This window comes from Candidatus Acidiferrales bacterium, assembly GCA_035515795.1.
Lineage (GTDB): Bacteria > Bacteroidota > Ignavibacteria > Kryptoniales > JAKASW01 > JAKASW01.
Genome location: DATJAY010000035.1, coordinates 1 through 115,343 on the forward strand (window position 1 = coordinate 1; position 115,343 = coordinate 115,343).

The 115,343-nt window shown below is 47.5% G+C and carries 97 protein-coding genes, 2 tRNA genes and 1 other RNA gene (1 of these 100 running past the window's edge); 51 read left to right on the top strand and 49 right to left on the bottom strand.

The features are described 5' to 3' along the window. Nucleotides 1–261: 261 nt before the first annotated feature. The 5 genes from VLX91_13590 to VLX91_13610 all read left to right on the top strand — a co-directional run bounded on the left by VLX91_13590 (nucleotide 262) and on the right by VLX91_13610 (nucleotide 4,250). Nucleotides 262–1,257 (top strand): sigma 54-interacting transcriptional regulator, encoded by a 996-nt coding sequence (locus tag VLX91_13590; protein ID HUI31239.1) that lies wholly within the window; start codon nucleotides 262–264, stop codon nucleotides 1,255–1,257. A 233-nt stretch (nucleotides 1,258–1,490) separates the two neighbouring features. Beyond that, nucleotides 1,491–1,913: a hypothetical protein gene (locus tag VLX91_13595; protein HUI31240.1), complete on the top strand. Its 423-nt coding sequence runs from the start codon at nucleotides 1,491–1,493 to the stop codon at nucleotides 1,911–1,913. A 164-nt stretch (nucleotides 1,914–2,077) separates the two neighbouring features. After that, a complete protein-coding gene (locus VLX91_13600) occupies nucleotides 2,078–2,425 on the top strand; it encodes a hypothetical protein (protein HUI31241.1) in 348 nt (115 codons plus the stop codon). A gap of 173 nt (nucleotides 2,426–2,598) precedes the next feature. Further along, nucleotides 2,599–3,099, top strand: coding sequence for a hypothetical protein (locus VLX91_13605; GenBank protein ID HUI31242.1), 501 nt, complete (start codon nucleotides 2,599–2,601; stop codon nucleotides 3,097–3,099). A gap of 74 nt (nucleotides 3,100–3,173) precedes the next feature. Next, nucleotides 3,174–4,250, top strand: coding sequence for a tyrosine-type recombinase/integrase (locus VLX91_13610; protein ID HUI31243.1), 1,077 nt, complete (start codon nucleotides 3,174–3,176; stop codon nucleotides 4,248–4,250). A gap of 11 nt (nucleotides 4,251–4,261) precedes the next feature. Here VLX91_13610 and VLX91_13615 read toward each other — a convergent pair whose 3' ends face one another. The 5 genes from VLX91_13615 to thrB all read right to left on the bottom strand — a co-directional run bounded on the left by VLX91_13615 (nucleotide 4,262) and on the right by thrB (nucleotide 10,144). Then, on the bottom strand, nucleotides 4,262–5,251 hold the full coding sequence (locus VLX91_13615; protein ID HUI31244.1) for a site-specific integrase: 990 nt from the start codon (nucleotides 5,249–5,251) through the stop codon (nucleotides 4,262–4,264). 230 nt (nucleotides 5,252–5,481) lie between these two features. Further along, complete coding sequence (locus tag VLX91_13620) at nucleotides 5,482–7,131, bottom strand: hypothetical protein (protein ID HUI31245.1); 1,650 nt, start codon at nucleotides 7,129–7,131, stop codon at nucleotides 5,482–5,484. A 4-nt stretch (nucleotides 7,132–7,135) separates the two neighbouring features. After that, nucleotides 7,136–7,846 (bottom strand): ABC transporter ATP-binding protein, encoded by a 711-nt coding sequence (locus VLX91_13625; protein HUI31246.1) that lies wholly within the window; start codon nucleotides 7,844–7,846, stop codon nucleotides 7,136–7,138. Between the two features lie 17 nt (nucleotides 7,847–7,863). Then, a complete protein-coding gene (der, locus tag VLX91_13630) occupies nucleotides 7,864–9,168 on the bottom strand; it encodes a ribosome biogenesis GTPase Der (GenBank protein HUI31247.1) in 1,305 nt (434 codons plus the stop codon). A 70-nt stretch (nucleotides 9,169–9,238) separates the two neighbouring features. After that, nucleotides 9,239–10,144: a homoserine kinase gene (thrB, locus tag VLX91_13635; protein HUI31248.1), complete on the bottom strand. Its 906-nt coding sequence runs from the start codon at nucleotides 10,142–10,144 to the stop codon at nucleotides 9,239–9,241. 213 nt (nucleotides 10,145–10,357) lie between these two features. On the opposite strand from thrB, the gene VLX91_13640 reads away from it, so the two are divergent. Continuing rightward, nucleotides 10,358–10,675: a hypothetical protein gene (locus VLX91_13640; protein HUI31249.1), complete on the top strand. Its 318-nt coding sequence runs from the start codon at nucleotides 10,358–10,360 to the stop codon at nucleotides 10,673–10,675. Continuing rightward, a complete protein-coding gene (locus VLX91_13645) occupies nucleotides 10,668–11,213 on the top strand; it encodes a TrmH family RNA methyltransferase (protein ID HUI31250.1) in 546 nt (181 codons plus the stop codon). The genes VLX91_13640 and VLX91_13645 overlap by 8 nt, the downstream gene beginning before the upstream one ends. Before the next feature lie 64 nt (nucleotides 11,214–11,277). Here the strand turns inward: VLX91_13645 and VLX91_13650 are convergent, their stop codons facing one another. From VLX91_13650 to VLX91_13665, 4 genes are all read right to left on the bottom strand, one after another. Next, a complete protein-coding gene (locus VLX91_13650) occupies nucleotides 11,278–11,913 on the bottom strand; it encodes an RNA-binding domain-containing protein (GenBank protein ID HUI31251.1) in 636 nt (211 codons plus the stop codon). Between the two features lie 118 nt (nucleotides 11,914–12,031). Continuing rightward, on the bottom strand, nucleotides 12,032–12,751 hold the full coding sequence (gene mtgA / locus VLX91_13655; protein ID HUI31252.1) for a monofunctional biosynthetic peptidoglycan transglycosylase: 720 nt from the start codon (nucleotides 12,749–12,751) through the stop codon (nucleotides 12,032–12,034). Next, nucleotides 12,748–13,188, bottom strand: a complete 441-nt coding sequence (ruvX, locus tag VLX91_13660; GenBank protein ID HUI31253.1) for a Holliday junction resolvase RuvX — start codon at nucleotides 13,186–13,188, stop codon at nucleotides 12,748–12,750. The genes mtgA and ruvX overlap by 4 nt, the downstream gene beginning before the upstream one ends. Then, entirely contained in the window at nucleotides 13,181–15,388 is a 2,208-nt protein-coding gene (locus tag VLX91_13665) for a bifunctional (p)ppGpp synthetase/guanosine-3',5'-bis(diphosphate) 3'-pyrophosphohydrolase (GenBank protein ID HUI31254.1), read from the bottom strand. Before VLX91_13665 ends, ruvX begins: the two co-directional genes overlap by 8 nt. 355 nt (nucleotides 15,389–15,743) lie before the next feature. Between VLX91_13665 and VLX91_13670 the strand changes: the two genes are divergently transcribed. From VLX91_13670 to VLX91_13765, 20 genes are all read left to right on the top strand, one after another. Beyond that, nucleotides 15,744–17,027 carry a multiheme c-type cytochrome gene (locus tag VLX91_13670; protein ID HUI31255.1) on the top strand — a complete coding sequence of 428 codons (1,284 nt, stop codon included), beginning with the start codon at nucleotides 15,744–15,746 and terminating at the stop codon, nucleotides 17,025–17,027. Continuing rightward, nucleotides 17,024–17,896, top strand: coding sequence for a hypothetical protein (locus tag VLX91_13675; protein HUI31256.1), 873 nt, complete (start codon nucleotides 17,024–17,026; stop codon nucleotides 17,894–17,896). The genes VLX91_13670 and VLX91_13675 overlap by 4 nt, the downstream gene beginning before the upstream one ends. Nucleotides 17,897–18,106: 210 nt before the next feature. After that, nucleotides 18,107–18,193, top strand: a tRNA-Leu gene (locus tag VLX91_13680). Between the two features lie 13 nt (nucleotides 18,194–18,206). Continuing rightward, nucleotides 18,207–18,281 (top strand) — tRNA-Val (locus VLX91_13685). 196 nt (nucleotides 18,282–18,477) lie between these two features. Beyond that, nucleotides 18,478–20,379: a threonine--tRNA ligase gene (gene thrS / locus VLX91_13690; GenBank protein ID HUI31257.1), complete on the top strand. Its 1,902-nt coding sequence runs from the start codon at nucleotides 18,478–18,480 to the stop codon at nucleotides 20,377–20,379. A 30-nt stretch (nucleotides 20,380–20,409) separates the two neighbouring features. After that, a complete protein-coding gene (gene infC / locus VLX91_13695) occupies nucleotides 20,410–21,054 on the top strand; it encodes a translation initiation factor IF-3 (GenBank protein ID HUI31258.1) in 645 nt (214 codons plus the stop codon). Continuing rightward, nucleotides 21,055–21,249: a 50S ribosomal protein L35 gene (rpmI, locus tag VLX91_13700; GenBank protein ID HUI31259.1), complete on the top strand. Its 195-nt coding sequence runs from the start codon at nucleotides 21,055–21,057 to the stop codon at nucleotides 21,247–21,249. A 121-nt stretch (nucleotides 21,250–21,370) separates the two neighbouring features. Further along, the gene (gene rplT / locus VLX91_13705) at nucleotides 21,371–21,718 is read left to right on the top strand and encodes a 50S ribosomal protein L20 (GenBank protein HUI31260.1); all 348 of its coding nucleotides are present in this window, start codon (nucleotides 21,371–21,373) and stop codon (nucleotides 21,716–21,718) included. A 110-nt stretch (nucleotides 21,719–21,828) separates the two neighbouring features. Next, nucleotides 21,829–22,848 carry a phenylalanine--tRNA ligase subunit alpha gene (gene pheS / locus VLX91_13710; GenBank protein HUI31261.1) on the top strand — a complete coding sequence of 340 codons (1,020 nt, stop codon included), beginning with the start codon at nucleotides 21,829–21,831 and terminating at the stop codon, nucleotides 22,846–22,848. A gap of 95 nt (nucleotides 22,849–22,943) precedes the next feature. Further along, nucleotides 22,944–25,406 carry a phenylalanine--tRNA ligase subunit beta gene (gene pheT / locus VLX91_13715; protein ID HUI31262.1) on the top strand — a complete coding sequence of 821 codons (2,463 nt, stop codon included), beginning with the start codon at nucleotides 22,944–22,946 and terminating at the stop codon, nucleotides 25,404–25,406. Next, the gene (locus tag VLX91_13720) at nucleotides 25,406–25,726 is read left to right on the top strand and encodes a hypothetical protein (GenBank protein ID HUI31263.1); all 321 of its coding nucleotides are present in this window, start codon (nucleotides 25,406–25,408) and stop codon (nucleotides 25,724–25,726) included. The genes pheT and VLX91_13720 overlap by 1 nt, the downstream gene beginning before the upstream one ends. A 14-nt stretch (nucleotides 25,727–25,740) precedes the next feature. Next, entirely contained in the window at nucleotides 25,741–26,031 is a 291-nt protein-coding gene (locus tag VLX91_13725) for a cell division protein ZapA (protein HUI31264.1), read from the top strand. Nucleotides 26,032–26,058: 27 nt separating this feature from the next. Then, nucleotides 26,059–26,282: non-coding RNA, 6S RNA (gene ssrS, locus VLX91_13730), on the top strand. Nucleotides 26,283–26,305: 23 nt separating this feature from the next. Continuing rightward, complete coding sequence (rny, locus tag VLX91_13735; protein HUI31265.1) at nucleotides 26,306–27,859, top strand: ribonuclease Y; 1,554 nt, start codon at nucleotides 26,306–26,308, stop codon at nucleotides 27,857–27,859. Next, a complete protein-coding gene (gene coaE / locus VLX91_13740) occupies nucleotides 27,849–28,487 on the top strand; it encodes a dephospho-CoA kinase (protein ID HUI31266.1) in 639 nt (212 codons plus the stop codon). Before rny ends, coaE begins: the two co-directional genes overlap by 11 nt. After that, nucleotides 28,480–29,355: a diaminopimelate epimerase gene (gene dapF / locus VLX91_13745; GenBank protein ID HUI31267.1), complete on the top strand. Its 876-nt coding sequence runs from the start codon at nucleotides 28,480–28,482 to the stop codon at nucleotides 29,353–29,355. Before coaE ends, dapF begins: the two co-directional genes overlap by 8 nt. A 15-nt stretch (nucleotides 29,356–29,370) precedes the next feature. Then, the gene (locus VLX91_13750; protein ID HUI31268.1) at nucleotides 29,371–29,742 is read left to right on the top strand and encodes a metallopeptidase family protein; all 372 of its coding nucleotides are present in this window, start codon (nucleotides 29,371–29,373) and stop codon (nucleotides 29,740–29,742) included. A gap of 46 nt (nucleotides 29,743–29,788) precedes the next feature. Then, the gene (locus VLX91_13755) at nucleotides 29,789–30,349 is read left to right on the top strand and encodes a DedA family protein (GenBank protein ID HUI31269.1); all 561 of its coding nucleotides are present in this window, start codon (nucleotides 29,789–29,791) and stop codon (nucleotides 30,347–30,349) included. Further along, nucleotides 30,350–30,637 carry a hypothetical protein gene (locus VLX91_13760; GenBank protein HUI31270.1) on the top strand — a complete coding sequence of 96 codons (288 nt, stop codon included), beginning with the start codon at nucleotides 30,350–30,352 and terminating at the stop codon, nucleotides 30,635–30,637. A 101-nt stretch (nucleotides 30,638–30,738) separates the two neighbouring features. Next, nucleotides 30,739–31,980: an anion transporter gene (locus VLX91_13765; protein ID HUI31271.1), complete on the top strand. Its 1,242-nt coding sequence runs from the start codon at nucleotides 30,739–30,741 to the stop codon at nucleotides 31,978–31,980. Between the two features lie 416 nt (nucleotides 31,981–32,396). Here the strand turns inward: VLX91_13765 and VLX91_13770 are convergent, their stop codons facing one another. The 17 genes from VLX91_13770 to motA form a co-directional block, all read right to left on the bottom strand. Further along, on the bottom strand, nucleotides 32,397–33,512 hold the full coding sequence (locus VLX91_13770) for a hypothetical protein (GenBank protein ID HUI31272.1): 1,116 nt from the start codon (nucleotides 33,510–33,512) through the stop codon (nucleotides 32,397–32,399). A 198-nt stretch (nucleotides 33,513–33,710) separates the two neighbouring features. Continuing rightward, on the bottom strand, nucleotides 33,711–34,466 hold the full coding sequence (locus VLX91_13775) for a hypothetical protein (protein HUI31273.1): 756 nt from the start codon (nucleotides 34,464–34,466) through the stop codon (nucleotides 33,711–33,713). A 442-nt stretch (nucleotides 34,467–34,908) separates the two neighbouring features. Next, the gene (locus tag VLX91_13780) at nucleotides 34,909–35,739 is read right to left on the bottom strand and encodes a methyltransferase domain-containing protein (GenBank protein ID HUI31274.1); all 831 of its coding nucleotides are present in this window, start codon (nucleotides 35,737–35,739) and stop codon (nucleotides 34,909–34,911) included. A 244-nt stretch (nucleotides 35,740–35,983) separates the two neighbouring features. Further along, the gene (locus VLX91_13785; GenBank protein ID HUI31275.1) at nucleotides 35,984–36,349 is read right to left on the bottom strand and encodes a VOC family protein; all 366 of its coding nucleotides are present in this window, start codon (nucleotides 36,347–36,349) and stop codon (nucleotides 35,984–35,986) included. Nucleotides 36,350–36,575: 226 nt separating this feature from the next. After that, complete coding sequence (locus VLX91_13790; GenBank protein ID HUI31276.1) at nucleotides 36,576–38,102, bottom strand: glycosyltransferase family 39 protein; 1,527 nt, start codon at nucleotides 38,100–38,102, stop codon at nucleotides 36,576–36,578. Between the two features lie 303 nt (nucleotides 38,103–38,405). Further along, a complete protein-coding gene (locus VLX91_13795; protein HUI31277.1) occupies nucleotides 38,406–39,266 on the bottom strand; it encodes an SDR family NAD(P)-dependent oxidoreductase in 861 nt (286 codons plus the stop codon). Nucleotides 39,267–39,627: 361 nt separating this feature from the next. Further along, nucleotides 39,628–40,239 carry a hypothetical protein gene (locus VLX91_13800; protein ID HUI31278.1) on the bottom strand — a complete coding sequence of 204 codons (612 nt, stop codon included), beginning with the start codon at nucleotides 40,237–40,239 and terminating at the stop codon, nucleotides 39,628–39,630. 491 nt (nucleotides 40,240–40,730) lie between these two features. Continuing rightward, a complete protein-coding gene (locus VLX91_13805) occupies nucleotides 40,731–41,108 on the bottom strand; it encodes a hypothetical protein (GenBank protein HUI31279.1) in 378 nt (125 codons plus the stop codon). A gap of 345 nt (nucleotides 41,109–41,453) precedes the next feature. After that, nucleotides 41,454–42,242 (bottom strand): hypothetical protein, encoded by a 789-nt coding sequence (locus tag VLX91_13810; GenBank protein HUI31280.1) that lies wholly within the window; start codon nucleotides 42,240–42,242, stop codon nucleotides 41,454–41,456. A 194-nt stretch (nucleotides 42,243–42,436) separates the two neighbouring features. Then, nucleotides 42,437–43,954: a PQQ-binding-like beta-propeller repeat protein gene (locus tag VLX91_13815; GenBank protein ID HUI31281.1), complete on the bottom strand. Its 1,518-nt coding sequence runs from the start codon at nucleotides 43,952–43,954 to the stop codon at nucleotides 42,437–42,439. Nucleotides 43,955–44,061: 107 nt separating this feature from the next. Beyond that, nucleotides 44,062–44,754, bottom strand: coding sequence for a FlgD immunoglobulin-like domain containing protein (locus VLX91_13820; GenBank protein HUI31282.1), 693 nt, complete (start codon nucleotides 44,752–44,754; stop codon nucleotides 44,062–44,064). A 29-nt stretch (nucleotides 44,755–44,783) separates the two neighbouring features. Next, on the bottom strand, nucleotides 44,784–46,367 hold the full coding sequence (locus tag VLX91_13825) for a hypothetical protein (protein HUI31283.1): 1,584 nt from the start codon (nucleotides 46,365–46,367) through the stop codon (nucleotides 44,784–44,786). A gap of 15 nt (nucleotides 46,368–46,382) precedes the next feature. Beyond that, nucleotides 46,383–48,104, bottom strand: a complete 1,722-nt coding sequence (locus tag VLX91_13830) for a hypothetical protein (protein HUI31284.1) — start codon at nucleotides 48,102–48,104, stop codon at nucleotides 46,383–46,385. Between the two features lie 85 nt (nucleotides 48,105–48,189). Next, entirely contained in the window at nucleotides 48,190–49,023 is an 834-nt protein-coding gene (locus VLX91_13835; protein ID HUI31285.1) for a hypothetical protein, read from the bottom strand. A 193-nt stretch (nucleotides 49,024–49,216) separates the two neighbouring features. Continuing rightward, complete coding sequence (locus VLX91_13840) at nucleotides 49,217–51,679, bottom strand: M1 family metallopeptidase (GenBank protein ID HUI31286.1); 2,463 nt, start codon at nucleotides 51,677–51,679, stop codon at nucleotides 49,217–49,219. A 113-nt stretch (nucleotides 51,680–51,792) separates the two neighbouring features. Further along, nucleotides 51,793–52,626: a flagellar motor protein MotB gene (locus tag VLX91_13845; GenBank protein HUI31287.1), complete on the bottom strand. Its 834-nt coding sequence runs from the start codon at nucleotides 52,624–52,626 to the stop codon at nucleotides 51,793–51,795. Next, nucleotides 52,626–53,513 carry a flagellar motor stator protein MotA gene (gene motA, locus VLX91_13850; protein ID HUI31288.1) on the bottom strand — a complete coding sequence of 296 codons (888 nt, stop codon included), beginning with the start codon at nucleotides 53,511–53,513 and terminating at the stop codon, nucleotides 52,626–52,628. The genes VLX91_13845 and motA overlap by 1 nt, the downstream gene beginning before the upstream one ends. Nucleotides 53,514–53,673: 160 nt before the next feature. Here motA and VLX91_13855 point away from each other — a divergent pair, with 160 nt between their 5' ends. The 4 genes from VLX91_13855 (at nucleotide 53,674) to VLX91_13870 (ending at nucleotide 57,306) form a co-directional block, all read left to right on the top strand. Further along, nucleotides 53,674–54,657 (top strand): DUF6600 domain-containing protein, encoded by a 984-nt coding sequence (locus VLX91_13855; protein ID HUI31289.1) that lies wholly within the window; start codon nucleotides 53,674–53,676, stop codon nucleotides 54,655–54,657. Between the two features lie 108 nt (nucleotides 54,658–54,765). Continuing rightward, nucleotides 54,766–55,437 carry a response regulator transcription factor gene (locus tag VLX91_13860; GenBank protein HUI31290.1) on the top strand — a complete coding sequence of 224 codons (672 nt, stop codon included), beginning with the start codon at nucleotides 54,766–54,768 and terminating at the stop codon, nucleotides 55,435–55,437. Next, nucleotides 55,437–56,936 (top strand): ATP-binding protein, encoded by a 1,500-nt coding sequence (locus VLX91_13865; protein HUI31291.1) that lies wholly within the window; start codon nucleotides 55,437–55,439, stop codon nucleotides 56,934–56,936. Before VLX91_13860 ends, VLX91_13865 begins: the two co-directional genes overlap by 1 nt. 130 nt (nucleotides 56,937–57,066) lie before the next feature. Then, nucleotides 57,067–57,306: a hypothetical protein gene (locus tag VLX91_13870; GenBank protein ID HUI31292.1), complete on the top strand. Its 240-nt coding sequence runs from the start codon at nucleotides 57,067–57,069 to the stop codon at nucleotides 57,304–57,306. Nucleotides 57,307–57,464: 158 nt separating this feature from the next. Here VLX91_13870 and VLX91_13875 read toward each other — a convergent pair whose 3' ends face one another. Next, on the bottom strand, nucleotides 57,465–58,856 hold the full coding sequence (locus VLX91_13875) for an aspartate ammonia-lyase (GenBank protein ID HUI31293.1): 1,392 nt from the start codon (nucleotides 58,854–58,856) through the stop codon (nucleotides 57,465–57,467). Nucleotides 58,857–59,179: 323 nt separating this feature from the next. On the opposite strand from VLX91_13875, the gene VLX91_13880 reads away from it, so the two are divergent. The 3 genes from VLX91_13880 (at nucleotide 59,180) to VLX91_13890 (ending at nucleotide 60,990) form a co-directional block, all read left to right on the top strand. Continuing rightward, complete coding sequence (locus VLX91_13880; GenBank protein ID HUI31294.1) at nucleotides 59,180–59,401, top strand: hypothetical protein; 222 nt, start codon at nucleotides 59,180–59,182, stop codon at nucleotides 59,399–59,401. Nucleotides 59,402–59,544: 143 nt separating this feature from the next. After that, nucleotides 59,545–60,021 carry a hypothetical protein gene (locus VLX91_13885; GenBank protein HUI31295.1) on the top strand — a complete coding sequence of 159 codons (477 nt, stop codon included), beginning with the start codon at nucleotides 59,545–59,547 and terminating at the stop codon, nucleotides 60,019–60,021. Nucleotides 60,022–60,249: 228 nt separating this feature from the next. After that, nucleotides 60,250–60,990: a zinc ribbon domain-containing protein gene (locus tag VLX91_13890; GenBank protein HUI31296.1), complete on the top strand. Its 741-nt coding sequence runs from the start codon at nucleotides 60,250–60,252 to the stop codon at nucleotides 60,988–60,990. Nucleotides 60,991–61,024: 34 nt separating this feature from the next. On the opposite strand, the gene VLX91_13895 is transcribed toward VLX91_13890, so the two are convergent. From VLX91_13895 to VLX91_13940, 10 genes are all read right to left on the bottom strand, one after another. Beyond that, nucleotides 61,025–61,471 carry an SUF system NifU family Fe-S cluster assembly protein gene (locus tag VLX91_13895; protein HUI31297.1) on the bottom strand — a complete coding sequence of 149 codons (447 nt, stop codon included), beginning with the start codon at nucleotides 61,469–61,471 and terminating at the stop codon, nucleotides 61,025–61,027. Further along, nucleotides 61,458–62,702: a cysteine desulfurase gene (locus tag VLX91_13900; GenBank protein ID HUI31298.1), complete on the bottom strand. Its 1,245-nt coding sequence runs from the start codon at nucleotides 62,700–62,702 to the stop codon at nucleotides 61,458–61,460. The genes VLX91_13895 and VLX91_13900 overlap by 14 nt, the downstream gene beginning before the upstream one ends. 143 nt (nucleotides 62,703–62,845) lie before the next feature. Then, nucleotides 62,846–63,361, bottom strand: a complete 516-nt coding sequence (locus VLX91_13905; protein ID HUI31299.1) for an SLBB domain-containing protein — start codon at nucleotides 63,359–63,361, stop codon at nucleotides 62,846–62,848. A 13-nt stretch (nucleotides 63,362–63,374) separates the two neighbouring features. Further along, nucleotides 63,375–64,172 carry a hypothetical protein gene (locus tag VLX91_13910; GenBank protein HUI31300.1) on the bottom strand — a complete coding sequence of 266 codons (798 nt, stop codon included), beginning with the start codon at nucleotides 64,170–64,172 and terminating at the stop codon, nucleotides 63,375–63,377. Beyond that, complete coding sequence (locus tag VLX91_13915; GenBank protein HUI31301.1) at nucleotides 64,169–65,179, bottom strand: hypothetical protein; 1,011 nt, start codon at nucleotides 65,177–65,179, stop codon at nucleotides 64,169–64,171. Before VLX91_13915 ends, VLX91_13910 begins: the two co-directional genes overlap by 4 nt. Nucleotides 65,180–65,183: 4 nt before the next feature. Next, nucleotides 65,184–70,064 (bottom strand): C25 family cysteine peptidase, encoded by a 4,881-nt coding sequence (locus VLX91_13920; GenBank protein HUI31302.1) that lies wholly within the window; start codon nucleotides 70,062–70,064, stop codon nucleotides 65,184–65,186. Continuing rightward, entirely contained in the window at nucleotides 70,061–73,108 is a 3,048-nt protein-coding gene (gene secA, locus VLX91_13925) for a preprotein translocase subunit SecA (GenBank protein ID HUI31303.1), read from the bottom strand. Before secA ends, VLX91_13920 begins: the two co-directional genes overlap by 4 nt. 280 nt (nucleotides 73,109–73,388) lie before the next feature. Then, the gene (locus VLX91_13930; protein HUI31304.1) at nucleotides 73,389–74,663 is read right to left on the bottom strand and encodes an MFS transporter; all 1,275 of its coding nucleotides are present in this window, start codon (nucleotides 74,661–74,663) and stop codon (nucleotides 73,389–73,391) included. A 71-nt stretch (nucleotides 74,664–74,734) separates the two neighbouring features. Continuing rightward, nucleotides 74,735–75,250, bottom strand: coding sequence for a hypothetical protein (locus VLX91_13935; GenBank protein HUI31305.1), 516 nt, complete (start codon nucleotides 75,248–75,250; stop codon nucleotides 74,735–74,737). A gap of 111 nt (nucleotides 75,251–75,361) precedes the next feature. Continuing rightward, on the bottom strand, nucleotides 75,362–77,332 hold the full coding sequence (locus VLX91_13940) for a M1 family metallopeptidase (GenBank protein ID HUI31306.1): 1,971 nt from the start codon (nucleotides 77,330–77,332) through the stop codon (nucleotides 75,362–75,364). A gap of 226 nt (nucleotides 77,333–77,558) precedes the next feature. Here VLX91_13940 and VLX91_13945 point away from each other — a divergent pair, with 226 nt between their 5' ends. Continuing rightward, nucleotides 77,559–79,997 carry a PP2C family protein-serine/threonine phosphatase gene (locus VLX91_13945; GenBank protein HUI31307.1) on the top strand — a complete coding sequence of 813 codons (2,439 nt, stop codon included), beginning with the start codon at nucleotides 77,559–77,561 and terminating at the stop codon, nucleotides 79,995–79,997. 23 nt (nucleotides 79,998–80,020) lie between these two features. Here the strand turns inward: VLX91_13945 and VLX91_13950 are convergent, their stop codons facing one another. Together VLX91_13950 and VLX91_13955 are read right to left on the bottom strand one after the other, a co-directional pair. Beyond that, the gene (locus VLX91_13950; protein HUI31308.1) at nucleotides 80,021–80,815 is read right to left on the bottom strand and encodes an inositol monophosphatase family protein; all 795 of its coding nucleotides are present in this window, start codon (nucleotides 80,813–80,815) and stop codon (nucleotides 80,021–80,023) included. A 289-nt stretch (nucleotides 80,816–81,104) separates the two neighbouring features. Beyond that, the gene (locus VLX91_13955) at nucleotides 81,105–83,615 is read right to left on the bottom strand and encodes an ATP-dependent Clp protease ATP-binding subunit (GenBank protein HUI31309.1); all 2,511 of its coding nucleotides are present in this window, start codon (nucleotides 83,613–83,615) and stop codon (nucleotides 81,105–81,107) included. Nucleotides 83,616–84,056: 441 nt separating this feature from the next. Between VLX91_13955 and VLX91_13960 the strand changes: the two genes are divergently transcribed. Beyond that, nucleotides 84,057–84,701 carry a DUF47 family protein gene (locus tag VLX91_13960; GenBank protein HUI31310.1) on the top strand — a complete coding sequence of 215 codons (645 nt, stop codon included), beginning with the start codon at nucleotides 84,057–84,059 and terminating at the stop codon, nucleotides 84,699–84,701. Between the two features lie 15 nt (nucleotides 84,702–84,716). After that, on the top strand, nucleotides 84,717–85,706 hold the full coding sequence (locus tag VLX91_13965) for an inorganic phosphate transporter (GenBank protein HUI31311.1): 990 nt from the start codon (nucleotides 84,717–84,719) through the stop codon (nucleotides 85,704–85,706). 108 nt (nucleotides 85,707–85,814) lie between these two features. Here the strand turns inward: VLX91_13965 and VLX91_13970 are convergent, their stop codons facing one another. After that, on the bottom strand, nucleotides 85,815–86,147 hold the full coding sequence (locus VLX91_13970; GenBank protein HUI31312.1) for a hypothetical protein: 333 nt from the start codon (nucleotides 86,145–86,147) through the stop codon (nucleotides 85,815–85,817). Between the two features lie 7 nt (nucleotides 86,148–86,154). Then, a complete protein-coding gene (gene polA / locus VLX91_13975) occupies nucleotides 86,155–88,968 on the bottom strand; it encodes a DNA polymerase I (GenBank protein ID HUI31313.1) in 2,814 nt (937 codons plus the stop codon). A 140-nt stretch (nucleotides 88,969–89,108) separates the two neighbouring features. On the opposite strand from polA, the gene VLX91_13980 reads away from it, so the two are divergent. After that, on the top strand, nucleotides 89,109–89,888 hold the full coding sequence (locus VLX91_13980; protein ID HUI31314.1) for a YIP1 family protein: 780 nt from the start codon (nucleotides 89,109–89,111) through the stop codon (nucleotides 89,886–89,888). A gap of 61 nt (nucleotides 89,889–89,949) precedes the next feature. Here VLX91_13980 and VLX91_13985 read toward each other — a convergent pair whose 3' ends face one another. Next, nucleotides 89,950–91,128, bottom strand: a complete 1,179-nt coding sequence (locus tag VLX91_13985) for an FAD-dependent oxidoreductase (GenBank protein HUI31315.1) — start codon at nucleotides 91,126–91,128, stop codon at nucleotides 89,950–89,952. Between the two features lie 284 nt (nucleotides 91,129–91,412). Between VLX91_13985 and VLX91_13990 the strand changes: the two genes are divergently transcribed. After that, nucleotides 91,413–92,315, top strand: a complete 903-nt coding sequence (locus VLX91_13990; protein HUI31316.1) for a translation initiation factor eIF-2B — start codon at nucleotides 91,413–91,415, stop codon at nucleotides 92,313–92,315. Nucleotides 92,316–92,425: 110 nt separating this feature from the next. Here the strand turns inward: VLX91_13990 and VLX91_13995 are convergent, their stop codons facing one another. The 3 genes from VLX91_13995 to VLX91_14005 all read right to left on the bottom strand — a co-directional run bounded on the left by VLX91_13995 (nucleotide 92,426) and on the right by VLX91_14005 (nucleotide 96,989). Beyond that, nucleotides 92,426–94,705: a HAMP domain-containing sensor histidine kinase gene (locus VLX91_13995; protein HUI31317.1), complete on the bottom strand. Its 2,280-nt coding sequence runs from the start codon at nucleotides 94,703–94,705 to the stop codon at nucleotides 92,426–92,428. A 52-nt stretch (nucleotides 94,706–94,757) separates the two neighbouring features. Further along, nucleotides 94,758–95,138, bottom strand: a complete 381-nt coding sequence (locus VLX91_14000; GenBank protein HUI31318.1) for a hypothetical protein — start codon at nucleotides 95,136–95,138, stop codon at nucleotides 94,758–94,760. 228 nt (nucleotides 95,139–95,366) lie between these two features. Then, nucleotides 95,367–96,989, bottom strand: coding sequence for an NFACT RNA binding domain-containing protein (locus VLX91_14005; protein HUI31319.1), 1,623 nt, complete (start codon nucleotides 96,987–96,989; stop codon nucleotides 95,367–95,369). Nucleotides 96,990–97,219: 230 nt separating this feature from the next. Between VLX91_14005 and VLX91_14010 the strand changes: the two genes are divergently transcribed. After that, nucleotides 97,220–97,579: an MGMT family protein gene (locus VLX91_14010; protein ID HUI31320.1), complete on the top strand. Its 360-nt coding sequence runs from the start codon at nucleotides 97,220–97,222 to the stop codon at nucleotides 97,577–97,579. Between the two features lie 127 nt (nucleotides 97,580–97,706). Here the strand turns inward: VLX91_14010 and VLX91_14015 are convergent, their stop codons facing one another. Then, nucleotides 97,707–98,036, bottom strand: coding sequence for a hypothetical protein (locus VLX91_14015; GenBank protein HUI31321.1), 330 nt, complete (start codon nucleotides 98,034–98,036; stop codon nucleotides 97,707–97,709). Continuing rightward, entirely contained in the window at nucleotides 98,023–100,434 is a 2,412-nt protein-coding gene (locus tag VLX91_14020; protein HUI31322.1) for a cytochrome c-type biogenesis CcmF C-terminal domain-containing protein, read from the bottom strand. Before VLX91_14020 ends, VLX91_14015 begins: the two co-directional genes overlap by 14 nt. Before the next feature lie 432 nt (nucleotides 100,435–100,866). Here VLX91_14020 and VLX91_14025 point away from each other — a divergent pair, with 432 nt between their 5' ends. The 5 genes from VLX91_14025 (at nucleotide 100,867) to VLX91_14045 (ending at nucleotide 106,524) form a co-directional block, all read left to right on the top strand. Further along, complete coding sequence (locus tag VLX91_14025) at nucleotides 100,867–101,796, top strand: proline dehydrogenase family protein (GenBank protein HUI31323.1); 930 nt, start codon at nucleotides 100,867–100,869, stop codon at nucleotides 101,794–101,796. A gap of 33 nt (nucleotides 101,797–101,829) precedes the next feature. After that, nucleotides 101,830–102,711 (top strand): dihydrodipicolinate synthase family protein, encoded by an 882-nt coding sequence (locus tag VLX91_14030; protein ID HUI31324.1) that lies wholly within the window; start codon nucleotides 101,830–101,832, stop codon nucleotides 102,709–102,711. 159 nt (nucleotides 102,712–102,870) lie between these two features. Beyond that, entirely contained in the window at nucleotides 102,871–103,992 is a 1,122-nt protein-coding gene (locus tag VLX91_14035) for an alanine--glyoxylate aminotransferase family protein (GenBank protein ID HUI31325.1), read from the top strand. Nucleotides 103,993–104,112: 120 nt separating this feature from the next. Next, a complete protein-coding gene (gene pruA, locus VLX91_14040) occupies nucleotides 104,113–105,753 on the top strand; it encodes an L-glutamate gamma-semialdehyde dehydrogenase (protein HUI31326.1) in 1,641 nt (546 codons plus the stop codon). Between the two features lie 153 nt (nucleotides 105,754–105,906). After that, nucleotides 105,907–106,524, top strand: coding sequence for an OmpW family outer membrane protein (locus VLX91_14045; protein HUI31327.1), 618 nt, complete (start codon nucleotides 105,907–105,909; stop codon nucleotides 106,522–106,524). A gap of 142 nt (nucleotides 106,525–106,666) precedes the next feature. Here VLX91_14045 and VLX91_14050 read toward each other — a convergent pair whose 3' ends face one another. Together VLX91_14050 and VLX91_14055 are read right to left on the bottom strand one after the other, a co-directional pair. Continuing rightward, a complete protein-coding gene (locus tag VLX91_14050) occupies nucleotides 106,667–107,080 on the bottom strand; it encodes a single-stranded DNA-binding protein (protein HUI31328.1) in 414 nt (137 codons plus the stop codon). 150 nt (nucleotides 107,081–107,230) lie between these two features. Further along, the gene (locus tag VLX91_14055; GenBank protein HUI31329.1) at nucleotides 107,231–107,458 is read right to left on the bottom strand and encodes a DUF3276 family protein; all 228 of its coding nucleotides are present in this window, start codon (nucleotides 107,456–107,458) and stop codon (nucleotides 107,231–107,233) included. Between the two features lie 468 nt (nucleotides 107,459–107,926). On the opposite strand from VLX91_14055, the gene VLX91_14060 reads away from it, so the two are divergent. From VLX91_14060 to VLX91_14085, 6 genes are all read left to right on the top strand, one after another. Continuing rightward, complete coding sequence (locus tag VLX91_14060) at nucleotides 107,927–108,595, top strand: metal-dependent hydrolase (GenBank protein ID HUI31330.1); 669 nt, start codon at nucleotides 107,927–107,929, stop codon at nucleotides 108,593–108,595. A gap of 19 nt (nucleotides 108,596–108,614) precedes the next feature. Continuing rightward, entirely contained in the window at nucleotides 108,615–108,980 is a 366-nt protein-coding gene (locus VLX91_14065) for a cupin domain-containing protein (GenBank protein ID HUI31331.1), read from the top strand. A gap of 88 nt (nucleotides 108,981–109,068) precedes the next feature. Continuing rightward, nucleotides 109,069–110,232 carry an ADP-forming succinate--CoA ligase subunit beta gene (gene sucC / locus VLX91_14070; GenBank protein HUI31332.1) on the top strand — a complete coding sequence of 388 codons (1,164 nt, stop codon included), beginning with the start codon at nucleotides 109,069–109,071 and terminating at the stop codon, nucleotides 110,230–110,232. A gap of 62 nt (nucleotides 110,233–110,294) precedes the next feature. Then, nucleotides 110,295–111,758 carry an Asp-tRNA(Asn)/Glu-tRNA(Gln) amidotransferase subunit GatB gene (gatB, locus tag VLX91_14075; protein ID HUI31333.1) on the top strand — a complete coding sequence of 488 codons (1,464 nt, stop codon included), beginning with the start codon at nucleotides 110,295–110,297 and terminating at the stop codon, nucleotides 111,756–111,758. 203 nt (nucleotides 111,759–111,961) lie between these two features. Further along, nucleotides 111,962–112,729, top strand: a complete 768-nt coding sequence (gene tpiA, locus VLX91_14080; protein ID HUI31334.1) for a triose-phosphate isomerase — start codon at nucleotides 111,962–111,964, stop codon at nucleotides 112,727–112,729. A gap of 29 nt (nucleotides 112,730–112,758) precedes the next feature. Then, nucleotides 112,759–115,343 carry the 5' portion of a hypothetical protein gene (locus VLX91_14085; GenBank protein ID HUI31335.1) on the top strand. It continues 955 nt past the right edge of the window, so only the first 2,585 of its 3,540 coding nucleotides appear in the window; the start codon lies at nucleotides 112,759–112,761; the stop codon falls past the right edge of the window.

Here is a 115,343-nt window from a genome sequence, read left to right on the forward strand (position 1 = left end):
GTGTATTGTTAATTAGAGTTTATTAACAAGTGAAAGTGGACAGACCACTTTCAGAAAGGAAGAATATTGTGGCAACATGTAGATATTTCAACCTGGAGAATGCAAATAAATGAGCATCCCCATGCTCATAAGTGGCAGAGCGAACCACCCTGCCACGCCTCTCAGCAGTGAGAGGAAGCGTTCAAGTATCAATCTAAATGTATTAGTAATGTATGCGTTCGAGTTAAGTAAAGATTTCAACGGGACGGTGAGGGTAATCCTATGAATAACAGAGATTTCCCTGATCCGCTATTCATATCAAACAACAAGATTATGCAAGAGAGAATTAGACTCATAGAAACATATGCAAAAGCTCCATCTGTCAAGGTGGTTTTATTGCTTGGAGAACCAGGAACCGGCAAGGAATACTTTGCCAGGCACTTCAAGGAACTTAGTCCGCGAAGAAACGATCCATTCGTCACAATCAATATGTCAGCCATTCCCGATACTATGTTTGAGAGTGAACTCTACGGCCATGCCAGAGGTGCTTTCACAGGAGCCATCGGTATACGCAAAGGTCACGTGGAAGCTGCTTCTGAAGGCATCATCTTCATGGATGAGGTGGAAGCACTCAACCAAGCAAGCCAGGCAAAACTACTACGATTAATCGAGTATGGGGACTACTTTCAGGTTGGATCCGACGAACCGAAAACGACTCGAGCACAATTCGTCGTCGCGATGAACAAAAATCCGGAAAATCTACTCCACGATGGTAAGTTGCGCCGAGATTTCCATGACCGGATCAAACGTCATGTAATCAAACTTCTACCCCTTAAAGACAGGCGAGAAGATATTCCGCTCCTAGCAGAACATCTTCTTAATTGGTATGCAGCTAAGAACGGCAAAACCAAATTGACAAAGATCTCTGAATGCCTTCTCGACATACTTGTCCAGTACGATTGGCCAGGTAACGTTCGAGAACTCGCGGGAGTAATAGAAGATGCCGTGATCTTCTCTGGTGACGAAGCAGTCATTCTCGACAAAATCCGTATTCCAACAGAAGACGTTGAGCCATTCACCAGTCCGGTTTTAGGTAAAGATGCTCTGCCGGTAAATGGGACTGCACTTAGTCTAAGAGAGGAAGAGAAACATCGGCGGATCACCCGGATTCGCTCGACATTAGCTAAGAACGAAGGAAACGTATCAAAGTCTGCACTAGAACTCGGTATGCCTCGAAGCACTCTCAATAGTATGATCAAAAGAAACAAGATAGCCTGACGAAGTATCGTTATGTTGGCGAGAAATCAATAACGAAATGTCGCCACCATGGCATCTAATCTATCGAAAGCCCCTTCATTGGGGCTTTTTTTATGGCACGCAATATGAGTTATCAATGCATATGTATATGAAATATCTAACGGGAAAGACAAGTTCAAAGCCTTCAGTGCCATCACAGACTGCCATGGTACAGAGGTCAATAAAAAGGCGGCCGGAAATAAGGATTAAACACAATGGAACTAGAAACAGAGTTTAACAATCCACACCTAGCACGGATCAAGGAACACTTTGCTACGCGCGGTTACAGCATAACAGACGACGCTGAGAACGCTTTCACAGCTGAAAAAACCCGCCGCGACGAATCGATTTATATAATCATCTCCGAGGCGCCAGATCTGGATTCGATAAACGTGGAAATCTGCAGCGACCTGGGGGTCGAAACTAAATCTATCGGAGATCTGTGCCATCTTGTGAACCAACTTAACGAGAACAGCAGGACCTTTGTCTTCACTATTTCAATCGGCGAGGGTTGTGGGTTAATAGTGAAGCGTCTATACCTGAATTCTGTACTTGAGACAATTGATCCTGACGAGTTGGAACTTAAGACGATGTCAACTTTCATTCGGGCCCAAAGTCTCACAGAAATGGTTTCATGAGATGTCTCCATCCCATCTGCATTGGAGTCCCTCCACCATTTCGGGGATTAAACTGGCCGATGATCCATTTAGCAAGTACTCTCCATCACCATCTGTTAACGGTGGCCCCAGTTGGTGGGGGAGTGAAACCAATTTCAAAAGGCCGCCATCAATCATGGAGTTACATGAAACATTTAGTTATCAATCGTTATTTAGTCGACACAGTAGTTAAACCGGAACACCCAGCAGCTTTAGAAATGAAATTATTATTAGAAGACATGGCAAAAGAATATGGCGGAGAAGCTAAGAACTTTGAGATAATGAAACCCGGCGTTGCCAGCGTCGGAATCTCGACTGATGAAGCGTTGCAAAAGATCCAGGAAGAGTTCAAAGCAATGCCCAATGTTGACGTTTCCATTGTAAGTCACGCTCAAATACAGCTGGAGCGGAACCGGGAACGTCAGCGAATGGTAGATGCGAAACGTGCCACGAAAGCGGCACATAAGAAACCTGAAGAGGTTGGAAAGAAGTAACAGGTTGCCCAATCACCACCCGCTGGAAACGGCGGGTGGCCTCGGGGCGATCTTCGAGAGAAAAAAACATGAAGTCAAACTTTAAAAACAGAGCAATACAACCCAAGACACTACCAGCTGCTGTGGTATCAAAGGCCAAATCAAAACAAAGCAGCGAAAACAAAGAGGTAACAATGAAAAAAGCTAAGAAATCCAAAGGGAGACATTCTCCCGACACCAGCCTAACCCGAATCGAGCAATTCTTTAAGGCTCACGATCAAGCAATGATTCCTGATGGAAAAGATGCCTTCAAGGTCGAAGACATCATCGAGGGCGAGGCAAAACTTAATTTCTATTTCAAGGACATCCTTAAGCAGAGATCGGTTCTAGTGATAGTTAAGAGCGACCAAGTTCACGCTGACAATGTACATATGGATTTGTTCCATCTTGTTAATCATTTTAACGAGTCGTCAATCCCGTTGAAATTCACTATCAACGGATCAAACGGATCATTGCAACTCATGCGGCTCTATCCTTACGGGGATGTTAATTCTATGGACATCCATGAGATGGTCTTCCCGATGGCCCAAATCTACGAGGAAGCCGAAGCCTTGGTGGACAAAGTCGCGAACGGCTTGTCGGTAGAAGAAACGCTACGCTCAGCCACGAATGAAGCACATGACGAACAAGGATAGTAATCTAATTAAGTAGCCTGACGCCTGATCCGGCGACTGCAGCGTCGGGTCTGCTAGGCTAAGAGAAATTTATCGTGGTACAGGGAGTAACGAAACAAGTTTTGTGCGTATCTGATGTAGCACAATTCTTGGGTGTACCTGAAGCCGATGTGCTCGAACTAATCAAAAAGAAGTTGATACCTTTTGTGCAAATCGGCGAAACATATCGATTTTATATGCCTGCCCTCCATGATTGGTTGATGGCAAAACCTTACCCTATAAATGATTCCATGATCAAAACCGCCATATCGGATATGCAATTCAAGAATTTCGCGGACAAATATTTGGAATTTGTTAAGGAGAACCGAGCTCCCAAGACTCTTGAGAATGCCGAGCGGGTAATAAGATTGGCGACTGAATTGTTCGGCGAAATAATTTTGGAGAAGATTTCATTAGAACACCTCCGCAGATATGTTGAAGAACGGAGAAAAAATGTGAGCACCGCGACTCTCAGTATCGATGTCCGAACATTGAAGGCCGCCATGCAACTGGCGGTAGAATGGGAATATCTTCAAGAGAATCCTTTCAAAAAGTTCAAGAACATTCGTCAGGAGCGGAGGGCTGTGAAATTCTTGAGCAGAGCTGATATGGATAAACTTCTCAGCGCAGTTCGGGAAGAATATCTCAAGAGGCTTTTCATCTTTGCTGTATTGACTTGCATGAGACGAGGAGAGATTGTCTTTTTGAGATGGGACGACGTTAATTTCGAACTGAGATTAATTAACATTCATCCTGCCGACGATCATCGGACAAAATTCAACAAGGAACGGTCAATCCCTATTTCTCCCCAAATTGAAGAGCTTCTGAAGTCCATTGAACATCGTGGACATTACGTGTTTGTGAATAACAAGGGCGAAAGGCTTCTGGAGGATTTCGTCACGAAAAGATTCAAAGCCTACTGCCGTGAAATTGGATTAGACGAATCCATTCACTTTCACTCTTTGCGAAAAACCGGCGCAAGTTGGTCGGCAGCAAATGGTGCCACACCTTTAGCAATCCGAGAATTGTTGGGGCACAGCTCAGTCAAAACGACCGAGATTTACTTGGGCGTCCCCTCTGATTCCGTTCGGGACGCTGTTGAAAGAATAAAGTTTAACACACCTGCCGAATAGCATTCTGTCAATCAAATATTCAAATCTAACTTTTCGACAACATCGTGCATCTCAGAATTCTGCAAGTGGGCATATACTTCAGTGACCCGAGGCGAACTGTGTCCCAGCAACCTTTGCACCTGATATAACGAAACTCCTTTCTTTACGAGAAGACTTGCAAAGGTATGCCTGAGCGTGTGAAAGTGAACACCGGCCTTCATCTTCGCAACTCTTGCTGCCATTCTAAATGAACGACTGACATGATTATCCTGAGCGTGTCCTCCCCTTTTTCCTTTGAATACTAAACCTTCCCGATCTCTCTTATGCTCCAACATTCTGATAACAGTTTCGTTTAGAGGTACAACTCGCACTTTTCCTGATTTTATATGATACACGGCACTGCTTCTTATGAGAACAGTCTTTCGGGCAAAATCCAGATCGTCCCACATAACGTTCAAGACTTCTCCCAGCCTTGCACCGGTCATTGCCGCGAAGATTACAATTTCCTTTAACCATTTATCATTTATGCAATCAATTAGTTTCTTCAATTCATCTTCTGTCAGATATACAGGAATCTTCTCTTGGATCCTCATTTCCTTCACGCCGTCGCAGGGATTTTCGCCTATGATTTTCCATCGCTTGAGGATGTTGAAGAATGCTTTGATTGTTCTCACGGCTTGATTAACAGTTTCAGCCTTTACTTCCTTTATCCTTTCGACCTTGTACTTTTCGATGAGCATATGAGTTACTCGGTTTACCGGAAGATCTCCAATGATTCGGATAAGGCTTTTTATTGTGAAGTCATATATTTCTGAAGTACTTTTGGACAGGTTCGCCTTCACGAAAGGTTCAACCTCAACAAAGCACTCTGAGATAAGCTTCCCGTCTGGCTTGGTTTGCTTCAGGAAAACCTCGTAAGCCTGGGATTGAATTCTTGTTCCGGTGGTTCTCCAGACCCTTTTTCCGTTGACGGTGCTGACAATGTGGTAGATTCCCGTTTTCGCGCGGATGAGAGTTGGCATGATCGCTCCTGTTCTTTTAGGCGATGTACCATCTTGTTCGGCAGGAGTTAGATAATACTGGCAGGTGTCGGAGCCAAAAGATGCGGGATTCTAATTATTTGAAGGGATTTCTGTTGTTCCCGTCCAAGTGACAGGCAGGCGCTCTAACCAAACTGAGCTACAACCCCATTGGGACAACTAATTTAATCGCCCGCGTACGAATTATCAAGCTCATAAATCCCGGTTCAAAATCAGGACAGATCTATCTTCAACGCCTTCATGCCAAAAGTGTAAGCTAAGAGGGCACAGGCCGCGGCAATCAATCCCAAAACCCAAACCCTTGACAAATCTACATGGAAATTTCCCCGTGAAGCGAAATAGAGAAATGTCTGATTGAACACAATCGAGCTCAATATGGTCATCATCCCGAGTGAAACGAGGAGTGAAACTGTTGCGCCGTGTGAGGATGAGATCCGAACGGCATCCGTTTCCTTATAATCCACAAATACCCCGCCGAATATCATTACCACGGACGGAAAAATTATTCCTCCAAACAACCCGTACAATGTGCTGAGTGGGATAAGCTGGCGGAAATTTTCGAACGGCGACGGCGACGCGTAACCGAGAACGGCGCCAATCAATGTCGAAATGATGATGCTCGGCAAAAGTTTGGAACAAAAAACCCGTCTTAAGTTTACCGGAGAGGATCGAAGAAGCCACATGCTTTCGCCTTCAAGGCTGAGCATTGGATATACAAATCTAACGGCGAGCGAGACGATAAGGAAACTATTGAATGCAAATATCAACGTAAACGCCGAAGTGACGATGAAATTATCCGGCAAAAAGATCCTCATTGCAAATAGATTGAAGAGAAATATACCTATCAGGATGATCAGCACTGTAAAATGAAATGTCTGGCTCGGTTCGCGGAGAAAGAGCAGCATGTCTTTACGAAGGAGCGAAATTGATCTGCAATTCCTTCCACCGTCGGCCGACGCGGCTGATTTTCTCACTTTTCTCTCGAAAAGCTTGTGACGCGCAATCCAGAACGCATCCTGATAATACTTATCCGCCAACTTGATCATTAAAACGAATAGACCGGCCGCTATGGCGCATACGATCAAAGCCGACGCCGCAGCTCCTATGAAATTCTTCGTGGTTGCGAAGTAGAAAAAATTTGCGGCCCAAAAACTCGGCGCAAAATAATCCGACTTCGGATCGAGCGATCCCAAATACCTATCGATGTGCGGATAATATTTCATCACGTCGGTGAATAGTTTGAACGGGTTATTCAGGCGAATGTACAAATAGGTGCCGCCCGCATAAAGCGCCGTCACCACAAGCACCGCTGCCCTGACCGAAATTTTTCTGGAAAATTTTAAAACGACCAGTAAGATGATCGAACCGATACACGCGGCCGAGAGTATCAACGGGAAGACTGCAAGAATTATTCCCAGTATTGCCACCAGACCGTTATGAAAATATCCCGCATAGCCTGCGACGGCGGAAATAATAAGTATCGACATGAGCGCGGAGCTATACAGAAATGAATCGAGAAACTTCGAGACGAAAATCTGCACGGGCTCAATTGGAAGCGTATGAAGGAACTCCGCTTCCTTATTTCTAAATATCGTCGCGAAGGCAACGAGAATATTAGCCACGCTGATGATGGCAAAAAAAACAAATAAGCTTAACGCAAGTAATCTGTGATAAAGAAATAGCCCGAGCTTAGCTTCCTTTATGACATATCCCGTGGCAAATTTCACGACTGCAAAAGTAAAATAAGCGAAGATCGAAAAAGTTATCACTGAAAATATCGACCTGAGCAGATGGTGGCTTATCCGCTCGCCGCCCTCGAGATAAAGGAGACGCAGTTTTGTCTTTACGAGTTCTTTCAGCATTTTTTTACGAAGTCAGCTCGATGTACCTTTTCTCGAGATGCTCTGTGCCGTTGCCCGAGAATTCCTGCATAGACCCCTCAAACACGAGCCTGCCTTTGTGAATAATTCCGACTCTGGTGCAAATATCTTTCGCGAGCGACAGCTGATGAGTCGTTACAAATACGGCAGCACCATTCTGCGCTGCGAGTCTGGTCTGCGCTTTAAATGTCTCTGCTCCCCGTGGATCTAGTCCGACCATCGGTTCGTCAATAACTATGAGTTTAGGCCTGTGCATCATGGCTGCCGCCAGTATAAGCCGCTGCCTCATTCCCTGTGAATAGTCTTCAATTCTCTTGTTCAGCCATGGCAGCACCTCGAAGATCTCGGAAACCCCTTTGACGCTTTTCATGGCATCTTCTTTTTCCATCCCATACAACCGCGCGACGAACAAAAGAAACTCCTGTCCGCTCAACTTCTCGTAAAGGAACGGCTGATCGGGAACATAGGAAAGATATTTCTTCGCTTCTCGCGGGAATTTATGCGCGTCGATGTCGTTTATTCTTACGATGCCCGAGGTCGGCTTGAGGAGTGTTGCAATCACTTTTATTGTCGTCGTTTTTCCTGCCCCGTTCGGACCGAGAAAACCGTATATTTCACCCGGTTCAATATTAAGAGAAAGATTTTCGACTGCAGTGAACGAGCCGAATTTCTTTGATAACGAATTCAGTTCAAGCATGCGATGAATTTCTCATTTCACTTTTGTTTAAACACGACCCTTATCGGCACGCCCTCGAACGCGATTCTCTCTCTGATCTTGTTTTCCAGGAATCTTCTGTAGGTTGTCGATACCTCTTCGGGCAAGTTCGTGAAGAACGCGAAGGTCGGGATTTTGCTTTCAACCTGCGTGACATACTTTATCTTTATCTCTCTGCCGGTTTTCGAGAATGGCGGCGTCCTTCCGATTAACGGTAATAAATAGTCGTTCAGTTCACTCGTTTTTATTTTTGACTTTGAAGATTCATCTATATCGATGGCTTTCGAAAGGAGCTTCTGCACGCGCTGCTTTTCCAATACAGAGATAAAGACCACCGGTATGAAATCATGGATCCGGAGCCTCGCCTTAATTGCCTTTTCATACTCCGCAGCTGTCACACTTTTTTTATCTACCAGATCCCATTTGTTGACTCCTATGACGGCGGGCTTTCCATGTTCCATCGTGTACTCAACAATTTGCAGGTCCTGCTTCTCGACTCCTATGGAAGCATCGAAAAGAATTATTGCAGTGTTGCATCTCTCCACGGACTGGAAGGTCCTCAGTGCGCTGAAGAATTCTACCGATTCCTTTATTTTACTTTTTTTCCGGAGACCTGCGGTGTCGATGAGAATTATTTCTTCTCCCTGGAAACTTAGATGCGAATCGACGGAATCACGGGTCGTTCCCGGAACATTTGTGACTATCGAGCGATTCTCGCCAAGCAGCAGGTTCACAAAAGAGGATTTGCCGACATTAGGCTTCCCGATGACGGCTATCCTTCTCTCATCCGGAATATCTCTTCCTTCTTCTCCATCAGGTATAATTTCAATTACCTTGTCTAAAAGATCTCCGGTACTCCTGCCGAGCTGAGCTGAGATCCCCATGACATTCTCAAAACCGAGCTCAAAGAATTGACCGACGCTCTTCTCGTGTTTCACATCGTCGACTTTATTGACAGCAAGAAGGACCTGTTTGCTTTTCCTGCGCAGAATATTTGAAAGCTCTTTGTCGACCGGATGGATTCCCGCTCGCGCGTCCACGACGAGCACAATCGCATCGGCTTCGTCCACGGCATATTGAGCCTGTTCCCTGATGGCCTGTTCAAAGATATTTTTCGAGTCCGGCACGAAGCCGCCCGTGTCTATTACCGTAAACTTCTTTCCCCGCCATTCGAAAGTCCCGTAAATTCTATCGCGCGTTACACCAGGCTTGTCGTCGACAATTGCATGTCTTCCCCCAATGAAACGGTTGAATAACGTGGACTTACCGACATTCGGCCTGCCGATGATTGCGATGGTTGCCATTGACTATCGACTAATCTCAATTCTCAAACCCGACACGTTTGATAAACCTGCAAGGTCCTTGAGAGTAAGTTCAATCCGCTCCGGATGATCCGTCATGGAACACCTTGACACCTTCATTTACCGGTTCGAAAATTTCCACCCGCCAATCGAGCTTCAATTTCTTAATCAAACCCTTAAAAGAATTCTCAACTTTCTCGCTGTCATGAATCGAGAATGCTATGCAGCTGCTTCCTGCTCCGCTGACAGCGAACGCTAGGGCACCGCAGCCGAGTGCCGCCTTCTCAAAATCCTCAAAATGCGGAATGAGCTTCTTACGATGCTTTTCATGGAGCTCGTCATGGACCGCATGCCGGAGCATTTCATAATCGCCTGAAGAAAATACCGCCACCAAAAGCGAACTGTGCTGAATATTCGAAACTGCGTCGCGGAGCGTCACAGATGCCGGAAGAATCTTCCTCGCAGCGGAAGTCTCGACTTTCGAATCGGGGAGAACGGCGACGAATCTCAGGTTCCCATTGACGGGAATCTTGATGTGCGAATAAGCTCCGTCTTCTCCGCGCGCATTGATGACAAGCCCGCCGAAAAGGGCGGCGCTTACATTATCAGGATGACCCTCGATGCTTATTGCGATGTTATAAATGTCAGCTACACTGCGCTTCTTTTGAAGGAGCTCGTTGCCGAGAACTAAACCGCCTATGATGGCAGCTCCGCTGGCGCCGAAGCCCCCGCATGACGGAATTTCGTTGTGGATCTTTATTTTCAGTTTCGGTACTTCCCCGAGAATTTTCGTCAGCGCGCGCACAGTCAGATTTGATTCGTCGCGGGGAATTTCGCTGGCGCCTTCGCCGGATATCTCGACGGAAAAATCTCTCGAAGGCACGGCTTCGATGGTGAGATACCTGTTCACCGCAAGCCCGAGTGTGTCGAAACCCGGCCCTAAATTCGATGTCGAAGCTGGAACCACTATTTTTTTCAAAAATCGCGCAGTCAGAATAAAACTCCTTTTGCCGTTCGTTTATTATATGATTAGGGTATGGCGCCAAAGCGCTCGCTTAAAATATAACCTTTATATGTCAAAGATTAATGGCGGAAGAATTGAAAGTGACAGAGAAAAGTTATTTTCAATTATTCACTTTTGGCTCCCAATTGACATTGATTTTCACGTGTTGAGATTAGATTTTGAAATAGAATGATTCCCGTTTTGATTTTCTGGATGCATATTACGGCCGGCGTTTATCTGCTTGCGAAAAGATATTATGAGGAGACACTCGGCGAGGCGCTACTTGCTGTCGGGTTCGCCGGGATCATCTTCACCGCAGGCTGGACTCTGTCTTCATTTATGATACGAATCACCTTCGGCAAAGAAGGAGTAAGTGCGATACTGGACGGCGACTCGTTATCGCTCATCTTGCTAACCGTTTTCGAGGTCGTTTTTTACAGGGTTTGGTTCAGAAAATCTCCTCAGCATCCAGAAGATTCTACCCCCGGCCAGCCTGCCGATGCGTAAGCTGGCACACGCCGAGATTTCATCCCGCCGGCTGTCGGTCGAACAGGCGATCGCAGCTGAGCGCATGCCGATCTACGGCTTTCTTGAAAATGTCCGCAGCCTTTATAATGTCGGTTCGATCTTCAGGACTTCTGATGCTGCCCTTCTCTCGAGACTCTACCTCACCGGATTTACCCCTTATCCTCCCAGGCCGGAAATTTCAAAGACCGCTCTCGGGGCTGTCGAAAGTGTGCCATGGTCGTACCATAAACGGCCTCTTGATGCCGTCCACGAAATCAAGTCTCGTGGAATAAAATTTGTGGTGCTCGAACAAACCGATGAGAGCATTCCCCTGTGGGAATTGCCTCGCGAGTTTTTCCCGGTCTGTATCGCTGTCGGAAACGAGATCGGAGGAATAACAAAGGATGTCGTGGAAGCTGCCGATGTTGCCGTGGAAATCCCGATGAGAGGGGTGAAACATTCGCTCAATGTTGCGGTAGCCTATGGAATTGCAGTATATAGATTGTTTGAAATGTGTGCCGGGAAACGACATGAATAATGATTCGGAAATCAGAGAAAGGAAAGAAGACGGAAGCCGTGTCCGGCTTCATGACCCTTGCGTCTTAAAAAGCCGATGTAAAGTACTCGAATTTCTCTGCCGTGTGAATCCTTATCACTCCCGCTCTGACAAGATTGACTAAGATTTTCGAGGCCCGTCTTTCGCTGATGTTAACAAGCTTTGCAAACTCCTTCACCGTAACCCGCTGGTGGTCTTCCAGATACTTGAACAGCCTTCGCTCGTTTTCACCTATGATAACCGAAAGAGGTTTGCTGTCCGGACGTTCACTCTCCAATATTTTGATAACTTCCCTGCTTGCGATCACGCTCTTGTCGTTTACGCGTATATAAACTCTTGCATCGCGGGACACATCCTCTTTATAATCCTGCAGCCTGTGCGGCTTCTTTCTGCTCTCTTCGACGATTGCGACCACGATGTCTTTTCCGTTCAATTCTATGACCTGAACGATAGGCTCGATCGGCGGCTCACAATATCTGCGGGATGCCTCGTAGATGAGATCGATCTCCGATTTCTCGCTTTCGACTCCATAAATTGTACCGTCGTCATCAACGCCAAAGAGGATCATCCCACCTTTCGTATTCGCGAACGCGATAAGCTCCTTCGCAATTTTTTCAATTCCGCTGAATTGTCGCTTGAACTCTATCTTAAAGTTTTCTCCCTCGGAAATGAGGGCCTTCAATTCAGAAACATCCACCTTAACTAACTCGCATTTTTAAATTTCGAGCTCCCGACTTGGGACTAAGCGTTCGTCCCGTTTTTCCCAATTCAAAATTCACTTATGCAATTGAAACTTCCAATTACCATCCTCGAGCGTCCATCCTTGCCAGTATTACGTCCGTTCTGGACAAAACAAACTTGCCGGTCGAATCAGGCGTATGTTTAATCGGGCTCGGAATAACTGCGGAAAGTCTGGCTGCCTGGTCGCGAGAAAGCTGAGACGCCGGGACATTGAAATCAATCCTGCTCGCTGCCTCGACCCCGAAAATTCCCCGGCCAAATTCGATTTCGTTCAGATATAATTCCACTATTCGATCCTTTGTTAAATAATATTCCAGCATATACGCCGCGATGATTTCGTTGACCTTAGTCAACGGATCACGGCTCGTTGAGAACCATAGATTCTTAGCCAGCTGCATCGTGATGGTGCTCGATCCGCGGACTATTTTCTTCTCCTCCCAATTCTTCTGAAGAGATTGCCCAACTTCGTGCCAGTCAACGCCGTTGTGCTCAAAGAAAGTCCCGTCTTCGCCGACTACCGCCGCGTGGATCATCGAACTGGAAATTCTTGAAAGAGGTACGTAAGCGTATTTAATCTTATAAAACTCATGTCTGGACTTCGCCTGCGTGATCCTTTGTTTCATCAAAGCCGTCAAACCTGGATTTTCAGTTCTCAAACCCGCAACAGTCCACGGTAACGGAAGCATGACAATTTCTATGATCAAAAACACCACGAGGATAACCGGGATGACCCTTCCGAAAGTGGCCATCCTCCGCCTCGGTTCTAATTCATCACTCATCTATGTGAATCGAGATAACTCTGGAGAATGATCTGAGAAGCCATGCGATCCAGGTTACCTTTCTTTTGCCTTTCACTTTTCTTGATGCCGAGTTCGATTTGTGTCCGCTGGGCAATAGTGGTAGTAAATCTCTCGTCCCATTCGACAACCTCGACTTTTTTCTCATAACCCTTTGACATTTTTTTCTTCAATACATCTGCGAATTTCGATGCAAGTATTGCGGAGTTTCCTTCGCCTCCACTTAATTTAAGCGGTTTGCCTATCACAATCTTGGTAACCGACATTCTCTTTACTAATTCGAGAATCTTATCGGGGAGATCACGATCGTTGGGAAGAGTATCGATGCCTTGGGCAATGATTCCCATGGGATCGCTGACGGCGATGCCGACTCTTTTCGACCCGAAGTCAATTCCCAAAACTCGTTTTTCGTCAGGCATTCTGCCCGCCGGAAACGGCAGTGGATAATCTGTCGACGCGAGTCACACCTTCGATCTTCTTCAACTTATCGATCAGACGCTCCAGATGTTCCCTGTCTTTCACATACATAATGATTTGACCTTCAAAAATTGCACTGCGCACTTCTGCAGAAACGCTGCGGATATTCGTGTTCTGATAGTTTGTTATGGCGTGCGTAACTTCGGTCAGGATCCCGGGCCTATCCAATCCGGAGATGGTCACTCCGGCGACGAATAGACCGCTGCTTTCTCCGGGCCAGGTTGCCTCAACTATTCTCTCCTTTGCCTGACTGTCTAACCTTCCTACGTTTGGACATGACTTCCGGTGTATTTTTATCCCTTCGCCTGTAGTGACGAAACCGACTATCTCATCTCCCGGAATCGGATTGCAGCACTTCGCATAAGAGACCTTCCAATCGGTTCGAGATCCATCGACGACGATTCCCTCCGACGATTTTCTTGCTATCTCGACGAAAGTTTGAACGGGCTTCGCAGCCTCCCCTGTTTCTCTCAGAGATTTCTGCTGTCTTAGCCGAGCGATCAATCTTTCAGGCTCGACCTCCTCATCGGAAATAGCCGAATAAAATTTCTGAGGATTATCGAACTTCAAATCATGAAGCAGTTTCGCAAAATCTTCTTCTGAAATCGAAAGCTTGTTTTTCTTCAGCTTCTTATTCCAGATTTCTTCACCCTCGGCAGCTTTTTTCCTCGCTTCTTCATTCAACCAGCGTCTGATGTGTGCCTTGGCTTTTCTTGAAACGACAAATTTCTCCCAGTCGGGATTTACATTTTGATTTGACGAGGTGATAATCTCAATTTGATCGCCGCTGTTCAATTTCGTACTAAGCGGAACAATCCTTCCGTTAACTTTTGCGCCGACACAATGTGTGCCTACCTGAGAATGTATCTCAAATGCAAAGTCCACCGGGGTTGCCCCTTTCGGAAGTATCTGTAAATCTCCTTTCGGAGTGAATACGTAGATCTCATCCTGGTACAGATCGAGTTTGAATCCCTCCAGGAAGCTCGATGCATCATCGGTTGAAACCGCAGGCTGCTCGAGAATCTCCCGCACCCATGATATCCATTCTTCAAGGTTCCTATCAGATTCTTTGACTCCTTCTTTGTATTTCCAGTGAGCCGCAACGCCGCGCTCTGCGACCTCGTCCATCTGTTGTGTTCGGATCTGCACTTCGACCATCTTGCCTTCCGGGCCGATCACCGTTGTGTGGATAGACTGGTATCCATTTTGCTTTGGAACAGAAATATAGTCTTTGAACCGCTCCGGGACCGGCGTATATATCTCCGAGACTATTCCATAAACGGTAAAGCAATCGTTCTTGTCGTCAGTGTCAAGAATAATTCTTACTGCGAACAAATCGTATATCTCCTCTATCGGCTTGCCGCGTTTCACCATCTTGTTGTAGATACTGTAAATGTGTTTCGGCCGGCCGGTGATCTCAAATTTGCTTTCTTCATCTTCGAGACGCTTTTTTATCGGCAGGATAAATTTCCTAATATACGATTCACGTTCACGGCGTTTCGCCTGCAGTTTCCTCGATATATACTCGTAGTCGGCAGAATTGAGGTGCTTGAATGCGAGGTCTTCGAATTCCCATTTAACTTTCGCCAAGCCGAAACGGTGGGCAAGAGGAGCATAGATTTCCAAAGTCTCTTTCGCGATCCTCTGCTGTTTCTCCGGCGGAAGGAACGCAAGCGTCCTCATGTTGTGCAATCGGTCGGCAAACTTCACAAGAATGACCCTAACATCCTTTGCCATCGAGAGAAGCATCTTGCGGTAATTGTCGGCGCGCGTGATCTCGTGACTCTCGACGGCGCCGGAAATCTTCGTCACCCCGTCGACGATATCGGCAACTTCATTTCCAAATTCCGTCCGAACCGCTTTCAGATCGTAAGGGGTATCTTCGACAACGTCATGGAGCAGTGCTGCTGCGACAGAGATATCATCAAGTGGAATCTCCTTTGCCACCACAAGGGCCACTTCAAAGGGATGTGAGAAATACGGTTCGCCCGAGGCGCGAGGCTTACCCCGGACGTGAGCATTCCAGCTGAACTCGAATGCCCGCCTTATCAAATCCTCGTTAAACGTGTACAGGTTTGCCCGGCACACATCCAAGAGGTGATTTAGTTTTTCAGTGCTTCGTATGTCGGCTAAATATGACACTTTCTATCTCTCTCGGCAGGAATCTGAGCTCTAAGAAATTCCAGCTCTTCTTTAATTTAAGAGAGGGCAGATAATTTCCAAGGCTTTGAGGAGACATACCAAAAAAAAGCTGCTTTTCATCAATTTGAAAAGGTTCCCCAAAAAGAATAATCGAACAAAATCCAATTTTTGTGTCTTTGAGCCGCCAACGCAGGACAAAATTCATGTGTGATCGGTGAAATAACAGTTGAATATTTGGCAATGCCGGTGCAAATTTTTCCTACAAGATGAGTTGAAAATTATCGATGTTTTCGATATCGGGATCTAGTATATTTCAGATGAAAAAGTCCTATAATCATGAGCAGGAAGTAAAGAGATGAGACGTGAAATACCAAAAACTGTCATAGCAGGAATCATTATAACTGTTGTGGTTCTTCTCGCAATCTACATTTTCACAAACCTTCCGGGCGGAGGTACATCAGTATCTCACGCCCCATCGACTGAAGTCTCGTACGTGGGCGGAGACAAGTGTGCAACCTGCCACCAGCGTGTCACTCCCGATATTGTCTTCCAATTCGCCTCGGGAACCATGGCAAAGTCGGGCGTGAAATGCGAGGATTGTCACGTCGTCGAAAGGAACAATCCGATGGGCCACGAACACGAAGGATTCTACATTACTTCGGAGCCGACGCCCAAACAGTGCGGAAGATGCCACGTGAGAGAGACCGACGAATATTCACACAGCCGCCACGCCGGACCGGCATGGATGGCACTTACCGGTTTTGACGATTTCGATTCCGATCAACGGAAGGTGACTGAAAGCATCCCCGAGCTTACCCGCGGGCCGAACGGAATTCCCACCGCTACGAGAAATTCCATCTTCGATATGGAGGGCCCGAACGTAACGCCTGCCGCATGTCAAAGCTGCCATGAAATCGGGAAGCCGAACAAGGATGGCAGCATCGGCAACTGCAACAAGTGCCACCTTAGGCACGAGTTCTCTCTTGGCCAGGTCCGCAAGCCTGAAGTATGCGGACAGTGCCACCTCGGTCCCGATCATCCCCAGGATGAGATTTACAGAGAATCCGCACACGGTGTGATGTACGCGACCGAAGGAGATAAATGGAACTGGGATCAGAAACCCGGCCGGCTGACAACCCGGGATTTTCCAGCTCCAACTTGCGCCACCTGCCACATGAGCGGCTTCGGCGGACAAGGCACCACACACGAAGTGGGAACCCGTCTCACAAAATTTTTATTCTCGGCAATCTCAGCTGACAGACCGAACGGCGGGCAAAATCGCCTCGCAATGCAAGAGATCTGCGCGAATTGCCATTCGCAATCGTTCATCAAAAATGTTTATCGGCAGGCCGATAGTGTCACCTCCTTTGTGAATTCAAAAGTGCAGGAAGCTTCCGACATAATCACGGGACTCATTAAAGATAATGTAATTACTTCCAGACCGTTCGCGACACAAATCAGCTACGATGCCTTCGATCTCTGGCATTACTACGGCAGGACGGCGAAGTTCGCTGCTTACATGCAGGGACCGGACTACGTTCAGTGGCACGGCGTATACCCTCTTCTCAAGCAATTAAGCAAAGTGAAAGAGGATGCTCAGGAATTACGTTCTCGCCACAGAGGAGGCGTCGGGCAATGAATGAGCTGACAGTATTCCATCTTGCGCGCGTGAAATTGCCGATCGATAAAAATAGACTTCTTCTGATCCTTGTCGGCGTGAATTTTATCTTTACCGGACTTGACGTTGTCCTTGCACACGCGGTGAATGATTTTGTACCATCATACGAACTGATTCCAGTAATCTTTGCGCCGCTGGGCGCTTTATCCAGTTTCCTTGTAGCGCTAAGACCGAGACCGGGAAAACCAACCGTTCTTGCTCATATTATGCTGATGGGATTGGGAATCATTGTTGGCGTGCTTGGAACGGCGTTTCACGCGAATCAGGCGTTAAACCCGCTTGGACAACTGACTTGGATTTGGGTAACATTTGCTTCTCCCATTCTCGCACCGTTGGCGTTTGCAGGAATTTCTTTCGTCGGCTTATACGGTGTTATCAAGGAAGTCAACAACCAACCCGGAATTCTCGAGGTGCCTGGTCTGGGAGTTTTTAGAGCGCCCATCTCGCGTGACCGCCATTTTCTTTGGCTTGTCGGTCTCGGATTCGCAGCAAGCGCGCTCACTTCGATTATCGACCATGGTCAATACGGATATTCATTATATAAGCTGATTCCCATTGTATTCGGATTATTTTCTACGAGTGTAGTCATGACACTGGCCATTAGCAAGAATTGGTCTCACGGAGATGAGTTGACGTATTTCTGGACAATGATTGCGGCAATAGTTGTTGGCGTGCTTGGATTTGCATTCCACTTGTCGGGTGATCTCGCGGACAACGGCCGTCTCAGCATCGAGAGAATCCTCGTGTTTGCTCCGGTTCTCGCCCCGTTGCTGTATTCCGATTTGGGAATACTCGGACTTATCATAGTGGCAAACCAGGAAGGCGAGTAGAGTTTCTGAAAAATGTGATCGTACAGCAAAATCCCATGCAGATATCTTTAAAAAGCTAACAGTTCCAGCCAATTCACGTTGACTTTCATGCCATTGGTACCTAAATTAATTGTCCCGAAAAAGGTTCGGAACAAGGCTTTTCTGAAAGTGCCCTTCGGGCCGGCGGAACACGGCTGCGTGCCAGAACACCGGCACCTCGTGTGCATGCGCGCCGGGGTGGCGGAACTGGTAGACGCGAAGGACTTAAAATCCTTTGACCTCTAAAAGGTCGTGCGGGTTCAAGTCCCGCCCTCGGCACAGTTTTACCCGCGGGCGATTAGCTCAGTTGGTTTAGAGCGCTACATTGACATTGTAGAGGTCAGAAGTTCGAATCTTCTATCGCCCACTGAAAGCAGAAATTGAGAAGAAAGAAAAAAGGCTCACGTGAAAATTGTAGTTGCGAAAGAAATATCACTTCGAAGAAAAGAATTCATTCGAACAAGTTGGGAATTAACAAGTAAAATGTCCTTCCGATAAGTATGGGGTTTGGTTTACTCCGTTGATGTGCAATCTCTCCGACCTTTTTAATACAAAAAAGCGTTATGCCTAAAGTAAAACTCCCCGATAATTCCATATTACAGGTCGATTCCTCTGCGCCGGCGATCGAAGTCGCAAAGAAAATCAGCCGCTCGTTGGCGGAGGAGGCACTTGCTGTGAAGATCGACGGAAAAACCTCGGATCTTAACGCTCCTATTATAGATGATTGCGAACTCAGGTTCCTGACCTTCGACGATCCGGAAGGACGCGAGGTCTATTGGCACAGCAGCTCGCATTTGATGGCACACGCCATCCAATCAATTTTCCCGGAGGCAAAATTCGGGGTTGGTCCTGCAATCGAAGACGGATTTTATTATGACGTCGACGTCAATAAGACTTTGTCTCCTGCAGATCTGGAAGCGATCGAAAAAAGGATGCATGAAATAGCGGAGCAGAACAGTCCGTTTGTTCGAAAAGTTGTCGACAAAGATGCGGCATTAAAATTTTTCAGAGATAAGAAAGATCCATACAAAGTCGAGATCATCGATGCCCTCGACGAGACGATAACTTTTTACAGCGAAGGCGATTTTACCGATCTCTGTCGCGGCCCGCACGTTCCATCGGTGGGTAAATTGAAATACTTCAAACTTCTCGGCACAAGCGGAGCATACTGGAGGGGCGACAGCAAAAACAAAATGCTCCAGCGCGTTTACGGCGTCTCGTTCCCGAAGAAAAAGATGCTCGAAGATCATCTCAAGATGCTGGAGGAGGCGAAGCTGCGCGACCATCGAAGGCTCGGACGCGAGCTTGAACTATTCGTGTTCCACGATATAGCTCCCGGTGCACCGTTCTGGCTCCCGAATGGAATGATAATCTTCCGCGAACTCGAAAAATTCATTCGCGAGGAACTCGACAAGCGGAATTATCTCGAAATATCGACCCCGATGCTCGTGAAAAAAGATTTGTGGGAACAGTCGGGACACTGGGGACATTATAAACAAAACATGTTCATCCTCGACGTCGAGGAGGATACATATTCTCTGAAGCCGATGAATTGTCCGGAAAGCAGCTACGTGTATCGATTTAAAACCAGAAGCTACCGCGACCTTCCGCTTCGCTATTCTGAAATCGGCAGGCTGCACCGCAACGAAATTTCCGGCGCACTCGGCGGAATGTTCCGCGTCAGACAAATAACGATGGACGATGCCCATATTTATTGCCGCCCCGACCAAATCCTGTCGGAGATAAATGACCTTATCGGTCTCGTAAAACATGTCTATGCCCTTTTCAGATTCGAAGTCTCTTTCAAACTCTCGACTAAGCCGGACGACGGCATGGGCGATCCAAAGCTCTGGGACCAGGCGGAAGCCGCACTGAAACAGGCGTTGGAACAAAACGGAATTAAGTACGACATAAAAGAAAAGGACGGCGCTTTTTACGGACCCAAGATCGACATTCAAATCAAAGACGCCATCGGACGAGAATGGCAGGTTGCCACAATTCAACTCGACTTCGTCATGCTTCCCGAGAGATTCGATCTGACTTACGCCGATGCCGACGGGCAGGCAAAAAGGCCGGTTGCAATTCACCGGGCCATATTCGGTTCATTCGAAAGATTCGTCGGCATATTGACCGAGCACTACGCCGGAGCATTTCCCGCATGGCTTTCGCCCGTGCAAGCGGCAGTTCTTCCGATCACCGATTCCGTCAACGAATACGCAAGATCTGTCGTGGAGGCCTTGGCCAAAGAAAATGTCCGGGTCGAGCTTGATGATCGCAACGAAAAAATCGGATTTAAAATCCGTGAATGGGAAACAAAGAAAGTTCCTTATATGTTGGTTGTTGGACAAAAGGAAAAGGATACCGGGAAAGTTGCAATTCGCAAGCACCATGAAGGCGACAAAGGAGCATCGCCGCTTTCAGAGTTTATCTCGATGATAAAAAACGAAATAGCAAACAAAACATAGGAGACGCCTATCAACATACCTAAACTCAGAATCAACAACGAGATCAAGGCACCGACTGTGCGCCTGATCGATTCCGACGGAAAACAGCTGGGGGTTATGCCGCCGCGAGAAGCTTTGAAGCTATCCGAGACAAGAGGTCTGGACCTCGTGGAGATCGTGCCGACGTCCAACCCACCGGTCTGCAAACTTGTCGATTACGGGAAGTACATGTATGAGCTGACGAAAAAAGAAAAAGCGAAAACGAAGGGACAGTCTTCCGCACAGCTCAAGGAGATACGCTTCCATCCAAACACCGACGACCACGACTTCCTTTTTAAATCGAGACATGCAAGAGAATTTTTGGAACAGGGACATAAGGTAAAAGGAAGCGTTTTCTTTAAAGGACGGGAGATAACATACACAGCTCTCGGTGAGGATCTTCTAAAGAGGTTCATGGAATTCCTCGACGATGTCGGTAAAGTGGAACAGTTACCCAAGCTGGAAGGAAAGAACATGGCCGTGATCATAGCTCCCGATAAATCCAAAAAGAAAACCGCTTCGTCCGCGAAGCGAGGCGAGTCGGCTCCGAAGAATTCGGAAGGAACACCTTCGCCGAAGGTTCAAGTAGTCGAAAGCACTTCGTCACATCAGGAGCAGGGACAGATCAAGAAACAAAACGACACAAAGGAGAATTGAATGCCGAAGACAAAAACAAATCGTGCTATGGCAAAGAGGATAAAGAGGACTTCAAGCGGCAAATACCTTCGCGAGAAAGCATTCAGAAGTCATATTTTGACATCGAAAACTCGTAAAAGGAAACGTCAGCTTAGAAAGGCCGGGGTTCTCGACAAGACCGACGTGGGACGTGTCCGCGGCATGTTGAACCAATAACCCGCCTGCACGATAAAGCGCCGCGGGACACTATCGATTAGTCTTGAGAAGTTGCGGCACGGAGTCGTGAATTTTTGGCGAGAGTGTGTTATATTTGAGACGTTAACGGAGAAATTATAAAATGCCACGTTCAAAAAATAAAGTAGCTTCCCATAGAAGGCGGAAGAAAACGCTTGAATTAGCGAAAGGATCCTGGGGCGCACGCAGCAAGGTACACACTGTTGCAAAGCACCATGTCGAAAAGGCGCTCCAACACGCGTACAGGGATCGCAGGAAAAAGAAACGAGAGTTCAGAAGTTTGTGGATTGTCCGCATCAATGCCGCGGCCCGCGAAAACGGGACGACATACTCGCGCTTGATAGCTGCACTCGCAAACAAGGAAGTTACAATAAACAGAAAAGTTTTGGCCGACCTAGCCGCGAATAGTCCGGAGACATTCAAGGAAGTCGTCCATTTTGCTTTTAATTAATACGATCTTCCTGCGCTCGGAAATTCGGGTCTTCTGAAACGCAGGAAGATTTTTTGTATTCGGACAACAATCGTTCCTGGATTTTTTTATCGGAATGACGAGAAGACAATATGCTCGATGAAATCGCAAGACTGAAAGAAGAAGCCACCGCTGCGATCGGCAGATTGAATTCTGCGGAAGACTCCGAAGATTTTCGACTGACATATCTATCGCGCAAGGGTCTCCTCGCGCAGCTCTTCGAGAAAATGAAAGATGTACCTGCAGAGGAGCGGCCCGCATTCGGCAAATCACTGAACACTCTTCGAGACTTCCTGGAATCAGAATTTGAGTCGGCAAAAAAAAGGATAGAGGACCGGAAATCATCCACGAGCATGAAAGTCGATCTTTCGGTGCCCGGACGAAAGAGATATGTCGGGCGGAAACATCCGCTGACCCGGACCCTCGAAGATATAAAGAAAATCTTCATCGGCATCGGCTTCGGAATCGCCGACGGACCGGAAATCGAAGATGATTATCACAACTTTGAAGCTCTCAACTTTCCGCCGGATCATCCCGCACGTGACATGCAGGATACTTTTTTTGTGAAAGGCGATACCGGGAAATATGTCTTACGAACACACACATCTAACGTTCAAATTTGGGTAATGGAACAGAATAAGCCGCCCGTTCGTGTCATAATGCCGGGGAGATGTTACCGCAACGAAGCGGTCAGCGCACGGGCCTATTGCATGTTTCATCAGGTCGAGGGATTGTATGTGGATAAAAATGTCAGCTTTGCGGAGCTGAAAGGAACAATCTCTTTCTTCGCAAAGGAACTTTTCGGCACGGACGTGAAGACTCGCTTCCGTCCGAGTTTCTTCCCGTTCACAGAGCCGAGCGCAGAGGTTGACGTAAACTGCTTTATCTGCGGCGGGAAAGGATGCCGCGTCTGCAAATATTCCGGTTGGCTTGAAATCTTAGGCTGCGGCATGGTCGACCCGAATGTTTACAAATTTGTAGGCTACGATCCCGGCGAAGTAAGCGGCTACGCATTTGGAATGGGAATCGAACGACTCGCGATGCTTCGTTACGGCATCGATGATATCAGACTTTTTTTTGAAAACGATCTCCGCTTTTTGAATCAGTTTTAAATTCCACCCTTTTTTCTAACGAATTAAGGTTGGAGTGACCTTGTTCTTATAGATTACGGCAATTCGGTGCTTGAAAGTATAATTCTAAATTCGCCATGAAAATATCTCGAAGTTGGCTCGAACAATTCGTTGACCTCTCGGCAATAAGCGACCACGACATTTCCTCCCGCCTGACAATGTTGGGGATCGAAGTCGAATCATTCGAAAACCTTTCCGAGAAGTATAAAGGATTTGTAGTCGGTTCCGTTCTCGAAGTTGAGAGGCACCCGAATGCAGACAGGTTGAGTTTATGCAAGGTTGACGTCGGAGGTGAAATCAAGAGCATCGTCTGCGGCGCCCCGAATGTCGCCGCCGGACAAAAAGTCCCGGTTGGACTTGTCGGCGCTCTCGTGCCTCATAACCAGCATGACCCGGACGGGAAACCGTTCGAGCTCACAAGAGCAAAAATACGGGGCGTCGAATCGGAAGGCATGATTTGCTCTGCAGGAGAGCTTGGCATTGGAGATGACAAAGATGGCATCATGGTACTCGAGAGCGATGCCACGGCCGGCAAGCCGCTTTCTGAATACTTGGGATTGAATGATACGATTTTCGAAATCAGCGTGACACCGAATCGCTCGGATTGCCTTTCTCATTTAGGAATCGCGCGAGAGCTCGCTTCTGCTTACGCAAAGAAACTCAAACAAAAGAGAATGCCCCCCCGAGAATCGGAAGAAGCGATTGCCGGAACTGCAAAGGTCGACGTCGCGGATCCAGACTTGTGCCCTCGCTACTCCGTACGCGTTATCGAAAACATAAAAGTTGGGCCTTCGCCGCGATGGCTGAAGATTGCCGTCGAGAAAGCCGGTATGAGGTCAATCAATAACGTAGTCGATGCGACTAACTACGTGATGCTTGAACTCGGTCAGCCGCTCCACGCTTTCGATTTGGGTCTGCTTAAAAGAAAACATATTGTGGTTCGAAGGCCGAAGCCAGATGAAAAAATTTTCGTCACTCTCGACGGCAAAGAGAGAAATATCGGACCCGATATGCTCATGATTTGCGACATTGAAAAAACCGTGGCCATCGCGGGCGTCATGGGCGGCATGAATAGCGAGATAAGTTCCGGAACGACGAATATCCTGATCGAGAGCGCAAACTTCCTGCCGTCCTCGATTCGCAGGACGTCAAGGGCACTCGGACTCTCCACGGAAGCGTCGTACAGATTTGAACGCGGCGTCGACCCGAATTTGACTCCGCTTGCACTTGACAGAGTTGCCGAGATCATCAAAGAAACTTCGGCCGAAGAAACTAAAATCGCTAAGGGGATTATAGACATTGCCTCGCAGAAATTTGCTCCGAGACGACTGGAGCTGCACGTCGAGAATGTCAATCGAATCCTTGGAACTCGTTTAGCCTCCGGCGAAATAAAAAGATATTTGGATTCCATTGAAATAATCACAGAAAAAAAATCCGAAACAGTTTTGACATGTTCCGTTCCGACATTTCGCGGCGACATCGAGCGCGAGGCAGACCTCATCGAAGAGGTTGCCCGCGTCCACGGCTATGAGAGGATCGACGAAGCAGTACAAACACGGCTTGTGTTTGACACGCGTTTCAAAGAGAGCAAAACTGTTGAAGACATCAGGAATTTTCTCGCGGGCGCCGGTTTCAACGAGATCATAACAAATTCACTTCAGCCGACGGAGACGGCTGCTGTGTTCGAAGCGAGTCATGTGTCCATCGCAAACCCGATCAGCGAGGACATGGCTGCGATGCGTACCACCATGCTGCCGGGAATGCTCGATACAATCAAACGAAACATCTCTTACGGACAAAAGAGCATGAAGCTGTTTGAGCTCGGCAAGGTATATTCACTGGACGGGAAAAACCAGAAAGTGGGAAATTTTCTTGAAAAAGAAAGATTTTCCCTCGCACTGACAGGCTTATCGGATCCTTCTTCCTTCGATAGGAAGGAGTTTGAATTCGATATCTTCGATCTGAAATCTGAAATCGAGCGCATTTGTGATCATCTCAACCTTGACTCTTGGGACTTTATTTCTTATGATAATACGAAAGAATACGAGGAATCGCTAAAGTTATTTGTAAACGGCGTAGAGGCCGGTAATGCAGGACAAATTGCCGCGAACTTGCTGAAAAGATATGCGATCGAGCAGAATGTTTATTTTGCCGAGCTTGATACCTCTCTTATTGCTTCAGCTGCGAAAGCAAACATCAGATTCCAGCCTCTCCCAAGATTTCCGTTCGCTTCCATCGACCTCGCGTTCTTTGTCAACCTTGAAACTCCTGTCGGTGACCTTGTGAGCTCACTCAGGGGTGTTGCAGAAGATTTGATAAAAGATATTTCTGTTTTCGACATTTATTCCGGTAAAGGCGTACCGGAGGGAAAGAAAAGTGTCGCGTTTACCGTTTCTCTTGGCAGCGATACGAGAACTTTGAACGATAATGATATCGCAAGGTTCATCGAAAGTGCCGAACAAACACTGAGCAAACGGTTTTCTACGACATTAAGGAAACAGCTCGATGATCAATCGAGTGATTTTAGGGAGAAGAACTGATGAGCATAGATACAAGTTCAGAAGAACAGACGGCTCTGACTATGAAGAAACAGCTTCTTGGAGAGCTGTGGAACGAGATCAGGAGAGCGGTCGAAATCCTAAAATCGGCTCGCAGCGAAAACGAATCGCTGAAACAAAATCTCGCGAAGGCGGCTGCAGAGATTCAAAAACTGAAGTCTCAAGTGGCCGAACTCGAGAGGATGTTGACGGCAAGAGAGACATCCTCGTCGGGTATTTTTGAAGAACGGGAAAAGAACCGTCTGATAGAAGTTGCGAAAGATTTGATAACAAAAATTGATTCTCAACTTAGTTTGATTTGATTTCGGAGCAGGCAATGGAAAAGAAAAGTATTCGAGTGACAATATTGGGCAGAGAATACCCGCTCCGCGTGGAAAATGAAGAGAAGGCTCTCAAAGTTGTAGCTTATGTAGATTCACTATTGAATGAATTGATCGAGAAGAATCCTGGGGCGCCTACATCAACCGTCGCAGTGATTGCTGCTTTGAACATAGCTGAACAATTATTTGATTTAAAAGAACGAGTACAAAACGAAGGGATTGAGATAGCGGATCTTGTTGGAGTGCTGAGCTACTTAAGAGAAAATTTTCCGATAGAAGCAAACTAAGTTCTTTAAAATACTTTTTTGAAATTTTAAGCCGTAGCGTCGCCGTGGTTACACGTGAAAGAACTGCTAAGTAAAAAATTATGGGAGCCCGGCTCGTGAACGAAAAATGCAGGCCTCATCCCTGCGGTATTTATGATATCGTCAGAGACGATCCGTTCAGGATTGCAGTGGAAGCATGACTCGTTCAGGAGGGCACCCACCGTGTCAAGATGGGGTTCTTTCCTATCTTCCACGTGCACGCTGCGGCTTTTTTATATAAACCCGGAGGTCCAATATGACAACATTGGTAACCGCTGCGCTCTGTGCCATAGCTGCATTCATTGGAGGATGGCTCGTTCAAGTTGCTTCGACAAAAAGAAAACTAGGAACTGTCACAGAACGCTCAAAACAAATCCTTGAAGCGGCCGAGCGCGAAGGTAATACGGTAAAAAGAGAAAAGCTGCTTGAGGTAAAAGATGAGTGGATTAGAAAAAAACAGGAACTCGATAACGAATACAACGCAAAGCAAAGAAAATTCCAGAATGTCGAAAAGCAGTTAAGCCTGAAAGAGGAGAGCCTCGATCACAAGGGAGACCAGCTAAGGCAACAGGAGAAAAACCTCCGTTCCCTTGAAACAGAGCTGCGGGAAAAATCGAAAACGATCCAATCGAAGGAATCAGAGGCAGCACGTCTGGTTCAGCTTCAAACGGAGAAACTTGAAAAGCTGGCAGGCGTGTCCCGCGAAGAAGCAAAAAAGCTCCTGATGGAAAATCTCACCAACGAAGCAAAAAGCGAAGCGGCGTTAGAGTTGCGAGAGATCCGCGAGAAAGCACGCATCGAGGGAAAGAAGGATGCCCAGAAAATCATCGTGCAGGCAATCCAGCGCACGGCAGCCGACCATTCCGTCGAAACAACTGTCAGCGTCGTCAACCTACCGAACGAGGAGATGAAAGGAAGAATCATCGGCCGCGAGGGAAGAAACATACGTTCGTTTGAAGCGGCAACGGGCTGCGACATAATCGTGGACGACACGCCGGACGCGGTTGTAATCTCAGGGTTTGATCCGTTCCGACGAGAAGTCGCTAAGATCGCATTGGAGCGGCTCATCCTCGACGGCAGAATTCATCCGACAAAGATCGAAGAGGTCATCGATAAAGTCCGATGCGAACTCGAAGAGGAAATGGTGCAGATCGGAGAGGACGCGCTTCTCGAAGTCGGAATCCATGGTGTCCATCAGGAAATCGTGAAGTTACTCGGCAGGATGAAATACCGCTCAAGCTACGGTCAAAACGTCTTGCAGCACAGCATAGAGGTGGCATTTCTGAGCGGTCTCATGGCGGTCGAGATCGGGCTCGATTCGACTCTTGCAAAACGTGCAGGGCTCTTTCATGACCTCGGGAAAGTGGTGGACAAAAATGTGGAAGGTCCTCATGCGCTGCTGGGCTATGAAATTGCCAAGAAATACGGAGAGCACCCGGCCGTTGCAAACGCCATCGGCTCGCATCATGAAGATATCGAGATGGAAACACCGATCGCGGCCATCGTACAGTCGGCAGATGCAATAAGCGGTGCAAGGCCGGGGGCAAGACGGGAATCGCTCGAAGGTTACGTCAAACGACTCGAGAAGTTAGAAGGCATCGCCAACTCCTTCTCCGGCGTTGGAAAGACTTATGCAATTCAGGCAGGCCGGGAAGTCCGGGTCATCGTTGAGCCTGAAAAAGTGAACGACCTTTTCGCGGATCAACTCGCTCATGAAATTTCACATAAGATACAGGAAGAGATGGAATATCCCGGTCAAATTAAAGTTACTGTGATCCGCGAGGTTCGCAGCACCGCCTATGCCAAATAAGATCCGCCATTTGAAGGTCGGACTGACCGGAAACATCGGCAGCGGCAAATCCACCGTCGCCAGACTATTTGCTGAACTTGGCGTGCCAACCTTCGATGCGGACCATATCGGCCATGCGCTCCTCGAATCCGATAAAGAAGTAAAAGCGCAGATCATTGAAATCTTCGGAAAGCAAATTCTTGTCGACCGCAAGATCAGCCGCCCAGAACTCGGTAAAATTGTTTTCAGCGATCCGAACAAAAGAACCCAGCTTGAACAAATTCTGCATCCAGCTATTATGGATACGATCAACGAGCGCATCATGGACCTTCCTGATCTCCCAATCGTTCACTACGCTGTCGTGGAAGGAGCCTTAATCTACGAAGCGGGCGTCGGAAAAACTTTCGACTATGTCGTTCTTATCACGGCAGACAGGGAGCTTGCGATAGGCCGGGCGGCAAAAAATTTAGGCATGAAGAGAAACGATGTTATAAAGAGATTGAATGCGCAGATGCTGCAGACTAAAAAGGAGAAGTTAGCCGATTTCATAATTGCCAACAATGGAACGGTAGAAGCTCTAAAACATCGAGTGCATCTGCTCCACTCCATCATCTTAGCTTTATCAAAGGGGCCGGTTGACGATGATTGAAATAAATTTCACAAAGATGAACGGGGCAGGGAACGATTTCGTCGTCATCGACAATTATCATCACACACTAAACGTCGATCTCCCTGCCCTTGCACAGGCCGTGTGCGCAAGAGGATTCGGAATCGGCGCCGACGGTATCCTGCTTCTCCAGAAAGGCGACCGGGCAGACTTCGAAATGTATTACTTGAATTCCGACGGCAGTGAAGGCGGAATGTGCGGCAACGGAGGGAGATGCATCGCAAGATTCGCCGTGCTGAACGGGATATGCAAGCCACGAACAAATTTCATTGCCCATGGCTGTGATTACTCCGCCGAAGTCATCGATGCGGATAAAGTAAAACTGCACTTTCCCGTCCCTGAAGAAATCACACCGTCGAAGAAAATACCCGTTGACGGAAAGCTTTTCGATGCAGTCTATGTCCATCCGAACACCGACCACACAGTCTTGATCGAGGGCTTCGGCAGGATTGACGCCGCTGATCTGACAACTCTCGCCAGAAAAATACGATATAACTTTGATATCTTCCCTCGCGGAACAAACGTCGACCTCATAGAAAAAAAAGATGGCAGCAAGATCCGCATGAGGACTTATGAACGCGGGGTCGAAAACGAAACTCTTGCATGCGGAACCGGAGCAGTCGCGAGCGCGATAGCTGCTTCAGTAAGGTACGATATGCAGTCTCCGATTGAAATTATTACAACCAGTAAAGAGATACTGACAGTGCACTTCGAGAGAAACAAAGAGAAGTTTTCGAACATCGTGCTTGAGGGGAGCGCGAGGGTAGTGTTTCAAGGAAAAATTCTGTACGACGAAAAGAACAACAAAATAATGGATTTGATGGACGGTGCCGGGCATTACAAAATGTGATCTGACAACGGAAAAATGGATAAGGAAAAGTTCGAGATGCTTGTGGAAAAGGCTTTCGAAGAGCTTCCGCAGGAGTTCAAGTCAAGGATCGAAAATGTTCATGTCGTCGTCGAGGATCTGCCCGACGACGTCGACCTGTCGGGCGCAAGAGTGAAGAACAAATATTCCCTTCTCGGATTATACGCCGGCATCCCGTTGAAAAAGAGGGGGGCAGACTACGGAGTATATCCGGTGATTCCGGACAGAATAAAATTATTCAAGGAAAACATAGAGCGAATCAGCAGTAACGATGATGAGGTTGAATTAAAGATAAGAGAAGTCCTGGTACACGAGGTCGCACACTATTTCGGGATGACCGACCAGGAAATCAGAAAGGCGGGCTATTGATCTGGAATCTCTGCTGAACCAGTACGGTTATCTGATCATCTTCGTGTTGACCCTCTTTGAGGGAGAGACCGTACTCATTATCGCCGGCATCTTAGCTTACCAGGGGCTGCTGAATGTCGAACTCTCCATTCTCTCCGCGTTCCTCGGGTCGACGATCGGCGATCAGATGTATTTCCATCTCGCCCGTCATGAAGGCTACCGTTTCGTAAAAAGATTCAGATACATCTGGGGAACTCTTCCACGAGCTGAAAAATTCGTCAAGCGTTACGGAATGTACGCCGTCTTTTTTTCGCGCTATCTTTACGGTTTGCGTCTTCCACTCGTAGTAATGTGCGGATTAGTAAGGATGCCTCCGATCAGGTTCAGCATTTATAATGCCGGTTCCGCATTGATTTGGGCTGTTTCTTATGGTTTTCTTGGTTATTTTTTTTCTGAAGCGATCGGATTGGTCGTCGGAATCAAGAATATAGAATTTATTACGGCGGCGGTGATCGCGATTGCAGCGGTTATTTATTGGATTTTTAGGACGGCGCAAAGTCGGAAGACTCCTGCGGAGTCCTCGATGAACTCCAAACCAATTGCAGAGGAACCAAAACAGGAGGAATAAATGTCGAAAGTTTTACTGCAAATCAACTACGAAGTACAGCCATCCAAACGCGAGGAGTACCTCGCCTTGATCAACGAGTTGAAGTCCGGATATGAATCTTCCAACATCGCAAAGCTGGAATTGTTCGAGGTTCAGGGCTCGCCGAATAATTTCTGGGAGATCTATACATACGAGAATGAAGAGGCTTTTCAAACCGCGGACGACAGCGCTTTCGATGAGATGGTTCAGAAAATAAACGATTGCCTCGTTCCCGATAAACTCCGCTCATATACGCTGCACCAGATATGACGGAGTAAGTCGACAATCAAAAACCGGATGTAAGAAGCGGAAGGCACCAGTAAAAGTCCGGCGTCCGGCTCCCTGCATTTTGGTTCCGTCTCTTCTTCAAAATGGTTTTAATCGCAGTAATTATTTTCGGATTCACCTACCTGACGATTTCCGCGCAGAGACTACCTTACTTCCATTTAGACAGAACATCCGGTGCCATGGTCGGGGCGGTCGCAATGATCGCATTCGGTGTTCTTTCCATTGACCAGGCTTACCAATCTTTAAATCTCGATACGATTGTCCTTCTTCTGGGAATGATGATCGTTGTCGCATACCTGCAGATGAGCGGGTTCTTCGATCTCGTCGCCGCGTTTATCCTGAAGCGGGCACACACGGGCAGCAGACTTCTCTTCACGATAATAATTTCGAGCGGAGTTCTCTCCGCGTTCTTTGTCAACGACACGATCTGCGTGATGATGACGCCGTTCGTACTCCTTCTGACGAGCCGCTCTCAGGCCGATCCGAAGCCTTACCTGATCGCACTCGCGACCAGCGCAAACATCGGAAGCGCCGCAACGCTCGTCGGAAACCCCCAGAACATGCTCGTCGGGACATTTTCACACTGGCCTTATCTGAGATTTTTCTTTGCAATGCTCCCCATCGCGGCGATAGGACTGGCGATAGATTTCTTCGTGCTGAAACATTTTTTCAGACATAAATTGAACCAACCGCTCAAGCCGCACGAGGTGGAGCATCATCACAGAATCGACCGGCCGCTCCTGTACAAATCGCTTCTTGTTATGTTGATAATAATAGTCGGGTTTTCCGCCGGCGTACAACTGGCGTTCATGTCAATATTGGGTGCAGCGATTCTCATACTTGCGGCAAACAAAAGACCCGATGAAATATTTGCGAAGATAAACTGGTCGCTGCTTTTATTCTTCGCGAGCTTGTTCATAGTCGTCGGCGGGATCAACCGCGTCGGTCTCGTGGACCGGGCACACGATGTCCTGGAAGGATATTTCTCCATCTCCACCTTCCAGCAGATCATGAGTTTTTCATTCGCTTCTCTCATTCTCTCAAATATCGTCTCCAACGTTCCATATGTGATGGTGGTCAGGCACTGGATCGCTTCGTTCAATTCGCCGATGCTGATGTGGCTCGTGCTCGCGATGAGCTCGACGTTTGCAGGCAATTTGACGATCGTCGGGTCGGTGGCGAACATGATCGTGCTCGAGCTTTCGAAGGAGAAAGCGCCGTTCAGGTTCTGGGAATTCACGAAGGTTGCCGGAACGATTGCGCTTCTGACGTGGGGAGCCGGGACGGCGATACTGATTGTCTACGGAATGCTAATGAAGTTTTGAAGAGAGTGTAGACTCCCTTTCCAAACGTTCAGACAGTTACTCCAAACGCTGCGGCAGCAACTCCAAGTGCTCAGACAGTGACTCCAAACGCTGCGGCATCATCTCCAAGTGCTCAGACAGTCACTCCAAATGCTGCGGCAACCTCTCCAAGTGCTCAGACAGTCACTCTAAACGCTGCGGCAACCTCTCCAAGTGCTCAGACGGTTGTTCCAAGTGATCAGACAGCCCATCCAAGCGGTTTTTGAGCTTATTTTAAGGTTTTGCGGTCAGATCGGGAAGGATTTGGGGGTCGTAAAACGGCTAAATTGCCGCGATGAGGCTCAGTTCGAGAGTTTTACAAGGGGGTTACTTGAGGAAGATACGACCCTGGGGGGAAGAGGAAGAGAAAGGGGAGATAGAGAGGGTTATGAATGAATTCATTCCATCGGCCTGGGCGGCTGGGTCGGTAACATTTTTTGTTCAAGTTGTTTGATCTTTGATTCACCAATTTCCCTAGCTCTAATAGCCATTGACCTTGTCTGCTCGATATTATCAACAAATCGCTGAAGTTCTCTAATTGCTTGTTCACGTGAACGATTAAAGGTACGCTCGATTGCTGGAAGTTGACGAAGAGTTTCTGTCATTGAATTTACTCCGTCTAACTCAGCAGATGCCCCCTCTTCTATTTTATGAAGACCCAGTAGAAAATTTTTTAATTGAGTGATTTCAGAATCATTTTTGAATTCCTGGATTCTAATTGCTGCTTCCATTGCAGTTCGCGTATTCGACAAAACTTGTGTGTATTTGTCATTTCGTTCCGAAAGCGATCGAGAATAACTCGCCAAAGCTTCAGCGTACAACATTACATTACTTTTTATCTTACGTGCAGAAGTTGAATCGGGATGCGCCGATAATGACTGGATATTTTCAGTCAAAGCATTGGTTTTGTCTGTAAGTTGCAATGTATCTTGTGTATATGAGTTTTGAATTTCAGTCAATATTTCGAAGCCTTCTTCCATATTCACTAAGTAATCAAGAAGGCCTAATTCGCCTTCAGAAATCACTTCTTTCTCTTTCGATGGATGTAGCAATTGAGCATATTCCGGCAAAAAATCAGTAATTGGGCCACCAAAAGAAGATTCGTTTGATAGATAGCCACGAAGTAATTCCAAAACTTGATCTTTTGCTCTCATGATATCCACAAAGTGACTTGTATATGAAACCACTCGGTATGAACGCAAATCAAACGGTAAGTCGTTTATTTCTTGAGTCAGCAGTATTATGGGTTTGCAAAACGAATGAGCAATGCCAAGTTCATAATACACATTAGGATTTGAATCTGTGAGATCAGCGACAATTATATCACTGTCAACAATTCCACGGAGAATATCCTTTAATATGTTTTGAGAATTTCTGATGTCATCAGCTCGTTTAACACTAAATCCAGCCTCTTCACAGGTTTTGGTAATGAATATAGAATATATTTCATCAAATGATTCACCAAAAGGCATTATAACAAAAGCATTCTGTTTCTCTGTCATGGTTTTATTCATTTTTATCCTTAGATAATCCACCTAACTATGATTAGCTGCCACACATCCGCATAGCATTCCGGCAGTAAGAACGCTGCGTCCCATCTTCTTTCGTGCCACAATGGAATTTAAGTGGAGGTTATTGAAGAAACAAACTTGGCGCATTTCTCACGGGCATTGCTCCATCAGTCAACACGATCCGCTGGTCAGGGCGTGGATTTAACAAACACTAATAAATATTACAATGGTTGTTTCATCTATATCTTGTAATATCTTGGTAAATGGAGCATTATGATATTTCTCAAGCAAGGCTTTTTTCCCATTTCTGAATTCTTGACGCATCTCCTCACATTCAGGGGCCCATTTTTTCATGTCTTCATCTGTATACCCCGAATCTCTATATTGATCACCATATTTCTCAATAAGTTCTTTATAGTACTGCTCACAAGATTTTCCTTTTACGTCAGGATCAATATCAAAAGGCCTTATAAAATCTTTAAACTCCAAATCGAATTTTATTTCTTGTATTCCTTCACAAGAATTGCTTATTTGTTTAAGCCGTTGATACCAAGCTTGGGACGGTTCCCAAAAATTCTCTTCACCTTTCCAGCCATCATTGACCTCCCTATATAGATTTTTGTTTTTTCTTATATGCGACAAGCATTCAATTAATACTAATGAATCGCGGCCATGAAGTCTCTCATTAAAATGAGAATTATACAACGAAATAAACCCTTTGGAAGAATCTGGGTTAAGAAAATAATTCCTTGTATATTTTCCGATGTTTATTTCTGCTTTATATAAATCAACAAGATTGTTACAATTGATAAGCTCAGATGGATGAGACTTAATATTTTTCAAACATTCGACAACTACAGCTGTAGTTGGTATTCCATCATCAAAAAATTGCAAATGTTGAGATTGACATATACTTGGTAGAAATAACCAAAATATTAATGAACATAGGGTTTTCATTTTCTTCTCCAAAGTATTTGCGTCTAACAATGATTAACCTGCCGAGCATTGGCACAACACTCCCGCCAATAATCGCCGGGCATTGCCGGTGGTAAGAACATTTATTTTTGTGCTCACTTGATATTGGTTCGCACGTCCCATCTTATTTCGTGCCACGACAGAATATATATATGGAGCCGTAAAGCACATGCCGAGAAGAAGAATGTAAAATAATGTATGTAGCTTTAAGGCACATGTCAAGGAAAAGAGGGTAGAATAAATTTGCGGGGGTTATTGAAGGAACAAACTTGGCGCATTTCTCGCGGGGATCGCTACATCAGCCAGTGAGCGCCTTCTGCGCCATCCCGACATATTCTAGAACTGTTATTGATGTCGGGACTTGAGCGACCGGTTAGGTTGCGTTTTGCCGATAGTAGATGCAACAAAAAGCCTAATGAAATGATCATGCCTTATGTGTACTGAAAGTGAGAACGATGCCATCCTGTTCGTATTGGAATCCTTCAAAACCAGCCTTGGTCAGATACTGCTGTAATTCATCAAGTTCAAAAGTGTGAACCCAGGAATGTGTCTGCACAAAGCGATTGATCACTGTTTTCCCCGGAGCGAATGTCTGGACAGACAGAGGAGCGCCTGATTTCATGGTGCGCGCAATTTCGCGTAAAGAAAGTACGGTGTCGGAAAAGAGGTGGAGAGCACCGGAACACATAACCCCGTCAAAGACGGCGTTCTCAAATGGCAGCTCCTCTACGCAGGCTCGGGCGAGGTGAATCCCCGATACGTTTTCCCGCTCGACACAGACCTTGCCTTTCCGCAACATGCCCATCGAGATATCAACGCCGTAAATGTCTCTGGATGGCAACGCGATGCGCCGTCCGTAAGTGGCCGGTCCACAGGCCACGTCAAGCACGGATCCGGCTATGCCCTCGAATGCTTTTGAATGAAAACTTGTGACACTCTTGATGAACCGCGGAAAACCGCCACTGATACCGGATAGTTTCAGCATCACTGAGCCAAAGAGCTGGGAATCATAAACGGTGGAGAAAAAGTCCATCTTCTTGGCCATGCGTTCTAATGTTGTAATGCCGGCAGTTCCACCAAAGACGGGGGCAAGATTGGCCTGCGAATCTCCTGAAAGGAAGTCGGGAATACCGTCGACGATGGGATACGTCCGGTTACACTCACTGCAGTTGAGCAAGAGTTTCTCCAAACGGAGAGGGTGTTTACACTTCGGGCAAACAAATGGAATAAGATTTGTCTGATTGATTTCATTCATCTTGAATCCTTCCTATATGTTTACCAGAATTTTAAAAACACAACCTAACCATGATTATCCTGCCGTCCTTCCGCATAACACGCAGGCACTGAGAATGTCATGTGCAGGCGGAACGTTTGTTCTCGTCTCATTTCTAAAGTCGTAGGCTTAATATTGTTTCGCACGTCCCATCTAATTTCGTGCCACGACAGAATTTATGCGGAGGTTCATGAAGAAACAAACTTGTTGGTCATTTGACAACCCGTTACTCGAACCAGATCTCTATCTCGTATCCATCCGGATCACGAACGAAAGCATACGGCAAGCCCGGGCCAAACTCGCCTTTCGAGCTTACGGTCCCGCCCGCCTTCTCAACGGCCGCGACCGCGGCATCAATGTCTTCGGGCCGGGTCAGCCTGAAGCCAAAGTGAATGACACCCCCGGGATTTCCGGCCTCATCTGGGCGTCGTTCGAAGGCGATGACGTCATGGGGACCGGGCCCAAGAACTTGAATAGTGTTGACATCACGGAAGTATTCCCGAACGCCAAACACTGAGCTGTAGAAGCGGAGAGAGCGATCCGGGTCCCGTACGGAAAGTGCCAAGTGCGTGAGGCCATGAGTCACGATCATGGTAACCACCCCAGGAAAGAATGCCTAACCATAATTATCCTACCGCACATCCGCATAGCATTCCGGCAGCAAGAATGTCCTGTCCCATCTTATTTCGTGCCACGACAGAATTTAGGCGGAGGTTATTGAAGAAACAAACTTGGCATTCTTTTAGCGGAAGGTCGTTCATCAGCGTTAGCGATCGGTTAGAACACACGCGATAGAATGTTTGCTGTTCTTTCAAATTCTAACCGAATTCCTTTATTCGCTGCCAGAGTTTCGGCATGGGCTCTATCGGATCGCGGCATAGATAGATTCTCTTGACCCGGTTCTGATCGTCGACATACGGAAATTCATAGGTGGTGCAAAGTTTTACGGTGCGAAAAAAACTATCGATACGCCCTGGCCCTGAAATGATCACGATCATCACCTTCCCGGAATACTCGCGAGGGCCCCACAGCCAATAACTCATGTGGCGGCCGATAGCCCTGGGCAATCCCAGTGAAGGTCCGAAATAATCTACAGCACCTGACTCGCCATAGTGAAAGCCGAGAATTCCGCATTGCGTACGGTCTGAGTCAGGGAGCGCTTTATAGACGGACGCGACCGTTTTGGCAAACGCATCCCAGCCAATGCGCTGCCCGAAATATCCCGGAATCACTTTTGCGTCGTTCCGTTCCATCTGGATTTTTCCTTGCAGTCCCCAAAGTCGGGCATAGGAAACGAATGATTCAATAGGAAGGACAGGAAGACCAAACGGGAGAGTCGCTATACCCATCGAGACAATTGGAATAATAGCAGCCGTCCTGATCCATCTTTTCCCATGAGCTTCGGTCAGTCTGTCAAGGGTTACAGCACCGGCCGCAAGGAGGACTGGAATCGGGGGAATGAGGTAATAGAATTTCGATCGATTCATAAGATACACGACGAAGTAGACAACAATAGCAATTCCAAGCGGACGCATTGACGTCGATATCCTATGCGACAACAACTCTACCAGCCCGATCAGCCAGACAGGAAGAAGAAACAAGTTCAATGTAAATGCAAGTTGTCCGAGGAGTCCAGGAACCGAGATGTCCAGGTTTTTTTCGTGTGCAAGCCGTATGAACTCCACAGTAGGCCAACCATGGACAACCTGCCAGAGGATATGAGGAAAATACAGAGCGAATGCTACGGCGGCAGCAGTGTACGGAAAGCGCGTTCGGAACAGCCGCCGCTCGGGCGTCAGCACAAGGCCAACGAACAGACCGAAGGCGATTACCAGCATGGAGAGTTTTGTGTTCAAACCGATGCCAACCACGACACCAAACAGGACCCACAGATGTGCCGATCCCTTTTTAAGGATCAGGATAAACAGGTAAGATGCAAGTGTGACAAAGAAGACATCATATGCGTTCATTGAAACAAAACCGAACATCACCCAGAAGAAGGTTCCACAGAGGATTGTGAGTGACGCAAATGCAGATGCAAAACGACCGCCGCCGAGAGCTCGTGAAATCAACGCCGCAAGGATGATAGTCCCTGAACCGGCAAGTGCCGGCAGTACCCGGAGAACATATAGAGAGCTGCCAAAAAGCAGACTGAGCCTGGTTACCCAGGCGATGAAAGGGGGATGGTCGACATACCCGAAGTCAAGGTGCTGAGCACATGCGACATAGTACAACTCATCCGTGAAGATGCCGTAATTGTTCGCCGTCAGCATCAAGAGTGCAAAGAGGACGAGTGCAAATGCGAGCGGCAAGAATAAATATTCCAACGGGCGATTGAATCTCATATCAATCTCGATAAAATCAAATTTAGAAAATTCTTACGATTATGCTATGAGCAATTCCTACGTCCTAATCGTAATTACCCTGCCATATATACACATAACATTCTCTTCAATAAGCGATGAGCAGGCAGGAATATTTATTTTTATGTCCGCCTGATATTGTTTCGTGCCACGACAGAAATTAACCGGAGGTTATTGAAGAAACAAACTTAACATTCCCTCGCGGAGATTATTACGCCAGGTTGCCTGCCCATCGTCTTTTTGGCGGGAGTGATCGGCTAGGCAGCGATTCCTTATGCGTCATGTTTAGTTTTCTCTTTTCCCCATAATGAAATCGACCCATGATTGTGGAAGTTTTTCAAGAAAGGCGCCTAACCCCGACATATAACCAACCTGATATCTTACTCTCGGATTGTCTGCGATCAATATTTTTGAAATTAATATCGCGACCTTCTCCGGATCCGTTCTTTTTACACTAAACTGTCTCAGGTCTCTTTGCACTTTGATCAAGCGGTTCCTGTAAATGTCCAGTTTTTCTTTTGACCAATTATTGAACATGGCAGAAAGGTTATTTTCGGTTCGCTCCGAAGATGGCGTATTAATTCCACCGCACCGAACGAGGATATTCTTTATACCATCCGGACGGAGTTCCAGGTTTAAAGTCCTTGCCAAATAATTTACGGCAAAATCAGGAGCATGAATGTCGGCTACATAAGGAACGGGAAATAAACCGGGCGTGGATATCCAAAGAACCCTGCCTTTAGTGCGGCGCAACAGGGGAAGTAATTCTTGCAGCAATGATATTGGACCGACAAGCCGCTTCTCCAATTCCTCCCTGAAATTGGAAATGTTCATTAATTCGATGGGAGCAATCTGTCCACCTCCTGCAACATTGATGACGGTATATAGGGAAGGCAATTGATTGCTGTTTACCTGTTCTTTTATGGAATTAGCGGCAGAGTGTATTTGTTCCTGTTTTGTAAGGTCGAGCGGACACACCGGCTTCAGATTATTAAACCCGAGATTATTCAATGTCTCTACATCAGAATTCTTTCGAACAGCAGCCAGAACGGTATAACCCTGTCTCGCAAGATGAACAACAATTGCTTTTCCAATTCCCGAAGATGCCCCCGTTATTAAGACAGATCTTCCAGAGAAGTCATTCATAATTATGTCCTATTAAATTGTATCGAGTTTGCGACGGAGTTTAGTCGGAGCGTCACGACTGCCTGTAGTACAGCGTTGATGCAACGAAAGTATATAAGCCGGAGTCAGCGTCACCCCTAGTGCAAGGTGAAACATTTGCTTTCGTGTCATTTCAAAACTATTGAGTTGGCATAGTTTCGCATGTCCCACCTTATTTCGTGCCACGACAGAAATTAAGCGGAGGTATTCACTGAAAAAACATTTTTATGGACTTCATTAAACACCGGATGCATCGCCCTCCGGTGGGACTTTCAGCTCACGTTGCATCGCGGAGCAGTGCAAAGAGAAGCAGAAGACCTCTCCATGTCGCAACATCCTCGCCTCAATCTGCGCTTAGTTGTATCCCCACTCCGAAGCTCCATAAGTGCAGCGAGGAAGAATTCGGAAAATACTGGTAATCTATTTCCGGGAAAAGTTTTGTCTTCACTATCGGCACCGCAACTCCAAATGCTGCTGAACGAGAATTATTGATAGAAGCCGCGAAGGTCGCGATGCCACTGTTATCCAGAAAGTTAAGATCGCTGCTAAATCTTCCTACCGCATGGTAAAAAGAATAGTTAACATAAGGTTCGATCACATTAATATTTTTGCTGACAGTAACCCCGTACTTTGCATAAGAATACTCGCCGATAAGACCGGCATAACTGAAATTAAGACTGGCATCAAAAGCATCAAACGATCTCGGGTTCATCTGCCAACGCAACGAGCCTTCAAGAAATTTAACAGGATACCAGCGCATACTGGTTTCAAGTCTTAGCGGCAAACCGAAAGCTAATCCGACTGAAGGCACAAACGAGATCGGAAAATCTTTGGTGACACCTACCCGCACACGATTGCCATCTGAAGCGGTGTTAAGAATATAATCTGCGCCAAGCCTAGCCACTTCCTCGCCGGGTTCGAGCGTTCTTCCAGTGGTGTAATTGCTCGTAGCCATACATCCGCAGAAATTTTCTACCGGCAAAACGAGGAACAAGATAGAAAAAATAATATTTCCCTTTAATAATAACACTGGAATTTTTTTCATATCACAAGTTAGCTCGGCCCTATCTTTTTTGTCAATGTCGACGCACCATTGTCACATGTCCCATCTTATTTCACGCCACGACAGAATATATATATGGAGCCGTAAAGCACATGCCGAGAAGAAGAATGTAGAATAATGTATGGAGCTTTAAGGCACATGTCAAGGAAAAGTGAGCGCCCCCGCTGTGCGGGATCTTCGACTTGCGCCATCTCCCGTCAAAATATTTTTATGTCGGGATCCCGCAAGGCGGTGACCGCATATGCTATTTTAATAATAATGAGCGGGAAGGGTAGAATAAATTTGCGGAGGTTTGAGAAGAAACAAACTCAGCGAGGATTTCAAGATTTGATTTGCCGGTTGATTCCCGTGCAGGAGGTTCCCGAAGGGATGCCCACTATCGGCTACTCGAACAACCTCGGCGCCCAAATGGGGAACATGAACGTCCAGCCGAAATAAGATGTGAGGAGGAGGTGGATCGCTAGATACAGGGCGACGGCAAGGATCCAGTAAAGCAGGAGCTTCGGCACGGTGGGATTGAAAAAGAGGTACGAGAGGAGGATCTGCACAATCGGCAGGAGGGAGTACGATATCATATCCGACCAGTGGAATACCGAAATGAAAAGTTTACCAAGAAGGTAGGCAAATGCAGCGATCTCGAGCGCCTGCAAATACGGCAGCGGATGGATGCGCAGGATGAGTCCCGCGGAAACGATGATCGTTACGGCCATTGCGACGATTGAAATGAGAATGGCGACCGGGAAGGAAAGGGACATGTCCATTGTTTCTCCTCTTGTTTTGTCCTGCTAGATCTCTACGTCTTTTAGGTGTACACTATCCAAAATTAATTAACCGCCATGCATCGGCAAAACGTTCCCGCCAATAAGCGGCGGGCAGGCAGACAGTGAGAATGCTGTATGCAATTTGTCATTCCGACCGAATGAGTCCCGAATAATTCGGGACGAATGAGTGGAGGAATCTACCATCAACTAAATCCACATTTTCCGAATGGATCCCTTCGGGGCAGGAGTCTTATATGAGATTCCTCTGCTCCGGAGGCGCATCAGCCTTTGGCTGAGATTCTCCGCCTACGGCGTGTCCGGTTCTACAGCAAACCTATTGACTTATTAATTACCAACCGGCTTCTGCTTGAAATCAAATTTGATCAGCGTTGAATCGATGGGAACTATCAGCTTAAATGCCTGGAGATTGGGATCCACGGGAAAACAAATCTTTCCGCCTATGGCAGTATTTGGAAACAGAGTCGTTTTCCTCAAGGTGGCATTCTGCCAATAGTCTCGTTCTTTATTCAACCGATCTATCGTCGAGCTATATGTAATCTGGTTATCAGCTTCCGAATTCTCCAATGATTGCCGATTTTGATCTTCTTGTTTCTGTTGGGCTTCTGTCTTGTCTTTACCTATCGTGGCTACGTCGCCGACTAATTGAAGCAGTGCTGCCGCCGCATTGAGATTGTTGTTCGTCGAGTATGTGGCGTTTGCCTGTGCAGCCTGTTGGTCGATTCCTGCCAATTGCCTCTCGGGATTAATCGCATAAGTTGTATCGGTGTATCTTACCGTATCAAATACGTACGCGCCATGAACCATGTCATACCTGTCAACCATCCCGCGCTCATATGTTCCATAAAAATAGATGTTCTCAGGAGCCACCAGGACTGTGTCGGGTCCTTGATTCCCGACCACCATATAAAAGGTCATGGTCCTGCCTAATTCATTTTCAAATGCGACGGAAACCGAGATGCTGTCTTTTGACCCGGTCTGAAATTCCTCCCCCGAATACCAGACGGTGTTATTTGAGACTGGGTCCGCACGAAAAATGGTCTCCGGCATGGCGATACAACCCGCTAAATACGTGGAAAGTGCAATTGATGCTCCGATCAACAACGACGTTCTCATACAACCTCCTTTATGAGCTTCATGGTATTTGACGAGGAACGTCGGCGTTGGTTCAGCCGCTCCTCGGAGTCAAAACTAGAATCCACTATTGCTGGAGGGTCGATTGTACCAGGTTATCGTGAGATCAAAATGGATCGGCTTTCAGTCGTCTAAGAAACAGCGACCATCCGTGAAACGGCCCCTGCAATACAGCTTTATAATCCGTACGCCGTCAAGTGTCCGGATTCATCCGTGATATATAAGACACCGTTGTCGACTATCGGGCTTTCCCAGTGGATTTTTCCAAGATGTTCATCACGCCATAAGATTTTTCCGCTCACCGGATCGATAGCGCGGATGCTGCCGCTGACGGCACAATACAAAACGCCGTTTGCAATAATCGGCGAGCTGCTGCCATCCGATTGTTTCCAGACAAGTTTTAGACCCGGCGTCCCCTCCGCATCAACCTGCAATCGATATGCAGCGAGTCCGAAATATGTTCCGACAAAGATCCATGATGCTTTGTCCTGCGGATCCACCCAGACTGCAGGCGCGGTGAAAACCATTTCGCCCGATGGAATATCCACGAGCCTGCCGATTTCTCCGCCGACATTACCGGCACCTCCGCGCCCGCTCAGGTCTGAGAGATTAATCAGACGCAGGACTTTGTCCTTCCCGCCCTGTACTGCAAGATGTTTGACGGAACAGTTGTCCGGCGTGGGAATTATCGCCGGCGCCGTGCTGCCAAGATCCAGGTCCTCCCTGTCCAAATCTTCAAAATTCGTCGGCGTATAACTGTCGACGGGATTGCCATCGCTCCCTGTCCCGTCAGGATTTAATGAAAAAACCGTGTCTCCCCAATTATGATCCTTCGGATCAAAGGGGCCATTTCCCGTGGCCATATATATTTTATCCAGCGTTGCATCATACACGACGCCGGCCCTCGCCCATATCGCAGTTTGAACTGCAGGCCAATCGGGCGTACCGGGGCGTTCCACGAAGTGAACATTTTGATCGCTGCCGTTCGCATCAAAGACGTGCTGTGTACCATCATGCAAGTTGATCGTGGTTAGATGTCCTTGATAATCCCCGTGGTCGCCCAGGTATCCGCCGTTGGCGACGTAAAGATAAGAGCTGTCGTCTTTTGCGGTTGCGACGGCAAGTGCGGACGAGCCTTTTTCATCGAAGGGCTTGAGAGTACATAACTCCGGCCATCCGCCGTTCTTTGTTTCCTCTCCGTCGGTGATGCGATACTTATGGACGTACCCATCAAGCCCGTAACTATAAACAAACGTTCGATCAGGGTCGATGGCAGGAGAGGACGTCGTATAAGTTGGATTCGATCTGTTGTTTATTCGATAATTGCCAGTGCCATATTGATGGGACCAGATCACGTCACCGCTCGCTGCATTGAGCGCTATGATGTGACCGTCTTTGGCAGTCACAAAAATCATATCCAACTTCCCTCCCGGAGTTTGGACATCACTTAGGTAGGCGGGCGCACCGTCTGCAACGGACGGCAGCGATATTTTGAAGAGCTGATGCAAGCTTCCGACGTTTTGGCGAGTGATTTTGGTTTCTTTAGTGTCATTTCCACTGTGTTGTGGATCGAAATTAAATTGCGGCCAATCATAATTCTGGCATCTGGAGGGTTGGGGAACGAAAAAAATCAGAAAAGCTATCGAAAGAAATACTTTTACAGGATGACTCCTGAGTCTATTGACACTGTCCATGACGATCTCCTTTGGAAGGTAAACAACGGCGAGAAAATAAAGATTCCAAAACGGAGAACCGGCAGCATTCACTAATCAGGTAATTGCTGACCGTCGGTGAGTGATGGCTATTTAACCATCAACATTTTCTTGACCTTGCTCCACTTATCCGTGCTGATCCGGTAAAAATAAACACCCGACGAAACGATCGCACCATTTTTATTTGTACCGTTCCATGTCAGCTCAGTGTAACCGGCAGGATAATCTGCATCTGCCACCTGCGTGACTTCCCGGCCGACGATGTCATAGATGATGAGCTTTACGTGCGATGCTTTCGGAAGCTCAAATGCAATCTTTGTCGACGGATTGAACGGATTTGGAAAGTTGTTGTAAAGCTTATAATCCTTCGGCGCTCCCACGGCGATTTTTATTTCCTTCGTCCAACTTTGACCATCTGCAGTACTTATTGTCGCCGACAAAGTCGTGTCCTTCCCTACAGGAGCTTTCTTATCAACAGAGAATGTAAACCCGGCGTCACCGGAAGCATTTGCCGAAATGCTTTTTATAGTTGCGGTGCTCTCCTTGAATTTCAGCCAGGACGGAAATTTGTTGAACGCGACGGACACATTCTTCGCCTCAGTGCTGGAATTGTTTTGTATGCTGAGCGAGATCGTGTTGTCCGATGAGGCGAATGGGATTTGCCAGACCTGTCCCGAACTTTGTTGAGGGATCTGTCCCACGGCATCCGTTTTGCCAGGCTTTGCCGGTTGGGCAAAGGCACCTCCTACGATCAGCGATGGAAAAATTAAAATGCATTTCATCTAACTTCTTCCTCCCTTTCTTTTGGCTCCTAATTCTTACCTCTTCCTTCCGGCAGCTTGTCTATTAAATACTCTGCATTATATTTCAGTAGCGCATAAGCCTCGCTTGTCATGATCGGATTCTGCTTTCTATCTTCCAGCTTCTTGGTCAGATTATTCAACAGTTCTACTTCCATCACAAATATCTGCAAGTCTCTCTTTGCACCCACAGAATCTCGCTTCGAAAGTTCTGTCTTTGCTCTGTCCAATCTTCTATCCAATACTTCGACTATTCCATTATTCCAATCGCGGTCGAAGTCCCAGTCATTAGTCGGATTCCATTTGCCAAACTTTTCGAAGTCACCTTTCTTATACCAGTCTCTGCCGTTCATTATTTCGTCACAGTCCTGTTTGTGAGTTTTGTCCTCCTTCAGCCAGCCAAGTGTGACGGATTGGTGCTTGTAGGAAATGAGGGTGTCGAGAATTGTCTTAAGGTCTAATGAATCCAAGAAATTGGAATTGCCAATCGTTTTTCCGGATATAGAGTTCGTTCGCATATCATTTAAGAATAGTTCGTCGGAGGTCAATTCAGATTCGTTCTGAAATACGGGTGGGATACGATCTCCTTGCAAATGATAGTTGACAATCACAGGGTTATCTTCTCCTGAAAGCACAAAATCATCTTTCGTTTGACCTTGAAGAACCATTGCATTAGGGTACCCTCCCACGACCCATTCGGCAATTGGATGGTTGCTCCACGGGATAAATGTCCAATTCGTCGGATCCGAATGACCGGTCCAATCTGACACACCTTCCAAAAAAACATCTAAAACAGCTTGTCGGCTGTCATTACTATTGAATACAGAGTAAATGTATCTGAATCCATCTCTCTCTCTGTCAACTTTTACCGATAGCGAGGCGTTCATTAGGTTGGCGGGAAGAAAACAGCTCTGGGTGACTTTGGTTGGAACAGATGACTCAGTGTATTTCGAGCCGTTCCAATCGTACTCGACCATTATTGTTGAATCACTCGAATGTTGAGAGGACAATATCTCCGACACCTTGCTATTATTAAGATTGGTGGCTTCAAAATAGCTGCTTAGACCGTTAATAGAAGATCGGCCGGTTTGCGGGTCAAAGTCATTTATTATTCTTCCGGTACCGCCATTCCAATTGATTATCCACAGGTCGACTTGATCGCCCATTGTCCCAGCTTGATCCCAGGTCGAAAGAATATCAATTGTGCCGTCTCCCAGTAAGTCGATGGTTCCTATGATCTCCTGCAAATAGCCACTTATAATCGGTTCGGACATCCATCGCACAGCACCATTTTGGTATATACCGACTATGCTGCTGTCCTCATAGTCAGGGGGACGCACGGCGTTGAAAATCAATGCGCCCTTTAATAAATGTCTTGGGTCACAAAAATCAGCATATCCGCTGTACGAAACTCTACCGATCAAAGTATCGACTGCTACTACATATAGCTCATAACCACTGCCGTATCGCGTCTGAATTAACTGCGCAATTTTATCCGTTGCTTGTTTAGAGTATTCTCCATTCGATCGAGTGTTTTGCCCATAGGAGACTTCTGCGATAAAAAAAAGACCGATTAACAAGATTTTCTTTGACATGACTGAAGCCCTTTCTTAATTACTAGGATCAAACATTCTAGCGTTGGTCAATACAATAGATCCGTAGCCACTCCCTTGGTTATAGTACACATATCCTTCCCTAAATGTCTCTTCAAAGCCGAGTTGCCATTTCCCTATGTCATAATTATTTTTCGTCTTACTTAAGACCTTCACGACATTATGCTTAATGAATTTACAAGCTATCGGAAAGTGATTATTCTCATCATCAAGATTTTCAGGCGCATTAGTATTATCTTGAGGATAACCGCAGTATGACATTATGGCAGTAGTATAAAGAACCTGCAAGAAGCCATAAGAAGCCCCTTTCCTGGTTTGAGCCCATTGTGCATAATTCGCTCTGAGGAAATCCTTCATGTCAGCATTCGCAAAAGCGACGGCCTGAGACGGATTTATTTTGTACATGCTCCGATACTTCTTGACCAGCGCGTACCAATATAACCGGACTTGATCTGGCGCTCCCAGTGCATTAAAGTCTTTCGACAACCCGACCCCTTGGTAGTAACTCTTGTAATTATCAGCCACATAATCTCCAATTCGCGTGGGCGTGTTAGGATAAGCGTTCTGTTGAGAGAAACTCAGGATCGGGCGGACATTTTGATGTGAGGTCGGAACTGCTGTCCCAACTCCCATTGGATTTGGCGTTCCTGTACCTGTAACCCAATACGGCTGAGACATGTAACTGGAGGCCCACGTATCAGCCCTGGATCTTAAGTCCTGCCATGGCTCATAACGATATGTAGGCCAAACACTCTGGTTCTCTACATGAGCCTCACGAAGTATTTCGCTCTTCAGAAGTTGAGGCGGAATTCCATATTGTCCTCCCCATCTAATGCAGAGCGAGTCGATGCTAATATGTGCATTGCGGATGTCAAGAGCGGGGTCATAAGATGGGCTTTGTCCTGCCGTCAATAGGGCTCCCGGTTTCTTCACCTCTATAACAATTGAACCGGACCGTCCATCAGAAGTGTGCGCAGTCAATTTTGTCTTGAAAGTCTTGCCTTGCTCCCAATATCTCCCCACGAGTCTTATCATTCCATCGGGCAATTTTTCCATTTGCTGAAATTGCGTTCCATCATATTTGGGCCACTTATATTCCCAATATACCGGATTCTTTTCACTGCCACCAGCAGCGACAGGATCATTAAATTTCGCGCTGGCAATACCTCCATCGCCAAGCGCAGGCGGCTCAGTCTTCGTTTCTTTGATGATGAGATTGCCTGAATTATGGGGATCCGGCGTTGCGTAGTAGTATTTCGTCTCGCCAAGTAATATGATATGAGGCTTAATCACCTCATAGCCGATCCCATAGTAACCCGATGAAAAGTTAGGCGCATCGGAGACCGACTTGCGGTGAACTGGTAATATATTCACCTTCTTTGCCGGAGGGTTGATAGATGTATTTTTGAGATTTGCATCAACCGTTGTGCCTCCCGCTTTCCTGTTTTGCCCGGAATTCTCTTTTACACCCGGCACCGTTGAGCAAGGTACCTCCTGCTCCCAGCCCACTCTAACCCCGACTATCTCTGAGTCTGCACTTATGCTGTCGACTGCTATGAACTGCAACGGCTGAGGTCTTCGCGCAAAGTATTGTGAGGTATCACCCTGCGACAGAATCGTTCCATATGCGTTCCCGCTGTCTATCCCTACTTCAAAGAATTGATCCGGCGTGAAATCCGTTATCGTACCGTCGGGGTTCTGATTCTTTACGACTATCATCGCAGTATCGCCCGGTGAAATCTCGGACGGAACGAGACCGACGACTACCGGTGAAGTTTCGGTATAGAAGACCTCGATCAGTGCGTTATTGTTGTCCTCCGGTCGGCGGTTTATAATGCTGTAGATAAGAGGTCAGGGTGTAAGTATAGTCGGTTGGAAAAGGGTAGCAGTAATAAATGATGAGACCATAGGTGGTGTAGTCTTCTGCCAGAGCTATGAAACCCCTTACTTGGTCTGGATAAAATTTTTGGCCATTGCTACCAGGAATGTCAGCGTGATAACCCAAACATGGAAGAATGTTCTTTGTTGGTAATGCGGCTTGGACAGCTCTCATAAACACCGCATAATGGGATGAATCAGCAGCGTAGTTGTATGGGAGAATCCCGTCAACATTCTGATAGAACCCGGGGTTTTCTTGCATCAGTGTCAAGTTCCATTCTCCGGTGATAAGCTGATCACCATATACCGCATGCACGAGGGATGCTACATAGTCTATGTTGGGTTTCGTGATTACCTTTCCTGAATCTTGATCGGACTGTGCATCATCTACGTAAAACAACCCCACCCCGTTTGCCTGCCCGAAGGCAATCTCCGAAGCAACGCTAGCCCAATTGCCGGCCACAACTGAATCACGGCTTATCAAACCAATGATGTAAACATACCTCCCAGCCTTGGCCCTATTAAAGTTGAGTCTGTCATCTTGTTCTAATGGAGTGATTATACCGGCCCAGCCATATCCCGAAGGGCCCATAGAGGTTATCAGCGAACCGTCCATGCCGAAATTTCCGAAGGGTTGTGGCATCTTTGCATAAAGAATTTCATGTTCGTGATTAGGACTAACAATTTCCATGCGGTTCTTGCTACATCCGAACCACACGAACAGAATAGCAACTCCCAACACAGCAAATAAAGCTTTCATAAAAGCCTCCTTAAATTGTGATGGTCACTGTTGTTTGGTACCAAAAACGTGAATCTTTGTGCTTTGGGCTCCCTGTTTTTTTCCGCCCTCTGGCAATTGGGTTGTATACTTAAATTTTAATACACCACGGAGTGAATGTCAAGAAGAAAATGAAATCAATCGTGCCTCACATTCCCTCTAATCTATTAATCCCCTATTCCCCCTTTTCTCTTCTGCTCAGCGATTCAATAGCTCTCCTCGCGGCCTCTTTCAGTCGCCCGTCTGTCTCAAGCTTTTCTCGCTCCTGCAGCAAAGGAATAACACTCTTATCGCCAATCCTTCCGAGCGAACTTATCGCGATCATTCGCGCCCAGATATACGGATCACTCAGATACTTTTTGAGGAGGCCGAGTGTTTCTTCACTTTTCGGTTCAAGCTCCGCGATCTCATTTATCGCCCGCACCCGGAGCGATTGCGGCTGGCCATATTTTGAAAACGCGACCGCCTTATCGTACGCTCTTGAAGAATCCATCATCGCAAGAGAGGAAAGTGCCGCAATTTTTATGACTTCTTCGTAGGAATCCTGGACCAGAGCATTCTCAATTATTGCGGCCGCTTTCTTGCCTTCGATTGATGAAAGTGCCTTGACGGCGGCGGCCCTGACAAAATAATTCCTCTTGACCTTGTACAAATTCTCAAGAGCAGCCGTAACATTTATATCTTTGTATTTAGAAATCTCATTTATCGCCTCTTCCTGTACCCGCGGGTCTCCATCCTCAATCGCGCCCTCAACAGCTCGCTCGACTTTTTCATCATCAAAAGACGATAACGCTTGTACGCATTCGAGTCGAACTCCCCAGAAAGAGTCATTCCTTAGTCCCTCGATCAAAGCATTCTCGGCCTCGGCTGCGCTTTTATCGCCTCCCGCTGACTGAGCTTTAGAAAGCTCTCCGGCTGCCCAAACTCTTCCGACCGCGCTCGGATCGTGCTTAAGCTGGTACGATAGTTCGTCAACCGATTTTTGGAAATTTAATTCCTTAAGGACATGATCCCCTTCGTCAAAATTTACCATCAATGGTTTTTCTGCAACACCTAACGAGTAAGTATCATTAAGTGAATCCACCCAGATCGTCCTCAATATATTTTGCTGCGGAGTAACGATATAAATATCGACAGGCATCCTGTAAACCGGAGTTACGCTGTCCACTTCCTGGGTTTGCGCAACATGGAGCGTAAGCAAGTGCAAGCTGTCGCTATAATCGTAGCTCACATCGAAGTCGGGATGGCCGCCATTGTAAAGCCATTCGTCGAAGAACCAATCAAGATTATATCCGGTTGCTTCACGGACAGCGTTTGCAAAATCATGGGTGTCGACATTCCTATGCTGAAATTCATGAACGTAATATTTTATAGCCTTGAAAAATAGTTGGTCTCCGAGAATCCCACGGAGCATGTGCAAAATGTCCGCACCGCGAGGATAGATATATACACTGAAAAGATCGACGGGATCGTTGTAACGATCATAAACAGTCGGGCGTCTCTCATTATGATCGGCGTTGACCACTTCCCGTTGATCGCGGTAGATCTCGTAATTGAACTCATTCTCTCCAAAAGCATGTTCGCTGTAAAGCGCTTCGAAATATGTCGCGAACCCTTCATTGAGCCACGCATCTGCCCACGACCTGCATGTCAGCAGATCGCCGAACCACTGATGTGCTGTCTCATGCGAAATCAGGTCGGTGCTGGTGACCTGCGGCTCTGCATCGGGACTGTGCATTGTATTGTCCGTCAACGTAATTGCGGATACATTTTCCATTCCGCCGAACGTGAAATCCGTAACCGCGGCGAGAGAGAGTTTTTGCCACGGATAATTGTAACCCGTAACGTCGGAGAGAAATTTTAATATGTCCGGCGTATGAGAGAAATTTTCACTTGCGTACCTTGCGTATTCAGGTGCGACATAATAATAAATTGGAACGACGCCATAATGGTCATCGACTACAGAATATTTTCCTGCCACGATCGAGATCAAATAAACAACGTGGGGTTTACTTTCGACCCACTTAAACGTTTTAGTTTTGTCTTTCCTATCCGGGGCGACTTTTTCCATTATGCCGTTCGAAACGGCAGTCCAATCTTCCGGCACCGTCACCGTGACGGAACTTGTCAAGAAATCGTCCGGGTAATCATGGCACGGGAACCAGTATCTCGCGTCCTCCATCTCGCTCTGGCTCCAGACCTGCGGGGTGCGGTCCGGGTATGCACTGTCGGCCTGCACGAAGAATATTCCTTTCTTCGGAAAAGCAGAATATGTAATGGTACAGGTGAGAGTATCTTCAAGGACGCAGCTTCTGCGGAGACCGATCGATAGGATATTTCCGTCGTATCTGAATCCGAGCGGCCTGCCGTTCATCGTAACTGTTTCTATCGCCATATCCACCGCATCGAGGCGTATGGTATCGAAATTTGAACGAAGCGGCACAATCTTCTCGACCGCAATTCCGAAGATTTCTTTCTTCTGCAAATCAAACTTCAAATTGAGATCGATATTTACTGCGTGGAATTCTCTATCGGGCGCATGATGGATGGGAGGGAGATTTTCCTGACCGCACGCTGTGGAAATTATAAATGGAATTGATACGACCGCCGACAACAATAAAGACATTGACTTTTTCAAAACCGATCCTCCCTATTTGAAAAGTCAATATAACAGCACCCGCAGATAAATACTAAGTTGGAAATTTGGAACTTGAACGTCTGGATTTCTTTAAGCCCGGATTTCCACTTATACTATCCACCAATTCTTAATGTATCCGATATAGATTTCACCACGGCGGTGCTGTCGTTCAGGAACGGGGTAACAAGAATGCTGACTCTGCGGTTTGAAAAGTCAAAAGGATTCTCCGGATCGCGCAGGCGCCTGTCTGCGTACCCGCGCACCTCGAGGATCTGATCCTTTTTCAGACCTCCGCTGTCTAAAATTTTCCTCGCCGCATTCGCACGGTCCGTGCTCAACTCCCAGTTTGTATAGTCGGTGCGCACGTACGGTCTCGCATCCGTATATCCTTCAATTATGATTTTGTTCGGCATGTTCGACAACTCTTTCGCAATCCTTTCAAGGAGCACAACAGTCGTGGACTTTAACGTTGCACTCCCGACATCGAAGAAGAGCCCTTCGGAATTTTCTATGAGCTCGATTCGCAGCCCTTCCTTTGACACAGTTATTTTGATCTGGTCGGCAAACTTTTTAAACGCGATCGTCGAATCTATAATTTCCTGGAGTCTTCTGCTTTCGCGAATTAGAGACTGGATTTCGGCCGACTGATCATCCAAGGGGATGCCGATTTTCGATTCGCTGCTATTTTCCGCAGGCACAAGACCGCCTGACAATGCCCCCGATCTGGTCTTCTCGTTAAATGCGCCGGGATCTTTGAAATACTCCGCGACGAATTGTTTCACCTGTTTGCTCTGCCCGATGATCCAGAGAACAATAAAGAGCGACATCATCGCGGTCACGAAATCGGCATATGCAACTTTCCATGCGCCACCGTGTTGACCATGATGGACATTTTTCTTTTTGATTATATTGACCGGCAGCGCGTCGCCGTTCTCGTTCTTAGCCACTACTTCGTGCCCCCGGCCACAGAAGACTTTGCCGCAGGCATGCCCTTCAGCGCGTTTTCCATTTCCTTGAATGACGGTCGATAATCCTGGAATATCGTCCTTCTCGCAAACTCAACCGCAATCAGGGGCTGCATTCCTTTCGCGAAGGCCACGACCCCGGCTTTGATGGCCTCGAACATTCTAGCTTCTTCTTCAGCCAACACATCGATGTTGGTGGCAATCGGCTGGACAAAACCGTAAGAGAGGAAAACTCCGAGAAATGTACCGACGAGAGCGGCGGCAACCTTGTGGCCGATTTCCTGCGGCGGGCCATCAATCGCTTGCATCGTAATTACAATTCCTAAGACTGCAGCCACAATTCCTAATCCGGGCATCGAATCTCCGATCTTCTGCAGTATCATTCCCGGCTTAGATCCTTCTTGATGATGCGTCTCGATGTCAGCGTCCATCAATCCTTCCAGATCAAACGGCTCTGCTCCGCCGACAATGAGGAGCCGCATCGTATCGGTCAAGAAATGCAAAATGTGCTTGTCGTTAGTGATGCCCTGATACTTTGCAAATATCTTGCTCTTTTCAGGGCTTTCGATGTGCTGTTCAAGTCCGATCACGCCGTCCTTTTGCCCCACTTGAAAAAGCTCATACATGAGCTTGAGCAAACCAAGATAAGTGCTTGTGTCGACCTTTACGCCTTTGATTGAGATAGAAATTCTCTTGAAAATTTTTCCCAGCAGTTTCCCGGGAGTGGATATCAAAAGTGCGCCGGCAGAGGCACCGATAATTATCATGAACTCTGCATATTGCATTAAGACCAGAAATGGTCCGCCTTCGATCGCAAAACCTCCGAGTACGGCGACCAAGACGATCACAATTCCTATAATGACAAACACTCAAACTCTCACTTTTTGTGGTTTCACCCTATTTTTCGGAATTTTTCCCCGCAACTTTAAAACTTGAGAGACCCAAATTAAAAATCATTAAGCATCCATTTCGCTTAAACATTGATCGGTAGCAATACGTTATATTTGGTAAAAAGTATTGGAGGTCGAGATGAAAAACATTTCAATTGCAATGGTGATCGCCTCGGCTCTGCTCTTCTTACCGCAGAAATCAAATGGTCAGGAATTATCATTCCAGGTATTTTACCATTCACTATCTCCCTACGGAGAATGGGTAACTGTCGGAGATTACGGTATGTGCTGGAGGCCGGTCGGGGTTCCTATCGGCTGGCGTCCCTACGTTGACGGGCACTGGATTTGGACTGAATATGGCTGGACATGGGTTTCCGATTACGACTGGGGGTGGGCGCCGTTCCACTATGGCAGGTGGACTTTCGATCCAGAATATGGATGGGTCTGGATACCCGGTTATGTCTGGGCCCCTGCGTGGGTCGAATGGCGATGGGGTGGAGGTTATGCCGGTTGGGCACCGATGCCGCCGGGATTTCATTATAGAGTGGACGTCGTGGTCGGTCCGGATTATAATGACTTCGGTGTTGGAATAGCCAGCTGGAATTTTATCCGCGCAGAGGAAATAGGAAGACCTCGATATGGATATATAGAAAGAGAAGCTGTGCCGCGACTCATAGGTACCACGCGGAATGTGACCCGATATAGATTCACTTCCAACGGCGTTTACAATACCGGTATGCCGAAGGGACAGGTTGAACATGTAGTGCGTCATCGAATTGAGACTGTAGATATTGTTCACACCACTGATCCCGGCAGGACACGCGTGGAAGGAAACCATATCCTCGTTTATTCTCCTGCACCGGTCGTGCCGCGAGTAAGAAATGAGGGACCAGTAGTTCGACGAGAGATTCAGCCGAGAAATGTTCACCAGTATCCGCCGCATTCTCGGAACAATCCGCGGCCTGAGTCTCGGCCGAGAGTCCGAAGCGAAAGAGTACCTCCCGCGTATCACCCTGACAGGCCGGTGCGGAACGAAAACCGGCCCAACACCCAGCCAAGACAAAAAGAAAAGGACAACAATAGCGGTCGACAGAGAGACAGCGGCCGGGCAAGACCACGTTAGACCGATATCATCGAAAGACTTGCTAATGTTTTCAGCCCGTTCTCCATGATGGACGGGCTTTTTTATCCATCTGACTTTGTACAGCTTTATTTTGTAAATTAAGTCGCTATGAACATGCTTGTGATCGAAGACGAAAGAAAAGTTTCCCGATTTCTTAAACTCGGTCTTGAAGGAGAAAATCATATCGTGGATACGGCTTATGACGGCGAGACCGGAGAAAAACTTGCACTTGACGGCAAGTATGACGTCATAGTCCTCGACTTGATGCTTCCTAAGAAATCCGGGATCGATGTTTTGAGATCCCTCCGAGTCAACGGCGTCTCTACCCCGATATTAATCCTCACCGCAAAAGGGAGTTTAGAGGATAAAGTGGAAGGGCTCGACAAGGGGGCTGACGATTACTTGGTGAAGCCATTCGCATTTGCCGAGTTCATGGCGAGAGTCAGATCCCTCGGAAGAAGAAGCGGAGCCGAGAAGACGACGACACTCAAAGCGGCAGACCTCGAGCTTGACACCATCACGCGAAAAGCCCGGCGCGGCGGAAACGAAATAGAACTCACCAACCGGGAATTCGCGCTGCTCGAATATTTTATACGCAATGCCAACAGAGTTTTGACCCGAACAGTTATCTCCGAACATATCTGGGAATATGATTTCGATACGGGAACCAACATCGTGGAAGTTTACGTCAATAAACTGCGCAATAAAGTCGATTCCAAGTCCGAAAAGAAACTGATACAAACGATCAGGGGTGCGGGGTATATGCTGAAGGTCGACTGATGTTCAAATCCATAAGACTGAAGCTGACATTCTGGTACTCGATCGTTCTCGTTATTGCACTTTCTGCTTTTGGAGTGACGGCTTATTTTTACACAGGCGAAGATCTTACCCGTAATTTAGATATCTCTCTCAGAAGCGAGGCTGAATGGCTTCAAGAAATCCTGGAAGGGAGGCTTGAAAAAGAACACGCCGATGCAAGAAGCCTGCGTCAGGAATTTCTCAAATCCCAAGCTGAAGCAGACACCGGTTCTCAGGGCGAAGAACAAGGCGAGTCGGCCGAGGATTACGAAGTATGGAATAAAATCTACGAGCATTCGCTTTTGAATTCAAAAAAACAATTCATTTACATTTTCGATAGACGCGGAAGAACTTTCTATAAATCTTACAATCTAGGCCGTGACACCCTGCCTTCTCCTGAAAACCTTAGCCCTTATCACGTGTTGATTTCCGAGTTTAATTTAGGTGATCGCGCGGTTCGATTAGCCTCTCTAAACACAAAGTTCTACAGAATAAGAGTTGCTTATCCTGAAGACGAAATTACGGATGTCCTCCAAAATCTATTCTCGATATTCTTGCTCCTGATTCCCATAGTGTTTCTGATTTCCATAGTCGGCGGCTACTTTCTCGCCAAACAATCTTTGAAGCCAGTCGATGAGATCACCCAGACTGCAAGAAAAATTACGGCGACGAACCTCCAGGAACGCATTCACGTCATTAACCCACGCGACGAGATCGGCAGGCTAACAGAAACCCTCAACGACATGATTGAAAGACTGGGAGCCTCATTTGAAAAAGTTGCTCAATTCTCGATGGACGCTTCACATGAACTACGGACTCCTCTCACAATCATGCGAGGCGAAATAGAATTGGCCCTCCGTGAAATCCAGACGACAAATTCATACAGGGAAACACTCGCGAGTTTGCTCGAAGAGGTCGTCCGAATGACGAGTATTATCGACGGTCTTATTCTTATCGCAAAAGCGGACGCCGGCAATGTAAAACTGGAAAAGAAGCCCATAAGGCTCGATGTCTTAGTGAATGAGATAAAGGAAGATGCCGAGGTGCTCGCCGAAAGGAAACGAATTCGAATCTCGATTTCTAAGTTGGATGAGACAACAGTTCTCGGAGATGAGATAAGGCTTCGCCAATTAATGTTGAACTTGGTTGACAATGCGATCAAATACACTCCTCAAGGCGGCAAAGTTACGCTGTCTCTTGAACGAAGCAACGGTAGCGCCAGCTTCACGGTTGAGGATACCGGAGTGGGAATTTCTCCAGATGATTTAGCCAAAATCTTCGACAGATTCTACCGGGTGGATAAAAGCCGAAGCAGACTTCCTGACGGTCTCGGATTAGGATTATCTATTTCGAAATGGGTTGCCGAGACTCACGGTGGGAAACTGTCTGCGGAAAGCAAAATCGGGATCGGGAGCAAGTTCACCGTAATGCTTCCCGCGATGATTCCCGGCGCGGCGGACAGACCGGCACTCAACGGTTGACGCGTCAGCGCGCGACACAAGCAACCGCTGCTGAGGACAATTAAAGTTTTTTAATCGCGATTTAATTGCTTAGACACAATTCCGGGGATAAGTTTATTCAAAACAATAAACAACAAGGAGGATATATAAAATGAAAAAGCTCGTTGTGATGATTCTTATCGTTTCCTTTGCGGCTTTTGGCACAATTGCCATTGCCGGTGAAATCCCGACGAAAACAAAGAGCGATTCGACGATGACCAAAAAGATGACGGAAAAAAACTCTAAGAAGTCATCGAACAAAGGAAAGTGGTCAAAATCGAAAAAGATGACCGGGAAGAAAAAAACATCTGCAAAAAAAGACAACAATACGAGCGAACCGAAAGAGAAGTAACTTTTCTATAAAGGGAGCTACGGATGCCGAGCACCGGAGGGTGGAAGCGGCATCGAAAGCAGACTTTTTCTTTCAAAAGTCTCCGTCTTACGCGGAGACTTTTTTATTTATCGACGCAACTCGATCACGTCTTCGGCGCAACCATCACATCCAGACTATCAGTGCCTTCCGACCTCGGTTAATTTGTACGGATCCAAAATTTCGCCGAGAAGTTTTTCATCCAGAACTTTTTTCTCTACAAGGACGGCGCGAATGCTTTTGCCTTTCGCAACCGCTTCCTTCACGACTTCAGCAGCTTTAAGATAGCCGATATGCGGGGTGAGCGCTGTGACAATGCTGACGCTTTTCTCCGCGAATTCCCTGCAGACGGTCTCATCCGCTTCTATACCGTCGATACATTTCACGCGCAAAATATGCAAAGCGTTCCTGTAAATCTCGAGCGCGAATGTCAAATTAAACCCGATGACCGGCATCATCACGTTGAGCTCCAGCTGACCGGCTTGAGCCGCATATGCTACGGTTGTATCCAAGCCGATCACCTGATACGAAACCATGTTCACCATTTCGAGAATGCTCGGGTTCACTTTGCCCGGCATGATGGATGATCCGGGTTGAACCGCCGGGAGTTTTAGTTCGGCAAATCCCGTTCGAGGTCCGCTGCCGAGCAAGCGGAGATCGTTGGCAATTCTCGTGATATCGAGCGCGAGATTACGCAATGTCCCGCTTAACAAAACTGCTCCTGCCATGCTCTGCATCGCTTCGAAATAATTCTTAGCCGCCTTGAAATCAATTTCCGTCAACGAAGATAATTCCTTCACCATCATTTCTCGATATCCTGGATCAGCATTAACGCCCGTTCCGACAGCAGTCCCGCCGATACCTAGACAAGTCAAATCTTCTCTGCATGATTTGATCCTGTCGAAGTGTCCGCGAACGCACGCTGCATATCCTGAAAATTCCTGTCCGAGCCTGATCGGCGTAGCATCCTGGAGATGCGTTCTTCCCGACTTGATCACGTGATCAAACTCTTTCGTTTTCCTATCAAAGGCTTTTGCAAGTTCGTCCAGCACCGGCAAGAATTTGTCGATCAACAAAGTGGCCGAGATTCTAATGACTGCGGGTATCACGTCGTTCGTTGACTGGGCCATATTTACGTCGTCGTTTGCACTCACGACGGAATAGTCCCCGCGTTTACCTCCGAGAATCTCTATAGCGCGATTGGCTATAACTTCATTAGCGTTCATGTTGTGCGATGTGCCTGCGCCGGCCTGATAGACATCGACGACAAATTGATCCAAATTCTTACCGTCCAAAATCTCGTCACAAGCTTGAATGATGGCATCAGCTTTTCTTTTGTCGAGCAGATTCAATTTATTGTTCACGATCGCCGCTCCTTTTTTGACAAGAACGGTCGCCTTGATCCAATCGGGATGCGGCTTGATTCCGCTTACCGGAAAATTCTCAACTGCGCGCTGCGTCTGGACGCCGTAGTATGCATTGACCGGAACTCTCAACTCCCCCAAAGAGTCTTTTTCGATTCTATAATCCATATTTGTCCTCAATAATTCTTAATTCATTGCCGATACCATTTGCAGTTATTCTCTGCAATGGGCCATGATTAATTTAACCAAAGTATCTAAGCGGCTCAACTTCACCACGGAATATGTTTGTAGCTTGGTTATTGAACAGTCCGCCGTTATATTTCTAAAGCAAGAGCAAAATGGTGTGGGAATGTGATTGCAGAATTATCATTGACCGGGAAATTTTTGTCTGTGATATTTTGATAAGATCACTTAAATATGCTGGATCTCAAATAGGTTAGTAGATCTGTGGTAATGTTAAACGACGATATTAACAATCGAGGAGAATCATCATGGCTGACTGCGAATGTCTTGCGGGCTGTCCATTTTTTAATGATAAGATGGCGGACATGCCCGGGCTGACTACTCTGTATAAAAGGTCATACTGCCAGGGCGGCGAGTTCGCGCAATGTGCTAGATACATGGTTTTCAAAGCTCTCGGTAAGCCGTCCGTGCCGGCAGATTTGTTTCCAAACCAAGTTGAAAGAGCAAAAGCGTTAATCGGCAATCGGTGATGGATTGAAGAATCTGCTAAGAGAATCTACTCTCTTTACGCTGTTTTCATAAGTAAGATTGCTTGCGCGTTGATAGAATAAAACGCGGCGGGTGAAATTTTTTAATTGGACAATAGCCATCACCAGGAGGCATTTACAAAATCATGGATGTCCCAACGTACATGCCTGCAGCAGGAATCAACGTCCCACAGATGCAGCGCCTTTACCGTTGGCTCGTGTACAAGCGGTTTACGATTGTTATCTACGGGCTCAGTTTTTGGGCCGGCCCGATTATTGTCGCTGTAGTCTTAGCTATGCTGGCGATCTTGTTTGCGCCATATGTGCTTTTTGTACTTTACAAAAACGGAAAACGCGGCTGGCTTTTATCATTTGCCATTATCGCCGGCATTCCCATTGCGCTGACATTTGTTCCCACACAAAGTTCATTAATCCATGTTTTCCTTCTTTATCAACCTCTCCTAGCGTTTTATTTCTATTGCTTCGTGTTGCGTTATTCGGTGGCCGACTGGATCAGCGATGCCGTGCCTGAGGGCGAGACATGGGTCGAAACCAAAGATAAAATAAATGAACCCGAGAAGATCTCCGGTAGGTGGATTTCCGGCGGTCAAGAAAACCTGTAGAACCTATCGGCCCTGGCGGTCCCGTCTTCCCCCTGCAGCTAAACACTCCGAACGAACTCAATTTGACATTTGATGGAACAGCTGTTACGCTTCGATCAAATCTGTGGACAAAGCGGAAAACGCAGAACAACTATTGCAGGCATCAGTTGATTGCATGTCACAATCAAAATCAATAACTTTTATGGAGATAGGTATACACATTCAATTAATTCTGTCTAGGAGGCCGAGATGAATTGCCCTAGCTGTGGCTCTCAAAATGAATCGTCTGCAAAATTTTGCGGCATCTGTGGGAAACCGTTAGAAACTCCAATTGAAGAGAAGAAAGAGAAAACTCCGCCTCGAATGAACCCCCTGCCAGTTCAAGAACAGGGAAGGGGTGAGCTCGTCCTTGCTCTCGGCATACTCAGCATACTGCTTTTTGGTCCGGTCCTAGGCATTCCAGCGTGGGTCATGGGACAGCATGATCTGAAGAAAATAAAGACCGGCGCCATTGCCATTTCTCAGAGAGGTTTGACGCGATCAGGAATGATCTTAGGGATCATCGGCACTTTTGTTAGCGTCTTAACTATCATAGTTGTTGGAATGGCCATATCGACAGGAATTTCCATGTTCAAATCCAATGCGATGATTACAAACCGTGATGATATGTTAAACGATCTGAACAACCTTGCTGCTAAGGCTCAACAATATTACCGAAAGCCTGCGTCGATGGGGGGTGGCGGAGGAACATTTCAGGGATTCGTCTTGTCCCAGATGGACGCCGAGAACGGCAACGGAGTATACTGGTACGATGCATCCGCACCAAAAATATATGAAAATCCGCCGCTCACCGATCGTCCCTTTCCTTATGAACAACGTGTTATTTACATCGTAGGGAGAGGGAACGAAACTGGCCGAGATGGGGTAGACAAAGTGGAAGCATATGTTGAGGTCTCTCCCAATCGCGTCACAGCCCGTGTGCTTAATTAGCCGCGGATGGTTGCGCGCCTGAAAAAAGTGAACTCTATTTTTTTTCTTTCGTCTTAAACGCCTCTTCCAGCGTGTGCCATGAAAGCGTGGCACATTTGACACGCACTGGAAATTTAGAGACGCCCCTCAAGGCCACCGCATCCCCCAGTTCTTCCACATCCGATTCATTTCCGTTTTCAGACTGAGCCCCCTTTACCATCGCATAAAATTTTTCGGCAATCCGTCTGACCTCGTCTAACGATTTACCCTTCACAAGGTCGGTCATGATCGAAGCTGACGCCTGGCTGATCGAGCATCCTGCGCCGGAAAACTTCGCGTCTTCTACTATCCCGTTCTTAACAAGAACGGTGATCTCGATATCATCACCGCATGATTCGTTGTAGCCTCTCGAATTCTGCGTCGCGTCTTCGATAACGCCATGGTTGTGAGGATGCTGGTAGTGGTCGAGAATTATTTCAGTGAAGAGATCACTTAGCGACATGTGCTCTTTCTCTTGGTTTGAAAATTGCGGCCGCTTTCTCCAGCCCACTGGCGAGTGCTTCAACATCGGACTCATTGTTATAAACATAAAAACTTGCTCGAGCTGTCGCCTGCACGTGAAGCGTCCGCATGAGAGGCTGTGCGCAATGGTGACCGGCACGAATTGCAATGCCTTCCGAATCCAGAATGCTCGAGATATCGTGCGGATGAGCACCGTCAATGGTCAACGATATGACCCCGGTGCCGTTTTCCTGATGCCTGTGAATGTGAATTCCGTCGATTTCACTGAGCCGGCGCACGGCAAGATTGCCAAGCCTAGCCTCGTGTTCTTGAATGTTTTTCATACCGACGCTCTCAAGATATTCGACTGCGGCCTTAAGGCCGACGGCTCCTGCTATATTCGGCGTTCCTGCTTCGAATTTGTGAGGCGGCTTCGCATAGCTGGAAGTCGCAGGAAATACTTCGTTAATCATCTCACCGCCGCCTAAGAAGGGTTCCATTTTCTCCAGAATCTCGTGACGACCATACAAGCACCCGATGCCGGTTGGACCGCACATTTTGTGTCCACTGAAAGCATAAAAGTCGCAGTCTATTTCTTTGACGTCAATGGGCATGTGAGGAACTCCCTGCGCACCGTCGATAATGCAAATTGCCCCCGCTTCGTGTGCGAGCCGCGTAATTTCCGTTACAGGATTTACCGTGCCGAGTACGTTTGAGATATGAACGACTGAAACAACCTTTGTCCTAGAGCTCAGATTCCGCTTCAGCGAATCCAAGTCCAACTGGAAATCATCTCTCAACCTGATAAATTTCAGAATGGAGCCCGTATGTCTCGAAATAATGTGCCATGGCACAAGGTTGCTGTGATGTTCCATCTCGGTTAGAATTATCTCATCGCCCCTATGAAGGTTGTTTAACCCCCAAGCGTATGCAACTAAGTTTATGGATTCCGTTGCATTTCTCGTGAAGACCAGCGATTCGGGTTTCGGTGCGTTGACAAAACCAGCGATTTTTGTCCTCGATCCCTCATACATATCGGTCGCGATTTGACTGAGCTCATAAGCACCTCGATGGACATTCGCGTTGAAGTTTGAATAGTACCCGTCAAGAGCATCGATCACGCACCGAGGTTTCTGAGTGGTTGCCGCACTGTCAAGATAAATGAGCGGCTTGCCTTTTGAAGCCCAGTACGAAAATATCGGAAAATCCTGCTTTATATTATCGAACGTCATAACTTGTTTCCTCTTCTCCTCAGTAAGGCCAACAAATCCCGCGAGGAAAAGATTCAGTACAAAGTGTAAGCATCAATTTTACCTCTCGCTTTAGAAAGAATGGCGATATCCTCAGCATAAAATAGCATGCCCACGCAACGAATTCAATGTGTTTTGAGAACAAGGATCAAAGTGCCGACGCCTGAGAGAACCAATGCAACATCACGAAAGAGAGAGAAAATTTCTTGCAACGCAGTAAATGTAGATCCCGGTACAATGATAGTGTCTCCCGGCAAAAGCAAAGGACTTTTCTGGCCGGTTCGCTCGAACTCTCGCAGATCAATCGGTATCACATCAGTTTTGTAGGTGGAATCGGGCTGCAAAATTTGACGCACGATCCTCACACCCTCCAGCTGAGCGTGTTCCAATGGCCCACCCCCGAGCGAGATAAGCTGCACTAAGTCAGTAGAGCCCGGGACTTCATATCGGCCGGGATTCCTGACAAAACCCCAAAGATTAACCACGATCGTTAGTCCTTCCTTCCCGCCCAAATAGTAATATGACGGTGCATTTGAGCCGACGGGAGGTATTTGGTTTTCAAAAATTCCTTGAGCGTTGGCGGTATCTATTCCCAGTGCCGATAATAGTATGAACATAGTAACAAGAAAGTTGATGCGCATTTGGTCTACCTTTCTAATTAGCTGTGAAAGTCTGCCAGATTGATTTCGCTTGCCCGTCAGTGTTGAGATCGATCCTGTCGACACGCCACTGATAGGAATCTCCTGATTTCAACGGTCTAAACGCGGTGCTGTCGAAATTGAATTGCGCACTTATCGTGGACCCTCCGTAAATAAGAGTATCCCTGCTTATCCAAACATAAACAGAGGGTATAACAGAAATATCTTTGAGCCGGATAACAGTGGACCCTCCGTTAGTGTTGTCTTTCCACACAAATGAAAGATTATTCGCGCTTACCGTCGCATTTCTTCCCGGGTAGTTAAGGGTTGGTCTATCCAGCAACGTAATATGGGCCGTATCTGATGGATTACTCATGCTCCCATCAGAGGCGTAAGCTTTGACAAAGTAGAAATATCTCACGTTAGTCCTCACAGAATTAACGTCCACATACGAGGTGTCTTTCACCGCCGGCGTCGATTTCAAATCAACAACGAGTTCAAACCCGGCGGGGATCCCGTTTGCATCGGTTGTATCGGTGCGATAAACCTTATATCCGGCGGCTCCCGATGCTGCAAACCATTGAATGAAAATGTCCCCGGTGTTTGGATCCTGTCCGATCCCGGTTTCGATTGAATCCCGGGGCTGAGATTGAGGTACGAAATGCGGAGTGCTGAGCGTGAAAATCGGAGTCCCCTTCGGAGCACAACCCACGAAACAAAGTGAAAGCACGCCGATGGCACATATGACTAACCTGCCCTGCAACCCCTGCGACTTTTCGATAGCTAGGAGAATGTAGTTATATAGAATTTTCACTTGAAAATTTTGTCCATGTAAAATGATGCACTCACTCTGTTTACATTTCCGAGGTCTTGGGCAAGAAATGCGTAATCCACGCGTATGAAGTTTAGATTGATTCCTGCTCCGGCCGTGATATTAGAAGCATCGGATCCGACTCTAACTGACAGCAGATTTTTATAAACATACTCACCTCCTATGAGAAAATCACCGTATCGTGAATCGCGATTGACTGTAACCACAACATCTCCACCGATCACATCGATAGGCGCGTCGTAAGAAACTCCCCAAACGAGACTCCGCTGAATCGATTCGTTCGTCTGGGTGTCCCATGCCATACGAGTGTTTGTGACGTCCCGGACGTTCATCCCGAAAGAAAACGTTCCAAGGTTTTTCTCACCACTCTCCTCTTCGAAAGGAAGTCTCAACATGAAACCGCCGTCAATGCCGACCCCCGATGCCGTCCTCCCGTAAAGCGACCTATGTATGATCTTGAAGTTGATTCCGACGGGGAACTGCACTGGAATTCTGAAGAGCGACCAACCGAAATCGATATCAAATTTGAACATGCGTGCTATGTTTAAGTAAATCGCATCGTCTGCGCTGCTGAACGACCCGGTATTCGCCAATCCGCTTTTGATAGAATCCTCCCTCAGTGCAGGTGACTCAACTTCCGTCAGGTCCAGCGTGGAAGGTATATCATCGACGCTCAACCTCACCCAGTCCACCGAGACGTTCAAGTCCTGAAGCTTCTGCGCATAACCTAGAAAGAAGAAATTCGACAACGGAGAAAATAATGAACCATACTGCGAAGAATACATCATGGATAATATTTTCGAGTCTATCAAGGCGGTCCCCGAAGGGTTGTAATGAAATGCAGTGCCATCATCCGCCAGCGAAACAAAAGCGTCGCCCATTCCGAGTGCCTCGGCTCCGACCGGAATCTCAAGAAAGCTGGCGGCATATTTGGTCTGTGCCAGAGAGACGGAATAAAACACAACAAATATAGTCAGGGCTTTTCTCATCTTTTTATCTAAGCCTCGCCATCTTGCCGATATCTTCAAGCGTTTTTCCACCGCTGCTCACACTTACCTTGTAAAAATATACGCCGTTAGCAACCTGGTTGCCGTAACTATCGGTGCAGTCCCACCACGCCTCATGATAGCCTACCGCGGTCGGAGAACCTGTACCGCCTTGCAAGAGTCCAACGGTCTCCTCCGGATTATTACTCGGATAACGAATCGTTCTCACAAGCCTTCCGCTTACAGTATAAATTTTGACCTCGACTGCATCAATCGGATTTGCCGATGTTACTTCAAATGCAATAAGAGTCTGAGAAACGAATGGATCCGGATAAGCACCGTAGACTTTCAAGCTAAAATCCGATCTTACAACAAAGTCTATTGATGCCGGGTTTGAAACGTTTCCGTTCGCATCCTTCGCCATGACTTGAAGGTTATGGGAACCATCTTTTATGGGAAGCTGCACCGTCGCCGCTACGGATGTCGGATTCGTAACGGTGTCGGGGAGTATGACGGATGCCGTGTCGACTTTCTTGCCATCGACCTCGACGTCAATATCGTTTTTATTCAGATCGATGCCGTCTTCATCATGCAGAAGGAAAGAGAATCGTGGATTTGGTGGAACATAATCTCCGCTCGAGAAAAATTGGTCCCCGACAGAAATCGTAACCTGCGGAGAAGTATGATCCGTCGAGAAAGCCGCGGAAAAAATTCCAAGCGAACTAACATTTGCCGTCACCGCTCCGTTAGCGTAATTCCCGCCCACCAGGTTCAGCGTCTGGCTACGAGGATTGTAGATATATAAATGAAGACCGGACAGGTTGGCGTTGGTTGCTGAGTCGGGGTCGGAAATTTTCAAAGCGACAGCATAGTTTTCGCCGTTTGAATATTTGACCGGAGTAAACTGGAAATATTGTAAACCTGCGCTTTTGCTTTTAGCCTGAAATATGGAAGGCTGCGGATAGAGAGGCGGGAATACTCTTTGTGCTTGAAAGATTTCCCCCGGCGAAGCTCCTGACAACACCGCCGCTGAATCGAGAGCGACCATTCCGGAAAGATTGGCGACAAAGAAATTTACTAAAATATTGTTATACGCGTAATTATTTCCCGGATGCAAATCATAGCCGATCGTGAGACTGTCAAAAACGATATAGATATAAATCGTATGACCTCCTCCCGACAAAGTTGCCGGAATTGAAACAACCTTCTGAGAAGTCGTATCCATGTTCACTCTTGCGCTTCCGAGGAAATTCCCGGACATGCGCGACCCATCATAGAAATCGACGCGGAGATTCTCTACAGGAACCCGGTTCAAATCATACACTTGCGCCTCAAGCTTCACAACGGTGTCTGCAGTAACCATGATTGTGGAGTTGATATTCACAAATCCCTGCGGCGAGAAAGCAGATAAGTCTGCTGCACCGGGCACAGGATAAGATGCCTGTTGACCTCCCACGACGCTTCCGTCTGAAAGTGTCGCCTGCAAATTTCCCGTTATGATCTCGCCTGGTTTAAGAGTGTCCGAGCTAATGTAACCGGCGCCGAAATATTTATTCTGTGATAAAGCGAGCGGAATGCTTAATGATGCCACCGGATTATTCGCGCCTGAACTCGCCGACGAATAAATTTTGCCGACGAATCTGAGAGTGGCTATATTCGAGCTCGAGGTTGCATAGGCCGTGACCGATACTTGAAAGCTGCCGGTACTCTGAGTTATTCCGAAATTGGCTATCTGCACGAAAGAATTTCCGGTTGAGTAATCTATGCTTGACGAGCTCTGCAGAGAGCTATTGTAAGTGTACACCTTGACATGACCTGTCCCCGAGAATCCGCCGGAGAATGGAACACTGAAACTACCCGCACCCGTGTTATCCAAGCTGACATTTGCCTCAGCCAGCATGTCGCTCTCGTTATTCGTCAGCTGAACTATGCCGGAACCTCCGGGGGGCCCGTTTGAGACATTTCCTGAAACGTTTTGGCCTGAAGAAACGGTATAAGAGTTTAATTGCACCGTGGAGTTGTTTTGCGGGAGCTGGATAACCAGCGCGGGATCACCAATCAAGTTGTACTGATTCACCATTGTCGTGGGAGTAACAGGCGGCTCCACCCAAGATGCATAATATAGTGATTTGGCGACCATGAGATCAGAACCGATACTCGAACCTGATGTGGTTGAATCAAAAATCAGGGGGAGAAGCTTGCTGATCATAAGGAAATCGTTATCTCTCCAGCCCAATCCGGCAGAAGCTAGAACTCCAATCGCTCCTTTATTTTCCCCAAACAAGAGTGTCGATGACAGAGGTAACCCTTCTTGACCGTCAAACGCTCCGGAGAAGCATGTCATGCTTGTAATAAAAGGATATTTGTCTTTGTTCGACATGCCTGAAATTTCGTCGTTTGTCAAAATTCCGTTGTCAGCCCAAATGGCGCCGCCGCCGTGCCCCATGAAATTCACAAGAGCCAGTCCTTGATTGAAATAACCCAGCAGGTCCTGCGTTGTACCATAATATTTCGTATCGACTTGAGGATCTTGAATGCTTGTATAAAGCCGTTTTATAAAAAAGTTGGAGGGAATCATCGAATTTACGATCGACTCGGTTTGAGTATGAAATACGTTCTCTTCTCCTCCGATAAGCAGAGCGGCATTTTGCCAGCCAAACGATTTGTTTGAATAATAACTCAAGATCTTGTCAACGACTGTGTTCAGTTGATCGATGGTGGCTGCCGGTATTCTTCCCACGGCGATATCCGGAAGCGGATCGTCGCCGTCAACACATGCATAAAAATTATCGGCGGCTGTAGCTCCGAAAGTAGACGTTTGCATCATCATCACCGGGATCAAATTTTGGGCGTCATTGCCATTCTTCGTATTCCATGTCCCGATCCCCACCAACAAAACATACTTCGGAATATTGGACCAGTTGTGATAGGCATAGGAGATAAATGACTTTATTCCGTAAGGGCTCTTTATCCCATAACTGAATTCGTCATAAATTTCATCTGCGTCCACGACGATGGTTTTTGTTCCATGCGAATTGTACCATGATGCTAACCGACTTATCGGATTATTCGGATCCGTATTCTTGACGACGTCATCAAGCTGCCTGTTGACGATCATGATATAATCCGCTGAATAATCATATGATGACAGGCCGACATTGGGAATCTGCTCGATTTGAACCGGCTTCAGCTTTCCGTCGTCGCTGACCGCGATAAACTGATCTCCTGTCGACTGGACGTAAGCCTGAAACAATGCGCCGTATCCCCTGGTTGAACCCTGACTGCTCAGAGACTGAATGGTAACGTCGGTTATTCTCGAGACATTCAATCTGTAGACTGAAACGGAGGAATTGTGGAAATTCTGAATCGTGAAGTTATAAAATCCCGGCAGGGCATTATCGGGGATGGTAAATCTTATGTAGTCCTTGTCCGCCACGTAAAGCCTCTGATACTTCAACTCGACCCAATTGAACGCAAAAGTCGTCACTGCAATGGTTCCAGGATTGGCATCGTAAACCTGAAAATTATTTGTTCCGTGATGCAGCACGCTTTGCGGGATATTAGCATCGGCGCCGACCTGGGCTATTTGCATGGTCTGGCCGTTCCAGGTCGTGTTCAGAACGTGGCTCTGGTTTATAAAGAGTTCAGCTTGATGTTCGTTCGGCACGTTTGGTGAGCCATTCTGGCCATCAAGATGAGTCACGCCATGAAAAGCTGCAGTGATGAGAAGCGGTTGAATGGAAGTCGTGTCAGGGTAAGACAGATAAAACGGCACAGTCACCATCTGGTTGCTCGATACCTCTGTCCAGTACCAATGATCTCTCTTGTCGTAAGTTTGATCGGGATCGACCGCGTCGAGGCGAAGAAACTGTCCGTCTTTTTCTAGATGAGCAATCTGAGTAAAGGAATATCCTGAGAGGTCGGTGGCATTGCTGACGCGGTTCAACGCTCCAGACTCGGTGACGAGGTGCTGGGCAGGCGCTGTAGAATCCTTTGTCAAAAAGTACACGTTATTGTCAGTGAACGGATCGAGATACATATCCGGTCTGCCGCCGGAATAATTGATAAGGTTCGGTGTTCCATAAAACTCGAAATAACTGTCCTTCGTAAATTGACCTCCGCTGGTGGTGTAAACATAAATTGGTATTTGTTTCCCGTGATTCCATAAGGTCATGTTCTCTGAAGTGATGCCGGATATGTTGACTCCGGCCGTATCGAGATCATATCCGGTTATATGATAAATCCCCTCTCGATTAACCACAATTCTTATGTACGATCCGGACGGAAGTTGCTGAGCGCTTGCCTTGCGAAGGTTGACAGGCTCCGACGATCCCGTCAGTGTCTTTTGCGCTTTCGCAAGATTGTCAAAATCCGGAGGGAACGATCGGTCTGAAGTCAGACTCACATTGACGGTTCGATAGTAAGTCAATTTCCCGGCGCCCGAATTATAATCGTAAGGGCAGACAATGAGTGAAAAGACTTTTTTCCCCCTCATTATCCCGACCTGCTTGAGCGAGACAACATTTGCCGGATTTCGAGAATCCTTTGAGGTAATTACAGAATTTCCTTCCGCGGTATCGACCATGGCAGGTACTTTATTATTGAAGGCAATGGTCTCAGGATCTCGCCTCTGAACCGTGTAACTGACGTTTCCATCGGCAACAAATGGGAAAGCAATGTATGGAGAACTGCTGCGGATCAAGAAGGCTGATGCGCTTCCCGAATCGGATGAAAACGTCAAGATTTTTTGTGTGGGTGAAATTGACTGGACTTTAACCGGCAGATGTCGGGATAAATTTCCATTGGAGGCGACTGCTCCCGGAGGTAAAAGCGCCGGAGTCAAAAGAAAACCTATCGACAATGCAAAAAATGAAAACTGCTTCGTCACTTCCCGTGGCAGTTCTTATATTTCTTTCCGCTTCCGCAGGGACACGGATCGTTCCGCCCGACTTTTTCCGCAACCCTGATCGGCCGTCGTTTGATCTGGCCCTGCGCTGCCGGTTCCCTATTCGCCTGCATCCCGAGTCCAACAGCGGAATCATGCTGAAGCTGCATTTGATCCCTTCTCGGCATTTTCGCCGCGCGACGCTGCGGGATTTCTTCCGGCACGGCCGGAAAGGCCCGAAACACTATCTGCAAAACTTCCTTATTGATCGTTCCTAACATGACCACGAACATGTCGAATGCTTCGCGCTTGTACTCTACGAGCGGATCCTTCTGTCCATAAGCTCGCAGATTTATTCCCTCTTTGAGATCGTCCATCTCGCGGAGGTGCTCCTTCCACTTTTCATCTATCACTTGAAGCATCGCCATACGCTCGAGCCTGCTCATTATCTCAACGCCAAGCTCCTGTTCCTTACGATTATAAAATTCGACCGCGGCAGTGTGAGCCCGTTCCACGACGCCGTCTTTGCCGAGGCGGCGGAATTCATCCGGCGTAAAGTTGACATCGATAAGGAAAGTCCGTCTCAGTTCATCGACGAGTCCGGCGATGTCGCCGCCGTCGTAGTAATTTTCTACAGTCTCATTCAAATGCTCACGAAGCATATCGAAAATCTCGTCCTTGAGACGTTCACCTACGAGCGCATGCCTCCTGCGGTCATAGACAACTTCGCGCTGCTGGTTCATCACATTGTCATATTCGAGCAGCCTCTTACGTATCGCGAAATTATTCTCTTCGACTTTCTTTTGTGCCCGTTCAACACTGCGAGTAATCATCGGGTGCTGGATCACGTCGCCTTCTTTCATTCCGAATCTATCCATGACCCTTGCAATCCTGTCGCTTCCGAATAACCGCATCAGATCATCTTCGAGCGAAAGGAAAAATTTCGATGACCCCGGATCGCCCTGTCTGCCGGAGCGGCCTCTAAGCTGCCGATCGATCCGGCGTGCTTCGTGTCTTTCAGTGCCGACGATGCGGAGTCCGCCCTTCTCGACGACACCCGGACCCAACTTAATATCTGTGCCACGACCCGCCATATTGGTTGCAATAGTAACCGCGCCCGGCATTCCAGCACGCGAGACAATTTCAGCTTCGCGCTGGTGCTGTTTCGCGTTCAGGACTTCATGGCCGATTCCGCGCCGCTTCAACATCCGGCTCAGTGTTTCACTGACTTCAACGCTGGTCGTCCCGACAAGGACGGGCTGCGACTGCTTCTTCATTTCTTCAAGTTCACTTATGACAGCATTGTACTTTTCTCGCTTAGTTCTGTAAATCACGTCGTCCATGTCGTCGCGAACCATCGGCTTGTTCGTCGGAATAACCACGACATCCAATTTGTAAATGTCATAAAACTCTGCCGCCTCCGTCTCCGCTGTTCCGGTCATGCCGGCCAATTTCTTGTAAAGCCTGAAATAATTCTGCAGAGTGATGGTCGCAAGCGTTTGAGTGTCACGCTCGACTTTCACACCTTCCTTTGCTTCAATTGCCTGGTGAAGACCTTCGGAGTAGCGGCGTCCCTGCAAAATCCTGCCGGTGAACTCATCGACGATCAAGACTTTCCCGTCTTGAACGACATACTCGACATCTTTTTCATAAAGTGAATACGCTCTCAGAAGCTGCGACACGGTGTGGATCCGGTCGCTCCTTTCAGCGTAGAGTTTATACAACTCCTCTTTCTTCCGCTGAACCTGAGATGGAGTCAGGAATTTGTCGTTCTCAATAGCAGCGACTTCGGTTCCGATATCCGGCAAAACGAACATATCTTTGTCCGCCTCGGAAGATGCAAGATATTCGCGTCCCTTCTCCGTGAGGTCGATGACGTGGGTTTTCTCATCGATGGAATAGTAAAGCTCGTCATCTATCTCGTGCATCCGCGAGCCTTGGTCCTTCAGGTACTCAAGCTCGGTTTCCTGCATCAGGCGTTTGTTTGACGGCTCGGTGAGGAGCTTTGTCAATCTCTTGTGTTTTGGAAAACCATGGTACGATCTAAGTATTAAAACGCCCGCTTCCTTTTCTTTTTCTTCTGACAACAATTTTTCGGCATCTGCAACGATCCGGCCGATGAACCGGACCTGTTCGTTGACAAGCCTCTCGATGCGGGGCTTCATATTGTCGAACGAATGCTCTGTCGATCCGACCGGCCCGCTGATGATGAGCGGCGTTCTCGCTTCATCGATCAGAACGGAATCCACTTCGTCGACGATCGCATAATAATGTTCCCGTTGGACGATATCTTCCGGGCCGACGCCCATATTGTCGCGGAGATAATCGAAGCCGAATTCATTATTGGTTCCGTAAGTAATGTCACACTCGTACATTCTCCTCCGCTGCGTCGAATCCATGTCCGCCTGGATGCAGCCGATGGTGAGTCCTAGAAACTCAAAGACCTTTCCCATCCACTCGCTGTCGCGTTTGGCGAGATAATCGTTGACTGTGACAAGATGTGTGCCTCGCCCCGGAAGGGCATTGAGATAAAGCGGCATCACGGCTACGAGAGTTTTCCCTTCGCCGGTCGCCATCTCCGCAATCTTTCCTTGGTGCAAGACAAGTGCGCCCATAAGCTGGACGTCAAATGGAACCATGTCCCAGACTATTTTGTGTCCCGTTACGTCCCAGCTTTTCCCGACGAGCCGGTGGCAGGCCTCTTTGGCGACTGCAAAAGCTTCCGGAAGAATTTCATCCAGAATATCTGCAATGACATTATCCCGCTCTTCTTCCAATTCGTCCAGCCGTTGATAGATTCCCTTCCGATCCTCACCCTGGACGTCTTCTTTGAGTTTTTCCTTCAGCTCATCGATTTCTTTTTCATACTCCGCGGCCTCTTCTTTGATCCTTGAACGAAATTCCTCAGTCTTATGCCGGAGTTCATCGTCGGACAAGCTCTGAAGTTTCGCGAAAGCTTCGTTCACTTCTTCCACTATAGGTACAAGTTTTTTGGCGTCGCGCTCATGTTTTGAGCCGAAAATCTTTTTTATTATGGAGACAGGCATCTTTTCTCGTTAAATATGATAAAAAATATAGGGAGGCAGATACAGGTAATCAAGGTAAAGAGAAAATGGCTTCATTGGTGCGCGAAGCGAAACAAGGACGGAGGAAAGCGATTATACTGGAGGTTATTACTCAAGATTCGAAATAGAAGTCACCCGAAACTATCCAAGCCAGTGCCAGACGTCTCCTCAACTTCATGGAGAAATTTCTTACGGAACCTCCATAATAGATTTCTCATCGCCGTGCTCCGTCGAGATAACAGTTTGGGAGGCGAAAAGGAAGCTATAATTGAATTGGCTCGTCGGACCTAATTCCAAGCCAACACGCCGCGGCGAACAGATAGAAAAAGGCCACGGTCAACAGCGGAATGTTCCACGAATGACCCCAGTCGAGATAGAAGCCGACCAGCATCGGACCGACGGCGCCGCCGAGGTTTCCGAAAGTGTTCATCGTCCCTGTGACGACCCCTGCATGTGAGCCGCCGATGTCGAGGCATGCTGCCCAGGCCGGCGCAACGCCAAAGGTGGCCAACCCGGCGGCTGTGGCAAAGAGAAACGCCGAGACTCTCGCGTCGGCGGTTTCGATAGCCGTCACGAGAATCACGGCGGCAAGCGGCAGTCCAATGACTCCGGGAATGCGCCTGCCCCAGCGCCGGCCGATGCGCAGAACCAAACGATCACTTGTCCATCCGGCCAATGCGACGCCCGCCGCCATGCAAAGCAACGGCAGCATAGCGAGCCAGCCGACGGTTTTCAGGTCAAAGCCTCGCGCACTGAGTAAATATTTCGGCATCCACGTCAGAAAAAAATACCAGCCGTAAATCACACCGAAGTACATACCGCATAAGAGTGTCAGAGAACGATTCCGGAACAATTGTTTCCACGGCGTGCGCTCCCGCTCGGTGGAGCGGGCGGATTCCGGAGAGATGATTTTCAATTCTGATTGATTCACACCGTGATGGCTTTGCGGCTCGTCTCGAAACCACCAAAACCACAAAACGGACCATGCCACTCCAGCAAGCGCGTACACGAAAAAAATCGTGCGCCAATGCCAGCGGGTCAGGAGTTCGGCGGTGAGCCATTGCGTCACAGCGCCGCCAAGCAGTGCGGACATGATGACGAGGCCGAAGGCGTTGCCCCGCCAGTTTTTTGGAAACCATCTTGAGAACGCGCGCGAAAGTCCCGGAAACATGCCGGCTTCGCCGACCCCAAACAAAAGTCTCACGAGCAAAAGCGAGACAAATCCGTAGGCGAGGCCCGTTGCGGCAGTCATGAGCGACCACCATACCACGACTCGCGTCAACATCAAACGCGGGCCAAAACGGTCGGCAAGCCATCCTCCTGGAATCTCAAATGCCGCATATGCAAAAGTAAACACGCTGAAGACCAATCCCAATTGTAAGTCGCTCAAGTGCAAATCTCTTTCCACAAACGGTGCGGCCATAGAGATGCAAACGCGATCAAGGTAGGAAATAGCAGTGATGGCGAGTGCAAAGATTAGAACGCCGTAACGCGCGCGGCTCGCCTGAATGGCGGTGGTGTCCGGAGAAATTGTCATCGATAACTATTCAAACAATTTCCCCCTGACTCCAGCTGTATCCTGATGTTCTTGATTTTCCGTCACACTCCTCAGTCTGCGCACGTCCAGCCGTTCTCGAAGCGGTCGACAGCTTCGTTGGCGGCGCTTGCCAGCTCTTTCTCGATATCTGTGGACGTACCGTCGCTGGAGAAGCGGCACAGGTGGCCTGCACCCCATCCATGCATACAAACGTAAATGCGGTATGTATCATCTTCGCGATGGTAAACGTCGAGGAACAATGTGAAATTGTAAGTGCTCGGGTCATCATTCCAATCGGCGCCTTCGAACCGTACATTGTAACTCATGTCCCCTGAGTAGTCATTCATTAAAGAAACCATGGCAGGGACTAAGTTCTTTTTGACCGTTTCTATATCTTCTGCAGTGTAGTGCGTCGTTATATAGAATCGGATTCGCATCGCGCCATTCTTACCAGAACCGTCTTTATCTTTGAAGCCATCCGAGTAAGTTCGATTGCACGGATCATTGTCGTACCACTGTGCTTTGATTGGAACCGACAACGTCAGAGCCGAAACCAACACCAAGAAAGATAGAGCCAATTTACTCATTTCATGTCTCCTTCTTTTTAAAACCACGTTGAAATATGTCCTGCCGATGAAACGGAAGCAAGTCAAACTCTCCCAGGTGTGATTTCTTTTACATGTATGTTCCGAGAGTTCCTACTTTCTCGCCCAGGTGTTATTATCCGCATTCACGTCCGGCAGAATTTTATCCGGATCAACCACCACCGAGTCGATCAGGCCCGTCGAATTATACCTGAACGTGAACAAGCCGCGGCGTTCCCAAACTTCGACAGGGAAATTCATTCTGCCGGATTTCCCATTCGACTCCTTAACCTCAACCGTCACCGGCATAACCATCCGGTCTTTGTTCTCAATCGTGATCAGTGAACCTTTCGCAGGATCACCATCGACATATTTCACGCTGTCAACTGCCTGATCTAGTTTATAGTTTTTCACAAACCATCCTTTCCAGAACCAGTTCAGGTTTTCGCCCGAGGCGTCGTTCATCGTTCTGAAAAAATCTGCCGGCATGGGATGTTTGTACGCCCACCTCTTTATGTAAGTCCGAAATGCATAGTCGAATCTGTCATGTCCGAGAACGTTCTCGCGAAGCATATAGAGTCCGAGTGCCGTTTTGTAGTATTCAAGCAGATGAGAATACTTTCCGGGAATTGCGTCCGCAAAAGAGACGATTGGCTGCGATTCCGGATTCATCAAATACGATACTATATCACGGGCGGGATTTTTTCCTTCCGGGTCGAACTCATTGTCCCGCTTCGGTGCGTACTCTCCATGATTAAATTCATCAGACGCATAAATGTCTATGAATGTATTGAATCCTTCATCCATCCATGCGTTTGCACGCTCGTTCGATCCGACGATCATCGGGAACCAGTTGTGTCCGAGCTCATGTGCGGTAACATACCACATCACTTTGTTTTTCATCTGCCACCAGTCGAACACTATCCCGGGGTATTCCATGCCACCGACCGGGCCTCCAACATCTATGGCACAGGGATACGGATATTCGAACCAATCTTTCGAAAAAATTTCTATGCTCGCTTTGGTGTATTCGGCCGAACGTCCCCACATTGAATCCGATGCGCTTTCGATCGGGTATACCGACATGGCGAGTGATTTTTTTCTGCTTGGAAGATTTATTCTCGCGGCGTCCCAGATAAATGCACGCGAACAAGCCCAGACAGCATCGCGCGAGTTTTTCATTTTGAAATGCCATTTCAGCATTCCACTTTCTCTCGGACGTGTCTGAGGGTTTCCGATCTCGTCCGGACTAATGACATAAACCCTATTGTCGCTCTTGCGCGCCTTATCCAGCCGGCCGACTTCATTTTTCGTAAGAACATCTTTGGGATCGACGAGTTCTCCGGAACCGACAACGATCATGTCCGACGGAACTGTCACGGTGTAATCGAAGTCGCCGTACTCGCAGTAAAATTCTCCTTCACCAAGAAACGGCAAGCTGTTCCATCCGTTCACATCGTCATACACTTCCATGCGCGGATACCATTGTGCAACATCATAGATCGCGCCATTTTTCGTGTACATCCAGCCTGTCCTGCCCAATCCGCCGGGCGGAATCACGAAGGAATATTCAATCGCGATTTTTATTCTGCCTCCACCCGATTTAATTGAGTGAGGCAAACGTATTTGCATTCGCGTGTCACTGATCAGGTAATTCGCCTTAGAAGTTTTACCTTCCCCTTCGACAATCACAGAAGCGATGCTGTCCCCGCCGTAAAAATTTCTTGATGGGTTTCCTGAGACTGACACGCCGCGCGAATTTTCGCCGAGCTGGTTCTGCTCAAGCTGGAGCCATACGTAAGGAAGCTCATCCGGGCTGGAGTTAGTATAAGCGATTTCAACTTTCCCTTTTATGGTTTTTGTCGCCGTGTCGAGACTCGCTTCAATCTTATAGTCGGCACGATTTTGCCAGTAACGCGGTCCCGGAGCGCCGCTTGCGCTGCGATAAGCGTTCCCGCCATGGCCGTCAAAATTTGGATCGAATATCTCATTCGGATCATAACCGTGTTTCTCCTGAGAGTTAGCTACAGTTAATAGAAAAAACAGCAAAAAAAATATCGGAACGCATGGCAAAATTCTTTTCATCTTGACGACTTTCTATTGTTTCATGATTTATTTTACGAGTAAAACTGATCGAGGCAGCAACTTTTTTCCGCAGAAACGTAGGCTTAAATGTGAATTCTACTGTTCCGGTTTATTCAGTATTAAGAATATACTTGCGCGGCACTGTAAAGGCAAAACAGAAGCTTGCCTCGATGCCTCCGGGTTTTCATTTGTAATCTTGTATCATCAATACTAAATTCTCTGAAAGATGAAACTCTTAAAATCGCCAGCCTTCCTCTGTTTGACAGCCGTCATCGGCCTCGCAGTTTTTATTTACCTGCTTCCATCCTATTCGACGCTCCGCTCGATCGACAGCAGGCTGACCCGTTCTCAAGTCCGGCAAGATTCAAGGGATGTTGCAAGCCGGATCGGCTTAAGTTTACCAAACGGCTTGATGGAAAGAACCACTTTTGGAACAGATAATGTTGCAATTACATTCCTTCAGAGCAGGGCCGGCATACCTCAGATAAATAAGTTGGTCAGAGATGACTCCATAGCGGTGAACCGCTGGACGGTCGTTTGGTTTGATGGTTCCCAACAAACGGATGAGAGCAGGAGGTTTGAAGTTTCTTTCTCTCAGGCAGGGAAACTGGTATCTTATAGAATTGCGATTCCGGATTCCACGGGCGGAAAATATTTGCGGGAAAATGAGGCGAGAAATGTTCTCGATTCCTGCTGGCAGAATCGCCACCTAGACGTCATCACCGGTATAAATCTGTCAGACTGGAGTTTAAGAACCTCTGAGCCTATACGGTTAGAACGACGACAGGATTGGACATTCACTTTCGTGCGCAAGAACGAAAATGTTTTCGGGCTGACCGAACAGATTTCCGTTCGAACCAGCGGGGACCGGATAATCTCCTACGAAAGATCCTATCAGGTTCCGTCTGAATTCAGTCTTGAGTACAATTCAAGAAGTGCCCCGTTTGTCTTTATTGTTTTTTCGTCATGGGTAATCATATTCATTCTCTTTGCGGCAGGTTTGGTGATTTTTCTAAAGCGATACAACGAAGGTGAGGCGGGAGTCGGATCATCGCTGCAAGTGAGTTCGACATATTACATCATGGCTGCAATATCGATCGTCCTGAGTCTGCCTAATATTTCAAGAGCCGTGCAGATAAGTTCACTAAATTTATTTTATCAGACCATAGTGGTTGCAGTAGCAATGCTCCTTCTATGGATCCCCCTTCAGGCCATCCTTACTTTCTCGGCATGGGGGATCGGGGAATCGTCGGCACGGGCGCAGTGGCCTGAAAAACTTTTTACGTTTGATGCGGCTACACATCTAAGATTCCTCAACGAAAAAGTCGGGGTTTCAATACTTCGCGGGTTCGCATTCAGCGGAATTTTGCTCGGAGTCTATGCCGTCGCACATCCGCTGCTCCACATTTATGCGGTGGATGTAAACATGAGTACCCCGTTAGATACCTATTCACCGACGATTCAATCGATCGCCGATTCATTTGCTGTTGGATTATTCTGTGAGACCCTCTACAGATTCGGGGTGCTTTCGTTTTTTGGAAGAAGGCGGCTCACTACCGGGATGATAGTTTCCGCGGCTCTGTTCATACCATCGGTATTCTATGAGCTTCCCTACGGTGAATACCAGATTTCTACCAGAATATTACTTTCTATCGCATTGTCGGCCGTCATGATTTTATTGTTCTTGAAATACGACTTCCTGACCGTCCTCGTTGTGAGCGTACTCTTCAATTTGGCCCACAACCTGATTCCGATTTTCGGATCGAAAGCATCATACTTCGAGTGGAACTCCGTGATTGCCGCCGCCGTCTTAGTCTTACCGATCATAATTTCATTTGTCGCTCTATGGAAGAAGCAGCATTTCGAATTGACGGTCGATCTTATGCCGAAACACATTCGAAGAATAAGCGAGCGAGAGCGGATGGCGAGGGAATTGGAGATCGCAAAGAACGTACAAATCAACCTTCTGCCGCGAAATAGTCCGTCGGTTCCGCAGTTCGAATTCGGAGGAATCTGCATTCCGGCGCTTGAGGTCGGGGGAGATTACTACGACTTCGTTCGAATGAACAACGGAATGATCGGAGCTACGATTGCGGATGTATCCGGCAAGGGTTTACCTGCGGCGATATACATGACTCTCACGAAAGGGGCCCTCCAGGCCTACGGCGAGGAAGAGCCATCACCCAGAAAAGTATTAAACAGGATTAACTCGATAATTTTCCGATCGGTTGCGCGCGGCATTTTTATCAGCATGATTTATGCTGTGATCGATACCAAAGCCAAGAAGGTTCTCTTCGCAAGAGCAGGACATAATCCGCTGGTATATTTTTCCACTGAAAAAAATGACGTGAGACTTTTATCTCCATCCGGCCTCGCGCTCGGACTGGATAACGGCGATAAATTCGAATCAAGCCTCGAGGAGATGGAAATAGTCTTAAAACCCGGTGATTCCCTTATCTTCTACACGGACGGATTCAGCGAAGCGATGGATCCCAGAGCAAACGAATTCGGCGAAGACAGATTGATGCGGCTTATCGAGTCGACGAGAAGCCTGTCAGTAAAGGAGATGCTGACGAAGATCGAAGACGAGGTAAGGAAATTTGTGAGTGGTGCGCCGCAGCACGACGATATGACAATGCTCGTGGTAAAAGTAAAGCCGGACTAAAATTTCTTGGGAGGAGATCGCTTCTAAAGCTGCGAGAGCTTTCTCAGAATCGCTTCGTGTATGTAAGGATTTGCCGCAACTCCGGTTCGTCCGTAAACCGTGGAGTTCCCCTCAAAGTCCGTAAAAATTCCCCCGGCCTCCTCAACTATGATTTTTATCGCGGCCACATCCCACGGACTGACGATCGGGTCAAGCATGGCCTCCGCTGAACCTTCGACAACGAACGTATAACCGAAGCAGTCGCCGAACCCGCGATCATGGTACGCAGACTTTATGATTTCGTTAAATCCGCTATCGTACTTCGTTCCGAGAAAATAACTCAACCCGCCGAAAATGATCGCCGACCTTTCCAATTCCTTGACCTTGCTGACTCTTATCCTCTCGCGGTTTCTGTATGCTCCGTGTCCCTTGGAAGCATAGTAAATCGTTTTCAGTGCGGGGAGTGCCATGATCCCTGCAACTATTTCTCCTTCGCATTCGAGTCCACAGAGTGTACCCCAATAGGGAATTCCACGTGTAAAATTTCTAGTGCCGTCTACAGGATCGATTATCCACCGCATGGACGTCTCACGGCTCATGCCTTCGCCAAATTCCTCGCCAAAGAAACCATGGGCCGGAAATTTCTTAGACAACTCACCGACAAGGAATTTTTCGCACAACTTATCGGCAACCGTGACCGGGCTTTTGTCGGATTTGTAGCTTACTTTGAGGCGGGAATTAAAATATTTCAGCGTGATGCGCTCCGAATCCTTCACAACCTTCAGAGCGTATTCTAATTCTTTTCCGAATGGATCCCTTCTGGAGAGGTGAGATTTCAATAGCTTCTTATTGAGCGGCTGCTTTTGCTTTGCCCGCCTGAGAACGTCTTGCTTTTATCTTTGCTTTAATTTTCTTTACTTTGCGATGATGTTTTCTTACTGCTGCTTTTGTCTTCTTGTTCATTTTTTTCCTGTAATTTGTCTCTGCTTAACTCATACCAATTTTAACAAAGCCTGGGAGAAAAAACAATCCTGACTATTTACGTCGCAGGATCGAAAGCCCCAAAACAAAAAGCGCTGACAGCCTTTTCAGCCATCAGCGCTGTTATACCTTTTGAAGACGCCCGATCTAGTTGGTACTCACATCGGAAAGATTCGGGTCTTTCGTTTCGGTTTCCGCTTTGAGCTCCGAGAATTTCAATTCGCCGCTCCGCTTGTCGGTCTTTACCCGTACCACCATGCCTTCGACGAAAGTGCCTTTGAGCATTTCTTCGGCAAGCGGGTCTTCCAGATATCGCTGGATCGCGCGGCGAAGCGGTCTAGCTCCAAATGCCGGATCAAATCCTTTCTCTGCGAGGAATTCTTTCGCAGGTTTCGTAAGCTCCAGCTTCACTCCGAGACTTCCGAGCCTGTTCCGCAAACTTTCCGTGTGAATGTCGATTATCTCCTTGATATCCTCGGTCGTAAGCGGCCGGAAAATTATCACATCATCGATCCTGTTCATAAATTCCGGATTAAAGAGTCTCTTCATCGCCTCTTCTATCACATTTTTCATCGAAGTGTATCTATCCTCCGTGCTCGATTGTCCGAATCCGAACGTGCCTGCAGCCTTGATATCCCGCGTGCCGATGTTTGTCGTCATTATCAAAATGACATTCTTGAAATCGACACGTCTTCCCAGGCTGTCAGTTAATATTCCATCATCGAGAACCTGCAGCAAGATGTTGAACACATCGGGATGTGCCTTCTCAATTTCGTCGAGCAAAACGACGCTGTACGGCTTGCGGCGAACTTTCTCCGTGAGCTGTCCGCCTTCTTCATAGCCGACATACCCCGGAGGAGCGCCCACAAGACGGCTGACGTTAAACTTCTCCATGTATTCAGACATATCGATTCTCACGAGGGCGTCTTCCGAGTCGAACAAATATTTTGCGAGCGCCTTCGCGAGCTCGGTTTTTCCAACGCCGGTGGGACCCGCGAAAATAAATGAGCCGATAGGCCTCTTAGGATCTTTCAATCCCGCACGTGCTCGTCTGATCGACTTGGTAAGTTTTTCAACCGCCTCTTTCTGTCCGACGACGACTTTATTCAATTCGTCCGTCATCTTCAGCAGTTTCACCGATTCGCTCTCGGCAATCTTGTTGACCGGGATCCCGGTCATCATCGCGACGACGTCCGCAACGTGGTCCGCAGTTACCTCATGCACCGTTGTTTCGGCCTTCAACTCCCACTCGCGCTTTGCAATCTCTAGATCTGAGAGGTATTTCTTTTCGAGGTCTCTCAGTCGAGCGGCTTCCTCAAAGTCCTGCGTCTTCACAACTTTGTTCTTCTGCTGTTTTATCTTCTCAATTTCTTCTTCGAGCTCGACTATTTCTTTCGGAGCAATAATGTTTGCAAGATGAATTCTAGATCCAGCTTCGTCCATGACATCGATCGCTTTGTCGGGCAGGAATCTATCGGTCATGTAACGATCGCTCAGCTTCACTGCTGCCTCTATCGCGGCATCGGCGTACCGAACGTTATGATGCTCCTCATATTTCTGTTTAATGTTGTTCAAAATCTGCATGGTTTCCAGAACCGTGGTGGGTTCCACCATGATTTTCTGGAACCGGCGGTCGAGCGCACCATCTTTCTCTATATACTGCCTGTAATCGTCGAGAGTCGTGGCACCGATGCATTGTATCTCGCCTCTTGCCAGTGCGGGCTTGAACATGTTCGACGCGTCCAGCGAGCCCGACGCGCCTCCCGCCCCGACTATCGTATGGAGTTCATCTATAAATAGAATTACGTCTTTTGCCTTCTCAAGTTCATTGAGGACCGCTTTCATTCTTTCCTCGAACTGCCCGCGATATTTTGTTCCCGCAACAAGCGCCGCCAAGTCGAGCGTAACGACACGCTTGTTGTGTAGAACACGCGAAACCTTTTTCTGTACGATCCGGAGTGCAAGGCCTTCCGCAATCGCAGTCTTGCCGACGCCGGGTTCGCCGATTAAAACCGGGTTATTCTTTTTTCTTCTTGCAAGAACCTGCGCGACGCGCTCGATTTCTTTTTCGCGGCCTATGATCGGATCAAGTTTATCTTCCACGGCAAGTTTCGTCAGATCTCTCCCAAAATTATCGAGAACGGGTGTCTTCGATTTTTCAGCCTTTCGTCCTTCGGTTCCCGGTCCATGCTGTGCTGCCTGCGCCGCCGGCTGGGATGGTCTGCCGTTGATAATGTTGTCCAGCTCCTGGCGAACACTGTCGTAAGTAACGTTAAACTGATGGAGAATCTGCGAGGCGACATTGTCATCGTCTCTCAACAAAGACAAGAGCAAATGCTCGGTTCCAATCACGTCGGACTTGTAAAGCTTCGCTTCCAAGTATGTGATCTTCAAAACTTTTTCCGCCTGCTTTGTCAGAGGAATGTTTCCGATGGTCAGCGTACCCCCCGAAGTGCGGACCGTGTCCTCAACTGCTTTCTTCAGCTTATACAAATCGACCCCGAGGTTCCTGAGGATCTTGACGGCTATGCCTTCGCCTTCGCGTATGATGCCGAGGAGAAGATGTTCCGTTCCGATAAAGTCGTGCCCCAGTCGCAGCGCCTCTTCACGGCTTAGCCTGATAACATCCTGCACTCGATTAGAAAAATTGCCTTCCATTTCAAACCTGGTATTTTAGTTCCATATTAACTTTAACACTTTCGTATCCCGGCGAGTTTCAAGCCGCGTTTCAAGACGGCGCCAATCACACATATAATTTAAAGTAGCATCAACCTATTATCAATGAATCAGAAAAATGCTCAATTGCAATTTCGTTACTCTTTTAATTTCGGAATATGGCTGACAAAATCAAGTCAGCTATCTTAACAATTCCCTCCAGGACAAATTTGAGGCCCTCGCCGATTTACACCGGCTTCCGGAAGAAAACAGACACTCCCATTCTAGCCTAAATAGGCTCAATTAGAAGAATTGATTCCTTTGAATATTCGGCAGACACAATTAAATTTCAACGCTTCGAATCCCCGTCCCAACGGTATCCCCCGGGACAGACTCTTGGGACACTCACGAGGATAAATTAAATCTTTGAACGGTGACATATAAGTGAAAATTGACAGGCTAATTCAAATTCTCCTACCTCACGACGAAAAATTTTACAGGTTGTTTGAGGAATCGACAAGATTATTGCTCAAAGCGTCGATCGCATTGAAGAAATTATCGGACGCTGATGCAGCAACAACCCAAGCTCTGGTTAAAGAAATCGAAAACCTTGAACATCAGGCAGACGAAGTCACGCACGAAATCTTCGGCGAGTTAAACGCGACATTCGTTACTCCGTTTGACCGCGAAGATATCCACGAGCTGGCATCGTCGCTCGACGATATCATGGACTTCATAAATGGCAGTGCATCCCGCCTGACCTTATACAATGTGAAAGTCGATTCGCAATACATGCGCAAGCTGATGGAAATTATTCAGGAGCAGGTCGAGGTCATCGGAAAAGGAATTCCGTTTCTCAGGGATTTTAAAGACTCGGACTCGCTTCAAGAGATTTTAAGAAAAGTAAACGAATATGAGAACGAAGCCGATTCGGTATTCGAGCTTGCGGTGGCCGACCTCTTTGAAAATGAGAAGAACGTCATCGAGCTTATAAAGAAGAAGGAGATACTGGTAGGATTGGAGACCGCAACCGATAAATGCGAAGACGTCGCCAACGTCCTAGAGTCCATCTTGATAAAACATGCCTGATTCCATTTTCGCCTGATGCTCCTTCTCGTCACTTCCATAATACTGGTCGCACTTGTTTTCGATTTCCTGAATGGCTTTCACGATTCCGCAAATTCAATAGCGACCGTAGTTTCGACCCGCGTGCTCTCACCGCGAAAAGCCGTGGCGTGGGCGGCATTCTTTAATTTCGTGGCTGCATTCATGTTTACATTGAAAGTTGCAGGCACGCTTGGCAAGGGGCTCGTCCAATTGAACGACGTCACCGTTTATGTCATACTTGGTGGGCTGTGCGGCGCCATTATATGGGATCTGATAACATGGTACTACGGCCTGCCGACAAGCTCATCGCACGCTCTGATGGGAGGATATGCCGGTGCCGCAATCGCGAAAGCCGGTTTCTCCGCAATAATTCCTCATGGATGGATTCCTACACTGATATTTATAGTGGTCGCCCCCGTGATGGGTCTTGTGGTGGCTTTTCTTCTGATGGCCATTGTAATGTGGCTTTTCCACAAAAGGTCCTCTACCAAAGTAAACAGAGGCTTCCGAAGACTGCAGCTACTTTCGGCGGCATTTCTCAGCTTGGGCCATGGTACAAACGACGCGCAGAAAACCATGGGAATCATAACTGGGCTTCTCGTCACCTCAGGCTATCTCACCACTTTCCATGTGCCAATCTGGGTCGTGCTCACCTGCCATTTTGCAATTGCCATGGGCACGCTATTGGGTGGATGGAGGATCGTGAAGACGATGGGACAGAAGATCACGAAACTCCGGCCCGTCGATGGCTTTTGCGCTGAGACTGCAGGTGGAATCACTCTTCTAATTGGAACATTTCTCGGCATTCCAATTAGCACGACGCACACAATTAACGGTGGAATAATGGGAGTCGGTGCAACGAACCGCCTCTCCGCTGTGCGATGGGGAGTCGCTGGCAATATAATTATTGCATGGCTCCTTACGATCCCAATGTCGGCGCTGATCGGTGCCGGTACTTACAAAGTCATATCGCTTTTCATAAAATAGAGGAACTCAGGCCAACCGGTATCCTCAAAATCTGTCCCTTGTGCTCAACGTGAAATTGTCCTGCCCGTCCCGGTGTTCCCGATTCAACGAACTAACCGCTTCGTGCCCTCATATTGATTTCGATCTTCTCAACTGAGCATTTTTATTTTTCCCCCGCGTTACACGATGCTTTGTCACGAGCTCAGAAAATTCTCTTACCGCTGCTTCGCCGTAGACCGGCTGAACGTATTGCGAATGTTTCGGAAACGCCTTGGCTGATCTGAACCCGGCGATCTTTAACAAACTTCTGATTTCCATCAGCTCTCTTCTGTTCGCCGCGACGAGGCGGACTTCGTAACCTTTCTTATATTTTTGCCTCAATTTTTTGCGACGCTCTTTATCCGGAAGACGGAAATAGCCGTTGCGCAAAAAATATTTCAAAAGTTCGGTCTCGGCTTTCATTGTCCCGTCAGTGCGCATCCAGCCAGTTCGGTCCCGTGCCGACCTCGACATCAACAGGCACACTCAGCTTCATTGCAGTTTTCATCCTGTCGGTTACAAGCTTTTCCAGTTCCTTCACTTCGCTCTTTGGCGACTCGAAAACCAATTCGTCATGCACTTGCAGTAACATCCGCGATTTCATGTCCTTCTTCTTCATCTCGTGGTGGATTGCGATCATGGCAAGCTTGATCATGTCTGCGGCGGTTCCCTGTATCGGCATGTTGATCGCCTGTCTCTCTTCAGCCATTCTCACGGCAGAATTTTTGCTGTTGATGTTGGCGAGGTACCGGCGTCTTCCGAGAAGCGTCTCGACGTATCCATGCTTGCGCGCAAATTCAAGCGTACTGTTTATATATTCACGAACCCGCGGGAATCTCCGAAAATATGTATCGATCACGTCCTTGGCTTCACCCTGCGAAATTCCCAGACGAATTTTTAATCCATACGGACCGATCCCGTACAGCAGCCCGAAGTTTACTTCCTTCGCTTTGCGGCGCATATCGGAAGTGACCTCGTCGGTGGGAACGCCGAACACTTTTGAAGCTGTAGTCCGGTGGATATCTTCGTGCTTATTGAACGCGTCGATCAAGCCTTCGTCTTTGCAGATGTGTGCCATGATACGAAGCTCGATCTGCGAATAGTCAGCAGAAACCATCACCCACCCCTTTTCACCCGGCACAAACGCTTTCCTGATTTCCTTTCCCATCTCACCCCGAATGGGAATGTTTTGCAGGTTTGGATCTGCGGAGCTGAGTCTTCCGGTAGCCGCCACCGTTTGATTGAACGAAGTGTGGACTCTTCCGGTCCGCGGATTTATCAAAGTCGGAAGCACATCTACGTATGTCGATTTCAGCTTCGTCACTTTTCTATAGGTGAGAATTTTCTCCGCAATCGGATGCTCTGCGCCCAACTCTTCGAGCACGAAAACGTCTGTCGAATATCCTGTTTTTGTTTTCTTAGTAGGGGCTATCTTCATCTTCTTGAACAAGATTTCTCCGAGCTGCTTTGGAGAATTAATGTTGAATTCTTCGCCGGCAAGTTTGTAGACCTCGTCACCAAGGTTTTCGATCATTCGTTCCAGCTCTTTCGAAATTTGCCCGAGTATCTCCGTATCGATCTTCACGCCGGTTCTCTCCACCTCCGCAAGAACCTCGATCAGTGGAAATTCCACCTTTTCGCACAGGCCAAGCAGATTTGATTTCTCCAATTTCTTCTGGAGAACATCTCTCAGCTGCAATGCAACATCGGCATCTTCGCCCGAATATTCCGCGACCACTTCCGGCGAAACCTCGCTCATGTTTATTTGATTTTTCCCTTTGCCGATCAGCTCCTCGATCGCTATCGGCTTGTATCCCAGATATTCTTTCGCGAGCGCGTCGAGGTTGTGCTGTCCGTCCGGACTAACGACATATGCTGCAACCATGGAATCGAAAGCAACTCCCTGAGTCGTGACGCCATAGTTGGAAAGTATCAGCATATCGTATTTCAAATTCTGTCCGACCTTTTTGATCTTTGACGATTCAAAAATTGGCTTCAATAATTTGACAGCATCTTTGACGCTGACACCACGTCTGGCCTCACCGCCCGAGAAGAGATCCCCGCCGTCGGAGGCTACGCTGACATAATATGCCTCGCGCGGCTTTACCGACAAAGAAATCCCCACCAAATCGGCAAGAAGAGCGTTCGTCCCTGTCGTCTCCGTATCCATCGAGACGAACTCCGACTTCTTCAATTTCTCCACCAACTTTTGAAGATCGGATAAATCGGTTATGAGCTTGTATGAATGCTTGACACTTGATACATCTTTATAATTTCCATCCTCGAACCGGACTTCAGTAACTGAAGGTTCACCTGCGGTTTCCTTTTCCTCCTCTGCCGGTTCTTTTGTCTTCTCCGACGGTGCAGGAATCATTTGCTGTGCCCTCTTGATGAGCGAGCGAAATTCCAGCTCATTGAAAATCTTTGTGACCTCAGCACCGTCGGTATTTTTTTCTTTTAGCGAATGAAAATCGACGCCGAGCGGCACGTCCGTTTTTATCGTGACCAATTTCTTCGAGAGAAGTGCCATATTCTTTCCTTGCTTCAACTTTTCCTGAAGAGCCGGCTTTTCAATCTTGTCTGCACTCGCCAGTAATTTCTCCAGCGTGCCATATTGTTGAATCAAGGGAATTGCCGTCTTATCGCCGATCCCTTTGATGCCGGGGACATTGTCCACCGCGTCGCCCGTCAACGCCATAACATCGATCACCTGCGACGGCTTCACTCCGAATTTTTTCTCGACACCCTTTTCATCGACTATCTCGACCTCCATCCCGCTCTTTCCCGGCTTATACATTTTTATTCTCGGAGTTACAAGCTGCATAAAGTCTTTGTCACCCGTCACCATGAAGACATCGATGTTTTCCTTTGCGGCAAGCTGTGCAAGCGTTCCGATGAGGTCGTCGGCTTCATAGCCTGCCTTTTCAAGTGTCGGCACACCGAAAGCGTTCAGCATTCTCTTTATATGCGCCAACTGGCCGATCATCTCTTCAGGCATCTTTTCTCGAGTGGCTTTGTATTCCGGATATTCTTTGTGGCGGAACGTCGGTTCGCCCGTATCGAAGACGGCCACCAGGTAATCCGGCTTTTCATCGCCTATAATTTTCATCAGATAATTTGCAAAGCCGAACGCCGCGCTCGTGTTCTGGCCTTTCGAATTGATGAGGGGGTGGCTGATCATCGCGAAATATGCGCGATAAGCGAGTGCTGTTCCGTCGAGTATAAAAAATCTTTTTGCGGCCACTGGAAACTCCTGTTTTCAGCCAAAGGCTGATGCGCCTCTGGCGCAGAATCAATTTAGCAAAGATTGCGATTCAGTGGAAGCCAAGCACAGTTTGAACTTAACACAACTCTAATCTATCTTAAAACAAAAAAGGAGGACTGATGTCAGAACAAACTGGTACTTCGGATCATTCCCAGGCTAATCAACCTGATGGCCAAGAGAAATTATCCTTTATGGATAAAGCAGCAGGAGTCTTTTACGAGCCGTCGAGAGTCTTTCAGGCTTTGAAAACCTCTCCCGTAAAGGTCGCAGATTGGCTTGTCCCGGTGGCGCTTCTGGCAATCGTCATCGGTGTCTCGACTTATGTGAGGTTTAGCTCGCCCGATCTCCGTTTCCAGATGGCACAACAGCAAGAACAGCGGTTTGACAAGATGGTGAATGAAGGGAAAATGACTGCCGACCAGGCAGAGCAGGCCAAGGAAAGGATGGAAAACGGATCATCCGCGTTCATGGGAATCGGGATATTCGGAGCAGTTGTCGCAACGTTTATAATTTTCTTTGCTGCTGCAGGAGTATGGGTCCTTATCGGAAAGATAATCTTGAAGGGAGACGTGAATTATTCCCAGATGATGGGAGTTGCTGGCCTTGCAAGCTGGATCTCGGTAGTGGGCGTAATATTGTCGATAGTCATTACCGTCGTTCTCTCCAGACTCGACGGAGGTTTGCATCTGGGAATGTTCATGCAGATGTCTTCCGACAAGACTTATTCACTCTTGAGAAGTGCCGACCTCTTTGCGATCTGGAATCTCGCTGCATCTTCGATTGGGATTGGAACTCTTTCGGGCAAAAAAGGATTTTTGCCCGCTGCTTGGGTATTTGGAATATGGATCGTGATAGTTTTGATTGCCGTATTTGTATTCGGCGGCATGTACGGAGGTTGAGCCCTGTCGATAGTTTTAGAGAACCAAAAGGCAGAAGAAAAAACTTCTGCCTTTTTCTCACTCAATCTCTTATCAAGCCCTTGAGAGAATCCGGCGCGAACTTTTTCTTCGACGTTATCAGCTCACGGGCGGTATCGACCATTCCCCAGGTGTTCCACAATAGTACGCCTCTGACGACTCCGTCCTTGCCGTAATAAATGACGCCTTTGCGAAATTCTTCTTCCCAATCTTCAAATATCTCAAGCCGGGAATCAGGCTCTCCGACAGCTTCGTATCCAAGCTCGAATAAGTCCGAATAGAAAAATGGAAGATGATGGTACGGCTCGGACGAACCGGCCATGTTATGACCTGCAATTTTGCCCATTGTGTTTGCATTGTCTTCATGCTCGACTCTCATGCGCTTGTCCAAGGCAAGGCTGAAAAAATTTGCGACGTCGCCGGCAGCATAAATATCATGGTTGCTCGTCCTCAAAAACTCATCCACAATAATCCCATTGTCGGCAGCGAGTCCGCCCGACTTTGCAAGTTCGTCGTTTGGAATTATTCCAAGACCGGCGACTACGGCGTCCGCCGAAATTCCTCCGCCTTTATTCGATTTCACCAAAAGTCTGCCATCTTTATTGTCGATGTTCATCACGGATGCGCCGGATATAACGTTGACTCCTTTTTCTTTATAAAATGAATTCAAAAATAAGGATAGACCGCGCGGATAAGATCTCGATCCGATTCCTTCTTCCGGAAAGATCATCGTGACGTTTTTTTCGTTCATCGCGAGAGCGGCGGCGATTTCTGAACCTATGAAGCCTCCTCCGATCACGACGAAATCCATGGCATGCCCCGAAAGATCGCGAAGCGTCTCATAATCATCGAAAGTCCGAAAATAAATGATGTCGTCCCCGCCGAACGGAAGTTTTCTCGGTCTCCCTCCGGTTGCCAGAAGAAGTTTCTCATAGTGGTACATTCCGCCATCGGTAATCTTCACGGTATTCTTAGTGACATCCAGCGACATGACAGCGGTGGATTTGAAAAAATCGACGTTATCATCTTCAATTTTTCTCCAAATTGAATCGATAGGGTCGCCTTTCCAAAGGGCTTTCGATAACGGCGGACGATTATAAGGCAGATTTTTTTCCTCGCTGAAAACCGCAATGGTTCCCGATTTGTCAACCTCTCTTATTCCTTTTATTGCAGATTCAGCTGCCATTCCGCCGCCGACAATCACATATTTATAGTCAGTCATTGCTCTCCATCGTTGCAGTATTATGGTATGATTAATACTCAAAACATTAAAGGGAGCGATAAGTTCCATGACGATGAAAGCCATGGCAAGTCAATCAGCCTCCTGAAAATTTCAACGTAGGCAGTCGGCGGAGGCTCAGCCGAAGTGATTGAAATCTCCAACAAGCTTCATGGAAACAAGTTACTTTGTGGTTTTGAATACAGCTTCAAATGGAAATGGCTCGCTGCGTGGCTCGCGGGAATCTTGCAATTTCGCCGGCTGGACTTTAAACTTAATCGTTTCTTATGAAGCCGGAACTACTCGAACGTGCCAATCGAATTGCAGCCGACAACATTTCAAGCCAGCAGCAAATTTTGAAAGACATGCTGGATTTGCTCATGAATTTTTCGGCCCAGGATGCCTACGCTCTGAATTTCATTCAAGATCTGAAATTGTTGTCCACAGCAATTGCCAATGCGCAATTACAGATGTCTGCTTTGTCCAACATGTGCCGGCTTATTGTCTCCGCCTCCGACAAACTGAAACCCGGCGACATCAACACCTATCTGAAGAACCTTTGGGACAAGATTGAGAATTCGTCATCCATTGCAGCCTCTAAAGCTTCGAAGCTGATTTCGGACGGAAAAAGCTATGCGACCATAAGTCAAAGTGAGTTTGTCACAAAAACGTTTGAGCGGGCGTCATCCGAGAACAAACATGTCACGATTTTTGTCATGGAATCACGCCCGCTGTTTGAGGGAAGGCAGACGGCGCGAGCGCTCACTAAGATGGGTCACCGTGTTATACTCCTTTCGGACGCGTCGATAGGATTTTTCATTAACGAGATTGATTCCGCCTTCGTCGGCGCCGACTCAATCCTCTCAGACGGCACGCTCATCAACAAAATCGGGTCTTATCCCCTGGCGGTATGCTGTGCCGATGCCAAAAAGAAATTCTACGCTGTGACAAGCGTATTGAAATACGATTCCGAAAAAACATCCGATGACTTCGTCAACAAAGAAGAAAGCGCCGACGAGATTTGTGCCAACCCGGAATTCTCGGAAGGGACTTGCGGCGAAGTTAGAAATTTCTATTTCGATAAGATCAAGCCTGAACTCGTCACCGCAATTATAACGGAGACCGGAAGCATTTTTCCTTCTTCGGAGCTTGCCGACTTGAATTCCGCAATGCGGGAAATTTACGGCTAATCATTTAAGGTGTTAGAAATTTCACGGGATCAGACAGGCCAAATTAAGAGCCGGCGTCACCCACCATACACAGGGCAACACCGGCTCGAGGGGGCGAAAGCGAAGTTTTCCTAGGATAGTCGTTGGGATGTGTCGGCTCTATTCAAAGATGCCTCCTCGGGATCCTTGACGTTCGGTAATTTATACTCAGGTAAATATACCACCACGGTTGTCCCGACTCCTTGAGTGCTGTCTACCCAGATGGCACCGCCGTGAAGTTCCACGAACTTTTTGGTCAGAGCGAGTCCAAGCCCGGTTCCGCCATTGTCGCCGCCTAGTTGAACGAAAGGTTTGAACAATTTGTCAAGATCATCTCTTTTAATCCCGATTCCATTATCTATAACCTTTATCTCTATCCCGTCGGCAGATTTCACCGCCTCAAGTTTTACGATATCATTTTCGCAGCTGAAGGTGATCGCATTGTTTAAAAGGTTATAAAGTATCTGCTTGAATTTTACCTGGTCCGCGACGAGCGTACTCAGCCCTTCTTCAAGTTTTACCTCCAGTTGAATTTGCTTCCTGTCGAGCATCGGCTTTAAAATTCTCCTGATGCTTTCTACAACCTCGGAAATGGAAAACTCCTGCGGATCCAGCTTCATTTTGCCCGTTTCGACCTTTGCAAGATCAAGAATGTCGTTTATCAGACTCAACAAGTGATCTCCTGCGGTCACAATGTTGCCACTGAATTCATTAAGAAGTTCATGTGAAAGTTCCGGCGACTCGTCGTGGATGATATTTGCAAAACCGATAATTGAATTGAGCGGCGTCCGTATTTCATGGCTCATGTTCGCCAGGAATTCCGATTTGGAGCGATTCGCTTTGTCCGCCCGTTCCGCTTCCGACGCTACTTTTGCTATCTGAAAACGAATGTCGTTGACTTCTCTCTTAATCAACTCGTGGGCTTCCAATATTTTTGTTCCGGCAATAATAAGTTCGACCTCCTCCTCGCTCGGTCGCAGAGCAATGAGTGCCCCGGTGACCGCATCCTGATGCCTCATCGGAATAACCAAGTAACCCTGATAGTTTATGAGGTCGCGAGACGGCAAATCTTCAAAAATAAGCTGCGGAATATTTATGACAAACCCGGCCCTCTCCGTCAAATGGAAGGAGGATGAATCCTCATTTTTCTTTGCTAATGTTATCCCGTCGGATCGGGTTGCATCTCTTAATTCTTTGAGGTACGAGCGCATGTCGCCGGTTTTGAAAAGACGTTCCGCCGCGTTGATCAATTGACGATAAGACCAGATCAAGAGTTGAGAATTTTCCACCGGTTCGAAAACGATCACAAGTGAATTCTCTTCGGCCTTCACGACAGTTAACTTTGCGCGCACTTTGATTCCGTCACGCCTCATGTAAAAGAAATCAGCCATGGAATGGAACGGCGGTGCAGGAGAGTCTTTCGCTCCGTCGGTTCTCAATGCCGTTGATAGAATCTCGTCGACTTCCTCCGACTGAGCATTTGAGCCGGCAAGGCCGAAAATCCTGTAGAAAGCTTTGTTGACAGTCGTAATCCTGAATTCCCTGTCGTGCTTATGATCATCTTTTTCTAAAACCACAACTCCAAGGTTGAGATCGTCGATGGCGCGGAAAAGAAGATTCTCCAGCTTCCCGTTTGTCGTGGAGACAATTTGATCAACCTCATTTGTAGAAAACAATGAGAATAATCCCTCGCCTATTTTCTGAATAACAACCCTCCGTAGTCTTTTCCCGTCATCTCCGTTCGGAAAAGTCTGAGAAATACTGTCTCTCTTCGATTCGATTAACTCAGAAACACTCTTGACCAATTCCGTCCCGGCCAACGTCTGAAAATCAAAGTCGAAGTTTTCATTCTTGAGAATTATTTTCCCTTTCTCATCAATAATGGCACACGGAATATCAGCACACTGGAAAGCGGTCTTTACAGTCTTACTCACCTTGTCGAGCAGGCATCTCGAAATCTTGTCCCGGACCAATTCCTGGATTTGCCAATGTTCGCTGTGTGACAGTGAAAAGTTTGTATGAAGTTCGACCCTGCACGAGAAGTCTTCATCATCCACCACGAATGCAAACGGTACGTCACTCTTATCAGTTTCGATTCCATCCCCATCTATCGTGGATGAAAAATCGCCGAAGATTTTCCCGTGTAATTCTATCTTTCCCTTTTTTGCATAATAAGCACTTGCCAATGAGGCCAAAATCTCATTCAAGGCTGTTTGGATAGGCAACCCGTTTATGATTCTAAGGCCGGCTACCGCTTTGATCCTTCTCGCGGCTTCTAATTCCGATTCAATCTTACTCTGTCTCTTGACATATCCGTAGACGAACGTGAGCAAGAGTGAAAGAGCGACGGAAATCAATAGAATTTCGTACATGTTTCGCCTCCTCTACGCCAAAGGCACATCTGCCCTCGGCTAAATGTTCAGTTCAACTGGAGTACTCAAGCGCGTCTATGATCCAGTTGAAATAATTCTTGCGCAGGAGTTTCTCCGCGGCTATTCTGACTTTTTCCGATTCCACGTTTGGTTCGCTCTCTTCACCGCACGCCGACAACTTCGTATTCCCGATTTGAATATATTCAGGATCAATGACCAGGGTTGGCAAATGATGTCTCACCGTCGCAACCCTCTTATCGTTTAAGAACTGTGAATCCACGACAAGCAGATCGATATGATTTGTGAACGGGATTGTTTCATTTAAGCTGCCAACAAATTCGAGTTCGTACTTTGGACGCTGAAATGCTTCAGAGACAATTCTCACTGTCTCCGGATTTTCAACGAATGCGAGTGTTCTACATACAAATGACATGTTTCTCCTTTGTATCCAACCCTTGCAAAAGTGTGCCACATTATAGCGATCTCCGGATGTGCCGGACAACCATTTAACTCACTGGAAATGTGAGAGTTACATTTGCAGCCAGAGTACGAAGGGATTTGAAAATCTTAGAAGGGTTGTAAAGTTGACGGGAAGTCTGAAAAAATTACCACGACTGGACCATGATCTACTTCATGGCTCGGGGTCTCAGAAAAGATCAAGTCAAAGCGGAATACCCGGCTTGACGAAAATCACCTCTTCGCGGTCCAGCAAGACTGCGCCGGGCTGACCTTTTGCTTTCTTCACAAATTTTCTCATAGTGTATGCGACCGGCACGATTCCGCTTGTCCTTGCTTTACTGTAATGCGCAGCGATGCTTGCGGCAAACTGCAAAATCGGCTTTTGTGGAAACTCACGCGATGGATTTCTTATTATGACATGCGATCCTGAAACGCCGCGAGCGTGAAGGAAAACGTCGTTGGGCTTTGCAAATCCGAAGGTAAGTTCGTCGTTATTCTTTGCATCTTTCCCGACGTAAATTCTGTACCCGCTTCGTTCGAATTCACGAAATGGAGAGTGCTTTTCATATCCGACCGCCTTTTCCTCTCTCAGCGAGCTCAGAGAATCGACGTCGTCCTGATGCACCACCTCGTCCAACAGAGTTTCAGCCTCACGCAGTTCTTCGGCTATAACTTTTTTTCTCTCCTTCGCTTGTCGCAAAGACTCACGGGCGCGTTTGGCTTTATCGAAATAGTTCTGTGCATTCCGGACAGGTTTCAACGAGGGATCGAGCTTGATCTCCTCTTCATTTTCTTCGATAAAGACCGATGTATCTCCTTTTTTGATATCGGCAACATGGCACATGACGTATTCTCCGAAAGCCTGATATCTTGCGGCGCGATCATCTGCCAAATCCGATTCGATCTTCGCCAGAGTTCGTTTGAGGGAACTGATTTTCCGGCTCAACTTTCCAAGCACTTCGGTCTTGATATCGGCGATCTTTTTGCTCTTGCCTGCACGAATTACGAAGTTGCGTATACATTCATTCACCGAATTGTATTCTTCAAACTTTTGTGCTTGCAGGTGTCTCAGCTCGATAAGTCCGAATGCGCTTCCGATCTGCCCGGAAAAATATATGCGAGGCGAAGGGGTTAAGAGTTCTCTGTGAATGCCGGAAAGTATCCTATCGAGAATTTCAAAATCGATTTGAGCATTCGGCCGTCTAAGATCACGCCTCCCCGAATCGTCAATTGTGCCCCCCACCGACAAATCATACCTATACAGAATTTCGCGCGCAAGCATTGAATCGACGGTCGGGATGCATTGGGACAGCTGTTGAAGAGCGTTGCCCGTTACACTCATGAATCTTGAACGCAAGTCGATGACATCTCCCGGAAAACCGATTGAATTGACCTCGAAAGGAAGTTTCTTTCCGACCTTAGTAGATGGTTTCAAAAAGGAATTGATAATAACTCTGTCTAGATCAGCATGATAAATATTTGCCGCCGCGCCGAACAAATTGACCTGGAGGAAATTGCCATCATCAAATTCAAAACGGAGTTGTCTCTCGTTGGAAATTGCTTTGATTGCAATCACCACATTTCCGAGGACTTCAGGAAGGACATTGGCACCCTTTAGTTTTCCGCCGGCGGAACCTTCCATATAAATGAAATTCATTTGCGGTTGACAGGAGATTACCAGTCCGGCGGCGTTGCCATGTTGCGTTTCCAAAAGAATATCGAGGGTACGATCTGAGCGAGTCGAAGCTTGCAGGATCCTGGCTCCCGATAATGAGCTGCCGAATTCCTTCGAAAGATGAAACAGTGTATAATAGTTGTTAAGCATCGTGTCAAATACAATTATAAATCTTCAATTTTACGAATGCTTCGGGCCAGGTCCCGCCAAGAGTATTTCACATTCGGGATCACGCCAGGTAGTGATCGCATATTTAATATATTAACAATTCAGCGGTAAATTCTAAATTGCAGGAGGAATCAAAAGTTTCCCTATGAATGCTTCTGGAGCAGCAAGAACGATCAGACAATTTTTTAGCAGCCTTCACCTTATCTTGCCCAATGACTGATACAGAAAAGAGTCTTTACCAAATAATCTATGAAACGGTGAAAAGGATACCGAAAGGGAAAGTGGCAACTTACGGCCAAATTGCCCGCTTGTGCGGATTGCGCGAACACGCCAGACTTGTGGGATATGCTCTTCACAACCTTAGGCCGAATTCCGGCGTTCCATGGCAACGCGTCATCAATTCCAAAGGGATGATTTCGCTGCGAAGAGACACCGGTGCTTACGAGCACCAGAAGAGAATTCTTGAAAAGGAAGGCGTGAAATTCAAGAATGAGAAAATTGACCTGGCAAAGTACGGGATCATGGCTTCAGAGAAAATAAAAACGCGGCCCGGAGGAGGTGGGCCGCGTTAAGGAGGAGCAGTCGATTTCCCGTTCCGACAGATCAGAACAGGAGGCTGATCGTCACATGGCGTGAATATGATCAGCCCTCAGGGAGGAGGATCGTGCTCTGTGTGCAAATCATTTCACAAAACATATTTTACGCCGCCTCAAGCTCCGCTGCAGCTTTCGCAACGGTTTGAAAAAAAGTTTCAAGCGGACACCCAAAACTGTCTACCGCATAGCAATAACCGGATTCATTTTTCTCACCGCACACGGGGCATACTTCGGTTCTCAGCGAGACCAAATAATCATTCACACTCGCACCGCGAGCAGTCTCAAGCGCCTTCGCTACTTGAGGTAGATAGCGCTCAAGCACACACTCCGTTCCAGGAGAAGCGATGCATTTCCCATTTGCGTCGCTCTTTGAACATTCTTTGCAAACCTTCAGCCGGATATCGTCGATGAATTGGAAATCAATTTTCGACATTCTCCACCTCAACTTCCTTCGAACCCATCTCTTCGATCGTCAAAATAGTTTCGGATCTCTTCGCAACATTGTGAAGATTTTGGTCCCGCATCGGGATACCGGAAACCGAACGCGGGATTTTCCCCTCGGCGAAACGCCTGTACATCGAAATCGCAAGCCCGACAAAGAGAAGAATCGTACCAGCCCATAAGAAACCGATAAGAGGTTTCTTGCTCACTTCTACGGTCAAAACAGGCAGACTTACACTCTGTACCATGTCAACTGAATGAACAGCCAGCCTCACACTAGCCGTGCCGTTAGCCCCGCCCATACCGACGTTCATATCCATGACGATCAGCATGTTACCAAAAGCCTGTGCGGGGACGGCATTCTCTTTCCCGTTTACAAAATTCAATTCAGGAGAGATCTCGATTGTCTTTCCATTCTTTGATGCATCAATGAGTGACGCAACCATGAAATTGCCGCCCTGCTGCATTGCGTCATGGCCAGCCGAGTTCATGTCAAACCGCACGAGAATAAGCTGCGTGCCATCATCAAGTTTTACCTGCTTGCCCTTTTGGAGCACTACGATCTTCACGGCGCCAGTACTTGTTGAAGCGGCACCTCCATTGTCAACCGCCAACGGACTGACATATAAATCATAACCGAAATAGCTTTTTATGTCCGGTTCACGCATCGTCCCTTGGCTGTAATAGCTGTAGTACATCGCAGGCTTTAAGTTCGCCTCGGTGCTTCCGTTCCGAAGGTGTACCATGAAAGCGTCCTTGCCTTCGACTTTTGCATTATGGGCATATGTTATCTCATTGCCAAAGACGCTCACGGGCTTTCCCTGCTGAAGCTGGACAGTCGTTTTCGATTCAAGAGCGGTTGAAGCGATGATGCCGATGAACATGAGCGCTAGGCCAGCATGCGTTACAGGTCCCCCGATGTATTTAGGATTCCCGCGAACTATTCTCACCGCGGCAGCGAAGTGCGCCACGAAGGCGAATGCTGCGGCGCTCATTATGAGAATGACAGTCGCGTCCTTCACTGAAAGCGACAGCGCCGCAATCGCCGTGAGTGTTGCTGCGGCAACAGGCAAAGTAAGGTTTTTTAGGAAAACTTTTCTATCGGAATGGTCCCACCAGACAAGCTGGGCAAATCCGATCAATGCAATTATAAGGAGCCCGAGCGGGAGGCTTGTCGTCACGTAGTATGAGGAATTAACCGCAGTTGGTTTTCCCTGGAGCAGTCCAGTGATTATGGGAGAGGAGGTTCCTACGAGGGCGAAAAGCGACAGCACAGAGAGGGAAGCTGCGCCTACGAACATTGCGATTTCTCGTGACAACAAATTGTGGCTTACCCCCGCGCCCGGGATTGAAACTCTGTTCCTGAAGAACGGAATCAGGCCGAGCAGCAGAAATACACCTATCAAAACTAAAAGAATTGCGTAAACACTTTTTCCCGGATCGACGAATGCATGAACCGAGGTATCTCCAAGCACTCCGCTGCGAGTCAAGAAAGTGCTGTAGAGGACCAAAATGAAACTTATGATTGTTAATGAGAAACTTGTCTTAATAAAACTATTTGTTCTCTTCCCCACGATGATCGTGTGAAGAGCAGCGGAGGAAAACAGCCATGGTATCAGCGAAGAATTCTCAACCGGGTCCCATCCCCAGAATCCTCCCCAGCCGAGCGTCACGTATGCCCAGTAACCGCCTATGATTATCCCGGCCCCGAGCGTCAACACATTGAAAAGCAACCACGGCCGCAAGTAAGTCATCCAGTTGACATAATCTTTCCTGATTAATCCGGTCACCGCAAAAGCGAACGGAATGATCGCCGATGCAAACCCAAGAAACAAAATCGGTGGATGAATCACTATCCAGAAATTTTGCAGAAGCGGATTCAATCCTCGGCCATCCTGCGGCATCATCCCAAACTGAACGTCGGAATAAGATTCCCAGACTTTCGCAAATGGACTCTTCAGGGTCAAGATTGCCAAAACAAAAATCTCGAAGAGAAGAATAATCGGGATGACAATCGATTCATACCGACCTCTTCTCTGCGCAATATCCGCATCGACTCTTAGCTGAGAATACCTCAGGACGAAAACGCTGATCACCGCGCTATAGAAGATCCAGAGGATAAAACTTCCCTCCTGTCCGGCATAAGACGCCGAGAGCAAAAGTGGAATCGAGAGATCGTTCGAACTATAACTCCAGACATAAGTATATTGATACTGATGCGACAAAATCAGGAAAATGAAATAACAGTATAGAACCATAATCGAAAGGACGTTGACATAGAAAAACAAACGTGCCGGTCGAAGAAAGTTCTGCGATTTCTCAGACAGTCGATAATAAACAATGCTTGCGACTGCGGCGAGCAGCGGTATAATTGTTATGTACTGTTCCATCACATTTCAAATCTATTTAAAAACTGCCTCATACGATTTGTATTGATTCAACGGCTGTGCCAACAGCCGGTCATGTAAAATGCCGCTTTTGAGCTATCTTGTGCAAAATCGAATAAAACCAGAGGCAAATAGGAACAAAACACAGGTTAAATTGCCACGCCGTACAAGCATCGAGGCAAGTCGATACGTTTTCACTCGGCTGTAACGGGCACTCGAAAATTTCAGTGCCAGATATTAGATTCAAGCTGTCTTCCCCGTCCGGACAAGCAAGACTTTGTCAGGACGGACGGGGTCTTGTCCAAAAGGTGAGACCCTTCAACGAAAGCGTAGACTTCATTCGACGAAGTCTTTATGAAATGATACACCAAAATTTCATGGCAATAAGCTCATCATGGCACAAACAGATGGTGAGAGAAAAGGAGTTTTCTAAAAGTGGGAATCTCGAGAAACATTTTGCTGTGGGCATCTGAAAATCCATATTTACTCAATCATGTTCCGAAATATCGATTCGTCCAAAAGGCATTGAAGCGTTTCATGCCCGGCGAAAATCTGGAGGATGCGATAGGTGCGGCAAGGATCTTCCGCAGCGATGGAATCCCAACGGTCTTTACGTATCTCGGTGAAAGCATCAAAGATTTGGATGAAGCAAGACAAGTGAGAGACCATTACAGCGATCTTCTGGAAAAGATAGCGGGCGAAAATTTAAATATCGAAGTATCGGTCAAGCTGACACAGCTCGGGTTGGACCTGTCGCAGGAAAATACCTTCGAGAACATAAGGTCGCTTGCCGAAAAGGCCGAGCAACTTAACAACGTCGTCTGGATCGACATGGAACATTCGAACTACGTTGACATGACAATTGATCTGTACAAGAGAGTAAAACAGGATTATTCAAATATCGGAATTTGTCTTCAATCTTACCTTCGCCGCACCAGACGAGACTTAGAGGAACTGTTGAAGATTTCTCCCTACATCCGATTGGTCAAAGGAGCTTACAACGAGCCGAAAGAAATTGCGTTCCCGGAAAAAAGCGTGGTGGATTCGAACTACCTTGAGCTTTCCATGCTGCTTTTGAGAGGCATCGCGGAGAACGGGGTGAGGGCTGCTTTCGGCACCCACGATGTAAAATTGCTTGAACGTATTATTGACGCCGCCGGGAAAACTGGTATATCAAAAAAGAATATCGAGATACAGATGCTGTATGGAATCAGAACAAGCGAACAAAAACGGTTTGCAAGCGAGGGATACAATTTGCGTGTCCTCATCAGCTACGGCAAAGCTTGGTACAAATGGTACGTTCGCCGTCTCGCCGAGAGACCAGCGAATATCGGATTTGTGTTGAAAAATATTTTTACGAGTTGAATCGAGTTTGTCCTTATATCTAGCTGCTGAAAAATGATAAGAGGAATATTTCCACCTGTCACGACTCCGTTCCAAGGCGGTGAAGTGGCATATAGTAAGCTGGCGCAGAATATCATAAGATGGAACAAAACCGGGTTGAGCGGCTATGTCGTTTTAGGTTCCAACGGCGAAAGCGTTTTCCTGACAAGAGAAGAGAAACTGAAACTAGTCGAAGCGGCAAAGAAGAATGCCGATTCCGGTAAATTACTGATTGCGGGAACCGGCTCCGATTCCATCAGAGAAACAATTTCATTATCTAATGAGGCTGGAGGTCTCGGGGCCGACTATGCGCTTGTTCTTACACCTTCCTTTTACAAGGATCAGATGAAAAGTGCGACATTCATCCGATACTTTACGGAAGTCGCCGATGGGATCAAAATCCCGCTGATCATATATAATGTTCCGAAGTTCACGGGCGTGAACATAGAAGCAGATGCGGTTGGAAAGCTTGCTGAGCACAAGAACATTGTCGGACTAAAAGATAGCTCCGAGAACGTTGCGCACACCGCGGAAATTATCGGAAGTGTACCTGACGATTTTTCAATCCTCGCCGGCACGGCTTCGGTCCTCTACCCGGCTCTCGCCGCGGGGGCAGCAGGCGGAATACTCGCGCTCGCAAACATAGCCCCCGCCGAATGCATTGAGGTTCAGAGATTGTTTGAAGCTGGAAGGCATAATGAGGCGTCAGGACTCCAAACAAAATTGATTCCGCTCAATAAAGCCGTGACCTCAAAATACGGAGTTCCCGGTTTGAAAGCCGCGATGGATATCCTCGGCTATTTCGGAGGCGAACCACGAAGCCCACTCGCACGACTCAACGAACACGAGCTGGATGATTTGAAGAAAACACTGAGAACGGCGGGACTTACTGATTAGTCATGATAACGAAATCGCAAGTCCAGATAACAAACTCCAGACGCTTTCCGTACTGTTCCGGCATTGTTCATTTAATGATACACAATATCCTGGAGGTACCGATTTGAGATTCGATCCTTGGTGTTTAGAGACAACTCGTCCTAAAGCAGAAGGGAAAAAATGAAAAAGTACTTTTTCCGTCCTCCAAACAGAATTCTTATGGGACCGGGTCCCTCAAACGTGCATCCTCAGGTGCTGGAAGCTATGGCTTCACCAACGATCGGCCATCTCGATCCATCGTTTATAGATTTGATGGACGATATAAAATCACAGCTGAGAGACACTTTCCTTACTGAGAACGATGTGACATTTCCAGTCTCCGGTCCTGGTTCGGCTGGAATGGAAACTGCGGTAGTGAATATGGTCGAGCCCGGAATGAAAGTCATTGTCTGTGTTAACGGTGCGTTTGGTGCCCGCATAAAAGAAATGGTCGAACGACACGGCGGCACGGCCATTGTTGTGGATGCGCCGTGGGGAACGCCGGTCGATCCTCGAAAACTTGAAAATACCCTCGCACAAAACAGGGATGCGAAACTTGTCGCCTTTGTGCACGCCGAGACCTCCACGGGTGCTCGCTCAGACGTTAGAGAACTTGCGAGGATTTCACATAAATATGATTGCCTCACCATTGTAGACACTGTTACTTCTCTTGGTGGAATCCCCGTCAAGGTTGACGAATGGGAACTGGACGTCGTTTATTCCGGAAGCCAGAAATGTCTTTCATGCCCGCCGGGGCTTTCGCCGATCACTTTTAATGATCGTGCAATTGAGGCCGTAAAGAATCGGAAGACGAAAGTTCAAAGCTGGTTCATGGATGTCGGACTCATATTGAGTTATTGGAGCGGGGCAAACAGAACGTACCACCATACTGCTCCGGTGAATGCATTGTATGGACTTCATGAAGCGCTCGGGCTTTTACACAAAGAGGGACTGGACAAAGCCTGGGAGCGCCATGAAAGGAACTCGGAAATCTTTCGTGCCGGACTGGAAAAGCTGGGACTAAAGACGCTTGTTAACGATGCTGCAAGTCTACCGGAACTTATTGCGGTCGTTGTACCGGATGGCGTGGATGAGGCAGCTGTGAGGAACCATTTGCTTGACAATTACGATATTGAGATTGGTGCTGGGCTTGGACAGCTTGCCGGGAAGATATGGCGTATAGGCTTGATGGGATACACATCAAACGAAAAGAATGTTGGACTATGTCTCAAGGCACTCGAAGATGCTCTTTCTAAGTCTTAAAAAGCTCCGGATGAAGAACAAGATAGAAGAATTTGCCTGAAAGCGGAATTTGAAGATTTCCTGAAGTAAGTATTCCAAATATTAATTTGTACAGAGTTAAACAAGGAGAGGAGGATTGACATGGCTAACGCAAAATTTGAAATCCCGATTCCACCCAATGAACCTATAAAGAGTTATCTTCCCGGTTCGCCGGAGAGGACTTCATTGAAAACAAAATTGGATGAGATGCAGAGCAAGCAGATAGAAATTCCTCTCATCATAGGCGGTGAAGAAATCAAGACGGGCAAAACCGGAAAATGTATTCTTCCTCACGACCACAAGACTGTTATCGCGACGTACCATCAGGCTGGCGAAAAGGAAGTCGGCATGGCAATTCAAGCTGCACTCGTTGCCCGCAAGGCATGGGCAGCGCTGGATTGGGAAGAACGACTTTCAATCTTCATGAAGGCGGCAGCGCTGCTTGCAGGTCCATGGCGCGACACACTCAACGCAGCAACGATGCTCGGACAAAGTAAAAATGTTTTTCAGGCTGAAATCGATTCCGCGTGCGAGCTGACGGACTTTTTCAGATTCAATGCATTTTATGCGATGCAGATCTTCGAGATGCAGCCCCCTCATTCGCCGATGGATGTCAGAAACAAGTTAGAATACCGTCCACTTGAGGGTTTTGTATTTGCAGTCTCGCCGTTCAACTTTACGTCCATCGCAGGAAATTTGCCGACGGCGCCGGCGATGGTAGGAAATGTCGTGCTCGCGAAACCTGCATCGAGCGCGGTTTATTCGGCTTACCATATTATGAGACTCCTTGAGGAGGCCGGGGTGCCGCCAGGAGTAATCAACTTTGTTCCGGGCTCCGGCAGCGCGGTCGGTCAACCAGCGATGGCTTCTCCTCATCTGGCCGGCATTCATTTCACCGGTAGCACTGCAGTGTTCCAGGATATGTGGAGATGCGTCGGAGAAAATATAAGCGGATATAGATCGTATCCTCGTATTGTCGGCGAAACCGGCGGCAAAGATTTTATTTTTGCACATAAGAGTGCGGACATCGAAGAGACTGGAGTCGCCATCATTCGCGGTGCGTTCGAATATCAGGGACAAAAATGCTCCGCTGCATCGCGTGCGTACGTACCGAAGTCAATGTGGGCAAATCTGAAAGATTATCTGGTCAGCGAACTGAGAACGGTAAAGATGGGCGACGTGCGAGACTTCAGCAATTTCATGAATGCCGTAATTGATAAGAATGCGTTCTCGTCGATCATCGGATACATCGAGTATGCGAAGAAATCAAATGAAGCCGAAATCGTTTTCGGGGGCAGCCATGATGATTCGAAAGGTTATTTCATCGAGCCGACCATTATCCTGGCGAAGAATCCACATTTCAAAACGATGGAGGAAGAAATCTTCGGACCGGTCATGTCCATTTACATTTATGACGACGATAAATATGAAGAGACCCTGCATATCTGCGATGAAACCTCGCCATACAGTCTCACCGGATCTATCTTTGCCCGCGATCGTTACGCAGTCTCGACCGCGAACCGCATTCTCGTTAACGCTTCGGGCAATTTCTATATAAATGATAAGCCGACCGGAGCTGTCGTCGGTCAACAGCCCTTTGGCGGCGCAAGGGCCAGCGGAACAAACGACAAAGCCGGAAGTTTCCTCAATATGGTACGGTGGCTTTCACCGCGAACCACCAAGGAGAATTTTATCCCTCCAAAAAATTATCGCTACCCATTTATGAGTGAAAAATTGAATTAACTATTATATATTGTATCTGTGAGTATGCATCAAAATGGTCACCCGACTTGGTGTGCATTTCCGCAAAGCAAGGGAAGCGAGTATTTCAAACTGGGCTGGATCATCACTCATCGAAACAACTAAACCTTAATAAGAAATGAGAGGTAGGAAATCATGCGTAAAATATTTCTTCTATTAACCGCATTAACGATTTTGGGCGTTTCTAACGCACAATCTCAAACTGCCAATGTCCCCTCAGCGGGGAACAAAGCAATCCTCTTCAATTTTACCGGCCTGGGTACAATTAGCCTGACCAATTACGTTGCTCAGTACGGAATCGGCATGAAATATTTTATGTCCGACGCAATGGCGCTTCGCGGCATGCTTTTGTTCGGATACCAAGATCAGATCACCAATGGGACTCCGGGATTTAAGGACGCGACACTGATCACCACTAATTTGGGACTCGGCGGGGCCCTTGAGTACCACCTTCCCGTTTCATCTAAAGTGAGTCCTTATCTTGGCGTTGGAGCGTTCTTCATGACCGGCATCACTACATCCACTCCCTCTGTGCCCGTCGGGGCTACAGCCACCTCGAACAAATCGACCTCGACGACCGTCGGGGCGGCAGGACTCCTTGGCGTCGAATACTTTTTCAACCAAAACATAAGTCTTGGCGCAGAATATCAGCTAGGGCTCGCAATCAATAATAACACTCCGAATCCGCCAGGCCCTGAGGTTATCTCAATTGGCATCCAGACATTTGGTTTGACACTGGGAGTATATTTCTGACGGGATGTTGAACAGGTAAGTTAGACAGGAAGATTACAATACCGGGGCGGAGCCCAGCCGCCCCTTCTCTTCTTAAAAAACAGGCGGAGAAAATAATTTCATTTTCTCCGCCCACTTGAAGCTTCACTTATCGATTAAGTTTTCAGAACGGCAGATCGTCTTTTTCTTCCGAGACAGCAGGCGGCGCACCCGGAGCGCCTTCTTCGCCCTGACCCTGCTGACGCTGGCCTCCTAACATAACAAGATCATTAACGACGATCTCAGTGACATAACGCTTGTTCCCGTCTTTGGTTTCATAGTCCCGGTATTGAACCCGGCCTTCAACATAAACTTTGTGGCCTTTCTTCAAATATTCTGCGGCAATTTCTGCTAGCTTTCCCCACACGATTATGTTGTGCCATGATGTTCTCTCCTGCGGATTCCCTTCCTGATCTTTCCATTGTTCGCTGGTAGCAAGGCTGAAGGAGGCTACCGCCGATCCGCTCGGAGCATACCGCAATTCCGGATCCTTTCCCAGGTTACCGATAAGAGTAACTTTGTTTACGCTGCGAGCCATTTTTTCTCCTTTCCTGAATCATTTGATGGCTAATTCCCTATACGGGGTCCTGTTGACAAAATAATAGCAGAGTCCGTTTGTATCAACGGTTCTTGATGCTGCCGTCACGTTTGAAGTGTTTGCTTCAGGTAGTTGACGGCAACTTATCAATCACAAATTAATACCGAACTCAGGTGCCACCTGCTTCATCGCTTCGTAGATCGCCTTAAAATGATCCGAGAAGACCATTATTCTCTGCTTGTCAAATTTGCCCTCGGTATTCTTCTTGCTTTCGGTGAAAACAAGATACTTATTGCCGTTTTTGGCTTCCTTGACATCGATAAAGTAGGTTCTTTGACCCGCTGGGATTGTTATCCCCTTCTCATTTTCCTTTCCCATTAGATTCCTCCTTAGTTTTGAGATGTTTGAATGCACATGATGGGAATATTTCCAAGATAATATGCCACACCGCGAAAACTGCTCGCTTAGTGCGACTGCCAGCAACACGACTCCCAAAGTCAAGCATTCACGATATGAATGTAAGAAAGATGATTTGTAAAGTCAAATAAAAAAGGGGATAAGCTTCAAAAACACTGCCGCCATGGTGAGCTCCATGGAGCCTGATGCAACAGGTTTGCTTTTGCAGCCTTGCGCGATCGAGCATCATTCAATAATTTCATGGTGAGAGCGGGATATCGATTCTTGCCGCTCGCTGCTGAGATGGAATATGCCTGCTGCCGTCTTCGTTTGCCGCCACGCCGTATCACCAATGTAATAACGTCAAACCGGCAAAGGCGGTGTTTGCACAATGTTAAATGGACAAGTACAATGTCTAGCATTCAATGAATCAAAAGGAGGTTCTCTAAAGTGTTCATCGGACATTATGGAGTTGCTTTAGCAGGGAAAAAAGTTGATAGTCGTCCTTCGCTCGGGACGCTTTTTCTTGCGGCACAATTTCTCGACGTACTCTGGCCTGTCTTCATACTTCTCGGCTGGGAACAAGTTGAGATCGATTCCGTGCCGAGGAAATTCTTGACCCTGCACTTTACGTCGTATCCTTTTTCACACAGCCTGGCAGCAGCTTTGCTGTGGTCCGTTGTGTTCGGCGTTATCTATTACTTGATCAGGAAAAATCTCAAAGTGTCCGTCCTGCTCGGTGCACTTGTATTCAGTCATTGGTTTTTGGATTGGATAGCTCATGTACCCGATCTGCAATTATTTCCCGGAAGCAATACGAGAGTTGGATTGGGACTATGGAACTCGACCATGTTGACAATAATAGTTGAGGGATTGATATTCATAACAGGAATATTTTTATATGTTAAATCGACAAACGCGAAAAACATTCGCGGAAGGATTGCCTTCTGGAGTCTGGCGGTATTCATCGCGCTTGCATACGTTATGAATTTGACGAGCCCGCCCCCACCGTCAGTCAAGGCTCTCGGCATTGTCGGCTTGTCTCAGTGGCTGATCATCGCCTGGGCTTATTGGGCTGATAGGAACACGAAGGGCGCGAAAGAAGTACAAACCAGTTGAGTTCGTGGAAGGTCGCATCATGGAACACAAAGCTATAAGCCTCCAAGAAAAGTTCGGCAAGTTCTCGGATCAATGGGCGCCGAAGATCATCGCTCAGTTGAATAACTACCATATCAAACTCGTGCGTGTCAAAGGAGATTTTACCTGGCATGACCACAAAGATACAGACGAGGTGTTCCTGGTCATCGACGGTGAATTGCGGATAGATTTCAGAGACGGCAACGTTGTCCTGAGGGAAGGCGAGCTGTTTGTCGTTCCGAAAGGTGTCGAGCATAAACCGTTTGCCGAAAAGGAATGCAAGATGTTGCTTGTCGAACCGGCCGGTACGGTAAATACCGGCGATGCCGGTGGAGATCGGACCGCTCCGAACGATGTCTGGATATAAGAACCTGCAAGATATCCACGCATTCGCTTTTCTTGAGTTACACTCCCTCTTTTGATATATTGATTAGGACACGATTTAAGATTTCGAAATGAAAATCCACGAATACCAGTCGAAAGATATATTAAAAAAGTTCAACGTCGCGATTCCGAAAGGGAAAGTGGCGTTCAACGTTGACGAAGCCGTCCGGGATGCCGTCGAAATCGGAGGTGCGCTCTGGGTCGTCAAAGCACAGATACATGCCGGCGGCCGCGGCAAGGGCGGTGGAGTCAAGCTCGCAAGAACTATTGACGAAGTCAGAACGCTTGCATCTCAAATGCTCGGGATGACTCTCATCACCCACCAGACCGGTCCAGGAGGAAAGGTCGTCAAGCGGCTCTTGATCGAGCAGGGAATCAATATTGCGAGAGAGCTTTATGCAGGAATAGTTCTAGACAGGTCGACCTCGAAAAATGTTTTCATGGTCTCCACCGAAGGCGGCGTCGAAATAGAAAAAGTTGCTGCGGAATCTCCGGAAAAAATTTTGAAAGAGACGATCGATCCCGGACTTGGATTGATGCCGTTCCAGGCAAGGAAGCTTGCATTTGGCTTGGGACTCGAAGGCGAAGCGTTCAAAAATGGCGTGAGATTTCTGACTGCTTTGTACAAAGCCTATGAGGCCACCGATGCGAGCCTCGCAGAGATAAATCCTCTCGTGCTCTCCAAAGAAGGTTTCGTCATGGCGCTCGACGCAAAGATGAATTTTGACGACAACGCCCTATATCGCCATCCGGAAATCGTAGAGCTGCGCGACCTCGATGAGGAATCACCGTTGGAAGTTGAGGCGTCGAAGTCTCACTTGAATTACATCAAGCTTGACGGAAACGTCGGCTGCATGGTGAACGGCGCCGGACTCGCAATGGCGACGATGGACATCATCAAGCTTACGGGCGGTGAGCCTGCAAACTTCCTCGACGTTGGCGGCGGAGCGAATGTGGAAACAGTCTCGAACGGTTTCAAAATAATCCTCTCCGACCCGAACGTGAAAGCAATTCTGATAAATATTTTCGGCGGAATTGTGAGATGCGACCGCGTCGCTCAGGGAGTAATAGAGGCGGCGCAGAGAGTCTCCGTTAATCTTCCGGTCGTCGTACGCCTCGAAGGCACGAACGCGAAAGAAGGCGCCGAGCTCTTGCAAAATTCCGGACTTAATTTCGCTGTTGCCTCCGGTTTGAAAGACGCAGCGGAAAAAGTCGCGGCAGCACTGAGGAACTAAAGGAACTCTTGATCTCCAACTGGTCATTCAAAATTCAACGCTTAGAATTCACGAAGTGAAACTTGGATTGGAATAAATACGAAGTCGTAATCGGTCTCGAAGTTCACGCGCAGATGCTTACTGAGACGAAGACGTTCTGCGGGTGTTCGAACAAATTTGGAGATTCTCCGAACTCGAACGTCTGCCCGGTGTGCCTCGGAATGCCGGGTGTGCTTCCGGTTTTGAACAAGAAGCTCATCGAGTTCGCGATAAAAATGGGCCTCGCGACCAACTGCCGCATTGCGCCCTATTCGATTTTCGCACGCAAAAATTACTTTTATCCGGACCTTCCGAAGGGTTATCAGATTTCGCAGTTCGAGGAGCCAATCTGCGTCGACGGCTATATAGAGATCGAGAAGAGCGATGGCACGAAAAAGAAAATCGGCCTGATCAGGATCCACATGGAAGAAGACGCGGGCAAGCTCATCCATGATCAGGATGTCGATACGCTCGTCGACGTGAACAGGTGCGGCACTCCGCTTCTCGAGATCGTCAGCCAGCCTGACATCCGCTCCGCCGAAGAAGCGTATCTTTATCTCATCCGGATAAAACAGATCATCACCTACCTGGGAATCTGCGACGGCAATATGGAAGAGGGTTCCTTGCGCTGTGATGCGAACGTCTCACTTAGACTTTGCGGCGCAGCTCAATTCGGCACGAAGGTGGAAATCAAAAACATGAATTCCTTCCGCAACGTCGAACGGGCGCTTGACGTCGAGATCGAAAGACAATATGCCATTCTCGAACACGGCGGAACGATTCTGCAGGAAACACTCCTCTACAACGCCGACACCAACAGCGTCAGACCGATGCGATCGAAGGAAGAGGCAAACGATTACCGCTACTTCCCCGATCCCGACCTGGTTCCTGTTCTAATAGATGAACCATGGATCGAAAAGATCAAAGCCGCTCAGCCCGAGCTCCCGGCGAGACGCCGTGAAAGGTACATGCAGGAATTTTCTCTGCCGAAGTACGATGCCGAGATTCTGACGGGAGACAAAGCTATCGCGGATTACTACGAGAGTATCACTACAAATCTGAGATTGAAATCCAAGGACGCCTACAAGCAGGCGAGCAACTACGTGATGACCGACGTACTCCGAGTTGTCGGCGAAGAACACGTTGGGATAAATCAGTTTCCAATCGAGGGGAAGAATCTTGCACGGATGATCGACCTTATAAATGAAGGAGTGATCTCGACGAAACTCGCCAAAGATGTTTTCGAGGAGATGCTGAAATCAGGCCAGGCGCCTGACTCGATCGTCGAGAAAAAAGGTTTGCGCCAGGTTTCCGATCAAGCCGAAATAGACAAAGTTGTGGAAGAAGTTCTCCAGTCGAACCCTGAAGAAGTTCAGCGGTATATCGGCGGCAAAGATAAGGTATTCGGATTCTTCGTCGGCGAGGTGATGAAGAAAACCCGCGGCAAGGCGAACCCGAAAGTCTTGAACGACCTCCTAAGGCAGAAACTGGAGAGGCTGAAAAACTGATGTGCTTGCAAGGAGCTTGGTGACCGCTTAAATCACGATGCGGGACGAAGGATATCGAACAAAGCGATAAATGCAGATCTTTGCGATGTTTGCGGTTAATTTTTTTATGCCCATTACTCTTCAATCAAAAACCATTTAACTTTAACTTCATTAACATTGACTAACTGCGCCGGAGGCGCATCAGCCTCTGGCAGAGAGGAAACATGAGAAAGAAAATTATAGCAGCAAATTGGAAAATGAACAAAGATGTCAACGAAACATCCGAATTTTTTTCAGCGCTTCAAAAAGAACTGGATGGCTATAGTGGCACAGCGGAGATCGTGGTCTGTCCGCCGTTTACCGCCCTTCAGACTGCAGTCAAGGCTTCGCAGGGGACTTCATTTAAGGTTGGCGCACAAAATCTTCATTACGAAAACGACGGTGCATATACCGGCGAGATTTCAGCACGCATGATAAAATCGCTCGGAATTCCCTATGTCATCATCGGCCACTCCGAGCGCCGGCAGTACTTCGGCGAGACCGACGAAATCGTGGCAAAGAAAGTGAAGAAGGCCTTGAGCGAAGGTCTGAAAGTGATTCTTTGTGTTGGTGAGACGCTCAGCGAACGCGATGGAAACGTCACTGAAAAAGTTTTGGACCGGCAGGTGAAAGCGGCGCTCGACGGTTTGACCGCGGAGCAGTTGAAGTCGATCGTGATCGCATACGAGCCGGTCTGGGCGATTGGAACAGGACGCAACGCGACGCCGCAACAAGCTCAAGAAGCCCATGCTTTCATCAGGAACCTCGTGTCAAAGCTGTTCGGCAACGGCGCCGCCCAGGATTTGACTATCCAATATGGTGGAAGCATGAAGCCGGAGAACTCCGGGGAGCTCTTATCCCAGGCGGATGTCGATGGCGGTCTCATCGGTGGTGCGAGCCTTAAAGCCGACTCATTCTCGAAGATCGTTAAGAGCGCGCCGCCCGCAAAATAGTCTGAGGCCACCGCTGCACCATTGACACGATGTCAAATGTCAAGTTCGCTCTAATTTTCCTAATTTGCTTCGCAGCGACATATCAGATATTCTCACCTGAAAATTCCTGTGCACAGGAGACGTATAATTCCGTCGTTGTCAAAAACCTTTCTCCCGACACGCTGGTCCAGCTGCCGCAAAAATTTATTCTCCGAAATTCCGAACTCGTAGTCTGTGATTCCGTGACGCTAATGCGGAACACGGACTACGTAATAAATTATACCGCCGGGACAATCCGCTTTCAAAGAAGCGGCAGCTTCTTTTCACATAAACAAGATTCAACTTATTCCATAAAAATCACCTATCGCAATTTTCCTTTCACCCTTCCGCTTGAATACGAGCACAATGTCGAGATCGTAAAGTACGATACCGCCGCGAAGAAAAGTGTCACGTTGATCGAACAAAATGCTCCTCTCACCACGTCGGAATTCTTTGGAAACAATATGCAAAAGAGCGGGAGCATCGTCCGGGGATTTACAATCGGCTCAAATCAGGACCTGACTTTGAATTCCGGCTTCAGAATGCAGCTTGCGGGAAATCTTACGAACGATGTAAATGTAACTGCCGCTCTCACAGATGAATCGAGTCCGATTCAGCCGGAAGGGAACACCAAAACTCTTCAGGAATTCGATAAGGTCTTCGTAACGATAAAATCGCCGCATATTGCCGGAACTCTCGGCGACTTCGAGATGTCCGAACAGGGAACGGAATTCGGCGTCGTGAACAGGAAACTTCAAGGCGCGATGGGAAATGCGAACTATGGTGAAACGTCCGTCATGCTGAGCGGTGCGGTGAGCCGAGGAAAATTCCGAACGCAGGAAATAGCGCCGATCGATGGGAGCGAAGGTCCATATCAGCTGGTCGGGACAGATGGCAGCGCTGACATCATCGTGATCGCCGGGACCGAGAGAGTATACCTCGACGGGGCGCAGATGGTTCGCGGCGAGACCAACGATTACGTCATAGACTATTCAAACGCGCAGGTTACGTTTACCGCAAAACATTTGATCACAAACCTGAGCAGAATATTTGTCGACTTCGAATATTCGGACGGACAATTCCAGAGAACGTTCTTCGGCGGCAACGCGCAGACTTCCGTCGTTGATGACAAAATCGACGTGGGAGTTTCTTATTATCAGGAAAGCGATGATCCGAACAGCGCATTCGGCGTATCGCTCTCCGATTCCGATAAAGCTCTTCTCGGCAATGCGGGCAAGAACAGGCTTGCGGCATCGAAGGGCGGAGCCGTCTACGTCGGCCGCGATTCGATCTCCGGAATTGGAAAAGGCCAATACCGTCTCGATTCGATATTGGTATCGGGAAAATCATATTACATTTATCGGTTCGTGCTCCCGACCGACACTGCCAACTTAGTAAATGCCGTTTATATCGTTGCTTTTTCGGAAGTCGGCCAGGGAAATGGGGACTACCAATCGGTAGGATTCGGACAATTCAATTTTGTCGGAGTCAATCAGGGAGATTACGCGCCGATTGTTGTACTCCCGATGCCGCAATCGCAGCAGCTTGCCGACGTCGACACTCGTTATCATTTCGACAAAGAGGGATCGTTCAGTCTCGAATATGCGGCAAGCAGTTTCGATGCAAACAGATTGTCGTCGCTGCCAGGGGTGACGACAGACGGCTACGGTATGAAGTTCGGATTGGACTATGCGCCGAAACATCTGCGACTCGGAGATTCAGACATAGGCGCTTTGAACTTCAACGAGATGACGCGGTATGAAAATATGAACTTTAATCCGATGGACCGCACGAACGACGTCGAGTTCAATCGTGAATGGGGGATAGACACTTTGACTGCCGGAAACGAGCTTCTCAATCAGGCTCATATTGATTTCACTCCATCGATGAAGAAAACGCAATTCACCATCGGCGGAGATATCGGCAGGATCGCGCGCGGAAGTGATTTCAGCTCGGGGAGATATGCAGGCTTTATTACTCTCGGCTCGGACTCGAGCTGGATCCCATCGATAGATTATCATGCGACACTGGTCGACAGCAAAGACAACGCGTTCTCAAATTCCGGAACATGGTTCACGCAAGCGGGCCTCGCGCAAATCAGATTCGGGAAATTCACTCCGGGCTTCAGGATAGCGAGCGAAGACCGCAGGCTTGAGACTACCGGCACGGATTCTCTCTGGACGAATTCGTATCGCTACGTAGAGTACGGCCCGAATCTTTCCATCTCGCAAATTTTCGGAATCGACCTCTCGACCGATATGTACGTGCGAAATGAAAGCGGAATCATCGGCGGGGAGATGCTCCCTTCGTCCAGCTCGCTGACAAATGATCTCACCATGAAGCTCAATGCACCTAACAACTTCTCTTCCAATCTGACTTTGACATATCGGAGAAAGACTTACACGGAAGGTTTCCGAAATCTCGGGAATTCCGACAACGAATCTTTTCTATCGAAATGGGAATCGAATTACGCTCCTCTCGACCGCGGAGTCGAAACAAATTTGTTTTATCAGGTCACGACGGAGCGGGCGGCACGGCTCCAACAAATCTTTTGGAAGGTGCTTCCCGGCCAGGGACAATACATATGGATCGACTC

Excerpts from the sequence above, each read along its gene's own strand:
- VLX91_13825 (HUI31283.1), bottom strand. The coding sequence starts at position 46,367 with ATGTCAAAGAAAATCTTGTTAATCGGTCTTTTTTTTATCGCAGAAGTC.
- VLX91_13915 (HUI31301.1), bottom strand. The coding sequence starts at position 65,179 with ATGAGAAAAGCCCTGACTATATTTGTTGTGTTTTATTCCGTCTCTCTG.
- secA (HUI31303.1), bottom strand. The coding sequence starts at position 73,108 with ATGCCTGTCTCCATAATAAAAAAGATTTTCGGCTCAAAACATGAGCGC.
- rny (HUI31265.1), top strand. The coding sequence starts at position 26,306 with ATGACAACATTGGTAACCGCTGCGCTCTGTGCCATAGCTGCATTCATT.
- VLX91_13765 (HUI31271.1), top strand. The coding sequence starts at position 30,739 with ATGGTTTTAATCGCAGTAATTATTTTCGGATTCACCTACCTGACGATT.
- VLX91_13955 (HUI31309.1), bottom strand. The coding sequence starts at position 83,615 with ATGGAAGGCAATTTTTCTAATCGAGTGCAGGATGTTATCAGGCTAAGC.
- VLX91_13830 (HUI31284.1), bottom strand. The coding sequence starts at position 48,104 with ATGATAGTCGTAAAGAATCAGAACCCCGACGGTACGATAACGGATTTC.
- VLX91_13795 (HUI31277.1), bottom strand. The coding sequence starts at position 39,266 with ATGAATGACTTCTCTGGAAGATCTGTCTTAATAACGGGGGCATCTTCG.
- VLX91_13625 (HUI31246.1), bottom strand. The coding sequence starts at position 7,846 with ATGCTTGAACTGAATTCGTTATCAAAGAAATTCGGCTCGTTCACTGCA.
- VLX91_13810 (HUI31280.1), bottom strand. The coding sequence starts at position 42,242 with ATGAGAACGTCGTTGTTGATCGGAGCATCAATTGCACTTTCCACGTAT.
- VLX91_13940 (HUI31306.1), bottom strand. The coding sequence starts at position 77,332 with ATGAAAAGAATTTTGCCATGCGTTCCGATATTTTTTTTGCTGTTTTTT.
- VLX91_13675 (HUI31256.1), top strand. The coding sequence starts at position 17,024 with ATGAATGAGCTGACAGTATTCCATCTTGCGCGCGTGAAATTGCCGATC.
- mtgA (HUI31252.1), bottom strand. The coding sequence starts at position 12,751 with ATGAGTGATGAATTAGAACCGAGGCGGAGGATGGCCACTTTCGGAAGG.
- VLX91_14020 (HUI31322.1), bottom strand. The coding sequence starts at position 100,434 with ATGGAACAGTACATAACAATTATACCGCTGCTCGCCGCAGTCGCAAGC.
- VLX91_13785 (HUI31275.1), bottom strand. The coding sequence starts at position 36,349 with ATGATCGTGACTCATGGCCTCACGCACTTGGCACTTTCCGTACGGGAC.
- VLX91_13800 (HUI31278.1), bottom strand. The coding sequence starts at position 40,239 with ATGGCTACGAGCAATTACACCACTGGAAGAACGCTCGAACCCGGCGAG.
- VLX91_13805 (HUI31279.1), bottom strand. The coding sequence starts at position 41,108 with ATGGACATGTCCCTTTCCTTCCCGGTCGCCATTCTCATTTCAATCGTC.
- VLX91_13720 (HUI31263.1), top strand. The coding sequence starts at position 25,406 with ATGAGCATAGATACAAGTTCAGAAGAACAGACGGCTCTGACTATGAAG.
- rplT (HUI31260.1), top strand. The coding sequence starts at position 21,371 with ATGCCACGTTCAAAAAATAAAGTAGCTTCCCATAGAAGGCGGAAGAAA.
- VLX91_14045 (HUI31327.1), top strand. The coding sequence starts at position 105,907 with ATGCGTAAAATATTTCTTCTATTAACCGCATTAACGATTTTGGGCGTT.
- VLX91_13605 (HUI31242.1), top strand. The coding sequence starts at position 2,599 with ATGAAAAAAGCTAAGAAATCCAAAGGGAGACATTCTCCCGACACCAGC.
- VLX91_13895 (HUI31297.1), bottom strand. The coding sequence starts at position 61,471 with ATGTCGCTAAGTGATCTCTTCACTGAAATAATTCTCGACCACTACCAG.
- VLX91_13980 (HUI31314.1), top strand. The coding sequence starts at position 89,109 with ATGTCAGAACAAACTGGTACTTCGGATCATTCCCAGGCTAATCAACCT.
- VLX91_13770 (HUI31272.1), bottom strand. The coding sequence starts at position 33,512 with ATGAATAAAACCATGACAGAGAAACAGAATGCTTTTGTTATAATGCCT.
- pheS (HUI31261.1), top strand. The coding sequence starts at position 21,829 with ATGCTCGATGAAATCGCAAGACTGAAAGAAGAAGCCACCGCTGCGATC.
- VLX91_14065 (HUI31331.1), top strand. The coding sequence starts at position 108,615 with ATGGAACACAAAGCTATAAGCCTCCAAGAAAAGTTCGGCAAGTTCTCG.
- VLX91_14055 (HUI31329.1), bottom strand. The coding sequence starts at position 107,458 with ATGGGAAAGGAAAATGAGAAGGGGATAACAATCCCAGCGGGTCAAAGA.
- VLX91_13725 (HUI31264.1), top strand. The coding sequence starts at position 25,741 with ATGGAAAAGAAAAGTATTCGAGTGACAATATTGGGCAGAGAATACCCG.
- VLX91_13905 (HUI31299.1), bottom strand. The coding sequence starts at position 63,361 with ATGCGCATCAACTTTCTTGTTACTATGTTCATACTATTATCGGCACTG.
- VLX91_13600 (HUI31241.1), top strand. The coding sequence starts at position 2,078 with ATGAAACATTTAGTTATCAATCGTTATTTAGTCGACACAGTAGTTAAA.
- VLX91_13855 (HUI31289.1), top strand. The coding sequence starts at position 53,674 with ATGAAAAACATTTCAATTGCAATGGTGATCGCCTCGGCTCTGCTCTTC.
- VLX91_13835 (HUI31285.1), bottom strand. The coding sequence starts at position 49,023 with ATGAAAGCTTTATTTGCTGTGTTGGGAGTTGCTATTCTGTTCGTGTGG.
- VLX91_13880 (HUI31294.1), top strand. The coding sequence starts at position 59,180 with ATGGCTGACTGCGAATGTCTTGCGGGCTGTCCATTTTTTAATGATAAG.
- VLX91_13760 (HUI31270.1), top strand. The coding sequence starts at position 30,350 with ATGTCGAAAGTTTTACTGCAAATCAACTACGAAGTACAGCCATCCAAA.
- VLX91_14010 (HUI31320.1), top strand. The coding sequence starts at position 97,220 with ATGACTGATACAGAAAAGAGTCTTTACCAAATAATCTATGAAACGGTG.
- VLX91_13970 (HUI31312.1), bottom strand. The coding sequence starts at position 86,147 with ATGAAAGCCGAGACCGAACTTTTGAAATATTTTTTGCGCAACGGCTAT.
- ruvX (HUI31253.1), bottom strand. The coding sequence starts at position 13,188 with ATGCCTGACGAAAAACGAGTTTTGGGAATTGACTTCGGGTCGAAAAGA.
- thrS (HUI31257.1), top strand. The coding sequence starts at position 18,478 with ATGCCTAAAGTAAAACTCCCCGATAATTCCATATTACAGGTCGATTCC.
- VLX91_13815 (HUI31281.1), bottom strand. The coding sequence starts at position 43,954 with ATGGACAGTGTCAATAGACTCAGGAGTCATCCTGTAAAAGTATTTCTT.
- VLX91_13595 (HUI31240.1), top strand. The coding sequence starts at position 1,491 with ATGGAACTAGAAACAGAGTTTAACAATCCACACCTAGCACGGATCAAG.
- VLX91_13870 (HUI31292.1), top strand. The coding sequence starts at position 57,067 with ATGAAAAAGCTCGTTGTGATGATTCTTATCGTTTCCTTTGCGGCTTTT.
- VLX91_13995 (HUI31317.1), bottom strand. The coding sequence starts at position 94,705 with ATGTACGAAATTCTATTGATTTCCGTCGCTCTTTCACTCTTGCTCACG.
- VLX91_14005 (HUI31319.1), bottom strand. The coding sequence starts at position 96,989 with ATGCTTAACAACTATTATACACTGTTTCATCTTTCGAAGGAATTCGGC.
- VLX91_13620 (HUI31245.1), bottom strand. The coding sequence starts at position 7,131 with ATGCTGAAAGAACTCGTAAAGACAAAACTGCGTCTCCTTTATCTCGAG.
- VLX91_14030 (HUI31324.1), top strand. The coding sequence starts at position 101,830 with ATGATAAGAGGAATATTTCCACCTGTCACGACTCCGTTCCAAGGCGGT.
- der (HUI31247.1), bottom strand. The coding sequence starts at position 9,168 with ATGGCAACCATCGCAATCATCGGCAGGCCGAATGTCGGTAAGTCCACG.
- VLX91_13885 (HUI31295.1), top strand. The coding sequence starts at position 59,545 with ATGGATGTCCCAACGTACATGCCTGCAGCAGGAATCAACGTCCCACAG.
- VLX91_13780 (HUI31274.1), bottom strand. The coding sequence starts at position 35,739 with ATGAATGAAATCAATCAGACAAATCTTATTCCATTTGTTTGCCCGAAG.
- VLX91_13875 (HUI31293.1), bottom strand. The coding sequence starts at position 58,856 with ATGGATTATAGAATCGAAAAAGACTCTTTGGGGGAGTTGAGAGTTCCG.
- VLX91_13935 (HUI31305.1), bottom strand. The coding sequence starts at position 75,250 with ATGAGTAAATTGGCTCTATCTTTCTTGGTGTTGGTTTCGGCTCTGACG.
- VLX91_14050 (HUI31328.1), bottom strand. The coding sequence starts at position 107,080 with ATGGCTCGCAGCGTAAACAAAGTTACTCTTATCGGTAACCTGGGAAAG.
- VLX91_13590 (HUI31239.1), top strand. The coding sequence starts at position 262 with ATGAATAACAGAGATTTCCCTGATCCGCTATTCATATCAAACAACAAG.
- rpmI (HUI31259.1), top strand. The coding sequence starts at position 21,055 with ATGCCGAAGACAAAAACAAATCGTGCTATGGCAAAGAGGATAAAGAGG.
- VLX91_13930 (HUI31304.1), bottom strand. The coding sequence starts at position 74,663 with ATGACAATTTCTCCGGACACCACCGCCATTCAGGCGAGCCGCGCGCGT.
- VLX91_13670 (HUI31255.1), top strand. The coding sequence starts at position 15,744 with ATGAGACGTGAAATACCAAAAACTGTCATAGCAGGAATCATTATAACT.
- VLX91_14015 (HUI31321.1), bottom strand. The coding sequence starts at position 98,036 with ATGTCGAAAATTGATTTCCAATTCATCGACGATATCCGGCTGAAGGTT.
- coaE (HUI31266.1), top strand. The coding sequence starts at position 27,849 with ATGCCAAATAAGATCCGCCATTTGAAGGTCGGACTGACCGGAAACATC.
- VLX91_13640 (HUI31249.1), top strand. The coding sequence starts at position 10,358 with ATGATTCCCGTTTTGATTTTCTGGATGCATATTACGGCCGGCGTTTAT.
- pruA (HUI31326.1), top strand. The coding sequence starts at position 104,113 with ATGGCTAACGCAAAATTTGAAATCCCGATTCCACCCAATGAACCTATA.
- VLX91_13750 (HUI31268.1), top strand. The coding sequence starts at position 29,371 with ATGGATAAGGAAAAGTTCGAGATGCTTGTGGAAAAGGCTTTCGAAGAG.
- VLX91_14000 (HUI31318.1), bottom strand. The coding sequence starts at position 95,138 with ATGTCATTTGTATGTAGAACACTCGCATTCGTTGAAAATCCGGAGACA.
- tpiA (HUI31334.1), top strand. The coding sequence starts at position 111,962 with ATGAGAAAGAAAATTATAGCAGCAAATTGGAAAATGAACAAAGATGTC.
- VLX91_13615 (HUI31244.1), bottom strand. The coding sequence starts at position 5,251 with ATGCCAACTCTCATCCGCGCGAAAACGGGAATCTACCACATTGTCAGC.
- VLX91_13775 (HUI31273.1), bottom strand. The coding sequence starts at position 34,466 with ATGAAAACCCTATGTTCATTAATATTTTGGTTATTTCTACCAAGTATA.
- pheT (HUI31262.1), top strand. The coding sequence starts at position 22,944 with ATGAAAATATCTCGAAGTTGGCTCGAACAATTCGTTGACCTCTCGGCA.
- VLX91_13645 (HUI31250.1), top strand. The coding sequence starts at position 10,668 with ATGCGTAAGCTGGCACACGCCGAGATTTCATCCCGCCGGCTGTCGGTC.
- dapF (HUI31267.1), top strand. The coding sequence starts at position 28,480 with ATGATTGAAATAAATTTCACAAAGATGAACGGGGCAGGGAACGATTTC.
- VLX91_13945 (HUI31307.1), top strand. The coding sequence starts at position 77,559 with ATGAAACTCTTAAAATCGCCAGCCTTCCTCTGTTTGACAGCCGTCATC.
- VLX91_13985 (HUI31315.1), bottom strand. The coding sequence starts at position 91,128 with ATGACTGACTATAAATATGTGATTGTCGGCGGCGGAATGGCAGCTGAA.
- VLX91_13865 (HUI31291.1), top strand. The coding sequence starts at position 55,437 with ATGTTCAAATCCATAAGACTGAAGCTGACATTCTGGTACTCGATCGTT.
- VLX91_13790 (HUI31276.1), bottom strand. The coding sequence starts at position 38,102 with ATGAGATTCAATCGCCCGTTGGAATATTTATTCTTGCCGCTCGCATTT.
- VLX91_13820 (HUI31282.1), bottom strand. The coding sequence starts at position 44,754 with ATGAAATGCATTTTAATTTTTCCATCGCTGATCGTAGGAGGTGCCTTT.
- VLX91_13860 (HUI31290.1), top strand. The coding sequence starts at position 54,766 with ATGAACATGCTTGTGATCGAAGACGAAAGAAAAGTTTCCCGATTTCTT.
- sucC (HUI31332.1), top strand. The coding sequence starts at position 109,069 with ATGAAAATCCACGAATACCAGTCGAAAGATATATTAAAAAAGTTCAAC.
- VLX91_13900 (HUI31298.1), bottom strand. The coding sequence starts at position 62,702 with ATGACGTTCGATAATATAAAGCAGGATTTTCCGATATTTTCGTACTGG.
- VLX91_13990 (HUI31316.1), top strand. The coding sequence starts at position 91,413 with ATGAAGCCGGAACTACTCGAACGTGCCAATCGAATTGCAGCCGACAAC.
- VLX91_13890 (HUI31296.1), top strand. The coding sequence starts at position 60,250 with ATGAATTGCCCTAGCTGTGGCTCTCAAAATGAATCGTCTGCAAAATTT.
- VLX91_14035 (HUI31325.1), top strand. The coding sequence starts at position 102,871 with ATGAAAAAGTACTTTTTCCGTCCTCCAAACAGAATTCTTATGGGACCG.
- VLX91_13965 (HUI31311.1), top strand. The coding sequence starts at position 84,717 with ATGCTCCTTCTCGTCACTTCCATAATACTGGTCGCACTTGTTTTCGAT.